At 63.6% G+C, this 113,633-nt stretch carries 106 protein-coding genes and 1 riboswitch (2 of these 107 only partly in view); of the genes, 55 read left to right on the top strand and 51 right to left on the bottom strand.

What is annotated here, in order from left to right:
- Positions 1-147: the final stretch of a cob(I)yrinic acid a,c-diamide adenosyltransferase gene (gene cobO / locus ACWGS9_RS12765; protein WP_454505580.1), read on the top strand. The gene continues 483 nt to the left of window position 1, outside the view; only the last 147 of its 630 coding nucleotides appear in the window; its start codon lies off the left edge, out of view; its stop codon occupies positions 145-147.
- Here the strand turns inward: cobO and cbiB are convergent.
- Positions 144-1,133 carry an adenosylcobinamide-phosphate synthase CbiB gene (cbiB, locus tag ACWGS9_RS12760; RefSeq protein ID WP_454505579.1) on the bottom strand — a complete coding sequence of 330 codons (990 nt, stop codon included), beginning with the start codon at positions 1,131-1,133 and terminating at the stop codon, positions 144-146. The genes cobO and cbiB overlap by 4 nt on opposite strands.
- Between cbiB and cobD the strand changes: the two genes are divergently transcribed.
- Together cobD and ACWGS9_RS12750 are read left to right on the top strand one after the other, a co-directional pair.
- The gene (gene cobD / locus ACWGS9_RS12755; RefSeq protein WP_454505578.1) at positions 1,132-2,187 is read left to right on the top strand and encodes a threonine-phosphate decarboxylase CobD; all 1,056 of its coding nucleotides are present in this window, start codon (positions 1,132-1,134) and stop codon (positions 2,185-2,187) included. The two genes, cbiB and cobD, sit on opposite strands and share 2 nt — an antisense overlap.
- Positions 2,184-2,693: a tyrosine phosphatase family protein gene (locus ACWGS9_RS12750; RefSeq protein ID WP_454505577.1), complete on the top strand. Its 510-nt coding sequence runs from the start codon at positions 2,184-2,186 to the stop codon at positions 2,691-2,693. Before cobD ends, ACWGS9_RS12750 begins: the two co-directional genes overlap by 4 nt.
- Positions 2,694-2,711: 18 nt before the next feature.
- Here ACWGS9_RS12750 and ACWGS9_RS12745 read toward each other — a convergent pair whose 3' ends face one another.
- Complete coding sequence (locus ACWGS9_RS12745; protein ID WP_454505576.1) at positions 2,712-3,509, bottom strand: creatininase family protein; 798 nt, start codon at positions 3,507-3,509, stop codon at positions 2,712-2,714.
- Positions 3,510-3,570: 61 nt separating this feature from the next.
- Positions 3,571-3,954, bottom strand: coding sequence for a RidA family protein (locus ACWGS9_RS12740; RefSeq protein WP_454505575.1), 384 nt, complete (start codon positions 3,952-3,954; stop codon positions 3,571-3,573).
- 255 nt (positions 3,955-4,209) lie between these two features.
- Between ACWGS9_RS12740 and ACWGS9_RS12735 the strand changes: the two genes are divergently transcribed.
- The 7 genes from ACWGS9_RS12735 to ACWGS9_RS12705 all read left to right on the top strand — a co-directional run bounded on the left by ACWGS9_RS12735 (position 4,210) and on the right by ACWGS9_RS12705 (position 10,905).
- On the top strand, positions 4,210-5,214 hold the full coding sequence (locus ACWGS9_RS12735; RefSeq protein WP_454505574.1) for an ABC transporter substrate-binding protein: 1,005 nt from the start codon (positions 4,210-4,212) through the stop codon (positions 5,212-5,214).
- A gap of 15 nt (positions 5,215-5,229) precedes the next feature.
- Positions 5,230-6,051: an ABC transporter ATP-binding protein gene (locus ACWGS9_RS12730; protein WP_454505573.1), complete on the top strand. Its 822-nt coding sequence runs from the start codon at positions 5,230-5,232 to the stop codon at positions 6,049-6,051.
- Positions 6,038-6,889: an ABC transporter permease gene (locus ACWGS9_RS12725; protein WP_454505572.1), complete on the top strand. Its 852-nt coding sequence runs from the start codon at positions 6,038-6,040 to the stop codon at positions 6,887-6,889. The genes ACWGS9_RS12730 and ACWGS9_RS12725 overlap by 14 nt, the downstream gene beginning before the upstream one ends.
- A gap of 143 nt (positions 6,890-7,032) precedes the next feature.
- On the top strand, positions 7,033-8,334 hold the full coding sequence (locus ACWGS9_RS12720) for a cytosine deaminase (RefSeq protein ID WP_454505571.1): 1,302 nt from the start codon (positions 7,033-7,035) through the stop codon (positions 8,332-8,334).
- Positions 8,334-9,737 carry an FAD-binding oxidoreductase gene (locus tag ACWGS9_RS12715; protein ID WP_454505592.1) on the top strand — a complete coding sequence of 468 codons (1,404 nt, stop codon included), beginning with the start codon at positions 8,334-8,336 and terminating at the stop codon, positions 9,735-9,737. The genes ACWGS9_RS12720 and ACWGS9_RS12715 overlap by 1 nt, the downstream gene beginning before the upstream one ends.
- Positions 9,737-10,318: an NAD(P)H-dependent oxidoreductase gene (locus tag ACWGS9_RS12710; RefSeq protein WP_454505570.1), complete on the top strand. Its 582-nt coding sequence runs from the start codon at positions 9,737-9,739 to the stop codon at positions 10,316-10,318. Before ACWGS9_RS12715 ends, ACWGS9_RS12710 begins: the two co-directional genes overlap by 1 nt.
- Positions 10,318-10,905, top strand: coding sequence for an NAD(P)H-dependent oxidoreductase (locus ACWGS9_RS12705; protein ID WP_454505569.1), 588 nt, complete (start codon positions 10,318-10,320; stop codon positions 10,903-10,905). Before ACWGS9_RS12710 ends, ACWGS9_RS12705 begins: the two co-directional genes overlap by 1 nt.
- Before the next feature lie 167 nt (positions 10,906-11,072).
- Here ACWGS9_RS12705 and ACWGS9_RS12700 read toward each other — a convergent pair whose 3' ends face one another.
- The 4 genes from ACWGS9_RS12700 to ACWGS9_RS12685 form a co-directional block, all read right to left on the bottom strand.
- Positions 11,073-13,535, bottom strand: a complete 2,463-nt coding sequence (locus tag ACWGS9_RS12700; protein WP_454505568.1) for a GcvT family protein — start codon at positions 13,533-13,535, stop codon at positions 11,073-11,075.
- A complete protein-coding gene (locus tag ACWGS9_RS12695; protein WP_454505567.1) occupies positions 13,532-14,713 on the bottom strand; it encodes a pyridoxal phosphate-dependent aminotransferase in 1,182 nt (393 codons plus the stop codon). The genes ACWGS9_RS12700 and ACWGS9_RS12695 overlap by 4 nt, the downstream gene beginning before the upstream one ends.
- Entirely contained in the window at positions 14,713-17,166 is a 2,454-nt protein-coding gene (locus ACWGS9_RS12690; RefSeq protein WP_454505566.1) for a GcvT family protein, read from the bottom strand. Before ACWGS9_RS12690 ends, ACWGS9_RS12695 begins: the two co-directional genes overlap by 1 nt.
- A 103-nt stretch (positions 17,167-17,269) precedes the next feature.
- Positions 17,270-17,857, bottom strand: a complete 588-nt coding sequence (locus tag ACWGS9_RS12685; protein WP_454505565.1) for a helix-turn-helix domain-containing protein — start codon at positions 17,855-17,857, stop codon at positions 17,270-17,272.
- Positions 17,858-18,092: 235 nt separating this feature from the next.
- On the opposite strand from ACWGS9_RS12685, the gene ACWGS9_RS12680 reads away from it, so the two are divergent.
- Positions 18,093-18,797 carry a nitroreductase gene (locus tag ACWGS9_RS12680; protein ID WP_454505564.1) on the top strand — a complete coding sequence of 235 codons (705 nt, stop codon included), beginning with the start codon at positions 18,093-18,095 and terminating at the stop codon, positions 18,795-18,797.
- A 14-nt stretch (positions 18,798-18,811) separates the two neighbouring features.
- Here ACWGS9_RS12680 and ACWGS9_RS12675 read toward each other — a convergent pair whose 3' ends face one another.
- The 5 genes from ACWGS9_RS12675 to ACWGS9_RS12655 form a co-directional block, all read right to left on the bottom strand.
- Positions 18,812-20,254 (bottom strand): MFS transporter, encoded by a 1,443-nt coding sequence (locus tag ACWGS9_RS12675; protein WP_454505563.1) that lies wholly within the window; start codon positions 20,252-20,254, stop codon positions 18,812-18,814.
- A gap of 149 nt (positions 20,255-20,403) precedes the next feature.
- Positions 20,404-20,991: a sarcosine oxidase subunit gamma gene (locus tag ACWGS9_RS12670; protein WP_320213287.1), complete on the bottom strand. Its 588-nt coding sequence runs from the start codon at positions 20,989-20,991 to the stop codon at positions 20,404-20,406.
- Between the two features lie 7 nt (positions 20,992-20,998).
- Complete coding sequence (locus ACWGS9_RS12665) at positions 20,999-23,992, bottom strand: sarcosine oxidase subunit alpha (RefSeq protein ID WP_454505562.1); 2,994 nt, start codon at positions 23,990-23,992, stop codon at positions 20,999-21,001.
- The gene (locus ACWGS9_RS12660; RefSeq protein ID WP_454505561.1) at positions 23,989-24,267 is read right to left on the bottom strand and encodes a sarcosine oxidase subunit delta; all 279 of its coding nucleotides are present in this window, start codon (positions 24,265-24,267) and stop codon (positions 23,989-23,991) included. Before ACWGS9_RS12660 ends, ACWGS9_RS12665 begins: the two co-directional genes overlap by 4 nt.
- A gap of 14 nt (positions 24,268-24,281) precedes the next feature.
- The gene (locus tag ACWGS9_RS12655; RefSeq protein ID WP_454505560.1) at positions 24,282-25,541 is read right to left on the bottom strand and encodes a sarcosine oxidase subunit beta; all 1,260 of its coding nucleotides are present in this window, start codon (positions 25,539-25,541) and stop codon (positions 24,282-24,284) included.
- 193 nt (positions 25,542-25,734) lie between these two features.
- Between ACWGS9_RS12655 and ACWGS9_RS12650 the strand changes: the two genes are divergently transcribed.
- The 22 genes from ACWGS9_RS12650 to ACWGS9_RS12545 all read left to right on the top strand — a co-directional run bounded on the left by ACWGS9_RS12650 (position 25,735) and on the right by ACWGS9_RS12545 (position 50,683).
- On the top strand, positions 25,735-28,224 hold the full coding sequence (locus ACWGS9_RS12650) for a mechanosensitive ion channel family protein (RefSeq protein ID WP_454505591.1): 2,490 nt from the start codon (positions 25,735-25,737) through the stop codon (positions 28,222-28,224).
- A 329-nt stretch (positions 28,225-28,553) separates the two neighbouring features.
- On the top strand, positions 28,554-28,817 hold the full coding sequence (locus ACWGS9_RS12645) for a hypothetical protein (RefSeq protein WP_320213113.1): 264 nt from the start codon (positions 28,554-28,556) through the stop codon (positions 28,815-28,817).
- A 261-nt stretch (positions 28,818-29,078) separates the two neighbouring features.
- Complete coding sequence (locus tag ACWGS9_RS12640) at positions 29,079-30,512, top strand: UbiA family prenyltransferase (protein WP_454505559.1); 1,434 nt, start codon at positions 29,079-29,081, stop codon at positions 30,510-30,512.
- Complete coding sequence (locus ACWGS9_RS12635) at positions 30,512-31,864, top strand: FAD-binding oxidoreductase (protein ID WP_454505558.1); 1,353 nt, start codon at positions 30,512-30,514, stop codon at positions 31,862-31,864. The genes ACWGS9_RS12640 and ACWGS9_RS12635 overlap by 1 nt, the downstream gene beginning before the upstream one ends.
- Before the next feature lie 121 nt (positions 31,865-31,985).
- A complete protein-coding gene (locus ACWGS9_RS12630) occupies positions 31,986-32,435 on the top strand; it encodes an EamA family transporter (RefSeq protein WP_454505557.1) in 450 nt (149 codons plus the stop codon).
- Entirely contained in the window at positions 32,432-33,439 is a 1,008-nt protein-coding gene (locus tag ACWGS9_RS12625; RefSeq protein ID WP_454505556.1) for an NAD-dependent epimerase/dehydratase family protein, read from the top strand. Before ACWGS9_RS12630 ends, ACWGS9_RS12625 begins: the two co-directional genes overlap by 4 nt.
- A 24-nt stretch (positions 33,440-33,463) precedes the next feature.
- A complete protein-coding gene (locus tag ACWGS9_RS12620; protein WP_454505555.1) occupies positions 33,464-34,936 on the top strand; it encodes an aspartate aminotransferase family protein in 1,473 nt (490 codons plus the stop codon).
- Positions 34,937-34,938: 2 nt separating this feature from the next.
- The gene (locus ACWGS9_RS12615) at positions 34,939-36,168 is read left to right on the top strand and encodes a hypothetical protein (RefSeq protein WP_454505554.1); all 1,230 of its coding nucleotides are present in this window, start codon (positions 34,939-34,941) and stop codon (positions 36,166-36,168) included.
- Positions 36,165-36,917 carry an FkbM family methyltransferase gene (locus tag ACWGS9_RS12610; RefSeq protein ID WP_454505553.1) on the top strand — a complete coding sequence of 251 codons (753 nt, stop codon included), beginning with the start codon at positions 36,165-36,167 and terminating at the stop codon, positions 36,915-36,917. Before ACWGS9_RS12615 ends, ACWGS9_RS12610 begins: the two co-directional genes overlap by 4 nt.
- 92 nt (positions 36,918-37,009) lie before the next feature.
- Positions 37,010-37,126: riboswitch (TPP riboswitch) on the top strand.
- 103 nt (positions 37,127-37,229) lie between these two features.
- A complete protein-coding gene (gene thiC / locus ACWGS9_RS12605; protein ID WP_454505552.1) occupies positions 37,230-39,074 on the top strand; it encodes a phosphomethylpyrimidine synthase ThiC in 1,845 nt (614 codons plus the stop codon).
- A gap of 3 nt (positions 39,075-39,077) precedes the next feature.
- Positions 39,078-40,085, top strand: coding sequence for a glycine oxidase ThiO (thiO, locus tag ACWGS9_RS12600; RefSeq protein WP_454505551.1), 1,008 nt, complete (start codon positions 39,078-39,080; stop codon positions 40,083-40,085).
- A complete protein-coding gene (gene thiS, locus ACWGS9_RS12595; RefSeq protein ID WP_041003173.1) occupies positions 40,054-40,251 on the top strand; it encodes a sulfur carrier protein ThiS in 198 nt (65 codons plus the stop codon). Before thiO ends, thiS begins: the two co-directional genes overlap by 32 nt.
- Positions 40,252-40,254: 3 nt before the next feature.
- Positions 40,255-41,028 (top strand): thiazole synthase, encoded by a 774-nt coding sequence (locus tag ACWGS9_RS12590; RefSeq protein ID WP_454505550.1) that lies wholly within the window; start codon positions 40,255-40,257, stop codon positions 41,026-41,028.
- Positions 41,025-41,630, top strand: coding sequence for a thiamine phosphate synthase (locus ACWGS9_RS12585; protein WP_454505549.1), 606 nt, complete (start codon positions 41,025-41,027; stop codon positions 41,628-41,630). The genes ACWGS9_RS12590 and ACWGS9_RS12585 overlap by 4 nt, the downstream gene beginning before the upstream one ends.
- Complete coding sequence (locus tag ACWGS9_RS12580) at positions 41,621-42,400, top strand: hydroxymethylpyrimidine/phosphomethylpyrimidine kinase (RefSeq protein ID WP_454505548.1); 780 nt, start codon at positions 41,621-41,623, stop codon at positions 42,398-42,400. The genes ACWGS9_RS12585 and ACWGS9_RS12580 overlap by 10 nt, the downstream gene beginning before the upstream one ends.
- A 145-nt stretch (positions 42,401-42,545) precedes the next feature.
- Positions 42,546-45,107, top strand: coding sequence for a GcvT family protein (locus tag ACWGS9_RS12575; RefSeq protein ID WP_454505547.1), 2,562 nt, complete (start codon positions 42,546-42,548; stop codon positions 45,105-45,107).
- A gap of 106 nt (positions 45,108-45,213) precedes the next feature.
- Positions 45,214-46,032: a metalloprotease gene (locus tag ACWGS9_RS12570; protein WP_454505546.1), complete on the top strand. Its 819-nt coding sequence runs from the start codon at positions 45,214-45,216 to the stop codon at positions 46,030-46,032.
- 100 nt (positions 46,033-46,132) lie between these two features.
- Positions 46,133-47,074, top strand: a complete 942-nt coding sequence (locus ACWGS9_RS12565) for a phosphoribosylaminoimidazolesuccinocarboxamide synthase (RefSeq protein WP_454505545.1) — start codon at positions 46,133-46,135, stop codon at positions 47,072-47,074.
- Positions 47,075-47,151: 77 nt separating this feature from the next.
- Complete coding sequence (locus ACWGS9_RS12560; protein ID WP_454505544.1) at positions 47,152-48,000, top strand: DUF1194 domain-containing protein; 849 nt, start codon at positions 47,152-47,154, stop codon at positions 47,998-48,000.
- Between the two features lie 107 nt (positions 48,001-48,107).
- Complete coding sequence (locus ACWGS9_RS12555) at positions 48,108-49,055, top strand: ABC transporter substrate-binding protein (RefSeq protein WP_454505543.1); 948 nt, start codon at positions 48,108-48,110, stop codon at positions 49,053-49,055.
- Between the two features lie 63 nt (positions 49,056-49,118).
- Positions 49,119-49,895, top strand: coding sequence for an ABC transporter permease (locus tag ACWGS9_RS12550; protein ID WP_454505542.1), 777 nt, complete (start codon positions 49,119-49,121; stop codon positions 49,893-49,895).
- A complete protein-coding gene (locus ACWGS9_RS12545) occupies positions 49,892-50,683 on the top strand; it encodes an ABC transporter ATP-binding protein (RefSeq protein WP_454505541.1) in 792 nt (263 codons plus the stop codon). The genes ACWGS9_RS12550 and ACWGS9_RS12545 overlap by 4 nt, the downstream gene beginning before the upstream one ends.
- Here ACWGS9_RS12545 and ACWGS9_RS12540 read toward each other — a convergent pair.
- The 4 genes from ACWGS9_RS12540 to ACWGS9_RS12525 form a co-directional block, all read right to left on the bottom strand.
- Complete coding sequence (locus ACWGS9_RS12540) at positions 50,680-50,850, bottom strand: hypothetical protein (protein WP_454505540.1); 171 nt, start codon at positions 50,848-50,850, stop codon at positions 50,680-50,682. The genes ACWGS9_RS12545 and ACWGS9_RS12540 overlap by 4 nt on opposite strands.
- Positions 50,851-50,867: 17 nt before the next feature.
- Entirely contained in the window at positions 50,868-51,806 is a 939-nt protein-coding gene (locus ACWGS9_RS12535) for a GlxA family transcriptional regulator (protein ID WP_454505590.1), read from the bottom strand.
- Positions 51,807-52,110: 304 nt separating this feature from the next.
- Complete coding sequence (locus tag ACWGS9_RS12530) at positions 52,111-52,245, bottom strand: hypothetical protein (RefSeq protein WP_095791071.1); 135 nt, start codon at positions 52,243-52,245, stop codon at positions 52,111-52,113.
- Positions 52,246-52,576: 331 nt separating this feature from the next.
- Complete coding sequence (locus tag ACWGS9_RS12525; protein ID WP_454505539.1) at positions 52,577-52,762, bottom strand: hypothetical protein; 186 nt, start codon at positions 52,760-52,762, stop codon at positions 52,577-52,579.
- A gap of 220 nt (positions 52,763-52,982) precedes the next feature.
- Between ACWGS9_RS12525 and ACWGS9_RS12520 the strand changes: the two genes are divergently transcribed.
- Positions 52,983-53,882, top strand: a complete 900-nt coding sequence (locus ACWGS9_RS12520; protein WP_040981895.1) for a LysR substrate-binding domain-containing protein — start codon at positions 52,983-52,985, stop codon at positions 53,880-53,882.
- Position 53,883: 1 nt separating this feature from the next.
- Here ACWGS9_RS12520 and ACWGS9_RS12515 read toward each other — a convergent pair whose 3' ends face one another.
- On the bottom strand, positions 53,884-54,846 hold the full coding sequence (locus ACWGS9_RS12515; RefSeq protein WP_454505538.1) for an alpha/beta hydrolase: 963 nt from the start codon (positions 54,844-54,846) through the stop codon (positions 53,884-53,886).
- A gap of 312 nt (positions 54,847-55,158) precedes the next feature.
- Positions 55,159-55,344, bottom strand: a complete 186-nt coding sequence (locus ACWGS9_RS12510) for a hypothetical protein (protein ID WP_454505537.1) — start codon at positions 55,342-55,344, stop codon at positions 55,159-55,161.
- Between the two features lie 342 nt (positions 55,345-55,686).
- Between ACWGS9_RS12510 and ACWGS9_RS12505 the strand changes: the two genes are divergently transcribed.
- The gene (locus tag ACWGS9_RS12505) at positions 55,687-56,706 is read left to right on the top strand and encodes an acyltransferase family protein (protein WP_454505536.1); all 1,020 of its coding nucleotides are present in this window, start codon (positions 55,687-55,689) and stop codon (positions 56,704-56,706) included.
- A gap of 24 nt (positions 56,707-56,730) precedes the next feature.
- Here ACWGS9_RS12505 and ACWGS9_RS12500 read toward each other — a convergent pair whose 3' ends face one another.
- Entirely contained in the window at positions 56,731-58,800 is a 2,070-nt protein-coding gene (locus tag ACWGS9_RS12500; protein ID WP_454505535.1) for an ASKHA domain-containing protein, read from the bottom strand.
- An 89-nt stretch (positions 58,801-58,889) separates the two neighbouring features.
- On the opposite strand from ACWGS9_RS12500, the gene ACWGS9_RS12495 reads away from it, so the two are divergent.
- Positions 58,890-59,132, top strand: coding sequence for a hypothetical protein (locus tag ACWGS9_RS12495; protein ID WP_454505534.1), 243 nt, complete (start codon positions 58,890-58,892; stop codon positions 59,130-59,132).
- A gap of 79 nt (positions 59,133-59,211) precedes the next feature.
- On the opposite strand, the gene ACWGS9_RS12490 is transcribed toward ACWGS9_RS12495, so the two are convergent.
- The 6 genes from ACWGS9_RS12490 to ACWGS9_RS12465 all read right to left on the bottom strand — a co-directional run bounded on the left by ACWGS9_RS12490 (position 59,212) and on the right by ACWGS9_RS12465 (position 63,828).
- On the bottom strand, positions 59,212-60,186 hold the full coding sequence (locus ACWGS9_RS12490; RefSeq protein WP_320213745.1) for a methyltetrahydrofolate cobalamin methyltransferase: 975 nt from the start codon (positions 60,184-60,186) through the stop codon (positions 59,212-59,214).
- 81 nt (positions 60,187-60,267) lie between these two features.
- Positions 60,268-61,359: a methylenetetrahydrofolate reductase gene (locus ACWGS9_RS12485; protein WP_454505533.1), complete on the bottom strand. Its 1,092-nt coding sequence runs from the start codon at positions 61,357-61,359 to the stop codon at positions 60,268-60,270.
- The gene (locus ACWGS9_RS12480; protein ID WP_454505532.1) at positions 61,356-61,946 is read right to left on the bottom strand and encodes a methylenetetrahydrofolate reductase C-terminal domain-containing protein; all 591 of its coding nucleotides are present in this window, start codon (positions 61,944-61,946) and stop codon (positions 61,356-61,358) included. Before ACWGS9_RS12480 ends, ACWGS9_RS12485 begins: the two co-directional genes overlap by 4 nt.
- Complete coding sequence (locus tag ACWGS9_RS12475; protein WP_454505531.1) at positions 61,939-62,241, bottom strand: virulence factor; 303 nt, start codon at positions 62,239-62,241, stop codon at positions 61,939-61,941. The genes ACWGS9_RS12480 and ACWGS9_RS12475 overlap by 8 nt, the downstream gene beginning before the upstream one ends.
- A gap of 135 nt (positions 62,242-62,376) precedes the next feature.
- The gene (locus tag ACWGS9_RS12470) at positions 62,377-63,159 is read right to left on the bottom strand and encodes a formyl transferase (RefSeq protein ID WP_454505530.1); all 783 of its coding nucleotides are present in this window, start codon (positions 63,157-63,159) and stop codon (positions 62,377-62,379) included.
- Positions 63,160-63,252: 93 nt separating this feature from the next.
- Complete coding sequence (locus ACWGS9_RS12465; RefSeq protein ID WP_454505529.1) at positions 63,253-63,828, bottom strand: DUF4893 domain-containing protein; 576 nt, start codon at positions 63,826-63,828, stop codon at positions 63,253-63,255.
- Positions 63,829-63,955: 127 nt separating this feature from the next.
- Here ACWGS9_RS12465 and ACWGS9_RS12460 point away from each other — a divergent pair, with 127 nt between their 5' ends.
- Complete coding sequence (locus tag ACWGS9_RS12460; RefSeq protein WP_454505528.1) at positions 63,956-64,870, top strand: NAD-dependent epimerase/dehydratase family protein; 915 nt, start codon at positions 63,956-63,958, stop codon at positions 64,868-64,870.
- Between the two features lie 5 nt (positions 64,871-64,875).
- Here ACWGS9_RS12460 and ACWGS9_RS12455 read toward each other — a convergent pair whose 3' ends face one another.
- Complete coding sequence (locus ACWGS9_RS12455) at positions 64,876-65,508, bottom strand: DUF1638 domain-containing protein (RefSeq protein ID WP_454505527.1); 633 nt, start codon at positions 65,506-65,508, stop codon at positions 64,876-64,878.
- Positions 65,509-65,562: 54 nt separating this feature from the next.
- Here ACWGS9_RS12455 and ACWGS9_RS12450 point away from each other — a divergent pair, with 54 nt between their 5' ends.
- Complete coding sequence (locus tag ACWGS9_RS12450) at positions 65,563-65,697, top strand: entericidin A/B family lipoprotein (protein ID WP_036258641.1); 135 nt, start codon at positions 65,563-65,565, stop codon at positions 65,695-65,697.
- Between the two features lie 85 nt (positions 65,698-65,782).
- Here the strand turns inward: ACWGS9_RS12450 and ACWGS9_RS12445 are convergent, their stop codons facing one another.
- A complete protein-coding gene (locus ACWGS9_RS12445; protein WP_454505526.1) occupies positions 65,783-66,481 on the bottom strand; it encodes a corrinoid protein in 699 nt (232 codons plus the stop codon).
- Between the two features lie 269 nt (positions 66,482-66,750).
- Here ACWGS9_RS12445 and ACWGS9_RS12440 point away from each other — a divergent pair, with 269 nt between their 5' ends.
- From ACWGS9_RS12440 to ACWGS9_RS12415, 6 genes are all read left to right on the top strand, one after another.
- Complete coding sequence (locus ACWGS9_RS12440) at positions 66,751-68,325, top strand: trimethylamine methyltransferase family protein (RefSeq protein ID WP_454505525.1); 1,575 nt, start codon at positions 66,751-66,753, stop codon at positions 68,323-68,325.
- Between the two features lie 89 nt (positions 68,326-68,414).
- Positions 68,415-69,104: a hypothetical protein gene (locus ACWGS9_RS12435; protein WP_454505524.1), complete on the top strand. Its 690-nt coding sequence runs from the start codon at positions 68,415-68,417 to the stop codon at positions 69,102-69,104.
- A 104-nt stretch (positions 69,105-69,208) separates the two neighbouring features.
- A complete protein-coding gene (locus ACWGS9_RS12430; protein WP_454505523.1) occupies positions 69,209-69,940 on the top strand; it encodes a dienelactone hydrolase family protein in 732 nt (243 codons plus the stop codon).
- Between the two features lie 182 nt (positions 69,941-70,122).
- On the top strand, positions 70,123-70,683 hold the full coding sequence (locus ACWGS9_RS12425) for an RNA polymerase sigma factor (protein WP_454505522.1): 561 nt from the start codon (positions 70,123-70,125) through the stop codon (positions 70,681-70,683).
- Between the two features lie 2 nt (positions 70,684-70,685).
- Positions 70,686-72,857: a vWA domain-containing protein gene (locus ACWGS9_RS12420; RefSeq protein WP_454505521.1), complete on the top strand. Its 2,172-nt coding sequence runs from the start codon at positions 70,686-70,688 to the stop codon at positions 72,855-72,857.
- 136 nt (positions 72,858-72,993) lie between these two features.
- Positions 72,994-73,278, top strand: a complete 285-nt coding sequence (locus ACWGS9_RS12415; protein ID WP_454505520.1) for a hypothetical protein — start codon at positions 72,994-72,996, stop codon at positions 73,276-73,278.
- A gap of 9 nt (positions 73,279-73,287) precedes the next feature.
- Here ACWGS9_RS12415 and bmt read toward each other — a convergent pair whose 3' ends face one another.
- The 3 genes from bmt to ACWGS9_RS12400 form a co-directional block, all read right to left on the bottom strand.
- Positions 73,288-74,310, bottom strand: a complete 1,023-nt coding sequence (gene bmt, locus ACWGS9_RS12410) for a betaine--homocysteine S-methyltransferase (protein ID WP_454505519.1) — start codon at positions 74,308-74,310, stop codon at positions 73,288-73,290.
- A 58-nt stretch (positions 74,311-74,368) separates the two neighbouring features.
- Positions 74,369-74,998 (bottom strand): DUF1989 domain-containing protein, encoded by a 630-nt coding sequence (locus tag ACWGS9_RS12405; protein ID WP_454505518.1) that lies wholly within the window; start codon positions 74,996-74,998, stop codon positions 74,369-74,371.
- A 68-nt stretch (positions 74,999-75,066) separates the two neighbouring features.
- A complete protein-coding gene (locus tag ACWGS9_RS12400) occupies positions 75,067-75,924 on the bottom strand; it encodes a helix-turn-helix domain-containing protein (protein WP_454505517.1) in 858 nt (285 codons plus the stop codon).
- Positions 75,925-76,173: 249 nt separating this feature from the next.
- On the opposite strand from ACWGS9_RS12400, the gene ACWGS9_RS12395 reads away from it, so the two are divergent.
- On the top strand, positions 76,174-77,175 hold the full coding sequence (locus tag ACWGS9_RS12395; RefSeq protein ID WP_454505516.1) for a fatty acid desaturase: 1,002 nt from the start codon (positions 76,174-76,176) through the stop codon (positions 77,173-77,175).
- A 77-nt stretch (positions 77,176-77,252) separates the two neighbouring features.
- Entirely contained in the window at positions 77,253-78,092 is an 840-nt protein-coding gene (locus ACWGS9_RS12390) for a phosphate/phosphite/phosphonate ABC transporter substrate-binding protein (RefSeq protein ID WP_454505515.1), read from the top strand.
- Here the strand turns inward: ACWGS9_RS12390 and ACWGS9_RS12385 are convergent.
- From ACWGS9_RS12385 to ACWGS9_RS12370, 4 genes are all read right to left on the bottom strand, one after another.
- Positions 78,060-79,400: a M24 family metallopeptidase gene (locus ACWGS9_RS12385; protein ID WP_454505514.1), complete on the bottom strand. Its 1,341-nt coding sequence runs from the start codon at positions 79,398-79,400 to the stop codon at positions 78,060-78,062. The genes ACWGS9_RS12390 and ACWGS9_RS12385 overlap by 33 nt on opposite strands.
- Before the next feature lie 164 nt (positions 79,401-79,564).
- Positions 79,565-82,135: a GcvT family protein gene (locus tag ACWGS9_RS12380; protein ID WP_454505513.1), complete on the bottom strand. Its 2,571-nt coding sequence runs from the start codon at positions 82,133-82,135 to the stop codon at positions 79,565-79,567.
- Between the two features lie 70 nt (positions 82,136-82,205).
- A complete protein-coding gene (locus tag ACWGS9_RS12375) occupies positions 82,206-83,783 on the bottom strand; it encodes a trimethylamine methyltransferase family protein (RefSeq protein ID WP_454505512.1) in 1,578 nt (525 codons plus the stop codon).
- 295 nt (positions 83,784-84,078) lie between these two features.
- Positions 84,079-84,615 (bottom strand): hypothetical protein, encoded by a 537-nt coding sequence (locus ACWGS9_RS12370; protein ID WP_454505511.1) that lies wholly within the window; start codon positions 84,613-84,615, stop codon positions 84,079-84,081.
- A 116-nt stretch (positions 84,616-84,731) separates the two neighbouring features.
- Here ACWGS9_RS12370 and ACWGS9_RS12365 point away from each other — a divergent pair, with 116 nt between their 5' ends.
- A complete protein-coding gene (locus ACWGS9_RS12365) occupies positions 84,732-86,798 on the top strand; it encodes a prolyl oligopeptidase family serine peptidase (protein WP_454505510.1) in 2,067 nt (688 codons plus the stop codon).
- A gap of 206 nt (positions 86,799-87,004) precedes the next feature.
- The gene (locus ACWGS9_RS12360; RefSeq protein WP_454505509.1) at positions 87,005-88,384 is read left to right on the top strand and encodes an aspartate aminotransferase family protein; all 1,380 of its coding nucleotides are present in this window, start codon (positions 87,005-87,007) and stop codon (positions 88,382-88,384) included.
- Between the two features lie 470 nt (positions 88,385-88,854).
- Here ACWGS9_RS12360 and mmsB read toward each other — a convergent pair whose 3' ends face one another.
- From mmsB to ACWGS9_RS12345, 3 genes are all read right to left on the bottom strand, one after another.
- Entirely contained in the window at positions 88,855-89,742 is an 888-nt protein-coding gene (mmsB, locus tag ACWGS9_RS12355; RefSeq protein ID WP_454505508.1) for a 3-hydroxyisobutyrate dehydrogenase, read from the bottom strand.
- Positions 89,743-89,820: 78 nt separating this feature from the next.
- A complete protein-coding gene (locus tag ACWGS9_RS12350) occupies positions 89,821-90,189 on the bottom strand; it encodes a four helix bundle protein (RefSeq protein ID WP_454505507.1) in 369 nt (122 codons plus the stop codon).
- Between the two features lie 55 nt (positions 90,190-90,244).
- Entirely contained in the window at positions 90,245-91,414 is a 1,170-nt protein-coding gene (locus ACWGS9_RS12345; protein ID WP_454505506.1) for an isobutyryl-CoA dehydrogenase, read from the bottom strand.
- A 139-nt stretch (positions 91,415-91,553) separates the two neighbouring features.
- Here ACWGS9_RS12345 and ACWGS9_RS12340 point away from each other — a divergent pair, with 139 nt between their 5' ends.
- Together ACWGS9_RS12340 and ACWGS9_RS12335 are read left to right on the top strand one after the other, a co-directional pair.
- Positions 91,554-92,159, top strand: coding sequence for a dimethylsulfonioproprionate lyase family protein (locus tag ACWGS9_RS12340; protein WP_454505505.1), 606 nt, complete (start codon positions 91,554-91,556; stop codon positions 92,157-92,159).
- Positions 92,159-93,634 (top strand): cobyric acid synthase, encoded by a 1,476-nt coding sequence (locus tag ACWGS9_RS12335; protein ID WP_454505504.1) that lies wholly within the window; start codon positions 92,159-92,161, stop codon positions 93,632-93,634. Before ACWGS9_RS12340 ends, ACWGS9_RS12335 begins: the two co-directional genes overlap by 1 nt.
- Positions 93,635-94,260: 626 nt before the next feature.
- On the opposite strand, the gene ACWGS9_RS12330 is transcribed toward ACWGS9_RS12335, so the two are convergent.
- Entirely contained in the window at positions 94,261-94,431 is a 171-nt protein-coding gene (locus tag ACWGS9_RS12330) for a hypothetical protein (RefSeq protein WP_112127440.1), read from the bottom strand.
- A gap of 50 nt (positions 94,432-94,481) precedes the next feature.
- Positions 94,482-95,267 carry a TSUP family transporter gene (locus tag ACWGS9_RS12325; RefSeq protein ID WP_454505503.1) on the bottom strand — a complete coding sequence of 262 codons (786 nt, stop codon included), beginning with the start codon at positions 95,265-95,267 and terminating at the stop codon, positions 94,482-94,484.
- A 308-nt stretch (positions 95,268-95,575) separates the two neighbouring features.
- On the opposite strand from ACWGS9_RS12325, the gene ACWGS9_RS12320 reads away from it, so the two are divergent.
- Positions 95,576-96,007: a TerB family tellurite resistance protein gene (locus ACWGS9_RS12320; protein WP_454505502.1), complete on the top strand. Its 432-nt coding sequence runs from the start codon at positions 95,576-95,578 to the stop codon at positions 96,005-96,007.
- A 15-nt stretch (positions 96,008-96,022) separates the two neighbouring features.
- Here ACWGS9_RS12320 and ACWGS9_RS12315 read toward each other — a convergent pair whose 3' ends face one another.
- The 5 genes from ACWGS9_RS12315 to ACWGS9_RS12295 form a co-directional block, all read right to left on the bottom strand.
- Positions 96,023-97,645, bottom strand: a complete 1,623-nt coding sequence (locus tag ACWGS9_RS12315; protein WP_454505501.1) for an ABC transporter ATP-binding protein — start codon at positions 97,643-97,645, stop codon at positions 96,023-96,025.
- A complete protein-coding gene (locus ACWGS9_RS12310; protein WP_454505500.1) occupies positions 97,642-98,511 on the bottom strand; it encodes an ABC transporter permease in 870 nt (289 codons plus the stop codon). Before ACWGS9_RS12310 ends, ACWGS9_RS12315 begins: the two co-directional genes overlap by 4 nt.
- The gene (locus tag ACWGS9_RS12305; RefSeq protein ID WP_454505499.1) at positions 98,508-99,455 is read right to left on the bottom strand and encodes an ABC transporter permease; all 948 of its coding nucleotides are present in this window, start codon (positions 99,453-99,455) and stop codon (positions 98,508-98,510) included. Before ACWGS9_RS12305 ends, ACWGS9_RS12310 begins: the two co-directional genes overlap by 4 nt.
- Before the next feature lie 254 nt (positions 99,456-99,709).
- Complete coding sequence (locus ACWGS9_RS12300) at positions 99,710-101,188, bottom strand: ABC transporter substrate-binding protein (RefSeq protein ID WP_454505498.1); 1,479 nt, start codon at positions 101,186-101,188, stop codon at positions 99,710-99,712.
- Positions 101,189-101,305: 117 nt separating this feature from the next.
- A complete protein-coding gene (locus tag ACWGS9_RS12295) occupies positions 101,306-102,583 on the bottom strand; it encodes an acetylornithine deacetylase/succinyl-diaminopimelate desuccinylase family protein (RefSeq protein ID WP_454505497.1) in 1,278 nt (425 codons plus the stop codon).
- A gap of 282 nt (positions 102,584-102,865) precedes the next feature.
- On the opposite strand from ACWGS9_RS12295, the gene ACWGS9_RS12290 reads away from it, so the two are divergent.
- Positions 102,866-103,297 carry a L,D-transpeptidase gene (locus tag ACWGS9_RS12290; protein WP_454505496.1) on the top strand — a complete coding sequence of 144 codons (432 nt, stop codon included), beginning with the start codon at positions 102,866-102,868 and terminating at the stop codon, positions 103,295-103,297.
- A 122-nt stretch (positions 103,298-103,419) separates the two neighbouring features.
- On the opposite strand, the gene ACWGS9_RS12285 is transcribed toward ACWGS9_RS12290, so the two are convergent.
- The 6 genes from ACWGS9_RS12285 to ACWGS9_RS12260 all read right to left on the bottom strand — a co-directional run bounded on the left by ACWGS9_RS12285 (position 103,420) and on the right by ACWGS9_RS12260 (position 109,317).
- Positions 103,420-104,415: a lipid A biosynthesis lauroyl acyltransferase gene (locus ACWGS9_RS12285; protein ID WP_454505495.1), complete on the bottom strand. Its 996-nt coding sequence runs from the start codon at positions 104,413-104,415 to the stop codon at positions 103,420-103,422.
- A gap of 108 nt (positions 104,416-104,523) precedes the next feature.
- Positions 104,524-105,552, bottom strand: a complete 1,029-nt coding sequence (locus ACWGS9_RS12280; RefSeq protein ID WP_454505494.1) for a zinc-binding dehydrogenase — start codon at positions 105,550-105,552, stop codon at positions 104,524-104,526.
- Between the two features lie 118 nt (positions 105,553-105,670).
- Positions 105,671-106,942, bottom strand: coding sequence for a beta-ketoacyl-ACP synthase (locus ACWGS9_RS12275; RefSeq protein ID WP_454505493.1), 1,272 nt, complete (start codon positions 106,940-106,942; stop codon positions 105,671-105,673).
- A 78-nt stretch (positions 106,943-107,020) separates the two neighbouring features.
- Positions 107,021-108,208, bottom strand: coding sequence for a beta-ketoacyl-ACP synthase (locus ACWGS9_RS12270; RefSeq protein WP_454505492.1), 1,188 nt, complete (start codon positions 108,206-108,208; stop codon positions 107,021-107,023).
- A gap of 56 nt (positions 108,209-108,264) precedes the next feature.
- Positions 108,265-108,546 (bottom strand): acyl carrier protein, encoded by a 282-nt coding sequence (locus ACWGS9_RS12265; protein ID WP_454505491.1) that lies wholly within the window; start codon positions 108,544-108,546, stop codon positions 108,265-108,267.
- 222 nt (positions 108,547-108,768) lie between these two features.
- A complete protein-coding gene (locus tag ACWGS9_RS12260; protein ID WP_454505490.1) occupies positions 108,769-109,317 on the bottom strand; it encodes a histidine phosphatase family protein in 549 nt (182 codons plus the stop codon).
- Between the two features lie 162 nt (positions 109,318-109,479).
- On the opposite strand from ACWGS9_RS12260, the gene ACWGS9_RS12255 reads away from it, so the two are divergent.
- The 3 genes from ACWGS9_RS12255 (at position 109,480) to ACWGS9_RS12245 (ending at position 113,241) form a co-directional block, all read left to right on the top strand.
- Positions 109,480-110,430, top strand: a complete 951-nt coding sequence (locus tag ACWGS9_RS12255; RefSeq protein ID WP_454505489.1) for an AEC family transporter — start codon at positions 109,480-109,482, stop codon at positions 110,428-110,430.
- Positions 110,431-110,662: 232 nt separating this feature from the next.
- On the top strand, positions 110,663-112,120 hold the full coding sequence (locus ACWGS9_RS12250) for an NAD-dependent succinate-semialdehyde dehydrogenase (protein WP_454505488.1): 1,458 nt from the start codon (positions 110,663-110,665) through the stop codon (positions 112,118-112,120).
- A 95-nt stretch (positions 112,121-112,215) separates the two neighbouring features.
- Positions 112,216-113,241: an aldose epimerase family protein gene (locus ACWGS9_RS12245; protein WP_454505487.1), complete on the top strand. Its 1,026-nt coding sequence runs from the start codon at positions 112,216-112,218 to the stop codon at positions 113,239-113,241.
- A gap of 45 nt (positions 113,242-113,286) precedes the next feature.
- Here the strand turns inward: ACWGS9_RS12245 and ACWGS9_RS12240 are convergent, their stop codons facing one another.
- Positions 113,287-113,633, bottom strand: partial view of a sugar kinase gene (locus tag ACWGS9_RS12240; protein ID WP_454505486.1) — the final stretch only. The gene runs 571 nt beyond the window's last position; only the last 347 of its 918 coding nucleotides appear in the window; the start codon falls outside the window, past its right edge; the stop codon is at positions 113,287-113,289.

Raw genomic sequence — 113,633 nt, 5'->3', positions numbered from 1 at the left:
GCGCGCCGGGACGATTTGCATGTGATCGTCACCGGCCGCAACGCCAAGCAACTGCTCATCGAGGCGGCCGACCTCGTCACCGAAATGGGGCAGACCAAGCATCATTTCTCGGCCGGCGTAAAAGCCCAGCAGGGAATTGAATTTTAGCCGCCGATCAAAATGGTCAGATAGATCACGATCACCGAGAGGACCGCGAACAGGCCGAGCAGCAGCCAGTCGGCGACACGGTAGAGTTTCAGCGCCTGGCGAATGTCGGTGCTTTCGGCCTCACGGCGGCCGCCTTCACCCATGAAGGCGTCCTCGACGACCTCCCCGCCATAGCTGCGCGGGCCGGCGAGCGAAAGCCCAAGCGCGCCTGCCATTGCGGCTTCCGGCCAGCCGGCATTGGGGGAGCGATGCTTCCTTGCGTCGCGCCGCATGACCTGCCAGGCGCCGCGCGGATCGGCGCCCGGGACAAGAACGGCCGCCAGCACGATCAGCAGGCCGGTCAGCCGCGATGCGGGCAGGTTGATCAAATCGTCGAAGCGGGCGGCGGCCCGGCCGAAGGCCTCGTATTGCGGCGTGCGGTGGCCGATCATCGAATCGGCGGTGTTGGCGGCCTTGTATGCCGCACCTCCGCCTAAGCCGCCGATGCCGGTCCAGAAGGCGGGCGCGACGATGCCGTCGGAGAAGTTTTCGGCCAGGCTTTCGATGGCGGCACGCGCAACGCCTGCCTTGTCGAGCTTTTCCGGATCGCGGCCGACGATGCGCGAAACGGCGATGCGGCCGAGCGCCAGGCCGCCGGTCTCCAGCGCGTCGGCGACGTTCTCGACATGCTCGGCGAGGCTTTTTTGCGAAAGCAGCGAAGAACCGAGGATGGCCGCGATGACAAGGCCCGACGGAAAGATCAACCAGAGCAGGACATGCAGCGCCAGGCCGATGACGCCGGGCACCAGCAAAATGACGAGCAAAGCCTGAACGCCGCGGCGGCGACGCAATTCGTCGGAATCAGTGGCGCGGTTGAGCCGGCGATCGAGAAAGGATATCAGCCTGCCGATCCAGGTTACCGGATGGCCGATAGCGTTGAACAGCCAGTCCGGATAGCCGAGGGCACGTTCGACGGCGAGTGACAGGAAAGCGATCAGGATCGACATGAAGCTTCTAAGCGGAGCGATTGCAGCGGTTGATCATGGCGGCAGCCTTGGCCGCGCAAGCGCGCTTTTTCCTCATGCGCCAAAACCTTTCGTGGACCTCTCGACGGGTATCAATCCGCACTCCTATCCGCTTTTCGAATTGCCCGCCACCGCCCTGTCCCGATTGCCGGAGGCAGGACAACTGCGTGAATTGGCTGAAATTGCGGCTACGGCCTATGGCGCGCCGTCGGCGGCGCATGTGGCAGCGGCGCCCGGCACGCAGATTCTGCTGCCGCGCGTCGCTTCGCTGGTGCGGCCCGGCAAGGCGCTGGTGCTCGGCCCGACCTATGCCGAACACGCCCGGGCCGCTGCCATCGCCGGCCATGCCGTCGCCGAAGTCAGTGATTTCGATGCGCTGGTCGAGGCGGGCCTTGCGGTGCTGGTCAATCCCAACAACCCGGACGGGCGGGTGGTCGAAAAGGCTCGCCTGCTCGACCTTGCCGCGCGGCTTCGCGCCAAGGGCGGCCTGCTCGTCGTCGACGAGGCCTTCATGGATGTCGGCCCCACCCAGCAAAGCCTGGCCGGCGATGTCGGGGCGGGCGGCATCGTCGTGCTGCGCTCGTTCGGCAAGTTCTTCGGCTTGGCGGGTGTTCGGCTCGGCTTCGCGCTGGCGGATGCGCTGACGGCCGAGCGGCTGGATGCGCAACTGGGACCTTGGGCCGTGGCCGGCCCGGCGCTCGAATATGGCATCCGCGCCTTGTCGGATGCGGAGTGGCAAGACGATATGCGGCAACGCCTGGCGCAAGATGCCGCGCGGCTCGACGCGTTGCTTGACCGATTTGATGTTCCGGTCGCCGGCGGCACCAGCCTGTTCCGCTATGTGTCGTTTCCCGAAGCGCCAAGCCTGTTTTCGGCACTTGGCTCGAGCGGCGTGCTGGTCCGTCATTTCGCCGAGCGGCCGCAGGTCCTGCGCATCGGTCTGCCGAGCGACGAGGCGGAATGGCAGCGCGTTGAAAGTGCCCTTGCCGCATGGGCCGCGCGGCGCGAGGATGCGAACAGGGAGTTTGGGCGATGATCCACGTCTGTTCGCTGTCGAAGGTCGACCAAACCGTGGCAAGGACCGGTGCGCAACGGTTGCTTTCGCTGCTTGCCGCCGGCACCGAAGTGATCCGCCCGGCCTCGATCCTGGCGGAAAACCATTTGCACCTCGTCATGCACGACATTGCCGTGGCGCAGGAAGGCATGACCATGCCCGGCGAGGAGCATGTCCGCGCTTTGCTCGACTTCGCCTATCGCTGGGACCGCGTGAAGCCGCTGGTGGTGCATTGCTATGCCGGTGTCAGCCGCTCGACCGCGTCGGCCTACATCATCGCAGCGGCGCTGGCGCCCAGGCGCGACGAGATGGAACTCGCCAAGACGCTGCGCTTTCTCTCGCCCACGGCGACACCCAATCCGCGGCTGATCGCCGTCGCCGACATGCTGCTTCAGCGCGACGGCCGCATGATCGCGGCGATCGAGGCGATCGGCCGCGGCGCCGACGCCTTCGAAGGTATCCCCTTCGAATTGGAGATTGAAGCTTAGGTCAACGCGGCCGCCCCGCTACGACAGCCAGTCGGCAAGCTTCGCCTTACGCACATCCTTGACCAGGCTGATAAAACCGTCGGCCTGCATTTCCGCCGTCAGGCGGCCCTTCTCGGCCGTGGCGATCGAGGCATCGCCAACCACGCCGTTCGGATTGAGGTCGCCGGCGATCCAGGCGAAGGCGTGCGTGCCGGTGTGACGCAGCAGGGCGAATTCCTTTTCGGCGCGGCCGACATTCGAAACGAAATTGTCCGCCTTGCTCATGTCGACGAGGTCGGGCCGGAAGTGCAGCATCAGCGAGGTCTCGACGTCGCCGCCATGGATGCCGTGACGGTCCTCGAGCTCGGTATACATGCCGGCCGGGCGGCCGAAGCGCTGCCAGCTCGTCTTCACCGACAGCATCTTTGCGCGCACGCGCAATTCGCGCGAAATGATGCCCATGATCTCTTCATTGCCGCCGTGCGAATTGACGACGATCAGTTTTCTGACCCCGGCGCGGGCGACCGACAGGCCAAGCTCGGTCCAGGCGTCGACCAGAGTGGTGGCGGGCAAAGTGAGCGTTCCCGGCGCATGCAGGTGCTCGTTCGACTTGCCGACCGCCTGCACGGGCAGGATGCGGATGTCGAGATCGTCGGGCAGGCGCGCGATCACTGTCTCCAGCATGCCCATCATGATCGAGGTATCGGTCGAGACCGGCAGATGCGGGCCATGCTGCTCGATCGCCGCGACCGGCAGCACGGCGATGGTCGCTTCGGCGTCGATCGAGGCGTATTCAGTCGTCCGGTAGTCGCCCCACCACACGCGTCTTGTCGTCACTTTTCGTCTCCCGATGGTCTAGTGGGGATGGTCTAAGGCGCCTCGCGGCTGCGGGCAACAGCTAGCCTGCTGCCAGAACTTCCACTTCGACCTTGAATTCCGGGCGCGCGAAACCGGAGACGATCACCAGCGTCGAGGCCGGCGCCGGATCGGAAAACAGGCGGTTGCGAACGTCCATGTAGGGCTGCAGGTGGGCGCGGTCGGTGACGAAGGCGTTGATGCGCACGATGTCGTTCAGCGTCAGGCCGGCTTCGCTCAGAATCGCGGCGATGTTCTTGAAGCAGAGCTCCGTCTGTGCCCCGGCACCCTCCGGCACGGCATCGTCCGGGCCGATGCCCAATTGGCCCGAGCAAAGCACCAGGCGCTTTCCGGCGGGTACTTCGACGCCCTGACTGTAGCGGGCGAAAGGGGGCTTGATCGACTTGGGGGCGAGGTATTTGAGCATGGCATTCTCCTGTCCGTGGACAGCCTAGTGGCGTATTCAGGAAACATTCAAGACGCCGTGCATGCCGCCAGGAGCGATTATGGACAGGCGTCCAAAAAATAGGCACGATGCCTCGCGCACAGCATGACCCCTTCCGGTTTAGGCAATGACTGCCGCGCAAGCAGGCGGCCCAGGCGGTGGCATATGTCTTGCTTCTTGAACAAATGGTGTCGAGCCCAGCGCGCAGCGCGCCGGAGCCAAGAGAGGGTGATGTTTATGGTCGGAAAAGAAAAGATCCTGGCGGGCGCTGCCGCCCTGCTTGCTGCCAGCACGCTGGGTGCGGCTGCGAACGAGAAGGTGACGTTCGGCACCAACTGGCTGGCCGAGCCGGAGCATGGCGGCTACTATCAGGCCGTGGCCGACGGCACCTACGCCGCCTGCGGCCTCGACGTCACCATCATGCAGGGCGGCCCCCAGGTCAGTGGCCGGCCGATGCTGCTGGCCGGCAAGATCGATTTCTACATGGGCGGCAATCTGCTCTCGGCCTTCGACGCCGTGCAGCAGGGCATTCCGATGCGTGTCGTCGCGTCCGACTTCCAGAAGGACCCGCAGGTTATCATGTCCCGGCCGGGGCAGGGGCTGGACAAGTGGGAGGACCTCAAGAACGCCGACAAGTACATCATGGGCGACGAGGGCGCGCAGACCTTCTTCCAGTGGATGGTCACCGACCTCGGCTACGATGCCGCCAAGCGCGTGCCCTATACGTTCAATCCGGCGCCCTTCATCGCCAACAAGAAATCGATCCAGCAAGGCTATGTGACCTCCGAGCCGTTTGCCGTGCGGAAGCAGGGCGGCTTCGTGCCGAACCAGTTCCTGCTCGCCGACTATGGCTGGGACACCTATGCGACGACCGTCGAGGTGATGCAGGACACGATCGACAAGCGGCCGGAGGTCGTCCAGTGCTTCGTCGATGGCTCGGCCAAGGGCTGGTACAAATACCTCTACGGCGACAACAAGGCCGCCAACGACATGATCAAGAAGGACAATCCGGACATGACGGATGAGCAGATCGCCTTCTCGATCGAGCAGATGAAGAAGTTCGGCGTCGTCGATTCCGGCGACTCGGAAAAGCTCGGCATCGGCACCATGAACGAAGCCCGCATCCAGAGCTTCTACGACAAGATGGTCAAGGCCAAGGTCGCGCAGCCGGGTATCGACATCAAGAAGGCCTACACGTTGGCCTTCATCAACAAGGGTGTCGGGCTGGAGCTGAAGAAGTAAGGCGGCCTGCCTGACATGATTCAGGAAAAAGTGGCGAAGACGCCGGCGGCATCGGGCGAAACCCCGATGCTGCTGTCGTTGCGCGGTGTCGGCAAGGTCTTTTCGAACGGCGTGACGGCGCTGAGCAAGGTGGATCTCGTCATCCGCGAAGGCGATTTCCTCAGCCTGCTCGGCCCGTCCGGCTGCGGCAAGTCGACGGCGCTGCGGCTGATCGCCGGCCTGTCGACGCCGACCTCCGGCCAGCTCGACTGGCGAGGTGCCATCGACCGCTCGAATATCGGCTTCGTCTTCCAGGAGCCGACGCTGCTGCCTTGGGCCAGCGTCTTCGACAATGTCTGGCTGCCGCTCAGGCTGAAGGGCGTGTCGCGCGCCAAGGCGCAGCCTGCCGTGATGGCGATGCTGTCGCGCGTCCATCTCACCGGCTTCGAGAACGCCGTGCCGCGCGAGCTTTCCGGCGGCATGAAGATGCGCGTCTCGATTGCGCGCGCCATGGTGACGAAGCCGCGCATCCTGCTGATGGACGAGCCCTTCGCCGCGCTCGACGAGATCACCCGCTTCAAGCTCAATAACGATCTTCTGGAGCTTTGGCAGGACGAGCGGTTTACCGTTGTCTTCGTCACCCACAGCGTGTTCGAAAGCGTGTTCCTTTCGAGCCGCATCGTCGTCATGGCCGCGCGTCCGGGCCGTGTCTTTGGCGAACTCCCGGTCGATGCGCCTTATCCGCGCGACGAAGTGTTCCGTACCTCGCCCGACTACGCGGCACTTTGCCGGCAGGCCTCGGACGTGCTGGTGAATGCCATCAACTCAACCGCCGGACCGCACCATGACGGCCATTGAAGACGCCACGTTGAAGCTCGATCCGGAAGAGGCGCGCCGCGCTCGTCAGGAGCGATTGGAGCGGATCGGCAAATGGGTGCTGCCGCTGGCGATCATGGTGCTGGCGATCGTGCTGTGGGACCGCATCTGCGTCTGGAACGAGATCCCGCAATATATCCTGCCGCGCCCTGGCGTGGTGCTGCAGACGCTGCATAGCGATGCCGGTTTGCTGTTCTCCTCGCTGCTGGTGACGCTCAGGATCACCTTCCTCAGCCTGCTGCTCGCGGTCATCGGCGGCGTCGGGCTGGCGGTGCTGTTCGCGCAGTCGAAATGGGTGGAGATGTCGTTCTTCCCCTTCGCCATCGTGCTGCAGGTGACGCCGATCGTCGCCATCTTCCCGCTGATCAACATCTATGTGAACAACCAGACGGTCAAACTGCTGCTGTGCGCCTGGATCGTCGCCTTCTTCCCGATCCTCTCCAACACCACGCTCGGGCTGAATTCTGTCGACCGAAACTTACGCGACATGTTCAAGCTCAACGGCGCGACGCGCTGGCAGCAATTGCGCTATCTGCGACTGCCGGCGGCGATGCCCTATTTCCTCGGTGGACTGAAGATCGCCGGCGGCTTGTCGCTGATCGGCGCGGTCGTGGCCGAATTCGTCGCCGGCGCGGAGGGGCAGTCATCCGGGCTCGCCTCACGCATCATCGAGGCCGGCTATCGGCTCAACGCGCCACGCCTGTTCGCGGCGCTGATCCTGATCTCGCTAACAGGCATCCTGATCTTCCTGGTGCTGTCGCTGGTGTCGCATCTCATCCTGCGCCGCTGGCACGAGAGCGCGCTGAAGCAGGAGCGCTAGGTGGGAGACGTGATTGAGAACAGTGAGGGCCTGGTTACACAGCGAACAGGCGTGCGGATGTCTCCGCACGGCCGTTCGCCGTGTCTCCGATCCAACCGACCCCTTTGGGGAACGGTGTTGCATAGGACAGAGGAGGGCAGGCCTTGATACCAACCTCTGGTTCTTATCGCCTGGCTAACGTTCGGCTTCATCGATCGCTCACGCCTGGTCTTGCAGCTGCTTTCGACCCGGATGGTTTCGCGCTTGCCGACATCACCATCGCCGATGGCAAGATTTCCAGCATTGCGACACATGGCAAATCGAAGGCGCAGGCCGATGCGATCGACCTTGCTGGCCGCATCGTGCTGCCGTGCTTTGTCGACTGCCACACCCATATCGACAAGGGCCATATCTGGCCGCGAAAACCCAATCCCGACGGCACCTTCATGGGGGCGCTCAACGCCACCGGTGCCGACCGGACCGCGCGCTGGAGCGCGGAGGACGTCGCGCGGCGCATGGATTTCTCGCTGCGTTCAGCCTACGCGCACGGCACCAAGGCCTTGCGCACGCATCTCGACAGCGTGCCGCCGCAGGAGGAAATCTCATGGCCTGTGTTCGAGGCGATGCGGGAAAAATGGCGCGGGCGCATCGACTTGCAGGCCGCCTGCCTGCTCGGCATCGAGGGTGTGCGCGACAAGGCCTGGTTCGAGCGGCTGGCGAAGCGCGTCGCCGCTGCCAAGGGCGTGCTTGGCGTCGTCACCTATATGGTGCCCGATCTAGAGGAACTGCTCGACCAGGTTTTCGCGCAGGCGATCAAGCACGGGCTCGATCTCGATTTCCATGCCGACGAGACCGACGACGTCGCGGCCATCTCGTTGAAGAAGATCGCCGAGGCCTCGCTATGGAACGGTTTTGAGGGCAACATCCTGGTCGGCCACTGCTGTTCGCTCTCGCGCCAGCCGGACCTCGAGGTGCTCGACACGCTTGACAAGGTGGCGAAGGCACGGCTCGCCGTGGTGTCGCTGCCTATGTGCAATCTCTATCTGCAGGATCGCCGCAACAACGAAACGACGCCGCGCTGGCGTGGCGTGACGCTGCTGCATGAGATGAGGGCGCGCGGCATCAAGGTGGCGGTCGCTTCCGACAACACGCGCGACCCGTTCTACGCCTATGGCGATCTCGACATGTTGGAAGTCTACCGCATGGCAACGCGCATCCTGCATTTCGACCATCCGGTCGGCGATTGGCCGCGAGCCGTGGCGGCAACACCGGCCGAAGTGATGCGGCTTGAGGGCGCCGGCACACTAGCCACAGGCGGCAGCGCCGACTTCATCGTCTTCAAGGGACGGAGCTGGACCGAATTGCTGTCGCGGCCCGAATCGGATCGCATCGTGGTGCGCGAGGGCAGGGCGATCGAACGCAAACTGCCCGATTATGCCGAACTCGACGAATTGATGGTGGGATGATGGATATCGCAGCGTTGAAGCGCGATCTCGATGGGATCAAGGTCGACGACCATCCGGCCATCGTCCAGCAGAAGAGCCGCGACTTCTACTGGTACAGCCCGGTGCTGAAGGCGCAGCTCGACCACATCACTGGCGACCTGATCGTCACGCCGAAGAACGAGGACGAGGTCATCCGCGTGCTTGCAGCCTGCCACAGGCACGGTGTTCCGGTGACGCCGCGCGGCAGCGGCACCGGCAATTACGGGCAGGCCATGCCGCTATCGGGCGGCGTGGTGCTCAACCTCGCCGAGATGAACGAGATCAAATCGATCGCGCCGGGACGCGTGGTGACCGGGCCAGGCGCTGTGCTGGCCGAGATCGACAAGGCGACGCGGGCGCATTCCGGGCAGGAGCTGAGGCTTTCGCCATCGACCTACAACACCGCCTCCATCGGCGGCTTCATCGCCGGCGGTTCGGGCGGCGTCGGCTCGATCAATTTCGGGGGCTTGCGCGATTTCGGCAATGTGCTGCGTCTGCGCGTCGTGACCATGGAGGGCGAACCGAAGGCGCTCGAGCTCACCGGCGAGGACCTGCACAAGGTCACGCATGCCTACGGCACCAACGGCATCATCACCGAGGTCGAGATGCCGCTGACCGCCGCCTATGAATGGGTCGACGTCATCGTCGGCTTCGACACCTTCATGGGGGCCGCCCGTTACGGCAACGCGCTTGCCTGCCAGGACGGCATCCTGACCAAGCTGATCACGCCGATCGCGGCACCGGTGCCGCAGCTCTATTTCAAGCGCCACCAAAAGTTCCTGAGCGAAGGGCAGAGCATCTGCGTCGTCATGGTCGCGAAGCACGGGCTCGACGCCTTTCTGGCCTTCACCCGACGCGCCGTCGGCGAGGTCATCTTCAATGCGGCAACCGCGACGGATGAGGATAAGAAAGGCCTGCCGCCGGCCTACGAGCTTGCCTGGAACCACACGACGCTGAGGGCACTGCGCGTCGATCCGTCGATCACCTACCTGCAGTCGCTCTACCCGTTTCCCAACCAGCTGGCCCTGGTCGAGAAGATGGACGCGATGTTTCCGGGCGAGGTGTTCTCGCATCTGGAATTCGTGCGGCTCGACGGCAACATCACCTGCTTCGGCTTGCCGCTGGTCAAGTTCACCACCGCGGCGCGGCTCGACGAGATCATCCGCCTGCATGAGGAAAATGGCTGTCCGATATTCAACCCGCATCGCTACACGCTGGAAGAGGGCGGCATGAAGCAGACCGACGAGATCCAGCTTGCCTTCAAGCGCGAGACCGATCCGCAAGGCCTGCTCAACCCCGGCAAGATGATCGCCTGGGAAAATCCTGACTATGATTATCGCTCCGGCCGGACGTTCCTGTTCAAAGGCTTGCAAAGGGCAGGGTGATGAAAGTCCTCGTGCTCTACGCCCATCCGGTGGAGACCAGCTTCAATGCCGGCCTGCACCGGACGATCGTCGAGCGGCTGTCCGTGGCGGGCCATGCGGTCGACGATTGCGATCTCTACGCCGAGGATTTCGACCCGCGGCTGACGCGCGCCGAGCGGCTCGGCTACCACGACCCGCGCGAACCCGACGATGCTGCGGCCGGCTACGTGGAAAGGCTTCAGAAAGCCCAAGCGCTGGTGCTTTCCTATCCGGTGTGGAACTACGGCTTTCCAGCGATCCTGAAGGGCTTCTTCGATCGCGTCTTCCTGCCTGGCGTGTCGTTCAAATTGATCAATGGCAAGGTCCAGCCGTCGCTGCACAACATAGGCAAGGTGGCGGCGGTCACCACCTATGGCGGCAGCCGGTTCCGCGCCATGCTGATGGGCGATCCACCGCGCAAGCTGATCAAGCGCATGCTGCGCGCCACGGTGAAGCCGGGCGCGCCTGTGACCTATCTCGCGCATTATTCGATGAACTTGTCTTCGGACCAGACGCGACAGGCCTTCATGGCCAAGGTCGCGGCCAGCATGGACAGCTTCTGATGCGCGCGCTGGTGGTCTACTGCCATCCGGTGCCGGAGAGCTTTTGCGCCGCGATCCGCGACACCGCCGTGGAGGTGCTGACGCGAAGAGGCTGGGAGGTGCGGCTGCTCGACCTCTATGCCGAGAAATTCGACCCTGTGATGAGCTGCGAAGAGCGGCGCTTCTACAACGACCGCGCGCCTCAGGATCCGGCGCTGAAGCCGCATTTCGAATTGCTCAACTGGGCCCAGGCGATCCTCTTCATCTACCCGACCTGGTGGTACGGTTTGCCGGCGATGCTGAAGGGTTGGTTCGATCGCGTGTGGGCAACCGACATCGCCTTCCAGCTGCCGGCCGGGAAGGGCCGCATCAAGTCGCTGATGACGCATGTCACCAAGGTCGGCGTCATAACCACCTGCGGCGCGCCGACCTGGTGGAGCGTCGTCGTCGGCCAGCCGGGGCGCAAGACCATCCTGCGCGGCATGCGGGCACTCTGCGCCACGCGCTGCAAGACATTTTTTCTCGCGCACTATCTGATGGATTCCTCGACGCCGACGAGCCGGGCTGCTTTTCTGGCGAAGATAAGGGCGAGGTTGGAGAGGTTTTGAGCGGCGGACTTCTCCTTCTCCCCTTGTGGGAGAAGGTGGATCGGCGCATAGCGCCGAGACGGATGAGGGGTGTTCCAGCGGAGTGAGACGCTGGCGTTTCCTGGAACACCCCTCATCCGTCGCCTTCGGCGACACCTTCTCCCACAAGGGGAGAAGGTGACGCTGTGCTACATCTTCACCCGTTCCGCCTTCGGATCGTACATCGGCTTCAGAGATGCTTCGGCGGCGAAGCGCTCACCCGCGATCTCGATCTCATAGGATGAGGCGAGCACATCCGCCTCGCTCTCGCCCTGGCACGGCACATAGCCGAGGCCGATCGCGCCGCCGAGATGGTGGCCGTAATTGCCGGAAGTGATCGGGCCGACGATCTTGCCGTCGCGCAGGATCGCTTCGTTGTGGAAGAGAAGAGGCTGAGGGTCCTTAAGGCGGAACTGCACCAGCCGGCGGTTGAGTCCGGTCTCCTTTTTCCTGAGCACGGCGTCGCGGCCAATGAAGTCGGCTTTGCTCGTTTTCACGGCGAAGCCAAGGCCGGCTTCCAGCACGTTGTCCTCGTCGGTGATGTCGTGGCCGAAATGGCGGAAGGCCTTTTCGATACGGCAGGAATCAAGCGTATGCAGGCCGCACAACTTCAGGCCGACATCCGCGCCGGCTTCGGCGATCGCCTCGAAGACATGGGCAGCCTGTTCGGTCGAAACGTAGAGCTCCCAGCCAAGCTCGCCGACATAGGTGACGCGGTGGGCGCGGGCGAGGCCCATGCCGATCTCGATCTCCCGAAAAGTGCCGAACGGGTTGGCCTCGTTGGAGAAGTCGTTCGGGCTGACCTTCCGGATCAGTTTTCGTGCCTCCGGCCCCATCAGGCAGATCACGGCTTCGGCCGCGGTCACGTCGGTGATGACGACGAACTCGTCGGCGACATGCCTGCGCAGCCAGGCAAGATCGCGCTGCAAGGTAGCGCCCGGCACGACGAGGAAATAGGCCGTCTCGGACAGCCGCGTCACGGTGAGATCGCTCTCGATGCCGCCCTTGGCGTTGAGCATCTGCGTGTAGACGATCTTGCCCGGCGCCACGTCCATGTCGTTGGCGCAGAGCCGTTGCAGGAACGCACAGGCGTCCCGGCCTTCGACGCGGACCTTGCCGAAGGAGGTCATGTCGAACAGGCCGACGCCGTTGCGGATCGCGAGATGCTCTTCGCGCTGGTTGTCGAACCAGTTCTGCCGCCTCCAGGAATAGCGATATTCGCGCTCCTGGCCTTCACGGGCGAACCAGTTGGCGCGCTCCCAGCCGGCGACTTCGCCGAAGACGGCGCCGCGCGCCTTCAGATGCTCGTGCAGAGGCGAGCGGCGCACGCCGCGCGAGGTCGCCATCTGGCGATAGGGGAAATGGTCGGCATAGAGCAGACCGAGCGTTTCGGAGACGCGCTCCTTGAGGTAGAGGCGGTTCTTCTGGAACGGCTGGGCGCGGCGAATGTCGACTTCCCAGAGGTCGAAAGGTGCCTCGCCATCATTGATCCATTGCGCCAGCGCCATGCCGGCGCCGCCTGATGAAACGATGCCGATCGAATTGTAGCCGGTCGCCATCCAGTAGCCTGCGAGTTCCGGCGCCTCACCGAGATAGTAGCGGTCGTCGGGCGTGAAGCTTTCCGGGCCGTTGAAGAAGGTGTGGATGCCGGCGGTGCCCAGCATCGGCATGCGGTTGACGCCCATTTCGAGGATCGGTTCGAAATGGTCCATGTCCTCGGGCAACTGGTCGAAGCAGAAATCCTCGCGGATGCCGTCCATGCCCCAGGGTTTCGCCACCGGCTCGAAGGCGCCGAGCATCATCTTGCCGGCGTCCTCCTTGTAATAGGCGCACTCGTCCGGCACGCGCAGCACCGGCAGGCGGGTAAGCCCGGGGATCGGCTCGGTGACGAGATAGAAATGCTCGCAGGCGTGCAGCGGGATGGTGACGCCGTTCTGCCGTCCAAGCTCGCGCGCCCACATTCCGGCGCAGTTGACGACGATGTCGGTTTCGATGGTGCCCTGGTCCTCGCCCTGCGCCCAGGAGACGCCCGAGACGCGGCCGTTCTTCGTGTGGACCTTGGTGACCTTCACGTTCTCGATGATCGTCGCGCCGCGCTGGCGCGCGCCCTTGGCGAGTGCCATCGCGATGTTGGCCGGATCGCACTGACCGTCGAGCGGCAAATGAACGGCGCCGACCACGTCGGACACGTTGAGATGCGGATACATCTCCTTGACTTCGCTCGGCGAAATCTCGCGCACGTCGACATCGAAAGCACGGGCCAGAGAGGCCTGCCGGTAGATTTCGTGCTTGCGCTCCTCGGTCAGCGCGACGGTAATCGAGCCGACCTGGCGCATGCCGGTGCCGACATCGGTCTCGGCTTCGAGCTTGACGTAGAGGTCGGCCGAATATTTCGCCAGCCGCGTCATGTTCTGCGAGGCGCGCAACTGGCCGATCAGGCCGGCAGCATGCCAGGTGGTGCCTGAGGTGAGCTGCTTGCGTTCGAGCAGCACGATGTCGGTCCAGCCGAGCTTGGCCAGGTGATAGGCGACCGAGCAGCCGGAGACGCCGCCGCCGATGATCACGGCCCTCGCCTTGTTGGGAATGGCCTTGCTGGGGATGGTCCTGGTCATGCCGCCTCACGGCGATAGTTGGAAGCGAAGCGGCGCACGCGAAGCGCTGCTTCCTTCAGGATTGGCTCAGGCTGGCAGAGGCTGATGCGGATGTGACCGGCGGCGGCTTCGCCGAAGCTCGAGCCGGGCATCACGCCGACCTTTTCCTGGTCGAGCAGCGCCCAGGCGAATTTCTCGTCGTCGGGCTCGACGGCGGAAACATCGAGCATGACGTACATGCCGCCTTCGGAGCCGCGCACGGTGACCTCGTTGGCGCCACGTATGGCATCGAGGAAGACGGTGCGGCGGGCGGCGTAGCGCTCGGCAATGTCCTTCACGCCGTAGTGGTTTTCGAGCGCTTCGGCGCAGGCGATCGAGATGAAGGCCGGCAGGCCGTAGGTCGTCACCAGATTGAGATCGGTCATCAGCGCGATCATCGCCTTCGGCCCGGTCAGCCAGCCCATGCGCCAGCCGGTCATGCCATGGCTCTTCGACATTGAGTTGATGACCAGCGTGCGCTCGGCCATGCCGGGCAGCGAGCGCGGCGAGATATGTTCGCCGCCGCCGAGCGTCCAGTAGACCTCGTCCGACAGCAGCCAGAGATCGTGCTCCTTGCAGATGTCGGCGAGCTGTTCGAGCCGTTCGCGCGAATAGACAGCACCCGTCGGGTTGTTCGGCGTGTTGATCAGGATGGCGCGAGTGTTGGGCTTCAGCGCCGCGCGGATCATGTCGGCACGGGGTTGGAACCCGCCCTCGGCCGGCGTCTCAACGACGGTGAAGCTGGCGCCGGCGGCGCTGAAGGTGTTGGGGTAGGTGGCGTAATAGGGCGCGACGACGATGGCGTGATCGCCCGGGTCGAGCACACCCTGCACGGCGGCATAAAGTGCTGCCTGGCCGCCCGGCGTGGCGATGACCTCGTCGGGCTCGGTCAGGACGCCTGTGCAAGCCGTCGCGGCTGCCGCCATCGCCTTGCGCAGGCGCAGCAGGCCGGGCAGCGGCGTATAGTGATGGTTGCTGCCACGCACCGCGTTGACGCAGGCCTCGATCGTCTCAGAAGGTGTGTCGAAGTCATGATCGCCGACCGACAGCACGATGATGTCCTCGCCGGCCTGTTTGCGCGTCCAGGCGGCGAAATGGACTTCCCAGCCGTCCTTGCCGGAAGGCACGATGCCGGTAATGCGCTTTGATGGTTTTGGCATCAGGCTCTCAACCTCTCGTTCTTCGGATCCCAAAGTGGCTCGTCGTTCTGCACGACGGCTTTGAAGCGATCGCCAAAAATCTCGACTTCGATCGCGGTGCCCGGCTCGGTGAGATCCGTGCGCAGCATGCCGAGCGCGATCGACTTGCCGACGCGGTGGCCCCAGCCGCCAGAGGTGGTCTCGCCGACGATCCTGCCGTCATGCCAGAGCGTCGACATATAGGGCGCATCGCAGTCGCCAGGATTTTCGACGACCAGCGTGACGAAGCGCTTCTTGACGCCCTGCTGCTTCTCGTTGAGCAGCGCCGCCTTGCCGCGGAAGTCGGGCTTGTCCCATTTGACGAAGCGCTCCAGCCCGCCCTGCAGGATCGAATAGTCGGTCGAAAGATCACCCTTCCAGGCGCGGTAGCCCTTTTCCAGCCGCAGCGAATCCAGCGCATACATGCCGAAGGGCTTCAGGCCGTGTCTCAAGCCGGCGGTCCAGACAGGCTCGAAGACGGTTGGGGTGTCAGTAACCCTGGTGTGGATCTCCCAGCCAAGTTCGCCGGCGAAGGAGACGCGCACCAGCTTCGCCCGGCGTCCGGCGATAATCGTGTCCTGATGCGTCAACCAGGGAAGCGTCAGGTCGGCGGCGCATATCTCGGCAAGAATGTCGCGCGAATTCGGGCCGGCAAGGATCTGCGTGGAATACTCTTCCGTATGATCGGTCTGCGTGAAGGCCGCGTTCCTGGGCATGCGCGATCGCAGCCATTCGAAGTCGTGCCACTGTGCAACGGCCGCGGTGATCAGCGTCATCCGGTCTTCGCCGTGGCACACGACCGACATTTCGGTGACGATGCGACCCTTGTCGTCGGCGAAGTAGACCAGGCCGATGCGGCCGGGCTTCGGCACGAGGCCGGTGACTTGCAGCGCTAGCCAGTCGGCGGCGCCCGGGCCTTCGAGGTTGAAGCGTGAGAAGCCAGGCAGGTCGAGGATGCCGGCAGCGTCGCGCACGGCAAGGCATTCCTCGCGCACCCGCTTCTGCCAGGGTCCGTCGCGGCGGAAGGTCAGCGTCGCTTCCTCGGACGTGTCGTCACCGGGCTGCGCGTACCATGTCGCGCGCTCCCAGCCATTATAGGCGTCGAACTGGCCACCCAGCGACTTGGTGCGATCGTGCAGCGCCGACAGCTTGCGATTGCGCCCCTCCGGCCAGGCATGGCGGGGGAACTGGATGGCATACTCGTTGCCGTAGATCTCCATGCCCTTGGCAACGCAATAATCCGGCGCGGACGCGAATGACGTGAAGCGGCGCGGATCGCAGGACCACATGTCCCATTCCGTCTGGCCCTCGGTCACCCATTCGGCCAGCACCTTGCCGGCGCCGCCCCCTTGCGCGATGCCGAAGGTGAAGACGCAGGCCTCGAAGGCGTTCGGCACGCCGGGCATCGGGCCGATCAGGGGGTTGCCGTCCGGTGCGTAAGGGATCGGTCCGTTGATAACTTTCGACAGGCCCGCCGTGCCGAGGATCGGCACGCGTGCGACGGCGTCGGCCAGGTAGTGCTCGAGACGGTCGAGATCGTCGGGGAAGAGCTGGAAGGAAAAATCCTCCGGCATCGGATCGTTATGGGTCGCCCAATGCGCGCGGCAGTTGCGCTCATAGGGGCCGAGATTCATGCCGCTCTTTTCCTGGCGCAGGTAATAGGACGTATCGACGTCGCGCAGCAGCGGCAGTTTCTTTCCCTGCTCCTTCGACCATGCGGCGAGTTCGGGAATTTCCTCGAACAGGATGTACTGATGGCTCATCACCATCATCGGCACTTCGCGGCCGAACATTTTTCCAACCTCGGCGGCGCGGTAGCCGGCCGCGTTGATGACGATCTCGCAGCGGATTTCGCCTTGCGGCGTCGCGATCACCCATTCCTCGTTCTCGCGGCGGACGCCGGTGACCGGACAGAAGCGGATGATTTTGGCGCCCATGTCGCGCGCGCCCTTGGCGAGCGCCTGTGTCAACTGCGCGGGATCGATGTCGCCGTCGCTCGGGTCGTAGAGCGCGCCCTTGAGCTCATGCGTCTCGATGAAGGGATAGCGGCGCTTGATCTCGTCGAGGCCGACGACGTCGATGTCCATCCCTTGGTAGCGGCCCATGCCCTTGGCGCGCTGGAATTCCTGCATGCGCTCCCTGCTGTGGGCAAGCCGGAGCGAGCCGGTGACATGGTAGTTCATCGGATAGTCGACCGCGTCGGCGAGGCCCCGGTAGAGCTCGGTCGAATAGCGCTGCATGTTCATCAGCGACCATGACGAGGAGAAGGTCGGCACGTTGCCGGCGGCATGCCAGGTCGAGCCGGAGGTCAGCTCGTTCTTTTCCAGCAGTACGCAGTCGGTCCAGCCCGCTTTGCAAAGATGGTAGAGCGAGGAGGTGCCGACGACACCGCCTCCGATGATCACCACGCGCGCCGTGGTCGGCAAACCGGCCATGCTTTTCCTCCCAGTTCAAAGCGCGCCTTGTCGCGCTTTGATTTTTGTTTGATGCATGCCGTTGTCCCAAAACCGCTGAACTCTTTTGGGCGGCATGCATTGGTCAATATACCGGCGGTGAAACCACCCAGATGACGACCGCCGGCTCGGCGCCTGGATTGCGCCAGCGGTAGGTTTTGCCCTCGAAGCGGAACGAGTCGCCTTCGCCAAGCCGATGCCAGACGCCCGCTATCTCGATGTCGAACAATCCGGAGGCGATGTATCCGGCCTCCTCGGTCGGCCGCAGCGCGGCTGTCTTCATTTCCGCGCCGGGGGCGAACACAGAGCGCACCATCTCGAAGCTACCGCCGAGATCGGGTGACAGAAGCTCCTCCACCAGGCCCGATTCACTTGTGCCAAGCACACGGCGGCGGCCGGCGCGCACGATCACGCCGCGCTCCTCTTCGACAGGCACGTCATGGCTGAAGAACAGGCTGATCGATACGCCGAAGAGGTTGGCAAATGCCCTGAGGTCGCCGAGCGAGGGGATCGAGAGACCACGCTCGACTTGGCTGACCCAGCCGACCGAGCGGCCCAGCTTGAGCGCAATTTCAGCGAGCGTGAGGCCGCGCGCCTTGCGAAGCGCACGGATGTCGCCGGCCAGCAGCCGGTCGCCATTGTCCTGCTCCGATTTGGTTGCGGCCGGGGTCAAATGTTTCTCGTGAAAAAATCTTGATAAATTTCATGAGAGAGCAAACCGGTGAAAAAATCAAGAGGATTTTCATGGGCCACAAGATTTGCTTGCGCGATTTCGGCGGTTGATGCAAAGGCTCGCCCACGAGCGGCGAGTGGGGCGTCCGGTCGGGGACCAGTTTAGCTTATAGTCTGCGGATGGTCGTTGGGGAAATCGGGTTGCGGGTTTCCGGCCATGCCTAAAGGGACGGCCCATGCTTGAGAAGAACATCCGGATCGCATCGGATGCGGAGATTGTCGACGAGGCGATCATATCGCGCCGGTCGGTGCGCGCCTTCCTGCCCGATATGGTCGATGATGACTCGATCCGCGCGATCCTGGCGGTCGCCGCGCGCGCGCCGTCCGGCACCAACATGCAGCCGTGGCGCGTCTATGTCACCAAGGGCGAGGTCAAGCAGCGCATCAGCGATGCCATCCTCAACTCGGGCATCCGCGCCGAAAAAGCCGAGTGGGACGAGTACCGCTACTATCCCGACCAATTCTTCGAGCCTTATCTCACGCGTCGCCGCGCCAACGGCTTCGGCCTTTATGGCGCGCTGGGCATCGGCCGGCGCGAGGTCGACAAGATGCGGGCTCAGCACGACCGCAACTTCATCTTCTTCGACGCGCCGGTCGGCATGATCTTCACGATCGACCGGAGACTGAACCAGGGCTCGTGGATCGACTACGGCATGTTCCTGCAGAATATCATGGTGGCGGCTCGGGGCAGGGGGCTGCATACCTGTCCGCAGGCGGCCTTCGCGCCCTATCACAGGCAGATCAGGCCGGTGCTCGATATTCCCGACGAAGAGATCGTCGTCTGCGGCATGGCGCTCGGCTTCGAGGACACGTCGAAGCCCGAGAACGAGTTCCGCACCGACCGCGCGCCGATCGAGGATTGGGTGAGGTTCGCGGAATAGCGTCGGCGGAGGTGTTAGTCGGTGCTCATATGGGCGCCATGACCGCTGACATGGGCGCCGTCCTGCGGCGTCAGCCTCAGATAGGCCGACAGCGCGCAAAGGGTGATCAGCCCTTCGATGACGAACAGGATGCGGTAGTCGTTGATGCTGGCCTTGCCGCCGCCGGCAAGCAGCGACAGCAGTGCCGCCGCGAGGCCGACGCTGATCGCCACCGCAAGCTGCCACAGGATGTAATAGAGTGCGCTGAAGCGTGCGAGCTGCTCCGGCGCGATATCCGAATAGGAAAGATTACCGGTCGAGGCCCATTGCACGGAGCGGAAGACGCCGAAGGCAAAAATATAGGCCAGCACAATCCAGGCCGGCAGGCTTTCGTGCATCAGGGCAAAGCCCGCGACCAACAGGGCGACGATCGGCGTGTTGGTGACCAGCACGCGCCTGAAGCCAAAGCGGTTCAAAAGGCGCGGCATGAAGAAGCGCATCATCAACGAGCCGATCGCGGCGACGAAAGTCAGCGATCCGGCCTGCACTGCACTCATGCCGAAGCCGAGCTGGAACATCAGCGGCAGGAGGAAGACCACCGAGCTCAGACCGATCGTGTCGAGACCGCCGCCGGTGAGGAAGCTGATCCGGAAGGTGCGAATGCGCAACAGCTTGAGGTCGAGCAGCGGATTGCGGGCGCGCAGGCAGTAGAAGGCGGCAACCGTCAGGATGATGATCGCCAGGCCGAGCTCCAGCGCCATGCTGCTTGCGGTCGCATCTTTGGCAGCGACCGAATCCATGCCGAAGACCAGCAACGCCATGCCGCTGCCGACGAGCAGGAAGCCGGGAAAATCGAATGGCGTGCGCACCGGCTTGGTCGTCGTTGGAAACAGCGAGGCGGCCAGCAGCGCCGCGGTCAGCGCGATCGGGATGTTGATATAGAAGATCCAGCGCCACGAGACATAGGTGGTGAGCGCGCCGCCGACGAGCGGCCCGACCAGCGGCCCGGACTGACCGGCAAGCGAGATATACATGTTGATCTTGAGCGTGCGGTCGCGCGGGAAGCTCGACAGGATGACGACCTGGCCAAGCGTGCCCATCAGCGCGCCGCCGCAGCCCTGCAGAGCGCGCGAGCCGACCAGCATCCAGATGGTTTCCGAAAGGCCGCACAATGCCGAGGCGCTGGCGAAGACGAGCAGCGCGAAGCAATAGACGTTGCGCAGGCCGAAGCGATCGGCCAGCCAGCCGCCGAGCGGCATGGTGACGATGAGGCTCGCGACATAAACGGTGATCAGCAGGCCAAGCTGGCTTGGCGGACGATCGAGGCTTTCGCCGATGCCGGGGAGCGCCGTGACCACGACGTTCTGGTCGAGGCTGGTCATGAACACGCCGCAGGCAACGGTTGCCGGCAGCAGCATCGACGGGACGTCCGCCGGAGCAAAGCGGGTCGTGGCCGTCGCCGAAGTCTCAACAGTCATGGAAGGGTATGGTCGAACTGGTTGCCTGAGCGGACGTTTGCCGTGGCAAACGCCGATGATGCCTTATCTATCGGCCCTGCTGGCCAACGCTCAAGCAGCAGTTGTAGCCGTCGATAGTGCCAGATACCGGCTGGACCAAGGCGTTGGCCCTACTGCACCTCGTAGCCGACTTCCTCCGAGGCGTGGCACAAGGCCTTCCAGAACGAGCGCGCGAAAGAGCGGAAGACGTAGATGTCGAACTGGTCGGCGCCGCTGCGCTGGATCTGGGCGAAGATGTCGTGATGGTTGGTCGAGCGGCCGGCGCCTAGCGGGAATGCCGGCAAGGCGAAGTCGATGGCAAAGAATTTCGCCATCACCCACTCGGCCTTCGGGCCGGCGATGCGGATCGCGGTGCGGCCATGCGAAAGATCCGTCAGCGTACCGATGGCCGGCGTAATGGCGCCGGCGAAGGCAGCGGCCAGGCCTTCCGCCTCATCCACCACGGTGAATTTTCCCGGCGCGAAGCCGAAAACGGCCTGGGCACCGCTGCTCACGCCGCCGCCGGCGCCGTCGGGCAGAGCGAGCCCGGTGACCTTGCGGATGGCTTCGATCAGCCGCTTCTCTTCGCCCGGCCATGCGGCGAGCTGCAGGATCGAGCCCGGCCGGGTTTCGGACAGGATGACATCGACGCCATGTTCGAAATTGCCATGCGAGCCCGGGTGATACTCCGGCTCGAGCGGCGATTGGCGCTCGGGCAACTGGTGCTCAGCCATGCATGCGGCTCCCATCCGGATCGAAGAAGTGGTTGGAGACGATCTCGATCGGGCCGAATCGGTTGCGCAGCGGATCGGAGACGAAGGCGCGCGTGCCGTGGCGGCCCTTGCCGCCCTCGACCAACGCAAGCGCTATGTATTTGCCGAGCGCCGGCGAATAGCAGCAGGCGGTGATGTGGCCGATCGAATCGTGCGGATTGGCTTCGTCCAGTTCCTCGACGATATGTCCGCCGCCGTTGAGCGGCCGGTTGTCGAGAGCGATCAGGCCGACCAGCTCCAGCCGGTCTGACGCGACCAGCCCCTCGCGGTCCATCATGGCCGAGCCGATGAAAGGCTTCTTTTTAGACAGCATCCAGTCGAGATGGAGATCGCGCGCGGTGGTGCGGCCGTCGATCTCGGCGCCGGTGACATGACCCTTTTCGATGCGCATCGTGCCCAGCGCCTCGAGGCCGTAGGTGACCAAGCCGAACGGCTTGCCGGCTTCGATCAGGGCCTCCCACACGTGGGTGCCGTAGCCGGCGCCGGAATAGACCTCGAAAGCCATTTCGCCGGAGAAGGACAGCCGGCAGATCATCACCGGGACGCCGGCGATCCGGCCATGAACGATGCCCATGAAGGGCAGGGTGGCGTTGTCGACGGCGGTGCCGGTGACACAAGAGGCGAGGATGGCCCTCGCGTTCGGTCCGCCGATCGCAGCACCCGCCCATTCGTCCGTGACGGAGGTGACGGTGACCTTCAGCTCCGGCCAGATGACGTCGAGAAAATACTCCAGATGCTGCATCACCTTGCCGGCATTGGCGGTGGTGGTGGTCATCAGGAATTCCTGCTCGCCGAGCCGCCAGGTGGTGCCGTCGTCGAAGGCAAGCCCGTCCTCGCGCAGCATCAGCCCGTAGCGGGCCTTGCCGACGGCTAAAGTGGAGAACATGTTGGTGTAGACGCGATCGAGGAACTCGGCCGCGTCCGGTCCTTGAACCGCTATCTTGCCCAGCGTCGAGACGTCGACCATGCCGGCGCTTTCGCGCGTCGCCTTGGCTTCGCGGACATAGGCCTGCTCGACCGTCTCGCCGGCAAGGCCGTAGATCATCGGGCGGTACCAGAGGCCGGCCGAATACATGGTCGCGCCATTGCCAAGGTGCCAGTCATGGATCGGCGTCAGCCGTTCGGGCTTGAGGTCGCCGAAACGCTCTGCGGCGAGTGAGCCGATCGACACCGCCGTGTAGGGCGGGCGGAAGCGCGTCGTGCCGACTTCGGGGATCGGCTTGCCCAATGCCTCGGCCATGATGGCCAAGCCCGGCACGTTGGAGTTCTTGCCCTGGTCGGTCGCCATGCCGAGCGTGGTGTAGCGCTTCAGATGCTCGACCGAGACGAAGCCCTCGCGATGCGCGAGCCGCACGTCCTCGGCGGTCACATCGTGCTGGAAGTCGACAAAACTCTTGCCCTTGGCCTTGATCTCGAAGACCGGCGCCGGATCGGGATCACCGGGGGCGGCTTCGACAACCGGCAGGGGGGTGGATGATGTCACCCCGCCGGCGGCCTGAAGGCCAGCCGCACGGCCTTCGGCAATGGCCTCGGCGGTGGAGAAGCTGCCGGTGAAGGCGCCGGCGCCGATCCAGCGCTCCGTCGGCCGCGGCGGCAGGAAGGCCTGCCGGGCCGCATCCCATTCGGCTCTGGCGCCTGCCTGGCTGGCGAGATGGATGGTTGGCGACCAGCCGCCCGACATCAAAAGGCTGTCGGCATGGATGCTGCGATTGTCGCCGCTGAGCGCACCGCTCATAGCGTCGAAGCGTTGCACCTTAAGGCCGGTGAGAGCCTTGCCCCCCTCGGTCGCAACCACCGCATGACCGGCAAGCAGTTCGGCCTCGGCTTCGCTCGCCAGCTTGCGCATCTCGTTCGAGATATCGCCGCGGACATCGACGATGGCAACGACCGCGGCGCCGGCCTTCTTCAAGGCAAGGGCCGAGCGGTAGGCGCTGTCGTTGTTGGTGAAGAGCGCGATGCGCTGTCCTGCCAGCACGCCATATTCATTGGCGTAGCGTTCGGCCGCATGCGCCAGCATGACGCCGGGACGGTCATTGCCCGGGAACACCAGTGGCCGCTCGAAGGAGCCGGTGGCGAGCACCACGGTGCCTGCGCGGATCGCCCAGTAGCGCTGGCGCGGCTCGCCCTTGGCGGGCGCTTCCTTGTGGTCGGTCACCCGCTCGAGCGCGGCAAGCGTGTTGCCGTCGTAATAGCCCCACACCGTCGTACGCGGCAGCAGGCGGACATTGTCATTGCCTCCGAGTTGCCCGACCGTGCGCTGGACCCAGTCGGCGGCAGGCGTGCCGTCGATCGCTTCCCCCGACCAGTTGGCGGAACCGCCAAAATGGGCTTCGAGATCGGCGAGGATGACGCGGGCGCCCTGGTCGGCAGCAGCCTTCGCCGCCATCAGGCCGGCCGGACCGGAGCCGACCACCAGCACGTCGCAAAACGCGTTCATGCGCTCGTAGCGCGACGGATCGGGCGCGGTGCCAGCTTTGCCGAGGCCGGCGGCTCGACGGATGAAATGCTCGCAGAACATCCAGAAGCGCGTGCCATTCAGCGGGCCGATCACCGGGCCCATGAAGGTCTTGTAGTAGAAGCCGGCCGACAGGATCTTGCCGCCGAGCTGGTTGAGTGCGCCGATGTCCCAGGCGAGCGAGGGGGAGCGGTTCTGGCTGACGGCGACGAGCCCGTCATAGATCTCGACCATGGTGGCGGCAATGTTCGGTTCGCGCACTTCGCCGCGCAGCACCGTCACCAGCGCGTTCGGCTCCTCGACGCCGGCGGCGAGCAGGCCGCGCGGGCGATGGTATTTGAAGGAGCGGCCGAACAGCGTCACGCCATTGGCGAGCAGCGCCGAAGCCAGCGTGTCGCCGGCATGTCCGGTGTAGGGCGCGCCGTCGAAGGTGAAGCGAATGGTGCGCAGCCGGTCGATCCGGCCGCCGGTTTCGGTACGGCGCGGGCTCACGAGCGGCCCTCCGCCTTGTGGCCGCCGCGGGCGAAGGCAGTGCTCAGGATCTCATGCGTGAGCGTGTTGCGCACGACCCTCAGGTGCGCGCGGCAGCCGCCGGAATGCTGCCAAATCTCATTGTGGTCGCCGGCCGGGTTCAGCCGGTCGTAGACATAGGCGTTCCAGGCGTCGAGATTCTGCGAAGCCGGCTGCGGCCGCTCGCGATTGCCGTCGCCCTGGTAGGTGAATTCGATGACGTCGCGCGGACCGCAATAGGGACAGGTGATCAGCATTTTTATTCCAAACTTTAATGCAACCTGGGCGTTGCGCCCTGGCCCTTGTCGTCGATGACGAGGCCGCGATAGAAACGGTCGAGCGTGAAGGGGGCGTTGAACTCGTGCGGCTCGTCCTTGGCAATGGTGTGCGCAAAGCACCAGCCGGAGGCGGGCGTCGCCTTGAAGCCGCCGTAGCACCAGCCGCAATTGAGGTACATGCCCGGCAGCGGGCCGGTGGTGATGATCGGCGAGCCATCCATCGTCATGTCGCAAAGCCCGCCCCATGAGCGCAGCATGCGCACCCGTGCCAGGCCGGGAAACAGCGCCACCATCTCGCTCATCACCTCATCGACGATCGGCAGGCTGCCGCGCTGGGCATAGCTGTTGTAGCCGTCGAGGTCGCCGCCATAGACGAGGCCGCCCTTGTCGGACTGCGAGATGTAGAAATGGCCCATGCCGAAGGTCAGGATGGTATCGATGATCGGCTTCAGCGATTCCGAGACGAAGGCCTGCAGCACATGGCTTTCGATCGGCATATGCGAAATGCCGGCAAGCTGCATGACGCGACCGGTGCTGCCGGCAACCGCAAGCGCGACCTTCTTGGCGCGGATTTCGCCGCGCGTCGTCGAAACGCCGGTGATGCGGCCGCCGTCGCGCAGGAAGCCGGTGACCTCGCAATTCTCGATGATGTCGACGCCGCGCCGGTCGGCGCCGCGCGCATAGCCCCAGGCAACGGCGTCGTGACGGGCGCTGCCGCCGCGCCGCTGCATCAGACCGCCAAGAACCGGGAAACGGGACGACCCGGATACGTCCAGCGCCGGCACAAGCCGCTTGATCTGGTCGACGCTCATCAGGTCCGCGTCGACGCCGAGATGGCGCATGGCGTTGCCGCGCCTCGCATAATCGTCGAGTTGGGCAGGTGTGTGCGCGAGGTTCAGGCAGCCGCGCTGCGAGAACATGACGTTGTAGTTCAGATCGTGCGAAAGGTTCTCCCACAGCTTCATCGAATGTTCGTAGAAGCGGGTGTTCTGCGGCAGGAGATAGTTGGAGCGCACCGCCGTGGTGTTGCGGCCGACATTGCCGGAGCCCAGCCAGCCCTTTTCCAGCACCGCGACATTGGTGATGCCGTGTTCCTTGGCAAGGTAATAGGCGGTCGAGAGGCCGTGGCCGCCGCCGCCGATGACGATGACGTCATACGAAGCCTTGGGATCCGGCTTGCGCCAGGCGGGCTTCCAATCCTTGTTGCCGGTCAGCGCGTTCTTGAGCAGCGAGAAGGCTGAATATTCCGCCATTCGTCCTATCGTCCTTATGATGCGAGGCGGCAGACTATAGAGCAGGCGGGAAGCGCAAAGCCAAGATTGCGCCATCGCTTTTCGACAGGCCGACTCTCGCCGACACGATCGGGACGGCTTGCCGCCTGATATGCCGGTCTTTATCAAGGGCGGAAATTTCGAGGATTTTTCGGCTGCGATTCGCCACAACGTCATGTTCTTCCGACTGCTACGCCTGATTCTGGTCGCCATTGTCGCTGTCTTCGGGCAGCCGGCGCTCGACGCGTCGGCGCAGGCGATCGGCCATGGCTCGTCACAACTCATCGCCGACCAGACGAAGGTCATCCAGGACCTGACGGCCAAGACCGACGGCCTGGAGAAGAAACTGAGCGACCCCGACCAGGACGATGCGGGGCTCGTCGACATCCGGTTGCAGTTCGAGGATATTTCGCGGGCGGCGCTGACCAGTGCGCTGGCATTCCGGCAGCGCCTCAACGACATCAACAACCGCGTCGAAGTGCTCGGCGCGCCACCGGCACAGGGGCAGCCTGCCGAGCCGGCGATCGTCAGCAACGAGCGCGGCGCGCTCGCGTCCGAGAAGGCCGAGATCAACGCGGTCGTCGCCGGCGCGCAAAACCTGTCGATCCGCGTCAACGGGCTGGTCGACAAGATCGCGGTCATGCGCAGCGAGCTTTTTCGCAGCGTCATCACCAAACACTATGACCTGACCGAAGCGCTGAGCCCGCAGGCCTTTTCCGACGCGCATGACCAGATAACCGGCCTCTACAAGGCGGTGTCGTCCTGGCTGAGCTTCGCCGTCAAGTTCAAGTTCCAGGCGATTCTTGCCGCAACGCTCATGGCGTTGGCGCTGGCGGCAGTGCTGTTGATCGGCGGCAGGCGCCTGTTCGGCCGCATATTCGAGGCTGATCCAACCGTCGATGATCCGTCCTATCTCAGCCGGCTGTCGGTGGCCTTCTGGTCGACGCTGCTGCCGACGCTGGCGCTCGGCGTGTTCTTGGCCTCGGTCGTGTTCTTCTTCAATTACTACAACGTGCTGCGGGGCGATATCGGCACGTTCCTGAATGCCTTGCTGACGGTGATCGGCTTGGTGTTCTGCGTCAACCGGCTGACCAATGCAGCGCTCGAACCGCGCCTGCCCAACTGGCGCCTGATCCCGGTCGCGACCGGCCCGGCGCGCTGGCTCGTCGGGTTGACGACCGCCATGGCCCTGGTGCTCGGCTTCAATTACTTCCTGTCGGTCGTCAACGAGAAGATGGGCTCGCCGCTTTCGCTGACCATCGCCAGGAGCTTTGTCGCCACCATCATCATTGGCGTCATCCTGATCCTGATGGGGTTGCTGCGGCCGTTCAGGGCGGCCGACGGCTCATGGCGTCCCTGGCCGGGCTGGCTTCGTTTGATTGCCATCGGACTTGGCCTGTTCACCATTGCCGCGACATTGCTTGGCTATATCGGCCTGGCGCTTTTCGTGTCGTTCCAGGTCGTGGTGACCGGGACCGTCCTGGTGACGGCCTATATCGGCTTCCTGTCGGCCCGCGCGATCGGCGAGGAGGGCGGCTTCGCCGATACATCGGTCGGGCGCTGGCTTTCGACAAATTCCAGCTACGAGGATACCGCCCTCGACCAGCTCGGTCTGGTGGTCAGCATCGCCATCAACCTGATGATCGTGCTGGTCTTCCTGCCGCTTATCCTTTTGATGTGGGGTTTTCAGCCCGGCGATATCGAAGCCTGGGCCTACAAGCTGGCGACCGGCGTCACGATCGGTTCGGTGACCATCTCTTTCCTCGGCATCCTCAGCGGCATCGTCGTCTTCGTCATCGGCTATTTCCTGACGCGCTGGTTCCAGGGCTGGTTGGACGGCTCGGTGATGGCGCGCGGCAAGGTCGATGCCGGCGTGCGCAACTCGATCCGCCTGGGCGTCGGCTATGCCGGCGTGGCGGTTGCCGGCTTGGTCGGCATCTCGGCGGCTGGAATCGATCTTTCCAACCTGGCGCTGGTTGCCGGCGCGCTTTCGCTGGGTATCGGCTTCGGCCTGCAGAACGTCGTCTCGAATTTCGTTTCGGGCCTCATCCTGCTTGCCGAGCGGCCCTTCAAGGTCGGCGACTGGATCGTAGCCGGCGACGTCAGCGGCACGGTGCGGAAGATCAGCGTGCGCGCCACCGAGATCGAGACCTTCCAGCGGCAGTCGGTGATCCTGCCCAACTCGAACCTCATCAACAATGCGGTCGGCAACTGGACGCATCGCAACAAGCTCGGGCGCGTCGACATCAAGATAGGCGTGGCCTATGGCAGCGACGTCAAGCGCGTCCATGCCATCCTGGTGGACATTGCTCGCGCCCATCCGATGGTGCTGAAGAATCCCGAGCCGTTCGTTCTCTTCGCCAATTTCGGACTTGCCGCGCTCGAATTCGAAATCCGCGTGTTCGTGGCCGACATCATGAACGGCAGCATCGTGCAGAACGATATCCGTTTCGCCATCTTCGATATCTTCGAGGAGGAGCAGATCGAGATCCCATCGACGCCGCGCGCCGTGGTCGAGACCAAGAAGCACGAAGCATGGCCGATCGATGACGACAAGATCGAGGCCGAATTCGCCGAGCGTCAGAGGCTGGAAGCGGAAGCCGCGGCCGAGCGGCAACGGTTGGCCAAGATGAAGCGGAAGGGCCGCAAGCCAGACCCCAGCTAAGGTGCATCGACATTCGGGTGAGGCCGGCCTGCAAATGGCGGGTTTCCGTGCTTCCGGCCTTCGCCGGCCGAAGCATCCCTGCTTGGCGCGGCAGCTTAATTACGGCTACGGCCGGCGTAGGCCGGTTCTCGGAACCCACCATTCTCGACACGGCCTGACCCGAATCTCGATACACCTTCGGCGGCGTTGTCTGCGGCGCCGAAACCGATTGTGGCATGAATGCGGCATTCAGTTGCGGTTCAGGTAGCATCTCATATAAGCTTCGGTGCAAAGGGCGAGAATGCCTTGCAAATTTGAACAGAGGCGGTGTGTGAAACACCGGAATTGCAATGTGGAAGTCTGTCGTTGCCGCGATCGCTTTGCTGGCCCTGGGCGGTTCGGCTTTCGCGGCCAGCGCGATCAACAGGGACGCTCAGACGCGGACCCTGGTCGTGACCGAAGGCGGCGCCAAGAGCGAGCTGACGCTCGGTGCGGGCGAGACGGTGGAGTTCTGCTCGAACGGTTGCTTCGTCACCCTGCCCAATGGTGACCTCGAAGCCCTGACCGGTTCCGAGACGGTCGAAATTTCGGGCGGCGCGGCCCGCATCAAGTAACCGTTGCCGCAAGATTGGCGGCGCAAGATTGGCAAAGGCCGGACAGACGTCCGGCCTTTTATCGTTTCCGGTAGCCGACGCTTAACGATGACGCCCGAAAAACCGGTATGATCATGCGTTGCAACCGGGCGTTTTAACGTTCGCTGCGTCATCCCCCGCTATATCCGACCCGAGGACGCCGACACGGGCGTGGGTTGAATTGGCGCGTGATCTTTTCCGAGATCGGAGTTTCGGGATCCTGCGCTCGATCGGGGCAGGACAATGGACGCGAGATCGGACAGGAACGCAATTCCGCTCGCGGTCGATCTCGACGGCACGCTGATTGCCACCGACCTTCTATGGGAAGGCCTGTTCATCCTCCTCAAGAAAAACCCGCTCTATTTCTTTGTCCTGCCGCTTTGGCTGACCGGCGGACCGGCCCGGCTGAAACAGGAAATCGCCAAACGCGCCGACATAGATCCGGCCTCGCTGCCTTACCGCCAGGACTTGCTTGACCGGTTGCGCACCGAGCATCGGGAGGGCCGCAAGATCGTGCTGGCGACGGGAACGCCGCGCAAATTCGCGGAAGCGATCGCGGCGCACCTCGGCATTTTCGATCACGTGCTGGCGACCGACGGCCCGCACAACATGACCTCCGGCAGGAAGTGCGCCGCGCTGGTCGCCGCCTATGGCGATGCGGGCTTCGACTATGCAGGCAACAGCCGCCACGACGTCAAAGTGTTCGACGCCGCGCGCAACGCGCTCGTGGTGGCGCCCGATCGCAGCGCCCGGCGCTGGCAGGCAGCGCATGACGCCGAAGCCATGCCGGCGCCGAAGCCGACGCGGAGGACCTACGTCAAGATGCTGCGTATGCATCAGTGGCTGAAGAACTCGCTGATCGCCGTGCCGATGGTGCTGTCGCACGAATATTTCAACCCGGACATGATCTGGCAGTGCCTGCTGGCGTTCGTCTCCTTCAGCGCCGTAGCGTCCGCCATCTATATCCTCAACGATTTCTTCGACCTCGCGCTCGACCGCAAGCATCCGACGAAGCGCAACCGGCCTTTCGCCAGCGGCGCATTGTCTATCCCGTTCGGCCTCGGCGCGATTTCCGCGTTGCTTGTGATCGGCATCGTCGCCGGCCTGTTCCTTCCGATCGAATTCCTCGGCGTGCTCGCCGGTTATTTGGCCGTCACCACCGGCTATTCGCTGTCGTTCAAGCGCATGCTCTTGGTCGATGTGCTGACGCTGGCGGGCCTCTACACGATCCGCGTGCTGGCCGGTGCTGCCGCCACCGGCGTCGACGTCTCCTTCTGGCTGCTTGCCTTCTCGATCTTCTTCTTCCTGTCGCTGGCGCTGGTGAAACGCTTCGTCGAATTGCGCACCACCGCCATTCCGCCGGGCGAGCGCATCGCCGGGCGCGGCTATCGCACCGAGGACCAGGAAATCGTTGCCCAGGCCGGCATGGCGTCGGCCTTCTCCTCGGGGCTGGTTCTGGCGCTCTATATGGACAGCCCGGCGGTGCGCGAGCTTTATCCGCATCCGTGGCTGATATGGCCGCTGGCGCCGATCGTGCTTTATCTCACGATGCGCGTCTGGATCCTCGCCCGGCGCGACGAGATGCATGACGACCCGGTCGTCTTCATAATCCGCGACTGGCGCAGCCAGATCGTCGTCGCCATCGGCGCGGTCTTTCTCGTCGCCGGAGGCTGGTGATGGACACCAAGCGCTTCGGCAGCTTCGGACTGGCGACGCCGCCGGCACGCAAGGCGATTTCGGCGGACGAGGCGATCGCGCTTTTGAAAAACGGCACGGCCAGGCCGGGATCGCTGCTCGGCTACGGCAATGGCCGCTCCTATGGCGACAGCTGCCAGAACGATGCCGGCATGGTGGTCGACATGCGGCCGCTCAACCGCATTCGTTCCTTCAACGCGGAGACCGGTCTGCTCGAAGCGGATGCCGGCGCGCTGCTTTGCGACATCATCGCTTATGCCGCGCCCCATGGCTTCTTTCCGGCCGTGGTTCCAGGCACGCAGTTCGTGACGCTGGGTGGCGCGATCGCCAACGACGTCCACGGCAAGAACCACCATCGGCGCGGTACCTTCGGCTGCCATGTCGAGGCCCTTACGCTGCTTCGGTCCGACGGCCGAACCTATCGCTGTTCGGAGACCGACAATGTTCGCCTGTTCAGGGCAACGATCGGCGGCATGGGGCTGAGCGGGCTGATCCTTTCAGCATCGATCAAGCTGATGCGCGTGCCGTCGCTCGACATCATGGAAAGGGCGACGCGGTTTCGCGACCTCGGCGAATTCTTCGATCTTGCCGAGGCGGCCGACCAGGCCAATGAATATGCCGTCGCCTGGATCGATCAGCTTGCCGGCGGCCACGGACGCGGGCGTGGCCTTTTGTTCACCGGCAATCATGCCGAGCACGGCTCGCACGCCGCCGCGCGCGCCGGCAGCCGGCTTTCGGTGCCGGCGCAGCCGCCATTCAATATCCTCAACCGGCCTTTTCTCGCTGTCTTCAACGCCGCCTACCGCTGGAAAAAGGGCAAGTCTCCGGCCCCGCGCCAGGCGGGCTATCAGGGCTTCTTCTTTCCGCTCGACGGTGTCCGCGACTGGAACCGGCTTTACGGGCCGCGTGGGCTTTTCCAGCACCAGAGCGTGGTGCCGGAGGCCAATGCCCGCTACACCGTGCCGGCGCTGCTCGATGCGGCACGGCAAGCGGGCCAGGGGTCGTTCCTGACGGTGCTCAAGCGTTTCGGCGATGTCGGCTCGCCGGCGCTGCTGTCGTTCCCGCGGCCCGGCTACACGCTGACGCTCGATTTCTCCAACAGGGGAGAAAGGACGTTGCGGCTGCTCGCCGAGCTTGACCGTATCACCGTCGAGGCGGGCGGCGCAGTGAACCCCTACAAGGACGCCCGGATGGGCCCTGAGACATTCGCCGCGTCATTCCCGCAATGGCAGCGGCTGGAGGCGCTTCGCGACCCGGCTTTCATGTCGAGCTTCTGGGCGCGGACGGCAAAAAGACTGGATGCGGGAAGAGGAGTTGCGGAAGCCGCGGAATAGATAAAATTTGAATAAATCATGGTAAATGAAGTTTTAAGCCATAGCTTACTCGAAACGTTATTATGGCTTCACGAAAAATTTGCAGATTTATAATAGGACTTCTCAAGGGCGGGTGGCAACAATGAAATACATAATCTTCATTCTCTTCACTGTGATGACCAATGCCGCGGCGCAGCTGATGCTGAAGCAGGGCATGATGTCGATGGGCTCGATCTCCTTCGAAGGCGCCAATCCGCTCGTCAAACTCTTGCAGATCGTGTTCAGCCCCTGGGTGTTCCTGGGCCTGTGCACCTTCGTCATCTCGATGGCTTCGCATCTTTATGTGCTGTCCAAGGTCGAGCTCAGCTTCGCCTATCCGTTCCTCAGCCTCGCTTATGTCGCCGTGGCGATCTTTGCCTATTTCGTCTTCCGCGAGGACCTCAATGGCTGGCGCATCGCCGGCATCGCCTGCATCTGCGTCGGCACTGTGCTGATTGCGCAGAGTGGCCGAGAAATGGGTGGACGCGGGCATGAGGACCAGACCGCATCCATCACTCCTGACAAGATCGGCATAAGCGAGATCGTTCGATGAGACATGTGATTTTCGGCGGCGACGGTTTCGTCGGCCGTCACCTTGCGTCCGGGCTCGTGGCGGACGGCGAGAACGTCGTCGTCGCCGACATCGTCAAGAGCGACCTGCCGCATTACCGCTCGGTGCGGTTCATCACATGCGACGTCACCGATCCGGCCTCGGTTGCCGCAGTCGGCCTCAGGGCCGACGACATGGTCTACAACCTCTCGGCCAAGATGCTGTCGCCGATCCAGGTGCGCGCCAAGCGGCATGATTTCTTCTTCCCGGTGAATTTCCACGGCACCGAGCACATCATCCAGGCAATGGACAAGGCCGGCGCCTCGAGGCTCGTCCACTACACGACCGACATGATCTACGGCCACACGGTGGTGCTGCCGATGACCGAGGATCATCCGGTCTCGCCGCTCGGCGAGTACGGGCTGTCGAAGCTCAAGACCGAGGAGCTCGCCGCCGAATGGCGCAAGCGCGGCATGTCGATCTCGCTGTTCAGGCCGCGTCTGATCATCGGACCCGGCCGGCTAGGCATCCTGGAAAAACTGTTCAAGCTGATCGACTGGAATTTTCCGGTGCCGATGATAGGTTCGGGCAGGAATCCCTATCAGTTCATCTCGGTGTTCGACTGTGCGGAAGCCGCCCGTGCGGCCTGGAAAGCCGGTGTGCCGAACGAGGCCTATAATCTCGGCTCGCTCAATCCGCCGCCGGTGCGGCGACTGCTGGGCGACCTGATCCGCCATGCCGGCTCGAAGTCGATCCTGCTGCCGACGCCCGGCTGGGCGGTCAAGCGCACGCTCGACCTGCTCGACCAGTTGAACATGCCGATCATGGATCCGGAACAGTATCTGATCGCCGACGAGGAATGCGTGCTCGACGTGTCCAAGGCCGAGCGTCAGCTCGGCTGGGTGCCGCAATATCGCGACGAGGACATGCTGATCGCCGCCTACAGCGAATACCGTGCCAAGAAGGACGGCCACGCCGTCGCCACCGAACACGTGCCTGCCGAATAGAGGCGACGAAGGGGAGATTTCGAGATGACCGTCATGGCCAAGCCGGAACACACGGGCGTGCGCACGGTGGTCGAAGCGCCTGCGCTTTCGCCCGCAGCAATAGCCAAGCCCGACCTGATCAGCGTCGAGCAGGCCAAGGCGATGGACGTCGCCCGCATCACCGACCTGTTCAAGGCGCATCTCAACCCGGGCCAGTTGCATTTCATGAAGCTGGTCGGCTTCCACAAGGTCAAGATCGAGCGCGCCGAGGGCATGTTCTATGTCGACCAGAACGGCCGCAAGATCCTCGACTTCTTCGGCGGCTTCGGCTCGCTGGCCTTCGGCCATAACCATCCGCGCATCCTTGAAGCCCGGAAAAAATTCCAGGAGGAAAAGCGCCAGGAGATCGCCATCGCCTTCATGTCGCAATATGCGGCCGCACTGGCGCACAACATCGCCAAATGCTCGCCGGGCGATCTCGACATGGTGTTCTTGGGTTCGTCCGGCTCGGAGGCCATGGAGGCGGCGGTGAAGCTTGCCGAGCGCGCGGCGGGTCCGAAGCGGCCGAAGGTCGCCTATGCCGAGAATTCCTTCCACGGCAAGACCAAGGGCGTGCTGGCGATCACCGACGGCCAGCTCTACCGTGCCGATTTCAAGGTCGCCGACAATGTCGTGCGCGTTCCCTTCGCCGATATCGACGCCGTCGAGCGCTTGTTCAAAAGTGATCCCGAGATCGGCGTCATTGTGCTCGAAACCATCCAGGGCGGCGGCGGCATCATCCAGGCGCCGACTGAATACTGGCAGAAGCTGCGCGCGCTCTGCGACCGGCATGGCGTGCTGTGGGTCGCAGACGAGGTGCAGTGCGGCTATGGCCGCTCGGGCCGCTTCTATGCCTTCGAGCATTACGGCGTGGTGCCGGATGTGACGGCGCTGGCGAAATCGCTGGGCGCCGGCAAGGCGGCGGTCGGCGCCATGATCGCCAGGCGCGACGTCTACATGAAGGCCTATGGCACACCAAGGACGGCGATGATCCACGCCATGGCGACCTTCGGCGGCATGGGCGAGGCCTGCGTCACCGCGATCGAGGGGCTGAACGTGCTCTATGACGAAGGGCTGATCGACAACGCCGCCTCCACCGGCGAGTACCTGTTGCAGCGTCTGCAGGCGCTGAAGGAGAAATTCCCGAAGATCATCAAGGATGTGCGCGGCAAGGGCTTCATGATCGGGCTCGAGTTCCACGATTTCTCACAGACATTGCCGATGGTGCTGCGTCCAGTGGTGAGTGTGCTCGACGACAAGCTGAAGGGCTCGCTGTCGGGCTTTGTCGGCTCGCTGCTGCTGCGCGACTATGACGTGCTCGTCGCCTTCACCGAATACAACCGCAACGTCATCCGGCTCGAGCCGCCGCTGATTTGCCAGCGCGAACATGTTGACCGCTTCGTCGATGCCTTCGACAGTCTTTTGTCGCGCGGCATCGTGGCGATCGTGAAGGATTTCGTGAAAAGCCAGGTTCGCTGACGATGCTGACCAGGCCGTCCGCTCCGACCAATCCGCTGGAACGGTTGACCGGCGCCGGTCTGGCGTGGGGCGAGGGGGCCTATGGGCGGTGGGCGGCATCGATCGGGGCGATTGCCTTCTCGGTCTATATCCTGCTCACCGCGGTGACTGCCTGGTTCATGCCCGACGCCAACTGGGACATGTTGCCCTATCTGGCGATCGCCGAGGAAGGCACCTTTCCCGATCAGCAGGCGCTGCATGACTATGCCTACAGCACGGTCAGGGAGGGCGTGTCGGCGAGCGATTACAAGACGCTGACCGACGATGGCGGCGGATTCCGCAGCCACATGGCCGAGAACGCCGCCGACTTCCATTCGCTGCTCGGCATGTACCGGATCAAGTTCCTGTACGCCGAAATCCTGTCCAGCCTCAGCCATGTCGTCTCGCCGGTCGATGCAATGCGGCTGGTGCAGGTGTTCTCGGTGCTTTTGTTCGGCGCCATCACGCTCGCCTGGCTGCGCGCGGAAGGCGCACTCGCGCTGGCGCCGGTCGTTGGCGCGGTCCTGATCATGGCCGATTTCGGTGACGCGGCGCGTGCCTCGACGCCCGATCTATTGTGCTCGGCGCTGTTCCTCGGCGGGCTCCTTGCCTATGTGCGCAAGCGCGAGGCGGCGACGGCGGTCCTGCTTTTCCTCGCTTTCATGGCCAGGCCCGACAACATCGTCTTCCTCGCCATCTTCGCCGTGCTGCTCGTCGCTTACCGCGAGAGGGCGTGGGGCGCGCTGGCCGGCTTCGCGGTATCCTTCATCGCCTATTTCGCCATTTCGCACTGGGCGCAGCATCCGGGCTGGTGGCCGCATCTGTGGTTTTCCAGCATCGAGCAGCACTACAACATGGACGGTTTCGAACCACCGTTCTCGGTGGTCGCCTATCTCAAGGCCTTCGCCGCTTCGGTGGTCCGCGCGATCAGCGTCAACAGCTGGGTTGGCGTGTCGGTATCGGCGCTGGCCGGATGGTATGGGCTCGAGCGTGCCGGCTTCCGGCTCGACCGCCGGGCGGGCATCCTGCTTGCGGCGCTTGTGCTTGGCGTGCTGGCAAAGTTCACGGTCTTCCCGATCCACGACACCCGCATCTACTTCCCCAATCTTCTGCCGCCCTTCCTGCTGCTGGCCGCGCCACTGATGGCGCTTTGGGCAGCAAGCCAGGGCGGGCGCCGCGCGGCGCTGCAGGTCATTCCCGGAGACAAGTCATGAACTCGCTTTCCAGCTTCGCGCGCGTCTTGCTCTCGCTCGGCCTTCCGGCAGGCCTGCTCGATCGCGGGCCGGCGTTGCACGGCACGAAGTTCCTGGCCAAGGCGGCGCTCAAGGCGCGTTTCGGCGGACGGCCGTTCCAGATGGTCAATGTCGGCGCCTGCGACGGCGCGCTGTTCGACGACGTGACGCCCTGGCTGCACCGCATTCCGGGCGCGCGCGCCATGCTGGTCGAGCCGATCCCCTACAACCAGAAGCGGTTGCGCGCCAATTACCCAGATACCAGCCGCTTCGTCATAGAACCGGTGGCGGTGACCAAAAGCAAGGGAACCATCACCGTCCACACCTTCGATGCTGCGGCGCTCGAGTCGGGCACGCTGCCGATTGAGTTCATCGGCTGCTCGTCGGTGACCGACACCAATTTGATGTCGGGCAAGAATGCGTGGGGCGAGGCGGACGCCAATTTCAACAGTTTCGCGCCGCATCTGAAGGACATCGAGGTGCCTTCGGAGACTTTGCAGACGCTGCTCGACCGCAACGGCATCGCTCATATCGACGCTTTCCTGGTCGACTGCGAAGGCGCCGACTGGATGGTGTTCGATCAGCTCGACCTGCAGCGCTACCGTCCCGGCATGATCAAGGTCGAAGTCGGCGCGCTGCCGGCCGCCGAGATCGGCCAGGTCGTGGTCAAGCTGAAGACCGCCGGCTACCAGGTCGGCTTCCAGGCCGAGGACGTCTGGGCGTTCGCCTGAGTTTCGTGGGCTGCCTTCTGTTCACGACGGCAATGAGCCGCAATTGCCGGCCGAATGCGCTTGACAAGATGGCGCCGGCCCGTTCAACCTGAGGCATTCACCAGGGGAGTCCCGGCAAGGGGCTGAGATACTGCTGGCTTTTGCGGCGCAGTGACCCGTTGAACCTGATCCAGTTCATACTGGCGTAGGGACGGTGCAAGCGCTTGGCGGGAGCTTATGCCCGAGGACCTGTCTCAAGCGGCAGGTCGAAGCGTCTTTTCATCCTTCCGGCACAGAACTGGGTCTCCAATGCAACGAGCAAAGGAGCCTCAAATGAATGCCTTGACCCCCACCGTGTCGACCGGACCGCTGCCGGCGTCGCGCAAGATCCACAAATCCGGCGTCCTCCATTCACAGATCAGGGTGCCCATGCGGGAGATCGCGGTCCACCCGACTGCCGGCGAGCCGCCGGTGACGGTCTACGATCCCTCAGGCCCCTATACCGACCCCGCGATTGAAACGGACATCGAAAAGGGTCTTGCCCGCCTTCGGCAGGACTGGATCGCCGCTCGCGGCGATGTCGTGCCCTATGATGGCCGCCATGTCAGGCCGGAGGACAACGGATTTGCGACAGGAGAGCGCCTGACTCGGGAATTTTCCGTCCGCAACCGCCCGCTGAGAGCAAAGACAGGCAAGGCGGTAACGCAGCTTGCCTATGCGCGCGCCGGAATCATAACGCCCGAGATGGAATTCGTGGCCATCCGCGAAAACCTTGGCCGCGAGATCGTGCTCGGCAGGCTGCAACAGGATGGCGAGGCGTTCGGCGCATCGATCCCGGATTTCGTCACACCGGAGTTCGTGCGCGACGAGGTGGCGCGCGGCCGCGCGATCATTCCTGCCAACATCAACCATCCCGAAAGCGAGCCGATGATCATCGGCCGCAACTTCCTGGTGAAGATCAACGCCAATATCGGCAATTCCGCCGTCACTTCCTCGATGGCCGAAGAGGTCGAAAAGATGGTCTGGGCCATTCGCTGGGGTGCCGACACGGTCATGGACCTGTCGACGGGCCGCAACATCCACAACATTCGCGAATGGATCGTGCGCAACTCGCCGGTGCCGATCGGCACGGTGCCGCTCTACCAGGCGCTGGAGAAAGTGGATGGCGTCGCCGAGGATCTGAGCTGGGAGGTCTATCGCGACACGCTGATCGAGCAGGCTGAGCAGGGGGTCGACTATTTCACCATCCACGCCGGTGTGCGGCTGCACTACATCCCACTGACGGTCGGACGGGTTACCGGCATCGTCAGCAGGGGCGGCTCGATCATGGCGAAATGGTGCCTGCACCATCATCGCGAAAGCTTCCTCTATGAGCATTTCGAGGAGATCTGCGACATCGCCAGAGCCTATGACGTCTCCTTCTCGCTCGGCGACGGCCTTCGTCCCGGCTCGATCGCCGACGCCAATGACCGAGCCCAGTTCGCCGAGTTGGAAACGCTTGGCGAATTGACGAAGATCGCCTGGGCCAAGGACTGCCAGGTGATGGTCGAGGGCCCTGGCCATGTTCCCATGCACAAGATCAAGCAGAATATGGACAAGCAGCTCGCCGTCTGTGGCGAAGCGCCATTCTACACGCTGGGGCCGCTGACCACGGACATAGCGCCGGGCTATGACCACATCACCTCAGGAATCGGCGCCGCCATGATCGGCTGGTTCGGCACGGCGATGCTGTGCTATGTGACGCCGAAGGAACATCTCGGCCTGCCGGACCGCAACGACGTCAAGACCGGCGTGATCACCTACAAGATAGCCGCGCACGCCGCGGATCTCGCCAAGGGGCATCCGGCGGCGAAGATCCGCGACGACGCGCTTTCGCGGGCGCGGTTCGAGTTCCGCTGGGAAGACCAGTTCAACCTGTCGCTCGATCCCGAGACGGCGCGCTCGTTCCACGACGAGACCTTGCCCAAGGAAGCGCACAAGCTGGCGCATTTCTGCTCGATGTGCGGGCCGAAATTCTGCTCCATGCGCATCTCCCACGACATTCGCGCCGAAGCCCAGAAGGAGGGGATGGCGGCCATGGCGGAGAAATATCGCGCAGGCGGCGATCTCTATATGCCCGTCGAAACGCCCGGGGCGGAAAAACAGGCTTTGGCGCAGAAAGATCAGGAGACGCGCTGAGCCATGCGCCGCGTCCTTGTCAAAGGCGCCGGTGTGGCAGGCCTCACCGTCGCCCATGAATTAGCTGTGCGGGGTGCGTCCGTCACGGTTGCTGAAGTTCGGAGCCAGATAGGCGGCAATGCCTCCTGGCTCGCCGGCGGCATGCTCGCCCCTTGGTGCGAACGCGAAAGCGCCGAGGAGGCCGTTACTACCCTGGGCAAGAATGCGGCCGACTGGTGGGAAAGGACACTGCCCGGTCACGTGAGAAGGGCCGGCACTCTCGTCGTCGCCCATGCGCGCGACGCCTTCGAGCTTGCCCGCTTTGCGACTCGCACGCGCAATCATGAGTCCGCCGACGAAAAGGCGATTGCCGGCCTCGAACCCGACCTTGCCGGTCGCTTTCGCCAGGGCCTGTTCTTTGCCGGCGAAGCCCATCTCGATCCCCGTCGGGTTCTCGAAGCCCTCGCCGGTAAACTGCGCGCGATGGGGGTCGTCTTCCTTTTCGAGGCGGGCGAGCTTGCCCTTTCCGGCTTCGATCAGGTGATCGACTGCACGGGCATCGCGCGAGCCGACGACGACTTGCGCGGCATGCGCGGCGAAATGCTGATCCTCCGCACGCAGGAGGTCTCGCTCGCCCGGCCCGTGCGTCTCCTCCATCCACGTCATCCGATCTACATCGTGCCGCGGGCCGATCATCACTTCATGGTCGGCGCGACCATGATCGAAAGCGACCACGACGGACCGATCACCGCCCGTTCGCTGATGGAACTCCTCAATGCGGCCTACGCGGTCCATCCGGCGTTCGGTGAGGCCGAAATCGTCGAGACAGGAGTGGGCGTGCGGCCCGCCTATCCCGACAATCTGCCGAGGGTGAAGCGTTGGAAGGACGGCGCGATCACGATCAATGGCCTCTACCGGCACGGTTTCCTGCTCTCACCGGCCATGGCCGAGCAGGCTGCTGGCCTTCTCTTCAATTCATCTGCCGACCGGGAGTCTGAAAATGAAGCTGATCGTCAATGGCGAAGCGCTTGAGGTCGAGGCGACGACGCTCGACGCCCTTTTGAAGGAGCTTGACTATGAGGGCGGCTGGCTCGCTACCGCGCTGAACGGCGATGTCGTGCCCGCGGCCGGACGGGCGGAATTCCGGTTGAGCGAGGGTGACCGGATCGAGATCCTGTCACCCATGCAGGGAGGCTAGCCGATGTTCGATCTTGTCGGGACAAAGCTAGCGTCGCGCCTGCTGCTGGGCACAGCCCAATATCCTTCGCCGGCGATCCTTGCCGATGCGGTCAAGGCGTCGGAGACCTCGGTGGTGACCGTGTCGCTGCGCCGTGAAATGGCCGGCGGCAGGGCCGGCGAGAAATTCTGGTCGCTGATCCGCTCGCTCGGCGTGAGGGTCCTGCCCAACACCGCAGGCTGCCATTCCGTGAAGGAAGCCGTGACGACGGCGAGGATGGCGCGCGAGGTCTTCGGAACGCCCTGGATCAAGCTCGAAGTCATCGGCAACCACGACACGCTGCAGCCCGACGTCTTCGGCCTGGTCGAGGCCGCGCGCATCCTTTGCGAGGACGGTTTCATCGTGTTCCCCTACACCACCGACGACCTTGTCGTCGCCGAGCGGTTGCTTGAGGCGGGCTGCAAGGTGCTGATGCCGTGGTGCGCGCCGATCGGTTCGGCGCTCGGGCCGGTCAACATCATGGCGCTGCGCTCGATGCGCGGGCATTTCCCCGACGTGCCGTTGATCGTCGATGCGGGGCTCGGACGGCCGTCGCACGCGGCAACCGTCATGGAACTCGGCTTTGACGCCGTGCTCCTCAACACGGCGGTCGCCAAGGCGGCCGATCCGGTGGGTATGGCGCGCGCTTTCAGCAAGGCGGTCGATGCCGGTCGCGAAGCCTATGGTTCGGGACTGCTCGAGCCGCGCGACGTCGCCGTGCCGTCGACGCCGACATTGGGCAGGGCGGTTTTTTCATGAAGCTCGATCCCTTCTACCTGATCGTCGACAGCGCCGCCTGGATCGAGCGGCTGGTGCCGCTCGGCGTCAGGCTGGTGCAACTCCGCATCAAGAATATGGACGAGGACGGGCTGCGCGCGGAAATCCGCAAAGCGAAAGCCTTGTGCGCCCGACACCATTGCCAGCTCATCGTCAACGATCATTGGCGGCTGGCGATCGAGGAGGGCTGCGACTTCGTACATCTCGGCCAGGAGGATCTCCAGACTGCCAACCTCCTCGAGATACAGACGGCCGGCATCAGGCTCGGATTGAGCACCCATGATCATACCGAACTGGAGACTGCCATGGCAGCCGGGCCCGACTATGTCGCGCTGGGTCCGGTCTATCGGACCATCCTGAAGAAGATGAAATGGGCGCCGCAGGGGCTCGAAAGGATCCGGGCGTGGAAGGATAGAGTCGCGCCTATTCCGCTGATCGCCATCGGCGGCCTCAATCCCGAGCGGCTCGATGGCGTTTTCGGGGCCGGCGCCGACAGCGCGGCGGTGGTGACGGACGTAACGCTGAACCCGGATCCCGAGGCGCGTACCAGGGAATGGATCGAAAAGACGGAGCAATGGCGCTGAAGCAAGACCCGCATGTGCTTGTCGTTGGCGGATCGGATTCCAGCGGAGGTGCCGGGATTGCGCGCGACATCGAGACGATCTCTGCCATCGGCGTGCGTACCTGCGTTGCCATCACCGCGGTAACGGTGCAGACACACGACGCCGTCGGGGATATCCGTCATATGCAGCCTGGTCTTGTGGCCGATCAAATGCGGGCCGCGTTGCGGGCCAACGAGGTGGCGGCCATCAAGATCGGCATGCTCGCAACCGCGCAGATCATCGCTGCGGTCGCCACCGTGCTGCGCGAAAATCCGCGGATACCGGCAGTGCTCGATCCGGTGCTGGCCTCCTCGTCCGGCAGGCCGCTGCTGCAAGCGCGCGCGATCGGCGTCATGAAGCGTGATCTCATGCCGCTCTGCCGTCTCGTCACGCCAAACCTCATAGAGCTGGCGATCCTGACGGGATCGGAACTGGCCGGAGACGACGATGATGCGCTGCGGCAGGGAAGGCGATTGCTCGCGGCCGGGCCGCCGGCGCTGCTCATCAAGGGCGGCCATGCGGCGGGACCCAGATCGACGGATATCCTGTTGAGCTTGGAGCAGGAGCCCATCCGCCTCGACATGCCCAGGCTTGCCGGATCGATGCGCGGGACCGGCTGCATGCTGGCCAGCGCAATCGCGGCGCGTCTGGCCGGTGCGAAGCCGCTCGAGGACAGTGTGCGCGAAGGCAAGCGGCTTGTCTTCGAGAAGTTCCTGCAGAGTTTCGAGCGCGAATCCGGCTCCGGCGCATAGGGAAATCCTCACCGGTGACACCCCGGGCGAGACGCGTTCGGCCGTCAGGGTCGCTCGGCCTTTTCCCAATGTCGCAAACAGGCTTCAATCACCCTACCGCTCGGCCCTATAGTCCGCGCGCTTTACCACTTGGGAGTCGCGGGTCATGGCAGAGTTTCCGAAAAAGGCGAAGGTCGTCATCGTCGGTCTGGGCGGTATTGTCGGCGCATCGGTCGCCCATCACCTGATCGAGCGCGGCTGGGACAATATTGTCGGTATCGACAAGTCGGGCATTCCGACCGATATCGGCTCGACGGCGCACGCTTCGGACTTCTGCTACACAACCAGCCATGACTTTCTCTCGTGCTGGACAACGCTCTACTCCATCGATTTCTACGAGAAGATGGGCCACTACGCGCGCGTTGGCGGCCTCGAGGTCGCGCGCGTCGGCGACGATGCCCGCATGGACGAGATCAGGCGCAAGATCGCCTCGGCCAAATCCTTCGGCACCCGCGCGCGGCTGGTCGAGCCGGCTGAGATCAAGCAGAAATTCCCGCTGATCGAGGAGCATCTGGTGCAGGGCGGTCTCTGGGACCCCGACGCCGGCCTCGTCATTCCGCGTTCTCAGACGGTTGCCGGCAAGCTCGTCGACCAGGGTGTCGCATCGGGCAAGCTCCAGGCCTTCGCCAACACCTCGGCCAAGTCGCTGATCGTCGAGGACGGGCGCATCAAGGGCGTGGTGACCGAGCGCGGCACGATCGAGGCCGACTATGTCGTCGTCTGCACCGGCATCTGGGGCCGGCTCACCGCGGCGCTGGTCGGCGAAGACCTGCCCGTCATGCCGATCGACCATCCGCTCACCTTCTTCGGCCCCTACAACGAGTTCGCCGGCACCGGCAAGGAGATCGGCTGGCCGTTGCTGCGCGACCAGGGCAACTCGGCCTATATGCGCGACACCGGCGACCCCAAGACCGCCGAGGGCGGTCAGATCGAATGGGGCTATTACGAGGAGAACAATCCGCGCCTGTGCCATCCGCGCGATCTCCTGGAAAAGGATCAGGCACGGCTGTCGCCGTCGCAGCGCGACCTCGACATGGAGCAGATCATGGCGCCGCTGGAGCGCGCCATGGAGCTGACGCCGATCCTGGGCGAGCTCGGCTACAACGAAGGCCATTCCTTCAACGGCCTGCTGCAGGTGACAACCGATGGCGGCCCGTCCATGGGCGAAAGCCAGAAGGTGAGGGGCCTGTGGTACGCCGTCGCCATCTGGGTCAAGGACGGCCCCGGCATGGGCAAGCTGATCGCCGACTGGATGACCGACGGCCGCACCTCGATCGACCATCACGCCATCGACTATTCGCGCTTCTACCCGCACCAGACGCAGGAACAGTTCATCTGGGATCGCTGCACCGAGACGGCGATGAAGGTCTACAATCCGGCGGTGCATCCGCGCGAGCCATTCTCCAAGGGCCGCAACATCCGCCGTTCGCCGTTCTGGGAGCGCGAGAAGGAACTCGGCGGCTATTTCATGGAACTGGGCGGCTGGGAGCGTGCCCACGGCTACGCCGCCAACGAGCATCTCTTGGAAAAATACGGCAACCGCGTGCCGGTGCGCGAGAACGAATGGGACAACCGCCATTTCTGGCGCGTCTCCAATGCCGAGCACCTGGCGATGAGCGAGGATTGCGGCATCGTCAATCTCTCGCATTTCTCGATGTATGACGTCGAAGGGCCCGACCATGTGGCGCTGCTGGAATGGCTGTGCGCGGCCAAGATCGGCGGCGACAACAATATCGGCAAGGGCATCTACACCCACTTCCTCGACGAGGAAGGCATGGTGCGCGCCGACTTCACCGTTATCCGCATGGCCGACCGCTGCCGCGTGATCGACGGCGCCGATGCCGGTCCGCGCGACTTCCGCTATATCCAGCGCACCGCGCAGGACAAGGGTTTTGACGCCACCGTCACCGACGTGACCGAGAAGTACGTCACCATCGGCATCTGGGGTCCGAATGCGCGCACGACCCTGCAGAAGGTGGTCGAGAATCCGGACGGCCTTTCAGTCGAGAACTTCCCGTTCGCGGCGATCAAGCCGATCCGCATCGGCGGCAAGGACGTCACCGCCTTCCGCATCTCCTATGTCGGCGAGCAGGGCTGGGAACTGCATATGCGCTACGAGGACGGGCTTGCCGTCTGGGACGCGCTGCGCTCGACCGGCGTCATGCCGTTTGGCGTCGAGACCTATGCCAACACGCGCCGCATGGAAAAGAGCCTGCGGCTGCAGAACGCCGATCTGCTTACCGAGTACAATCTGCTCGAGGCCGACCTTGCCCGCCCGAAGGTCAAGGAGAACGACTTCTGCGGCAAGGCCAAGCATCTGGAATATCGCGCGCGCGAGCACCAGCCGGCGATGCTGTGCACGCTGGTGATGACCGCGAACACCGATGCCAAGGGCGTCGCGCGCTATCCGGTCGGCATCATGCCGGTGCAGGACCCCGCGACCGGCGAGACGCTGGTCGACGAGTTCGACCGCCGCTCCTTCACCACTTCGGTCGCCTACGGTCCGACGATCGGCAAGAACATCGCGCTTGCCTATCTGCCCTGGGCCTATGCCCAGGAGGGCCGCAAGCTCAATGTCGAATATTTCGGCGAGACCTATCCGGTCGAGGTCGCCGGTGTCGGCTACAAGCCGCTCTACGACCCGGAGAACCTCAAGCCGCGCAGCTGAGATTGCAAGCGCAAAAGCCAGAATGCAAAAGCCCGGCTTCAGTCGGGCTTTTTTCTTTTGCGCGGCAAGATTCTCGCATAGCGTTGCGTCGGGCGGAGTGGGCATCGTGCAACGGTTCGGCTGGGACAGGAAGAACGACGCGTTCGTCTTCAGGATGAAGGGAAACATTCCCGTTCAAGTCAGCTGGACTTTTGCCATTCCCGCCACCCTGCCGTTCCTGCATGAATGGTCGACCCGTCCCAAGAGCGCGCTGACTCATACCGCCATATTTGGGGTGCTTTTGTTCCTGTCGGTGTTTCTGCATGAGCTTGGCCATGTGTGGGCGGCGCGGCGGCGCGGCATCGGCACCGAAAGGATAGACCTCTACCTCTTCGGTGGGATTGCCTGGTTCAAGCGCGGTGCAGCCTCGCGGTATGGCTGGGCCTGGATCGCCTTCGCCGGGCCTTTGGTAAACATCATCCTGGCGGCGGGCCTTGCCGCTTCCTATTACCTTTTGGCCCGGTCCTCGTTGTCTGTCGAGGTGGACGGCTTTTTCAATTCGCCTCCGCCGAGGCCGGACAGTCTTGTGGAGTGGACGCTATGGCTTGGCGCATTGTTGAATACGGTTCTGGCCGCGCTCAATCTTCTCCCGGCCTATCCGCTCGATGGCGGCACGATCGCCAGGCATCTGCTTGCGCCGCGCTTTGGAGCAGACACTGCCGCACGGATCGTCGGCTTCTGCGGCGTCGTCCTTTCGATCCTGCGCTTCGCAGTCATTCTCCCTGCGGCAACAGCCGGAATCCTGCTCTGGATTCCGCCGTCCTTCCGGCCGAACTGGCGGGTGTTTCGCGCTACCGGCAAGAAGCCCGTCTCACAGCTTCCGCCGGCTGAGCCTGCCGATAAGGTGGAATGGCGCGGCAAAGGCGGGTGGCCTGTCAAAAAGTGATGCGCGGCCAAACAGTCTGAACAACTGACGCTTCGGCTTGATGTGCGCGAGGCCAACAGCTTATGTGACCCGTAAGAAGCCCGCGAAAGCAACACGCCCAATGCGCATCCTGTCCGACGCCTTCATTCCCGAACTTCCCAATCGCTACAATGGCAAGGTGCGCGAAAATTACGACCTGCCGGACGGGCGGCGCATCATCATCGCTACCGATCGTCTAAGCGCGTTCGACACGATCCTGGCCTCGATCCCTTTCAAGGGGCAGGTCCTGACCCAGACAGCGCGCTACTGGTTCGAGGAAACCGCCGACATCTGTCCCAACCACGTGCTGGAATATCCCGACCCCAATGTCGTCGTCGGCACGCGGCTCGACATGCTGCCGGTCGAGATCGTGGTGCGCGGCTATCTGGCGGGGACCACCAGCACCTCGATCCTGACCAAGTACAGGAAAGGCGAACGAAGCTTCTACGGGCATAGTTTTCCGGATGGTCTGCGCGACAATGAAAAGCTGCCCTTGGCGATCATCACCCCCACCAGCAAGGCCGCCAGCGGCGGCCACGATGAGCCGCTGTCGGAAGCCGAGATCATCGAACAGGGGCTGCTCACGCAGGCGCAGTGGGACGCCGTATCGCGCTATGCCCTGGATCTGTTCGCCCGTGGCCAGCAGCGTGCCGCCGAACGCGGCCTGATCCTCGCCGACACCAAATATGAATTCGGGATCGCGCCGAATGGCGCCCTCGTGCTTGCGGACGAAATCCATACGCCCGACAGCAGCCGCTATTGGATCGCGGCGAGTTACAATGAGGCGTTCGAAAGCGGCGGGCGACCGCAGAGTTTCGACAAGGATTTCATCCGGTCGTGGGTGTCAGCGCGCTGCGATCCCTACAAGGACCCGATCCCGAGGATCCCGGACGAGATCGTCAATCAGGCCTCGGCGGTCTATATCCAGGCCTATGAAGCCATCACGGGCGCAAAATTCGTGCCTGACCTCTCCGGAGACAGCGTGCTGGAACGCATCCGTTCGAATCTCGCGCGGTACTTCTAAAGGGCCGCGCCGGCGGAAATCCGATGCCCGGGAATTCCCGGCTTTTGCCCGCGGCGATTTTCGCCTAACCTTGTCCCATGTCTGCTTATGCCCGCGCCAGGCATATCGTCTCAGGCAGTGCCGCGCTGGCGCTGGCGCTTTGGCTGACACCGGCAGCTTCTCCCGCCGAGCCGGTCGATGTCGAACTGGTGCTGGCGGTCGATGTTTCGCTCTCCATGTCGCCGGCCGAGCTGGAGATCCAGCGTCACGGCTACGCTGCGGCGCTCACTCATGACAATGTGCTGAAGGCCATCGCCGACGGCGCCAATGGCAAGATCGCCGTCACCTATGTCGAATGGGCGGGCACGACATGGCAGCGGGTGATCGTGCCGTGGACGGTGATCGCGAACCGAGCCGATGCCGAGAAAGTGGTGGCGCAACTCAATGCGCGCCCGCCGGACAGCGCCCGGCGGACCTCGATCTCCGGCGCGCTGACCTTCGGCAGCGACCTGTTCGCCGAAAGCGGCTTTCAGGGTCCGAAGCGCGTCATCGACGTTTCGGGCGACGGGCCCAACAACCAGGGCGCCCCTGTCGACCTCACGCGCGACGAGGTGGTCAAGCAAGGCATCACCATCAACGGACTGCCGCTGATGACGCGGGGCGGGTTCAGCAGCGCCTTCGATGTCGCCAATCTCGACCGCTACTACAGCGACTGCGTCATCGGCGGACCGGGCGCCTTCATGATCCCGGTCAACGACTGGACGCAGTTTGCAGAAGCGATCCGCCGCAAGCTGGTGCTCGAGCTTGCCGGTCCCGCTTCGCCGCGATGGGCGGCGGAAGAGGCCGCGCATCCGCCGGTCGTGTTCGCCGACGACAAGCCGGCCACCGACTGCCTGGCCGGCGAGAAGATGTGGCGCAACCGCAGCTGGGGGCTGGATACCCACTGAAACGCGAAGCCGGATTGGACCATCGTCCAGTGCGGGCTCCGCTTCATTGACAAGCCTTTTGGCGTCTGTGAGACAATCTGTTTCTCATCACATAAAGGGGAACCACAATGAACAGGACCACCATTTTCGCGGCGGCGCTGACGGCCGCCTTGCTCAGCGCGCCGGCGATGGCCGCAACGTCGCTCACGATCGGCATCAGCGGCTGGACCGGTTTTGCGCCGCTGACTTTGGCCAAACAGGCCGGGCTTTTCGAAAAGCACGGGCTCGACGTCACGCTCAAGAAAGTGCCGCAGGCAAGCCGCCCGCTGGCCATCGCCAGCGGCGACCTGCAATGCGCGGCGACCACGGTCGAGACCTGGATGGTGTGGAATGCCAGCGGCGTCACCACCAAGCAGATCTTCCAGCTCGACAAATCCTACGGCGCCGACGGCATCGTCGTGCGCAACGACATCAAGACCGTCGCCGATCTCAAAGGCAAGAATGTCGCGTCCTCGGCGCCCGGCACCTCGCCCTATTTCATGCTCGCCTGGGTGCTCAACAAGAACGGCATGTCGACCAAGGACGTGACGGTCGTCAATCTGGAGCCGGATGCGGCGGCACAAGCCTTCCTGGCCGGCCAGAACGATGCCGCCGTCACCTATGAGCCGTTCATTTCGGCGGTCCGCGACAAAACCGACCAAGGCCATATCCTGGCGACCACGCTCGACTATCCGATGGTGTTGGACACGGTCGGCTGCACGCCCGATTTCCTTAAGGCCAATCCCGATGCGGCCAAGGCGCTCGCCGACAGCTATTTCGATGCGCTCGACATGATCAAGAAGGACCCGCAGAAATCCTTTGAGATCATGGGCGCGGACGTGAAGCAGTCGGCCAAGGAGTTCGAGGACTCGGCGAAATACCTGAAATGGGCCGACAAGGCGGAGAACAAGCAGTTCTTCACCAAGGATTTCCAGGATTTTTCCAAGACCGCGGCCGACCTGCTGCTGCAGATGGGGCTGATCAAGGAAGTGCCGGATGTGACGACGCTCGCCGACACCAGCGCGGTCAACAACTGATCGCACGTCTTCCTGCAGGCGGCGGCGATAGGCCGCCGTCCTTCTCTTCAAGGACAGTCTCTGATGCTGCGTCCCTTGCATCCCGTTGCGCCGGGCACGCGAACCGTGCTCGGCATCGCCTTCTTTGTGCTGTTCGTGGCGTTCTGGGCGTGGATCACGCTCGGCGGCCATGTGAACCGGATCTTTCTCGCCGATCCGCTGTCGATGCTGAAGGATGGCTGGCGGCTGCTCACCGAGGATCGTTTCTGGCTCGACATATTGATCACCATCTGGCGCGTCTTCGGGGGCTTCGTGCTGGCTTCGATCGTGGCGGTGCCGATCGGTATCGCCATGGGCGCCTGGAAGCCGGTCGAAGCCTTCCTCGAACCGTTCGTATCCTTCGCCCGCTATTTGCCGGCATCTGCCTTCATCCCGCTGCTCATCCTGTGGGCCGGCATCGGTGAATTCGAAAAGCTGCTGGTGATCTTCGTCGGCTCGGTGTTCCAGATCATTCTGATCATCGCGGTCAAGGTCGGCGGCACGAGGCGGGACCTGGTCGAGGCCGCCTATACGCTGGGGGCGGCCGACAACGGCATTGTCAAGCGCGTCATCATGCCGGCCAACGCGCCGGAGATCGCCGAAACGCTGCGGCTGGTGCTTGGCTGGGCCTGGACCTATGTGATCGTCGCCGAGCTGATCGGCTCGTCGTCGGGCATCGGCTACATGATCATCAACAGCCAGTCGCGGCTGGCGACGGGGCAGATCATCTTCGGCATCATCGTGATCGGGCTGATCGGGCTTTTGTCCGATTTCGCCTTCAAGGCGCTCAACCGCTGGCTCTATCCATGGAGCCTGGCGTGAGCAAGCTTCTGATCGAAGGCGTTTCGCGGACCTTTGCAGGGGTCAGGGGCGGGCAGCCGGTACAGGCGCTGCAGCCGGTTGAGCTGTCCGTCGCGGCCAATGACTTCATCACCATCCTGGGGCCGTCCGGCTGCGGCAAGTCGACATTGCTGCGGATCGTCGCCGGACTGGAGGCGCCGAGCACGGGTCGCGTGCTGCTGGACGGCAAGGCGGTCACCCGGCCGGGACCGGACCGCGGCATGGTGTTCCAGTCCTATACTTTGTTTCCCTGGCTGACGGTTGCCGAAAACATCGGCTTCGGCCTGCGTGAACGCAGCATGCCAGAGCGCGAGCGCACCGAGATCGTCGCTTCCTACGTCGATCTCGTCGGCCTCAAAGGTTTCGAGAACCATTGGCCGAAGCAGCTGTCGGGCGGCATGCAGCAGCGTACGGCGATCGCGCGGGCTTTAGCCAACGATCCGGCGATCCTGTTGCTCGACGAACCTTTCGGCGCGCTGGACAATCAGACGCGCGGGCTGATGCAGGAATTGCTGCTCGGCATATGGGAGCGGCGCAAGAAGACGGTCCTGTTCGTCACCCACGACATCGAGGAGGCGATCTTCATGGCGTCGCGGGTGATCGTGATGAGCGCTCGGCCCGGTCGCATCAAGTCGGACGTGCCGGTCGACCTGCCGCATCCGCGCCACTATACGCTGAAGACCAGCCCGGAATTCTCGGCGCTCAAGGCGCAGCTGACCGAAGACATCCGCGTCGAGGCGATGCGGACGGCGCAGACGCAACCCGCTTAGGCTGTATCGTGACCTGAAAAGATGCTCCGCTCGCTTAGTAAGCGATTTAGGCGCGGGAGATCGCGCTTCGGGGTATCCAGCGCCGCCAGGAAGGCTATCCATTTTTCAGCATGGAAGCTGTGACGGTCGGCCAGCGTATCGGCAACTGGCGTAGTGCTGGCGGTCATGCGCCACCTCTATCAGGCTACGCCGCCAGCAATTGCTTGCGGTCGACGCGCTCCTGCTGCGGCGAACGGGCGTAGAGCTCGCGGTAGCATTTGGAGAAATGCGAGGCGGAGACGAAGCCGCAGGCGACGGCCACCTCGACCACCGGCATCGACGACTGGATGAGCAGGTGCCTGGCGCGGTCGAGCCGGATCTCCAGATAGTAGCGGGCAGGGGAGCGGCCCATCTCGGTGCGGAACAGGCGTTCGATCTGCCGGCGGGAAAGATCGACATGGTCGGCGATCTCGATCAGCGACAGCGGCTCGGAAAGGTTCGCCTCCATCAGCTCGATGATGGTGAGCACTTTGGAGTTCTGCACGCCGAGGCGGGCGCGCAGCGGCAGGCGCTGGCGGTCGGTCGGGCTGCGCACGCGGTCGGTCAGCACCTGCTCGCAGACGCGGTTGACGAGGCTCTCGTCGAAATCGTCGCCGATCAGCTTCAGCATCATGTCGAGCGCGGCGGTGCCGCCGGCGCAGGTGTAGACGTTCTGATCGATCTCGAAGAGGTCGGCAAAGACATTGGCTTTCGGGAAGGCCTCGGAGAAGCCCGGCAGGTTCTCCCAATGGATGGCGCAGCGCTTGTTGGACAAGAGGCCGGCGGCGGCCAGGATATGCGCGCCGGTGCACAGGCCGCCGACGGCGACGCCGCGATTATACTCCTCGCGCAGCCAGGCGAAGGCCGACTTGTTGTGGTAGCGCTCGACATTGATGCCGCTGCAGACGATTGCCATGTTCGGCCTGTCCGGCCCGGCCATCTTCTTGCGTTCTTCCTCAAGCGAGGTGTTGACGGCGCATTCGACGCCGTTCGAGGCGCGCACCGGCTTGCCGTCGATGCTGGCCAGACGCCAGCGATAGGCTTCGTAGCCGAGCATCCGGTTTGCCGAACGCAGCGGGTCGAGCGCCGTGGCGAAGGCGATCATGGTGAAATCAGGAATAAGGAAGAACACAAACGATCTCTTGATCGCATGCTTTACGGCATTCACGGGGTAACCTCACGCTGCCATGACGCGAACAGGATGTCGCGAACAGCACAGCGACATCAGGAAAAACCATTCCTGTCAATCGGGTAGGCGGCTAAGTGAAGATTAAATTTGCGACACGGGTCGCAAATGGGCAATTCGTGCAACCGCAGCGGGCCGCTTCAGGGACGACGCGTGCCGGCGCCCAAACCAAAACGCCGCCTCGCGAAGCCGGGCGGCGTTGAATTCAGTAAACCGATTTGTCTCAGGCGACGAAGCCGAGGCGGGCAGCGGCCATGGCGCCGGTCTGGCCGGGCATGGTCTTGGCAAGGCGCTGACGCTCGAGAGCGGTCGTCAGGTTCATTTCGCGGCGGGTGAACAGGCGGGCAAAAAGCTTCATCATCATCTCCATTTGGTTGCTCAGACGGGTCGCCTTCGCTTAAGGAGTGGGGCAGCTCGTTTGCTGACGCTGATATAGGCTCGCTTCAGCAAAAACTAAATCGCAAAAACGAAGCGCTTGACATGAAAAGCGACATGAGTTGCGACATTTTTGGGCCGTATGCCCAAAATTTCCTATCATTTACAATGATTTAATTCACAAATTAACCCGCTATGCGATTGGTTCATATGCGTCATGCAGCGGCCGCATGGCTGGAAAAGTCGTTTGAATGCAAACAAAAAGGCCTGCCGAGCTGACACCGGCAGGCCTTCAGAACTCCTTACACACTTGATTACTTTGCTCCGGCCCAGCTTCCGACGCCGAAGCGCAAGCCGTTCTTGGCATCGGCGGCTTCCGGCCAGCCGATATCCTTTTGCAGTTCGATCGGCAGCGCATGGATGGCGCGTTCGGTCTGGTAGCGGGCGCGGGCCGCGCTGAATTCGGTCGCAAGCCGACCGATGGACGACAGGATAGACATCTTCTTTCTCCTCTATGCGGGCTGGGAGGCGCCCGGCATTGCTTTAAGTCAGGTCTGTTTCAGCTTCATTTCATGTCGATTGCAGGACTATGTCAGGGTCGTTTGTTGGCTGCTTTTGGCAGCATCCTGCATCGATCGAGTTGACTATGCGCCTGGAGTGATGTTCAATCAAACGAAATGGAATGATGGATTGCATCAGAAAAATTGAAGGCAGACCGCCATGAATGCCCCACTCAATCATCCTCTACCGCTGCTTGATCTCGATGTGCTGCGCACCTTCGTGGCGATTGCCGAAACCGGCAGCTTCACCACCGCGGCCAATGCGGTGTTCCGCACGCCGTCGGCCGTCTCCATGCAGATCAAGAAGCTGGAGGACATCCTCGGCCGTTCCGTCTTCGCGCGCGACGCGCGTTCGGTGACGCTGACCACGGATGGCGAGATGCTGCTCGGCTATGCCCGCCGGCTGTTGTCGATCAACCGCGAGGTGGTGTCGAAGTTCATCATCCCCGACATCGTCGGCGTGGTGCGCCTGGGTTCGCCTGACGACTATGGCGAGCGCGTGCTGCCGCATGTGCTGAAGCGCTTCGCGCAGTCGCATCCCTCGATTGCGGTCGACGTCACCATCGACCAGAGCATCAATCTGCGCCGCCGCATGGACGATCGCGCGCTCGACATCACGCTGCTCACCAATTCCTACAAGACAAGCGCGATCGGCGCCGAGGTTCTGCTCACCGAGCCGATTGTCTGGGCCGGCGCCAAGGGCGGCTGCGCGCATCTGCGCGAGCCGTTGCCGGTGTCGCTGTGGGAGGAAGGCTGCGCCTGGCGGGCCGGCGCCCTGGAAGCGCTTGGCCGCGAGGGCCGCAACTACCGCATCGCCTATATGAGCGCCCACACGGCCGGCCAGCGCGCCGCTATCATGGCCGACCTCGCGGTGGCGCCGCTGCCGAAGTCGTTCCTCGGCGACGAGATGGTCTCGCTGGGTGCCAAGGACGGCATGCCGGAGATCGGCACCTACAATCTCGCTATGGTGGTGGCGCCCGACGCCAGCGCGCCGGTGAAGGCCGTCGCCGACCATATCCGCGCGACGTTCGAACTGTTCCGCGAAACCGGTAAGTTCTGAGCTATTCGACGGCCGGTGCGGGGCGGGCTGCGAAAGCGGGTTTTGTCCTGCGCCGCGCACGGGCCCGGCGCGCTGCAGGAACGCTAAGGAAATCGACGATGCTGTCGCGCGCGCGGCGCGTCTCGGGCATCTCGATCAGCGGCCAGACGTGGAACATGCCTTCCTCGTAGACGACGTCGACCTCGACGCCGGCGGCGCGAGCACGTTCGGCGAAAATCAGATTGTCGGGGCTGAGCAGATCGCGCGATCCGGTGAGGAGCAGCGTCTTCGGCAGCACCGAGAGATCGCCGTAGAGTGGGCTGATGTGCCAGTCGGAGCGCTCGAAGCCGGCGCTGTAGAGCCGGATCGCTTCCAGGCCGCCCGGAATGCCGAGCCAGGGGTCGTTGCGTTCCGCCTCGAACACTTCCGGATTGGACAGTGACATGTCGAGGCCGGGCGAGATCAGCACATGGCGCGACGGCGAGGGCAGGCCCTCCTCGGCGGCCATCATGGTCAGCACGACGGCCATGTTGCCGCCGGCGGAATCGCCCATGAAGACGATGTCCTCGGCGTCGGTCCCTTCGAGCATGCGCCGGTAGACGTCGCCGACCATGCCGAACATGTCATGGAAATCATGCTCCGGCGCGATCGGATAGACCGGCACGGTGACGCCGAAGCCGAGTCGCTCCGCCATCTCGGCGATCAGCCCCCAATGATAGGACGTGATCTGAAAGACAAAGGCGCCGCCATGCATGTAAAGGATGCGCCGGCGCTCGCCCGCTTTCGGGGCGATCTCATAGACGGGAAAGCCGTCGATTTCGGTCTCGGCGATGTCCAGCCGTGCCTTGAGCAAGGCCGGCGGATGATGGTCCTCGGTCTTGCGGGCGTAGGCGATCCAGCGCCGCAGGTTTTCGGGACTGGAAAAGGCGTTCTTGCGGCTGTGCCGGAGAACGAACGAAACGAGATGGCTTTTCAAACTGGGCATACGGATACACGGATCCCGGCAGAGCCGACTAAGAGAATTCCCCTGCTCTGCGAAGATCGTACCTCAGTTAAAAATTTCAAGGTTTCGCCGCTGGCACATCGGCGTGATCCGATGGGGCCAAGTCTTTGTTTGCGCAATTCCGGACGGAAGGCTACGGCGAAGCCGCCGAGCCCAACCGCTGCGCGCTTTTCCTGGAATTGCTTTAGCGCCGCTTCGGCAACAGCGTTGCGCGCAATTTGTTGTCGCCGGTCGCCAGGGCCGCGTTCCGGCCCCGGCGCTTGCCGAGCAGCTTGCACTTGTCGGCGAAGGTCATCAGCGCGGCGTACCCAGGAGCAGCTTATGAAGGGCTGCCTGCGGGTCGCTCGGCGGCGAGGCCGGCCAGCCAATGTCCTTCCGGACATGCGCCGGCAGGCTGTTCAGCTGACGGATCGCCTTGTTCTTGGCATGGGCCTGCCTGATGGTCACACCGAAGCGGCTGAGGCTATCGTACATCGACATTTTTTCATCTCCCTTGAAGAGCAGGCAGCGGCTGTTGCATGCATGTCGTTCTCCCAAAACCGCGAAGCACTTTTGGGCGACATGCATGGTCTCCGGCCGCTGCTTGATGTCGGTTAAATGCGTCACGCATGTATCGGATCGATTTCACGAAAACAGCGTTTCGGTTTCCGGATCGCGCGAATCCGGAAACATTTGCATACAAACGAATGAGCGGGCCGTATGCCGGTTTCCATCCGGATAGCCGCCATCAGCGGTTGACAGCGGTGGCCGGCTGCATAGTTATTGTGCAATGCGATGGGGGTTGTGTGCGCTGCAATATGGCGCGATTTGGACCGGAACATCGTGACGAGCATCCACAGTATTCAATATCTGCGGGGCCTCGCCGCATGCGCGGTGGTTTGCTTCCATGTCAGCGAGCAGTTCGGCGGTCCGTTCGACGTCGGAGCAGCCGGCGTGGACATATTCTTTGTCATCAGCGGCTTCATCATGTGGGTGACGACGGCCGGCAGGCCGGCTGCCCCCTGGCGTTTCATGGGGCGCCGCATCACCCGCATCGTGCCTCTGTACTGGATCGTCACGGTCCTGACCGCGGCGGGCATCCTGATCAAGCCGCAGTTTTTCTACGGCCATTTCTTCAGTGTTTCGAATTTCGTGGGCTCGCTGTTCTTCGTGCCGGTGCTGCAGGAGAACGCATTGCATCCCATCGTCATACAGGGTTGGACGCTCTGCTATGAAATGATGTTCTATCTGGTTTTCACCCTGGTCCTGTTCCTCGGGGAGCGCTGGCGGTTCGGCGTCCTTACCGGCGCCCTTGCTGCCATCGTCGCGCTGCATTTCATTGTCCCCGCGGGATATGCGCGTGCCTTCACCGATCCTGTCGTGCTCGAGTTCGCGGCCGGCGTCGTCGTGGCGCGCTTGTGGCTCCAGGGCGCAAGGCTCCCGCTCGGAATAGCGCTGGCGATGGCTGGCGCGGGGTTTCTGCTCCTTGCGGCCAGTCCGCTGTTCGATGCCGATGTGCCCCGCGCCTTGCGCTGGGGGCTTCCGGCCGCACTGATCGTGGTAGGCGCGGTCGTTGCCGAGCGGGCGCGGCCGTTCAAGCCGGCTGCCTTGCCCATCTTTCTCGGCGATGCGTCCTATTCGATCTATCTATGGCATGTCTTGGTCGGCGTCCTGACGACGGGTGTCGTCTTGAGGATCGGAATCCCGGCGGCGTTGCAGCCGGCAGCAATCCTGGCCGTCACGCTTGCGTTCTCGGCGGTGCTCTATCTGGTCGTCGAAAAGCCACTGATCGGACTATTGCACCCGCAGCGCAAAGGCGTCGTGAAGACAAGAGACGTCACGGCTGCGGGAGCCGCGGAATGAACTCGCTACACGCTTGAACTTGGTTTAGTCGCGGCCGCGCCGTGCAGCGCGTTCCTCGCGCGAGCGCCGGCGCGGGGTGGCATCCCCTGCGGTGCCGTCCTCGCTCATCGCCTTGCGCGGCGGCAGCTTCACCGCCGCCGACAGCTTCGGGAACGGGTCGACCTTGTTCGGCAACGCCATGGCGTAGACGAAATGCTCCTGGAATTTTGGCTCGAGCGCCGTCTCGATCTTCTCGATCCTGCTCACCGTTTCCTCGATCTCGCGGCGGTAGCCGCGATTGAGCAGCGCCATGCGGGCGCCGGCGCCGGCGGCGTTGCCGACGGCCGAGACCTTGTCGAGGTCGCAGTCGGGGATCAGGCCGAGCACCATGGCATATTTCGGATCGATGAAGGAGCCGAACGCGCCGGCGAAATGGATGCGGTCGACATGGTCGGTGTGCTGCTTTTCCATCAGCAGCTTGGTGCCGGCATAGAGCGCGGCTTTGGCAAGCTGGATGGCGCGCACGTCGTTCTGGGTGATGGTGATCTTCGGCTCGCCTTCCTTCAGCACGTAGGAGAAGGTGCGGCCGTTGGCGACGATGCGCGGCGAGCGCATGCTGAGCGATCCATCGACGACGCCATCTTCCGAAATGATGCCGGCGAGATACATCTCGGCCACCACTTCAATGATGCCGGAGCCGCAGATGCCGGTGACGCCGGTCGCCTGCACGCTTTCGGCGAAGCCCGGCTGATCCGACCACAGCTCCGAGCCGATGACGCGATACTTCGGCTCCAGCGTTTCGGGGTCGACGCGCACGCGCTCGATGGCGCCGGGTGCCGCGCGCTGGCCGCCGGAGATTTCCGCGCCCTCGAAGGCGGGGCCGGTGGGCGAGGAGGCCGCGACCACGCGAGTTGAGTTGCCGAGCACGATCTCGGCATTGGTGCCGACATCGACGATCAGCATCATCTCGTCCTGCCGATGCGGGCCTTCCGACAAGGTGACGGCGGCGGCATCGGCGCCGACATGGCCGGCGATGCAAGGCAGCATATAGAGGCGCGCGCCCTGATTGAGCTTCAGGCCGATATCGGATGCCTTGATGCGCACCGCGCCGGAAACGGCCAGCGCGAAGGGCGCGCCGCCGAGCTCGGTCGGATCGATGCCGAGGAACAGGTGATGCATGATCGGATTGCCGACGAAGACGGAATCCAGGATGTCGTTGCGCTGAACATTACCTTCCGCGCAGACCTTGTCGACGAGGCCGGAAATGGCCTCGCGCACGGCGACCGTCATGCCTTCGCGGCCGTCCGGGTTCATCATCACATAGGAGACGCGGCTCATCAGATCCTCGCCGAAGCGGATCTGCGGATTGGACGTGCCGGAGGACGCGGCGACGCGGCCGGAGAGCAGCGACACCAGATGCATGGCGATGGTGGTCGAGCCGATGTCGCAGGCAAGGCCGTAAGCTTCGTTCTTCAGGCCGGGCCACAGCGCGATGACGCGCGCGATGTCGCTATCGGCATCCTTGTGGATGGCGGCGGTCGCGGCCCAGTTGCCCTTGCGCAGGATGCCCTGGACCTGCGGCATGAGGTAGAAGTCGAATTCGAGGTTCTTGAGACCCCAGTCCTTCATCAAGGCGATCTTGAGCCGGTCGAGATCGCCGAGCGGCTTGTGCATGTCGGGCTCTTCGATCTCGACATAACACATGCGGATCGCCGTATCGCGGGCGATCACCCTGGTGTCGGCGTCCTTGCGGATGGTCTGCGCGTTGATGACCGTATCCTGCGGCACGTCGATGACAAGGTCGCCGAGGATCTGCGCCGAGCAGGAGAGGCGACGGCGCTCGGGCAGGCCGCGGACACGCTCGTAGCGCTCTTCCTTGGCGCCCTTGGGCGAGATGTGATCGTTGGACGAAACGATCTTGTGCTTGGCGAAATTGCCTTCCTGCACCTCGATCTGGCACCGACCGCAGGTGGCGCGGCCGCCGCACACGCTTTCGACATAGACGCCGAGCTGGCGCGCGGCATCGAGCACCGGCGTGCCAACCGGAAAGCGTCCGCGCTTGCCGGACGGCATGAACAGCACGAGCGGATCGGTGATGTTGGGGGGAGGATTCATGCTGGCACGCGTCTCGATGGCAATTGCCGATGCCGTTTAACGGATCGTTTTACTGTTGGGTGGAGAGTCTGCTGGTCCAGGGGCCAATCATGTCGGATCTGCTGCTCTCCGCCGTTCTCACCGCGTTCACCATGGTGCGCGTGATCAAGGGTTCGTGGCTGCGCAATCCGCAATATCTTGCCACGGGAATTCTCGGCGCGATCGTCGGCGCGCTGGTGCTGCACGCATACTGGCCCGCCTATGACGATGATTTCATCGTCGGCGGGGTGACGGGCATCTTCGGATCGTGGGCGGGAATGGCGTTGTTCGACGCCATATTGGGCATGGCCTGAGCGCAAAGTAGAGCTGTCCGACCGCACCCACGATGCGATCGGATCAGCCTTGTTTGCGGTGCGGCTCACGATTGCGCGCTTATCCCCTGGCCATGCGGGCTTCACGGCCGCCGCGACGACGGCCGCCATTGCCGGCGCCTTCCCCGGGAGCGTTGACCGCCGTCGGCGCCGCGACCGCCTGGCCGCCTTCGGCCGGCTTATAGTCCTTGTAGGTGCGGATCCAGTTGGTGCAGTTCTCGTCGGTGCCGTTGAGCACGTTGGCGCCGCGCACGGCTTCCATTTCCTGCGGACGGACCGGGTTCATGATTGCCGAGGTCATGCCGGCGCCGATCACCATCGGAATGAAGGCGGCGTTGATGCCGTGGCGGTGCGGCAGGCCGAAGGAGATGTTGGAGAGGCCGCAGGTGGTGTTGACCTTGAGCTCCTCACGCAGCCGGCGCAGCAGCGCGAACACCTGACGCCCGGCATCGCCCAGCGCGCCGATCGGCATGACCAGCGGGTCGACGACGACGTCATGCGCCGGAATGCCGAAATCGGCGCAGCGCTCGACAATCTTCTTGGCGACGGCGAAACGGACATCCGGGTCCATCGAAATGCCGGTCTCGTCATTGGAGATGGCGACGACCGGGACGTTGTATTTCTTGACCAGCGGCAGGATGGCCTCGAGCTTTTCTTCCTCGCCGGTGACGGAGTTGACCAGCGGGCGGCCCTTGGCGACCCTTAGTCCGGCCTCGATCGCGGCGCTGACGGAACTATCGATCGACAGCGGCAGATCGACGAGGCCCTGCACGATCTCCAGCGTCTGAACCAGCAGACCCGGCTCCGTCTCATTCGGGTTGACCGAGGTGACGCCGGCATTGACGTCGAGCATGGTGGCGCCGCAGGCCGCCTGCTCCAGCGCGTCCTTGATGACGGTCTCGAAATTGCCGGCAATCATTTCTGCGGCCAGCTTCTTGCGGCCGGTCGGGTTGATGCGTTCGCCGATCACGCAGAAGGGCTGATCGAAGCCGATGACGATTTCTCGGGTCGCCGAGGCGACGATGGTGCGGGTCATGCGATCTCTCCGTCGGGATATAAAGAGTTCTTTATATCGTTATCTGATTTGGTTCAAGCGGATGGGATGCGGGCCGCGCTTTCAGTGCGCGGTCTTCACCATATCCACCTGGGTTTCGGTAATTTCGTCGTGCAGTATGTGGTCGAGCCGCTCGGCAACGATCTGATCGTCGCGGCGGATCTCCCGTTTCCAGGGCTGGCGGCCTTTCAGCACGCCGGATTCATCGACGATCTCGGCGACATATTCTTCCTGGCGATAGGCCATCACATGGATGCCGGCGACGCCAGGGATTTCCTTCACCTCGTTGATGATGTCGATGCAGAGCTGCTTGCCTTCCTTCTTCTGGTCCTGCGCCCCTTCCAGCCGCTTGATTACCGCGTCGGGGATGTGGATGCCCGGCACGTTGGAGCGGATCCACTTTGCCGTCTTGGCGGAAGCGAGCGGACCGACGCCGCAGAGCAGGAAGATCTTTTCGGTGTGGCCGAGGTCGCGGGCCTTCTGCATGAAGGTTTTGAACATCGGCACGTCGAAGCAGTACTGCGTTTGCGCGAACTGCGCGCCGGCGGCGATCTTCTTGCCGAGGTGGATCGGGCGGAAGTCGTAGGGGGGCGCGAACGGGTTGACGGCCGCACCCAGGAAAATCTGAGGCGGCGTCGTCAGCTTGCGGCCGGAGAGGAACTTGCCGTTGTCGCGCATGATACGGCACGTCTCGAGCAGCGACATCGAATCGAGGTCGAAGACCGGCTTGGCGCCGGGCTGGTCGCCGGCCTGCACGCCATCGCCGGTGAGGCAGAGCATATTGGCGACACCCATGGCGGCACCACCCAGGACGTCGCCCTGGATGGCGATGCGATTCTTGTCGCGGCAGGCAATCTGCATGATCGGCGCATAGCCCATGCGGGTGAGCAGCGCGCAGATGCCGACCGACGACATGTGGCAGTTGGCGCCCGAGGCATCGACCGCGTTGATGGCATCGACCCAGCCGTCGAAAATCCTGGCGCGGTTGTAGACATCTTCCGGATCGGCGCTGTCGGGCGGGTTGAGCTCGGTCGTCACCGCGAACTCGCCGCGGCGCAGCACGCGCTCCAGCCGGCCGCGCGACGTGTGGCCGGGCAGGGGATCGAGCGGCAGGTGGATGCCGGCCGGGTTCTCGTCGCGCTGGCGGGCGGTCATGCCGAAGCTCCGGGGTTCTGCGCCGTTTCGCGCGCGGTGGCGGCCTGCGCGGTCACCCGGAGCCAGGCCGAGGTTTCACGCAGCGACTGATCGACCGGCTTCTGCACGGTCAGGATCTTGTCGCCGTTGACCATGTTGCGCGAGCCTTCCCAGGCCTTGACCCAGACGCAAGGCATGTCCGGCTCGACTTCGCAATTGCCGTTGGCGCGCACGCCGCCGCAAGGGCCATTGCGCAGCTGCTTGGGGCAGTTCATCGGGCACGACATGCCGGTGGAGGAGAGCACGCACTGGCCGCACATGCGACAGTCGAACATGAAGCCTTTGACCCGCTTCTCGACGAATTTCACCGGCGCTTCGACGCGGCCGTAGCCGATGCCCTTCCACAAGGGATGCAAGAGCAGGAAAACGTCGGCGAACCTGCTGTAGAACCATTCGAGCAGGCGCGAGTGCCGGATGGACCACAGCCTCACGGCAAAGGTGCGCTGGACGCGCCGCTGCGGCGACACGTCGGCAGGCTTATAGTCGGATTTCGGCGCCGCCTTCTTGACCAAAGTGGCCTGGGTGACCGTCGGCTGCTTGTCAGACATTTTCTTTCCCGCCAGCCTTGACCAGAGCGACCAGCCGCTCGCGGTCATATTTCGTATCGAGTTCCTGATAGGCTTTCTCGACCTCGGCCTCGATGTCGTCGCTGACCGGTACCGGATCGGCTTTGCGCCACTCCGCCAGATAGTCATCGGTACCGCCGGCACCGGTGCGCATGGCGCACATGTCGATCGCCTCGGTGAAGCGCAGCGGCAGTTCGCGCTTGGCGTTTTGCCGGCCCTTCCTGACGATGACCTGGGCGGGGATGTCGCGCCAATAGACGACGATCAGATCGGCCATGAATTCTCAACTCCTCGAAGTGTTGGAGCATTGCCGCAAGCGCTGTTGGACCGCTTGTTATGGGACGACGCGCGCGCCTTCAAAAGCGACGCTGCCGGTGACGCAAAGCGAATGCTGAAATCCGTCGCCGGCTGATTACCAGACGCGCGCCGTCAGACCGGTCCAGAGATAGAACCAGATCGTCGGGTGATACCACTGCTTCGACGGCAAGCCGGGTTCGATCGTTTCCAGCTTGCCGGCCAGCGCGTCGCCGACGGCCTCGACGCAGATATCACGCGAAAATGCCGCCTGGCGCAGTGCGTAGCTGGCGATGGTGTCGCCCGTCTTTGACTTGCCGCGCGCCTGCTTGAGCACGCCGCCGGTGTCGACGCCGGCATCGACGAGATGCACGGTGGTGCCGAAGTTCCCCTGATCGCCGGACGCCAGCGCCCAGTAGCCGCCATTCATGCCGCGATATTTTGGCGCGATGCCGGCGTGGTAGTTGAGCACCGGGCAAGGCATCTTTGCCAGCGTATTCTTCGACAGCAACCTGCAGCCGGCAAGCAGCACAACGCCCGGCTTGATGCTCGTGATTTCCTTCAGGCATTCCGGCCCGTTGGCGGATGGTACATGGACGATCGCCTGGCCTTGCCGTGGCTCGGTGTCGAGCTTCTCCTCGGCAATCAGCCGCTCGGCGTGGCCGGCAAGGAAGCGCTTGCCGAGCCTGGTCAGCACCATGGTGCCGAGCTGGCCGATGGCCGAGATCCAGCCTTGCCGGCGGGCGCGGCCGACGAGCAGGCGCTTTTTGGATTCAGGAGCTTCGAGGACGACGCTGACGGGACCGACGCGATCGATAATCGCATTGACGATGGCCCAGATATGCGGGCCACCCTCGGTGACGACCACGATCGGTCGCGTATTCGATTCCGCCGCCGCCATGGCAAGCACCCGCTCTGAGACCGGGCGGATGCTATCCGGGGCGGGTTAATCCTTGGTGTGCCGAAGGCATTCAGTCACGCGTCAACGTCCTGCTCAGCGCTTGAATTCCATGATGTCGAGTTTCGATTCGTAATAGGGCGCGGGGAGTTCGACGCGCCATTCGGTGGCGCTGTTGCGGAAGGCGTAGCCGACCTGGTCGCTTTCGGGGCCGCTGCCATAGGGCTTGGCCTTGTCGTCATTGACCGAGAACGAGCCGAGATAGATCGAGCGCTTCTCGTCGTCGTCGAAGAAGCGGCCGGTGGTGCGCTGCGAGCCGCTGATCTTGGCAAGCCGCCAGCCTGAACCGTCGTCGGTGACTTTACATTTGAACCAGCCATAGATGACGAGCGGGCTCAAGCCGCCCGCCTTGATAGTGCGACACTTCCAGTCGCCGGTGAGGTCCTTGTCGGAGAAGGCGACGAGAGGTTTGGCGAGCAGTTCATCCAACTGCTTGACCTCGGACGGATCGCCGGTCTTGGCTTCTTCGAGGGCCGCCTTGCGCGTCTCGCCATACTTATCCAGTCGTGCCTTGTCGGCGGTCGTGATCAGCTTCTGCACCTCGCCATCGGCTTGGGCCGGCAAGGTGAGGGCGACGAGGGCGAGGGCGGCAAAAAGCAGGCGAGGGATCATGAAATTTTGTCTCCTCAAATCAATGGCTGGAACAGTTCTTTCTATCGCTGGCGCACAACTTACCGGTTCGCCATCGTCTGTCATCCGTGCTTAACAGCAGCAGCTCGGAAAAATGGTGGTTCGATCGATGCGGATCTTGCTCACGGGATCGTCCGGCTGGCTGGGCAGCGGGCTTGAGCCAAGGCTCAAGGCGCTCGGCCATGACGTCATCGGCCTTGATCCGGTTGCCTCGGCGCGCACGCAGATCGTCGGCTCGATCGCGGATCGCGATCTCGTCCTGAAGACGGTCCGCGACAATCGCATCGAGGCCATCATTCACAGCGGCGCGCTGCACAAGCCGAACATCGAGCACCGCGAAAATGCCGACTTCGTCGCCACGAATGTGCAAGGGACGCTCAACCTGCTCGATGCGGCCGTTGTCTGCGGCGTGCAGCGCTTCGTCTTCACCTCGACGACCTCGCTGATGATCTCGCAGGCGATCCGCGCCGGCTTCCAGGGTGGCGCGCGCAAGGCGGCCTGGCTGACGGAGGAGATGTTACCGGAGCCGCGCAACATCTATGGCGTGACGAAACTCTCAGCCGAGCATCTGTGCCGTCTCTACCATCTCGAGCATGGGCTGCCGGCGGTGGTGCTGCGCACGGCGCGCTTCTTTCCTGAGGCCGACGACATGGCGCATGCGATCGAGCAGTCGGACGCCAACACCAAGGCGAACGAGTTGCTGTTCCGGCGGCTGACGGTAGAGGACGCGGCCGAGGCTCATGTCGCGGCGTTGGAGAAGGCACCGCGGCTCGGTTTCGACACCTTCATCATTTCGGCGCCAACACCATTCCGACCCCAGGATTGCGCTGAGTTGATCGCCGATGCGCCATCGGTCGTGGCGCGCTACTTTCCGGATTATCCGAGGCTCTATGCCGGGAAGAGCTGGACTATGTTCTCCTCGATCGACCGCGTCTACGATCCGTCGCGGGCGAGGGAGCGGCTGGGCTTCGTCTGCAAGACGAGTTTTGCCGATGTGTTGGCGGCGCTCGAAGCGGAGGCGTGACGGCCTCAGGCAGCGCTCTGTGCCGCCCGTGCCAGTTCCACAGTCAGGTCGCCATAGCCGGTCGCGCGGCGCTCATAGGCGAGGCCGAGCATGGCCGCGGCTTTCTCGGCGACCTTGTCGAGCTCCGGATCGTCGGTCTGGGCGAGATAGATCAGCTTCTCGTAGTTCCCAAAATAATCCTTGATCAGCTCGGGATGCCGGTCGAGGCCGAGCGGCTTGATGAAGAAAGCCTCGAACTGGCGGCAAAGGAAGTCGGTCATGTAAAACGACATCATGTCGTCGTCGGCGACCTTCGCGTAGGCGTCCATGCCCTGGTAGAAGGCAAAGCAATGCGGCCCTGCCATGCGCTCGACGCCATGCTTCTCGATAACGCGGTCGAGCAGGCCACCGGTGCCGCAATCGGCATAGCCGACGAAGATGTGCCCGTAGCCTTCCGACTTGGCCTTCTCGATCGCCTTGTCCATGGCCGGCGCAATGCGGTCCGGATAGAAATGGAACTCGGCCGGCAGGCAGGTCAGTTCGAGGTGGTCGAGCTTTAGCTGTTGCTTGACGGCCAAAACTTCGCGCGCAATCATCCCGCAGGCGATGACGAGCAGCCTGTCTGTTTGATTCGGTTTCGTTTTTTGCGTTTTGACCAAGTCGAGCCGGCTTTCGCTGCGGGGGCTTAATATCTGTCGAGGGAGACACCGTCCATGAAACTGCTACGCATTGCGCCGATGGCCATCCTTGCCTGCGCGCTTGCACTCACGGCCTGCGCCAACACCATTCGGGGTGTCGGCAAGGACGTCAAATCGACGGCGAGAGCGGTCAAAGACACTGTCAACTGATCGGCAGCCTCGTCCATCATCTGGGAACAAAAAGGCCGCGCTGCAAGGCGCGGCCTTTCTTATCGGTCCATCCTGATGCCTTGGATCAGGCGGAAGCGCGCACGTTGTGCTTGCGCTTCACGTAGTCCTTGGCGGTCTCGACCGCCACCGCCGCGTCGCGGCAATAGGCGTCGGCACCAACGGCCTTGCCGAATTCTTCGTTCAGCGGCGCACCGCCGACCAGCACGACATAATCGTCGCGGATGCCCTTTTCCTTCATCGTGTCGATCACGACCTTCATGTAGGGCATGGTGGTGGTGAGCAGCGCCGACATGCCGATGATGTCGGGCTGGTGCTGCTCGATCGCGTCGAGGTATTTCTCGACCGCGTTGTTGATGCCGAGGTCGATGACGTCGAAGCCGGCGCCTTCCATCATCATGCCGACGAGGTTCTTGCCGATGTCGTGGATGTCGCCCTTGACGGTGCCGATCACCATCTTGCCCTGCTTCGGCGCGCCGGTGGCGGCGAGCAGCGGGCGCAGTATGAACATGCCGGCCTTCATCGCGTTGGCGGACAAAAGCACTTCGGGCACGAACAGGATGCCGTCGCGGAAATCCTCGCCGACGATGCGCATGCCTTCGACCAGCGCCTCGGTCAGCACCTTGTAAGGCGCCCAGCTGCGCTCGAGCAGGATTCGCGTGCCTTCCTCGATCTCTTCCTTCAGACCGTCATAGAGGTCGTCGTGCATCTGCTGCACAAGTTCCTCGTCGGAAAGCTCGGAAAGGATGATCTCGTCGTCGGACATTTTTCTCGGGCTCCTTGCTGCTCTAATGACTGCGGCAGCCTAAAAATCGATGCGCCAATACCTAACCCGCGAGGGCAAGCTAGCCATAGCTGATTTGCGACTTCCCGCAAAAGGAAAGCGACTGAAAAGTTGGCGCTTTTCTTGTCGATTTTGCGACAGGCGTTGGCGCTGGCGGGCCGTTTCCAATAGGGTGCATGGCTACGATCCGGCAAGAAGCGGCGACGATGGGCCGCCAAGCCAATTCAGGCCAAGTTATAGGAAGAACGATCATGAGCGATAACGCGGCAGTCGAGCAGGAAGCGTCAGGCGGGCGGCGCGGACGCGGCGCCAGCGGCGGCGCGGCGGCACGCCGGGCGGCCCGTTCGGGCGGCGGTCCTGGCACCCAGCTCACCTACATCAAGCGCAAGATCAACGTCTATGAGGTCCTCAACGAGGAAGGCCTGGCGCTGATCGAGAAGAACACCGACACGGTGCTCGAGGAAATCGGCATCATTTTCCGCGACGACGCCGAAGCGCTCGCGCTGTGGAAGGAAGCGGGCGCGGATGTGAAAGGCGAGCGCGTGCATTTCCCGAAAGGGCTCTGCCGCTCGCTCTTGAAGACGGCGCCTTCGATCTACACCCAGCATGCGCGCAACCCGGAGCGTTCGGTGCAGATCGGCGGCAATGCGACGGTGTTCGCGCCGGTCTACGGCCCGCCCTTCGTGCGCGACCTCGACGGCAACCGCCGCTACGCGACGATCGAGGATTTCCAGAATTTCGTGAAGCTCGCCTATATGGCGCCATCGATCCACCATTCGGGCGGCACTGTGTGCGAACCGGTCGACGTGCCGGTCAACAAGCGCCATCTCGACATGATCTATTCGCATATCCGCTATTCCGACAAACCGTTCATGGGCTCGGTCACCGCGCCGGAGCGCGCCGAGGACACGGTGGCGATGGCCAAGCTCGTGTTCGGCGACGATTTCGTCGAAAACAACACGGTGCTGACCAGCCTGATCAATGCCAACTCGCCGATGGTGTTCGACGAGACCATGCTCGGCGCGCTGAAGGTCTATTCGCGCCACAACCAGGCCTGCATCGTCACGCCTTTCATCCTGGCCGGCGCGATGAGCCCGGTGACGGTTGCTGGCACGTTGACGCAGGTGCTGGCGGAAGCGCTTGCCGGTGCCTCGTTCACGCAGTTGATCCGGCCCGGCGCACCGGTGCTGTTCGGCACCTTCGCTTCCTCGATCTCGATGCAGTCGGGCGCGCCGACCTTCGGCACGCCGGAGCCGTCGCTGGTGTCCTATGGCGCCGCCCAGCTCGCGCGCCGGCTCGGTTTGCCGTTCCGCACCGGCGGCTCGCTCTGCGCCTCGAAGGTCCCCGATGCGCAGGCGGCCTATGAAAGCGCCAACACGCTCAACTCGACGATCCTTGCCGGCACCAATTTCGTGCTGCATTCGGCCGGCTGGCTCGAGGGCGGTCTCGCCTCCTGCTACGAAAAATTCATGATGGACATTGACCAGCTCGGCATGCAGCAGAAGTTTGCCGAGGGCGTCGACCTGTCGGAAAACGGCCAGGCGATGGATGCCATCCGCCAGGTCGGTCCGGGCAGCCATTATCTCGGCTGCGACCACACCCAGGCGAATTTCCAGACGGCCTTCTTCCGTTCCAACATCGCCGACAACAATTCCTACGAGCAGTGGCTGGCCGAAGGCGAGAAGACCGCGCCGCAGCGCGCCAACGAGCTTGCCCGCCGCTGGCTGGAAAGCTACGAGGCGCCGCATCTCGATCCGGCCATCGATGAAGCGCTGAAGGATTTCATCGCCAAGAAGAAGGGGTCGATGCCCGACGCCTTCACTTGAAAGGAGCCCGAGTCAGGCCGGGCTAAAGTGGCCGACATCATCCACAAGGAAGTCTGGCGGAGCGCATTCTCCGACCCGGACCGAAAGGGATGATTGTTTCACGCGAGCCGGTCGGGGAGATCGCGACCGCGCTCGCGGCCAACGGCTTGATCCTTCGCGGCGGCTTCAACTTCGGCGACGATGAGATGGCGCCGGACGCAGGGTCCGCTGCACCGGCCAAATCGGCGCTGCTGGTCGGGCAGGCGGGCGCGGCACCCTGGCCGCATTTCCAGCGCTGGCTCGAGAGGCAACCTGCGCGGATAGCCAATCCGCTCGATACCTGGTCGTGCGAAGTGATTGGCGCCGTCGCTCAGGAATTCGGTGCGCGCGCAGTGTCGCCTTCCGACCGGCCGTATCTGCCGTTCCAACAATGGGCGATGCGGGCGGAAGGGCTGAGGCCGTCGCCGCTCGGCGTCCTCATGCACCCGCGATATGGGCTCTGGCATGCCTATCGCGGCGCGTTGCTGTTCGAGGACGAGTTTTCTCTCCCCGAAGCTGATGACGCGATTCATCTCTGTGACGCATGCGTCGAAAAACCCTGCCTGAAATCCTGTCCCGTCGACGCCTATTCCGGACAGGGCTTTGCCCATGAAGCCTGTCTTGGCCATGTCCGCGGTCCTGGCGGTGCGCCTTGCCGGAGCGGCGGCTGCCTCGACCGCAACGCCTGTCCCTATGGCGCTGAGTATCGCTACCCGGCCGATGTCCAGGCTTTCCATATGGCGGCGTTCGCCGCACTGTAGGCATTCTTCCGAACCGCACGGAAACTTGACTGCGGTCGAGTGGTTGCGGCTTGCCCTGGCGGGCGGCGCGGATATCTATCGCCTGGCAATCGGCGGAGCGCGCAATGACGAAGCAGGACATCGAGATCAAGACCCAGGACGGCACAGCGAAGGCACGGCTGTTTCGTCCAGCCGCGCCGGCCAAGGCCGGCGTCATCCTCTACATGGATATTTTCGGTCCGCGTCCGGCGCTCGACCAGATGGCCGAGCGCCTCGCGGGACATGGCTATGCCGTGCTGGTGCCCGATCTCTTCTACCGCTATGCGCCCTATGGCCCGTTCGATCCCAAAACAGCCTTTGCCGAGGAAAAGACCAAGGCGGCGCTGTCGGCGCTGAGCGGCGGCACGACGCAGGCCATGACCATCCGCGACGGCAGCGCCTTCCTCGATGCGCTGGCCGCCGAGGGGATCGCCGGACCTGCTGGCGTTGTCGGCTACTGCATGGGTGGCGCGCGGGCGCTGAACGCGGCGGCGAGCTATCCCGACCGGATCGTTGCCGCGGCAAGCTTCCATGGCGGCAATCTGGCCGGCGACGCCGCCGACAGCCCGCACCGCAGGGCAGCAATGATCAAGGCGCGCGTCTATGTCGGCGTTGCCGGCGTCGATCGCAGCTTCCCACCGGAGCAGTCGGCGCGGCTGGCCGAAGCGCTGCGGGTGGCCGAGGTCGACCATGTCATCGAGAATTACGTCGGCGTCGGCCATGGTTGGTGCGTGAAGGATCACAGCGTTTATGACGAGGTAGGCGCCGAGAGGCACTGGAAGCGGCTGACGGAGTTTTTCAAAGAGACACTGGGATAGTCTTCTCTCGCCGATCGCGGAGAGGTGCACCACGTAGCGCGAGCCTTCGAATATTCGCGCTGTCCCTCATCCGCCCTTCGGGCACCTTCTCCCCGTGAAACGGGGAGAAGGGAGATGCGCCACAAAAAAATCTTTTCATCGCCCCAAGGATTGGTCATTAGCCTTCGTCCAACAGGCAAATGATGGCGATGATGCTGGACGACGGCGAAGCCTCCGATGCCGAACTGATCGGGCGGGCGAGGGGCGGAGACAGAGGGGCTTTCGGCACGTTGCTCGAAAGGCACTATGGCTTCGTCTATCGCGCCGCCTATCGCTGGTGCGGAAAGAAGGCCGATGCCGAGGACATCGCCCAGGATGTCTGCGTGCGGCTCGGCCGCGCGATCCGCGATTATCAGGGCAGCGGCGCCTTCACGACATGGCTTTATGCCATGACGCTGAACGCGGCGCGCGACATGATGCGCAAGCGCGCCCGCGACAACGCCAAGACCGATGCCTATGGCGCCTATGCGTCGATCGGCGGCGAGGCACCTACAGAGGCCGACGATCCGGCCGAGGCGCTGTGGGTGGCGGTGCGGATGCTGCCCGACAAGCAGCGTGATGCGGTGCTGCTGGTCTATGGCGAAGGTCTCAACCACGCCGCCGCGGCGGAGGTGATGGCGATCTCGGAGACGACGGTTTCCTGGCACATCCATGAAGCGAAGAAACGGCTGAAAGTGCTGATGCGTTCAGCCGGGGAAGTGTGACCATGGTCGACGACAACGAACTCGAAAGGCTGCGCGACATCGCGGTACCGGCGCCGGACGGCGAGGCGAAGGCGCGCGCCTTCGCCGCCGCGATGCAGGCCTTCGACCTCGACGAAAAAATTTCGGCTGTCCCCCAAGGAACGGCGGCAGGCCTCCGTCTCACGGAGCGAGCACAAAAGCTCTGGAGAGAAATCATGCAACGGAAACTCATTGCCACGCCGGCCATCACCGCGCTGGTCGCGCTGCCTATCGCCGGCTATGCCGCTTTTGAGATGTTGAAGGAGCAACCGCCGGTCATCGGCGGCAAAGGCACGGTCACCGCGACGCTTGCCGACAAGCCGGCGGCGCAGAAGCCTGCGCCCGAACAACCCGCAATTAACGAGCCGCTGGCAGCGGCGCCCGCCAAGGCGAAGAAGGCCGACACCGACAGTGAGAGGCGGATCGAAGATGAGGCGCAGGTCGCACCTGCGTCGCCGCCGACCTCTGAGCTGAACCAGTCAAACGACCTGGCAAAGCGTGAAGATGGGGCGTTGAAAGATTATGCCAAGCAAGCGCCGGAGGCCGTGCCTGCGCCGCCGCCTGCACCGGCAGAGGTTGACCAACTCGCTGCCGGCGGACGCGCGAATGCCCAGGCGCCGACGACCGCCATGCAGTCCGCCGAGGCGCCGGCTGGAGCCGTCGCCGATTCCAAGCTGATGGTGCAGCCTTCGCCCATGCCTTCCGACCAGATGCAGCCGCAGGAGCAAAACCGCAACCGCATCGAGACCTTCAAGACCAATCCGGTGCATGAAACCGCGCAGGACCCGGTCTCGACCTTCTCGATCGATGTCGACACGGCCTCCTATTCCTTCGTGCGGCGCTCGCTGAAGGAGGGCACTCTGCCCGAGGCCGATACGGTGCGGGTCGAGGAGATGATCAACTACTTCCCCTATGACTGGAAGGGTCCGGACTCGGCGGCGACGCCGTTCAACTCGACCGTCACCGTGATGCCGACGCCGTGGAACGAGCACACAAAGCTCATGCATGTCGCGATCAAGGGTTTCGATGTGAAGCCCGCCGAGCAGCCCAAGGCCAATCTCGTCTTCCTGATCGACGTCTCGGGCTCGATGGACGAGCCGGACAAGCTGCCGCTGCTCAAGTCCGCCTTCCGCTTGCTGGTCGGCAAGCTCAAGGCCGATGACACCGTCTCGATCGTCACCTATGCCGGCAATGCCGGCACGGTGCTGATGCCGACCAAGGCGGCGGAAAAGCAGAAGATCCTCGCCGCCATCGACAATCTGTCGCCCGGCGGCTCGACTGCCGGCGAGGAAGGCATCCGCGAAGCCTACAAGCTTGCGCAGCAGTCCTTCGTCAAGGACGGCGTCAACCGCGTGATGCTCGCCACCGACGGCGACTTCAATGTCGGCCAGACCGACGACGAGGATCTCAAGCGGCTGATCGAGAGCGAGCGCAAGACCGGCGTCTTCCTGTCGGTGTTCGGCTTTGGCCGCGATAATCTGAACGACCAGATGATGCAGACCATCGCCCAGAACGGCAACGGCACGGCCGCCTATATCGACACGCTTGCAGAGGCGCAGAAGGTGCTGGTCGATGATGCGTCCTCGACACTGTTCACCATCGCCAAAGACGTGAAGATCCAGGTCGAGTTCAACCCCGCCGCGGTCTCGGAGTACCGGCTGGTTGGTTATGAGACGCGGGCGCTCAAGCGCGAGGATTTCAACAATGACCGCGTCGATGCCGGCGATATCGGCTCGGGCCATGCGGTGACAGCGGTCTATGAGATCACGCCGAAGGGCAGCGGCGGCGAGCAGGTCGATCCGCTGCGTTACGGCCAGGCCAAGATCGACAATGGCGGTGTCGCCAATGCCGACGAATATGCCTTCGTCAAGATCCGCTACAAGCTGCCGAACGAGGATGTCTCGAAACTGATCACCACGCCGGTGACCGCCGCCAACGAAGTGTCGTCCTTCGACGCAGCCGGCGCCGACCAGCGTTTCTCGGTCGCCGTCGCGGCCTTCGGGCAGAAGCTGCGCGATGAGGATCAGACGGCGAATTTCGGCTACGACCGGATCGCGGAGATCGCAAACGCCGCGCGCGGCGCCGATCCGTTCGGCTACAGGGCGGAGTTCCTGTCGCTGGTGCGACTGGCCTCATCGCTGGACGGCAACAGGTAGAGCGTTGTGAATCGAACCAGGGCCGGCAGGACAAATCCTGCCGGCCCTTCTGCGATCGTTAAATTGCGCGGCTTTTCCGGAATATCATCGCAATGAGCTTCTGTTAGTCAGTGCCGACAGGTTTGAGGGACCGGCGGTGCATATCACGACAATCGGGAACGCGAGTTCGACGGCGGCCAATGCGCCGGTGCGGGGGCCGTCCGCTGCTTCAGCGGAATCCACGCGCATCAGGAATGATGTCGACGCGGCTCGAAACACGGCGCTTTCGGCGCTCAATAACGACCGTTTTCGTGTGATGCTGGAACAGATCACCGATCCGCGCGCATCGGGCGCCCTGATGACGATGGGCGCCGACAGCCAGGACGGCGGCGTTGTCGATTTCAATACGGCGCTGTCGCGCTACACCGAAAACAGCAAATAAGCAGGCCGGTCAGGCGCGGCTGCGCCTGCGTTCGCGGCGGCCTTCGCTGGTTTCGGCAGCGTTTGCCGTCGCCACCTTGTTGCGCATCGGGCCGATGCGCTCGACGATCGTCTCGATGGACGGCCGCGCCGCCTTGGTGTGCGCGTCGAGCGCCTTGCGCATAGCGGCAAGGTGGGCGAACGAGGTGCCGCAGCAGCCGCCGACAATCTTCGCGCCGCCGTCGACCGCAAGCCGCACATAATCGGACATCAGCTCCGGCGTGCCGGAATAATGGATCTCGCTGCCGCGGAATTCCGGAATGCCGCAATTGCCCTTGACGATAACCGTCGCCTCCGGCTTCGCCTCGGTCATATCGAGCAGCGACGCCAGGATATCGGAAGCGCCGACGCCGCAATTGGCGCCGACACCGAGCGGGGCCTGCGACAGTCCGTCGGCGACGGCGTGGATGTCCTTGGGCAGCAGGCCCATCATGGTGCGCCCGGCGGTATCGAAGGAACCGGTATAGGTATAGGGCAGGCCGACGCGGATGGCGGCCTGCGCCGCGGCGCGGATCTCGTCGGGCGCCGACATGGTCTCGATCCAGGCGATTTCGGCGCCGCCGGCCTTGAGACCCTCGATCTGCTCGGCGAAGGCATCGACCGCATCGTCATAGGTCATGGCGCCGAGCGGCACCAGCAGCTCGCCGGTCGGGCCGACGGAGCCGGCGACGATCACCTTGCGGCCGGCCTTGTCGGCGACGGAGCGGGCGATTTCGGCGGCGCGCCTGTTCAGGTCGTGAACGCGGTCCTGCGCGTGGTGCAGCTTGAGTCGGTGGCGGGTGCCGCCGAAGGAATTGGTGAGAATGATATCGGCGCCGGCGTCGACGAAATTCTGATGCAGGCTGGCGATGGTTTCGGGCGAAGTCTCATTGAGCAGCTCGGGCGCTTCGCCGGCCTCCAGACCCATCGCGAACAAATTGGTGCCGGTGGCGCCGTCGGCCAGAAGCACGCCCTTTTCGGCAAGCAGTGCGTCAATCGGGTTGGTCGCGGTCATGGCTTTAGCTTTCGTGTTCCGAATTCAAATAACGATATAAAGAAGTCTTTATGTCCAGTCAACGAGTTTGCGCCCGGGAAGGCCCTGTGCAGCCGGGGGTGATCTCGACCTCGATCTCGGTGCAGGCGTCGCCATTGGTCGGGTGGTGGTCGACCGAGCAGGCGGTGACGACAAGCAAGAGGTCCTGTTCGGCGCGCAACGTCACGTAGCCGCCCGGCGGATTGATCGAGGCCTCGACCACCAAAGTCCCGTCGGGCTGCGGCATGGAGTTCTGGAACAGGTCGACCGGATCGGGCGCGAAGGGGAGTTCGATGCCTTCCGTGCTCAGCGCCTTCATCAGATTGTCGCGGCAGTTCGGGTGGTTGGGCAGGCCGGCCCGTTTGTAGAGCGCGCTGTCGCAGGCCGGGTAGAGCATGTCGTGCGGTCCGGGCGAGGCGTCCTCGATCAGCGTCAGCATGATGTTGCCGGCGGCGCTGTAGAAATGGTCGCCCGGTTTCGGAAACAGCCGCTCGGTGATGTCGCGGGTCTGCGATGTGCTCAGCCAGTCGAGCCCGCCTTCGGTCGAGAAGGCCCAGAGGTCGCAGACCTGCTGGCCCTTGGGATCGACGATGCGGATCAGATCGCCGCGCCCGACGCGCATGGAACGACCCGATTGAGGAGGAACGACGACGTGACGCGGCTCTTGCATGGGTTTCCCTAACGGTGATCGGCGGCCGGGACGTCGGCCGACCGTCAAGATGATGTCGATGCCGGCGATCAGACAGAGCCTGATGGGAAGGACATTGCGGCCAGCTTTTGCGCGAAGCTCGCCGCCTCGTGCGCGTTGATGTCGGCCGCCCGGATCAGATTGTCGAAATGGCTGGTGAGGGTGCGGATCGGCTGGGTTGCGTTCAACACCAGATACATGTCTCCGACATAGATCGCGGCGCGGTAGGGACCGAAAATTGTATAAGGGATCGAATAGCGCATGCGTCCGTCATAGAGAAACAGGCGGAAGGTCGGGTAAAGGTCGTCAAGGAGCGCTGCCATGTGCAGCAGTTGCTGACGGCGGTCGGCTTCGGGAAAACGATCCCAGACGCCGAGACCGCGCGCAAAGATCTCCAAAGTGTGACGCGGCATGCAGACCTCCATGTCGGTCTCCGGCCGGCGGTTGTAGTCGATACGGTACTGCGTTTCGCCGGCTTGTGCTTCACGGCTTTTGTTGGTTATTCCGGCCTCATATTCGACTAGGGCCTCCGTGCGCAAAAGGTCAGGGATGCCTGCCGGCACGTAGCGGATCTTCGTGCCCGCCGCCTCCGCATGCCATTTGGCGAGCAGCGTGCGGTCGAAGCCGTCCGGCGCCTCCTCGATCTCCAGGCTTTCGCGGATTTCGCCGGTGACGCCTTCGTCGTGGCTCAAGCCCAGCAGCCAGTCGAGCGATACCTTGAACTCGGCGGCGATGTTGAGAAGCGTCTCGGCGCGCGGCAGGCGGGTCGAGGCGCCGGAAAGCAGTTGCGACAGCGCCGAGCGGTCGATACCGACGGCCGTCGCGAAGGCCGACTGGTTGAGGTCGGACCGTGTCAAGAGCAATTTCAGCCGCTCCCGGAAGATCGTCGACAGATCGCGCTTGTCCATCAGGTCGCTCCTGCTTGCAGGAGGAAAAATTTTCGTCCGCGCCGTGCTGAACATGGCTCAGGCGTAAATGAATCCCCAAGTTTGTTTACAATATATAACACCTGCAGCCAAATATGCGCAATCGCAACAGTTTGTGCGCTTTGTCGCGTTGCGGCAACGGCAGGCTCCTGACACAATGCTGTCAGGAATCAAGGTGGTTCCGGCGACTGAAAGGCAGTGGTCGATAGCATGGCGAGCATGAATACTGGCATGAACAAGAGGCGTCGCAGCGCACCGGCAATCGAATGGCCGACCGTATTCCTCGCACTCTTCTGCTACGGCACATGGCTCGCCGCCGGCTTCCTCCTCTGGCCATCTTATCCCCTGATCGCGCTGATCGCCCTGGGGCTGATCCTGGCGCTGCAATCCTCGCTGATGCATGAGGTTCTGCACGGCCATCCGACCCGCAGCGCCCGCGTCAACGAAGCCTTCGTTTTTCTGCCTATCGGCATGGTCTGGCCATTCCGCCGCTTCAAGACAATTCACCTTCGCCATCACGCCGACGAGCGTCTGACCGATCCGCTCGACGATCCGGAAAGCTACTACCAGGCGCTCTGGATGCATGAGGACCTGCCGCCGGCGATGAAGTTCCTGCTCAAGATCAACAACACCATGGTCGGCCGCTTCATCCTCGGTCCTTGGCTGTCGTCGGTCGGCTTCTTCATCGACGACGCCAAGCAGATCGCCGCCGGCGACAAGGCTATCCGCAAGGCCTGGCTGCTGCACGCCATCGGCATCGCTGTCGTGGCGCCGGTCGTGACCTTCGGCTTCGGCATCCCGCTCTGGCTCTATGTGCTGGTGCCGGTCTGGCTCGGACAGTCGCTGATTTCGGTGCGCACCTATGCCGAGCACCAGTGGTCCGAACATCCGGAAGGGCGCACCATCATCGTCGAACGCTCGCCGCTGTCGTTCCTGTTCCTCAACAACAACCTGCATTTCGTGCATCACAAGAGCCCGACGGTTGCCTGGTACAGACTGCCGAAGCTGTTTCGCGACCGCCGCGAGGAATGGCTGCGGATGAACAACGGCTATGTCTATCCGAACTATCTGTCGCTGATCAAATCCTTCGCCTTCAAGGCCAAGGAGCCGGTCATCCATCCGGTATTGCGCCGCTCGCCCGAACCTGGCCGTGCTTTCAAGCCGCGCGTCAGGGCGCGCAATGTCAACGGGCTTGGAACGGCCCCGGTTCCGGCTGAGCCGCCGAAGGAGTAATCTCGACTTTCCGCGATCGCTTTTTTCGCGGCGGAACGCAGGCGCCGACGGTTGCCTGTCTTTGAAAGCTGTTCGGCATGAGTAAATTCGTTGCGGCATTGCCGATGTATGACTGGCCCGAAGCGCGTGGCGAAGTCGACGCGCAATGGGCGCGGCTGCGCGACGCCTTCCGTCACAGGGGCATCGATGCGCCGGAGGCCGTCGCGCGCAGCAATCGCGAGTTGCCGGCGGTGCCTGGCGGTATCCTGGATGCCGCCGGCAGGCTGATCGCGCCCGACCCGGCGACATTGCCCCCGCATGAGTTCGATTTTCACCCGCTCTGGCTGAGCCCGGCGCTGCTCTTCGGGCAAACCTGCTGGGGGCCGATGGAACTCGGCCTTGCCCAGCATGTGCAGGTGATTGCCCAGCCAAACTACGATGCGTTCGAGGGCGGGCAGGGAGAACTCTATTCCAGCGCGCTGGTGATGCCCGCGGATGGCGGACCCTCGGTTGCCTCGCCGCAGGATGGCAAGGCCATCATCCCGATCGGTCTTCTCCGCGGCAAACGCTTCACCTTCAACAATCCGGATTCGATGTCCGGGCTGATCGGGCTGACACGCGACCTGGAGGCGATGGGCGAAAGCCTTGATATTTTCGCCTCGCGCAGCGAAAGCGGCGGCCACCGGTCGTCGATCGTCGCCATCGCCGAGGGCAGGGCCGATATCGCCGCGATCGACTGCGAAAGCTGGGCGCTGGCGCGGCGATTCGAACCGGCTGCGCAGGGCGTCAAAGTCGTCGGCTGGACGGCGCGGCGCAAGGGCCTGCCCTATATCACCGCCAGGACCACCCCGGCGCCGATCATTGCCGCTATGCGCGAGGCCGTCGCGGCGGTCGAAGGCGGCGCATCAGAGCAGCCGCTCGTCCAGCGGGTAGGCTGAAAGCTTCTCGTTGCCGGTCTCCGTTATCAGGATCTGCTCTTCGATCTTGACCCCTTCGTGCCCGCCGAGCCGGCCGATATAACTTTCGACGCAAAGCACCATACCGGGTTCCAGCACGCCGTCCGGCGTGTCGGTGGTCCAGTCGCCGGCATGCGGCAGCGTCGGGTATTCGTCCGCCAGGCCGACCCCGTGATAGAGCACGCCGTAGCGTGTCGGATAGCAATCGCCCGGCGGCACCGTCGAGCGCTCGACGAGATCGCGGAAAGAGATACCCGGCCGCATCAAATCCGTGTTGTGGGCGATCTGGTCGGCGGCGATGCGGAACAGGTCGCGCTGCTCGCTCGACGGTTGCCTGTCGCCGCAGAGCCAAGTGCGCGAAAGGTCGGCGCAGAAGCCATAAGGGCCGATGAGGTCCGTGTCGAAGGCGACGAGGTCGCCATTCTCGACAACGCGCGAGGAGCATTCCTGGAACCAGGGGTTGGTGCGTGGTCCCGAGGACAAAAGACGCGTCTCGATCCACTCGCCGCCGCGCGCGATGTTGCCGCGATGCAGTTCCGCCCACAATTCGTTCTCGGAAATACCAGGCTTCAATGTTGCTTCCATCTCGCCCATCGCCGCCTCGCAAGCGGCGATGGCGCGGCGCATGGCGAGGATCTCGTCGGGCGACTTGATGAGGCGCGCATTCTCCATTACGGCCTCGCCGTTGCCGACGGAAATGCCGCGGCGGGCAAGCTCCTCGACACCTTCCGGATTGATGTGGTCGATGGCGATGCGCCGGTTGCCGCCGCCATGCTCGGCAATGAGCTCGGCGATGCCGGCGGCCCAGCGGCGAACCTTCTCATCGGTCAGTTCGCCGCTGTAGAGATACATCCACGACACGGCCGGGCGCACCTCGTCAACGACGCCCGAATGGTCGGACAGGTGCTCGCAGGAGAAATAGTCGAACAGCACCACCGGCCCATCGGTGGCGACGAAGCAGTGGCGGGTCGGATTATGCGCGACCCAGAGCTGCATGTTGGTCGAGTCCGTCGCGTAGCGGATATTGACCGGATCGTAGAGCAGGGCGCCGGCATAGTCGCGTCGCTTCAACTCGGCGCGAATACGCTCCAGCCGGTATCTGCGCATGGCGGGCAGGTCGGGCGCGGCGATGCCTGCCGCCGCCCATTCGGCTTCGGCCTGAACGCCATACCCCAGCAGATGTTGATTGAGCGAGGCTGCCTTCTCGCGGGAGGCTTCGCGCAGCGCCTCGACCGAGCCGGGTTCGAAGGGCATGATCTTGCGGTGGTGGCCGAAGCGTTGCTTGTCCATGCAGTTCCCTGGCGCTCTACCGCGCCGCCTTCTTGTGCAGTCTGGTAATCGTCAGTTGGCGCGGCGCGGCGCCGAAGCGCTCAGGCACCGCGATGCGCCGATGGACGGTATCCATCACGTAGCCTGCCTGGGCGATCCTGTTGAAGACGGCCGAAGGCGGCTCCTCAGGTCCGCATCTTCTCGCCGCTCGGGTCGAAGGGCGGCTCGACATTGATGCGCGCCGGCCGGCGGTGGCCGAGGATTTCGATCTCGAACAAGCCGGCGCTTTCGTCCTCGGCAAGGGCCGCCGGAACATAGCCCTGCGCCATCGACTTCTGCACGTAATGCGCATAGCCGCCAGAAGTGACCCAGCCGACGACGCGCCAGTCGCCATCGACAATGCCGCGAATGGCGGAAGCGCCTTCGGCGGCCTTGGAGCCGCGTATTTCCTTGCCGGTCTCATCGAAACGCGGTGCGCCATAGCCATGCGGCTTTTCCACAGTGCCGTAGTCCTTGCTGACCTTGGCCCAGATAGGCTCGTCGCCCATGACGTCGGCATCGATGGCATCGACGATGAAGGAAACGCGGCGCAGCTTCGGCCCCTCGGCCTGTTCCTTCGCCGAAGCCTCACGACCGATGAAGTCGTTCTTCTCGAGCTTGATGAAGCGGTCCATCGAGCCTTCGAAGGGTCCGTAGATCGGGCGCAGTTCGCGGAACCAGGTCGGGAAGTTCTTTTCGAGGCGCATCGACAAAAGCGCGCGCATGCCGAAATCGACCAGGCCGAACTCCTCGCCGGCTTCCTTGATCGCGTGATAGACGAGGCGCTGATAGGCCGGCGCCATCCAGATCTCGTAGCCGAGGTCGCCGGTATAGGTGATGCGGTTGACCAGGCAGGGCGCGCCGCCGACCGCCATCTCGCGGAAATCCATGAAGCGAAAGGCCTTGGTCGAGACGTCCACATCGACCAGCTTCTGCAGCAGGTCGCGCGATTTCGGCCCGGCGATCGACAGGCCGACCAGCGTCTGGTCGAAGCGGTGGATGCGCACCGAACCGTCCTTCGGCAAATGCTTCTCGAACCAGCGCATGTGGTACTTCTGCGCGGCCGAAGAGCCCCAGATCATGAAGCGGTCCTCGCCCGACTTGGCGATGGTGAAGTCGCCGATCAGCTTGCCGAACTCGTTGACCATCGGGGTCAGCACGATGCGGCCAACCTTCGGCATGCGGTTGGTCATCAGCCGGTTGAGGAAATCCTCAGCGCCCTGTCCCGACACTTCGTATTTGGCGAAGTTGGCGATCTCGGTGACGCCGACCTTGTCGCGCGTGGCGCGCACTTCCTCGCCGATCGGGCCGAAGTCGTTCGAGCGGTGGAAGGAGACGATGTCCTTCGGCTCTGAGCCCTTCGGCGCGAACCAGAGCGGCGTCTCCAGGCCCCACGAGTCGCCCATGACGGCATTGTTGGCGAGCATGGTGTCGTAAAGCGGTGTCGTTTGTGCCGGACGGGCGGCCGGCAGTTCCTCGTTCGGGAAGCGGATCGAGAAGCGGCGTGAATAATTCTCGCGCACCTTGGCGTTGGTGTAGCGCAGGCTGGCCCATTCGCCGAAGCGGGCGACATCCATGCCCCAGACGTCGAAGCCCGGATCGCCATGCACCATCCAGTTGGACAGTGCGAGGCCGACGCCGCCGCCCTGGCTGAAGCCGGCCATAACGGCGCAGGCGCACCAGAAATTGGTCAGGCCCTGCACCGGACCGACCAGCGGATTGCCGTCGAGAGCGAAGGTGAAGGGGCCGTTGATGATCTGCTTGATGCCGGCCTTCTCGATGCCGGGGAAATGCTTGAAGCCGATCTCCAGCGACGGCGCGATGCGGTCGATGTCGGGTGGCAAGAGTTCATGGCCGAAATCCCAGGGCGTGTTGACCGGCGACCACGGCTTGCAGGCCTTCTCATAGGTGCCGAGCAGGATGCCGTTGCGCTCCTGGCGGGTGTAGATCTCGCCCTTGAAGTCGAGCACGCCGATCATCTCGCGGCCGGTCGACTTGTTGAATTCCTCGACCTCCGGCATCGGCTCGGTGAGCAGGTACATATGCTCCATCGCCAGCACCGGCAGCTCGACGCCGACCATGCGGCCGATCTCGCGCGCCCACAGGCCGCCGCAGTTGACGACGTGCTCGGCATGGACCGTGCCCTGTTCGGTCACGACGTTCCAGGTGCCGTCCGGCTGCTGGGTCAGGTCGACGACGCGGTTGCGCAGCACGATCTCGGCGCCGAGTTTCTTGGCCGCCTTGGAATAGGCGATGGTGGTGCCGGACGGGTCGAGATGGCCTTCGACCGGATCCCACATGGCGCCGACGAAATTCTTCTCGTCCATCAGCGGGAACATCGCCTTGGCTTCCGAAGGCGTGATCAACTCGGTGTCCATGCCGAGATAGCGGCCCTTGGCGTGGGCCAGCCGCAGGAAGTCCATGCGTTCCGGCGTATCGGCCATCATCACGCCGCCGGTGAGGTGCAGCGAGCAGGACTGGCCGGAGATTTCCTCGATCTCCTTGTAGAGCTGGACGGTATAGGCCTGCAGCTTGGCGACGTTGGGGTCGCCGTTCAGCGTATGGAAGCCGCCCGCTGCGTGCCAGGACGAGCCGGAGGTGAGCTCCGAACGCTCGATCAGCATGATGTCGGTCCAGCCGGCCTTGGCGAGGTGATAGAGCACCGAGCAGCCGACGACGCCGCCGCCGATGACAACCGCTTTTACGTGGGATTTCATGAAGATAGATCCGTCTTGTGTAATGTGGAGTCAAAAATAGGAATTGATGCGGGCCGGCGACTTACCGGCCTTAGAAGTCGGTCGGCGCGCCGCCTTCGGCACGGCGCTTCTCGACGAAGTCGTTGAGTTCCTCGCGGATGGCCGGATCCATAAACGGCTCCTCGTAGGAAGCAAGACGCTCCTTCCACACCTTGTTGGTGCGTTCCATCGCCGTCGGCGAGCCCGCCTCGGCCCAGGTCTCGAAGTTGCGCCAGTCCGAGACGATCGGCGAGTAGAAGGCGGTCTTGTAGCGCGCTTGCGTGTGCGGGGTGCCGAAGAAATGGCCGCCCGGGCCGACCGACTGGATGGCGTCGAAGCCCAGCGCATCCTCGGAGAGGTCGAGAGGGGTCAGGTACTCTGCCACCATCTGCAAAAGGTCGATGTCGAGGATGGTTTTTTCGTAGGAGCAGCGCAGGCCGCCTTCCAGCCAGCCGGCGCCGTGCATCATCAGATTGCCGCCGCCCTGGATCGCGCCCCACAGCGAGAACACGCTTTCATAGGCTGCCTGCGCGTCGACCGTGTTGGCGGCGCAGGTGTTGGAGGTGCGGTAGGGAATGTTGTAGCGGCGGGCGAGCTGGCCGCCGACGAGCTGCGCCTTCATATATTCGGGCGTGCCGAAGGCCGGCGCGCCCGACTTCATATCGACATTGGAAGTGAAGCCGCCATAGCCCACCGGCGCGCCCTTCTTCACCATCTGCGCGAAAGCGATGCCGGAGAGCGCCTCGGCATTCTGCTGCACCAGCGCGCCGGCGACGGTGACGGGCGCCATGGCGCCCGACAGCGTGAACGGCGTGACGATCACGACCTGGCCCATGCTCGACATCTGGATGATGCCTTCCATCATCGGCACGTCGAGCTTGAGCGGCGAATTGGTGTTGATGATGGTAAAGACCGAGGGTTCCTGCATCAGTTGCTCGTGGCTGACGCCACGCGCGATGCGAGTGATCTCGATGCCGTCGACGTTGCGCTCCTTGCCGAGCGAATAGATGTGAAAGACCTTGTCGGTCAGTGTGGCGAGGTCGCGGACGCATTCCAGGTGCCGGACCGACGGATGGATGTCGATCGGCTCCACCGGATAGCCGCCGGTGCAGTTCAGGATGTTGTGCATCTGCGCCAGGCGCAGGAAGTTGCGGTAGTCGGCCTGGTTGCCGGGCCGCCGGCCGCGATCGAGGTCGGAGCAATTGGGGGCCGAGGCCATCATCGACAGGATGACGTTGTTGCCGCCGAATCGCAGATTGTGCGCCGGGTTGCGTGCATGCAGCGTGAATTCCGACGGGCAGTGCGAGACGAGATCGAGGATCATGTCGCTGTCGAAGCGCACGCGCTCGCTGCCTTCGCGCACATCCGCGCCGTGCGCTTTCATGATGCGGCGCGCTTCGTCGTGCAAAACGTCGACGCCGATCTCCTTCAGCACGCGCAGCGATGCGAGGTGGATTGATTCCAATTCGTCGTCGGACACCAGCTTGGTCGGCGTCAGCGGGTTCTTCAACTGCCGGAAGGCGGGCTGCTCGAAGGCGGCCGAGCCGCCGGCGCGCTTGCCGGCGCGGCCACCACGGCGGGCGCGATCGGTAGCCACTGTCGGTTCGGCAGGATGGAGGGCGGCAGTCATGGGAAGCCTCGTGAGGATGCGAAATTGGCCGCATAATGGACTGGCGGCAATACGGCCGGTGAGGAGGCGGCGACCACTAGGGCGAGGGAAGCGACATGACGGAAGGGGAGCTTGCTGGCTTGGCGAATTGCCGCCGCTGAGGCATCCGTTTGGTCTCCGCCGCTTACCGGCAGTGTGATGGACGTCATCGGCGCTGCCGGGCTGCCCGTTACGCTCGGCGCAATCTGCGGGGCGCTGGCGGCGGCGACGGTCATCCGAAGACGGGTCTTATAGGGCGATCGGGTTCTCGGAGTCCTCAGTTGGCCTGCCGTCGGAATATTGCCCAGAGGTCACAGTCGGCGTGTCGCTCTTCCGGATGCGTTGTGTGCAGCAGATCCCGAATTTGGAGCGCGCGATCGAAATCGTCCAACAGCCCGACACTGGAGAGCTCCATGTTCGCGAACACGTCCGGAAAGCCGCCACAATTGCTCAAGGCGCTGTTGCCGACATCCTTGTCCATCAGATCGTAACCCAGGAACGCAAACCCGTCCCACTCAAGCGAGCGCACATCCGCCGAAGGCCTTCGGATCACGCCAAGGATGTTGAGATCGCGCGTCTCGGCCAATTCCGAAAGCAGGAAATCCAAATCGACAAAGAAATTGAGCATGTTGTCTTCTTTGACTATGTGGGGCCAGTGGCTCTCCTTGGTCTCAGGGAGCGCGAAGGGGCATAGCATCCCATCGAGCGTGACGACCTCGGTCAATTGGGTGAGGCCCGACCACTCGATGTATTCCTTCCATCCGGTGCCGTGGGACGGACCGAACTTCTCGGTGGCTATGTAGAGACGTTGCATCGGTTACTCGCCTTGCCATGGCGATTTTCGGAGCTTCCTTTTAAACGCTCCGATTGAATGTCGGTAGCGCCATGCCGATGTTTGTGGCACCCAGCATGGCAGATTTCGGAGATGACATGACCCAGTCGAGTGCACAAAAGCAGCCGGCCTCAGCCGAAGACCCTTTCCTCTGGCTGGAGGACCGCAACAGCAAACAATCTCTCGACTGGGTTCATCGCCAGAACGCGCTGACGGTCGCCGAACTGCAGGGCGATCCTTCCTATCAGGCGGCATTCGAGACCGCGCTCGACCTGATGACGGCCGAGGACAATATGCCGGTCGGCGCGGCGCTTGCCGGCTACGTCTATAATTTCTGGCAGGACAAGACCAATGCACTTGGCTTGTGGCGGCGCACGCCGGTCTCTTCCTACAAGACTGACAAGCCGACCTGGGAGACGATCATCGATTTCGACCAGCTCTCGGCGAAAGAGGGCATAAAATGGGTGTTCGGCGGCGCCAGCCGGCTCTATCCCGATTTCAATCTCTGCCTGCTCTCCATGTCGCCCGACGGCGGCGACGCCAGCGAGATGCGCGAGTTCGACCTTGCGACCAAATCCTTCGTCGAGGACGGGTTTCGCGCGCCGGCTTCGAAGTCGGGCTTTTCCTGGCTGGACAGGGACACGGTGATCGTCTCGGCGGCTTTCGAGGAAGACGACAAGACCCAGTCCGGCTATCCGCGCGTGATCAAGCTCTGGCGGCGCGGCACCAAGCTCGAGGAGGCAACGCCGATCTTCGAAGGCGAGAAGCATGACCTCGCGGTCGGAGGCGGCGTGGAGTATGACGGCGACAAGCGGCATGTGCTGCTCGGCAAGACGATCGGCTTCTTCACCTCGCACAGCTTTTTGCGACTGGATTCGGGAGAAAACAGGCGCGTACCGCTGCCGGACGACGCCACCGACACGGCGATCTTCAAGGGCCAACTCCTTTTCGGCGTGCGCAGCCCGTGGACGGCGCCCGACGGCACGAACTGCCTGCCCGACGGGCTTTATTCCGTCGATTTCGGCCGCTGGATCGAGAGCGGTGAGTTCGGTCCGTTCCAAACCGTTCTCGAGCCCGCGCATCGCGTTTCGATCGCCGGGCTCGCCAGGACGCGGGACCGGCTCTTCATCAATCTGATGGACAATGTGCGCGGCAAGGTCATCGCCTGCGACCGCACCGCCAATGGCTGGTCGCTGAAGCCGGTCGCGCTGCCCGACAACGGCAATGTCGGCATCAGCCATGTCGAGCATTTCGGTTCGAGCGTCTCCTTCTCCTTCACCGATTTCCTGACGCCGAGCTCGATCATCTGGTCGGACGACGATGCCGAGACGCTTCAGACCGTAAAGTCGCAGCCGGCGCGCTTCGATGCCTCGCCTTATGTTTCGGAGCAGTTCGAGGCGCGCTCGAAGGATGGCACGATGATCCCCTATTTCGTGGTGCGGCGCCGCGACCAGAAAGGGCCGGTGCCGGCACTGCTCTACGGCTATGGCGGCTTCGAAGTGCCGCTCTTGCCCGGCTATGCCGGGATCCGCGGCAAGCTCTGGCTGGACAAGGGCAACGCCTATGTCCTGGCCAACATCCGCGGCGGCGGCGAGTTTGGTCCGGCCTGGCATCAGGCCGCGCTCAAGGGCAATCGTCAGAACGCCTTCGACGATTTCGCGGCGGTGGCTGAGGATGTGGTCCGGCGCGGCATCACCACGGCGGCGCAGCTCGGCATCCAGGGCGGCTCGAATGGCGGCCTGCTCACCGGCGTGTCGCTGACGCAGCGCCCGGAATTGTTCGGCGCCGTCATAATCGACGTGCCGCTGCTCGACATGCTGCGCTACACCGAATTGCCGCCCGGCGCCTCGTGGATCGCGGAGTATGGCGACCCATCGAAACCGGAAGAGGCGGCCTGGCTAGGCGCCTATTCGCCCTATCAGCATGTCGCGGCCAATGCTGCCTATCCGCCGGTGCTGTTGATGACGTCCACCGCCGACGACCGTGTCCACCCTGGACATGCGCGCAAGATGGCAGCACGGCTGCAGGAGGCGGGCCATGGCGGGACGATGTTCTTCGAGGAGACCGAAGGCGGCCATGGCGGGCGCGGCGATATCCGGCCGCAGGCGGCGCAGACGGCGATGCGCTACATGTTCCTTCAGCGAGCGCTGACCGGAACGGCTTGAATTCTGGGCCTCAGGCGGCATAAGCTGCCGCCATGATCCGCTTCAGCACATCTGGCGCCTTCGGGGTCGCGGTGACGCCGTCACCGCGGACCCTTCGCGCCGAGCTGTTGCGGCTATGCGCCCGCATCGGCTATTCGCCGCCCGCCTCCCTCTGACGAATCCGCCCCGGCCGTTGCCGGATTGGTTCAAGAGGAAAGATCAAATCCATGACCTATCAGAATTATTCGCTGAAGCAGCTTCAGCAGATCGACGCCGCGCATCACCTTCACCCCTTCACCGACCACAAGGAGCTGCGCGAGACAGGCTCCCGCATCATCACCCATGCCAACGGCCCGTTCATCTACGATGCCGACGACACCGAAATCCTCGACGGCATGGCCGGCCTTTGGTGCGTCAATGTCGGCTATGGCCGCGACGAGCTGGCCGAGGCCGCGTACGCGCAGATGAAGGAACTGCCTTACTACAACTCCTTCTTCAAATGCTCGACGCCGACCCCGGTGCTCTTGTCCAAGAAGCTGGCGGAGCTGGCGCCCAAGCATGTCAGCCAGGTCTTCTATGGCTCGTCCGGTTCGGAAGCCAACGACACAGCGCTCAGGCTCGTGCGCCACTATTGGGCGTTGGAAGGTAGACCTGAGAAGAACCGCATCATCTCGCGCAAGTCGGCCTATCACGGCTCGACGATCGCCGGCACCTCGCTCGGCGGCATGGAGCCGATGCACAAGCAGCTCGGCGGCGCGGTGCCCAACATCGTCCATGTGATGATGCCCTATGCCTATGAGCTGGCGCTGCCCGGCGAAAGCGATCATGATTTCGGCATCCGCGCGGCGAAGGCGGTCGAGGACGCGATCCTCGAAGCCGGCGCCGACAAGGTCGCTGCCTTCATCGGCGAGCCGGTGATGGGTGCCGGCGGGGTAAAGATCCCGCCGATGAGCTACTGGCCGGAAGTGGAGCGCATCTGTCGCAAATACGATGTGCTGCTGATGCTGGACGAGGTCATCACCGGCTATGGCCGGACCGGCGAATGGTTCGCGGCGCAGACCTTCGGGATCGAGCCCGACACCATAACCACCGCCAAGGCGCTGACCTCGGGCTACCAGCCGCTGTCGGCGCTGCTGGTCGGCGACCGTGTCGCCAAGACGCTGGTCGAGAAGGGCGGCGAGTTCTATCACGGCTATACCTATTCCGGTCATCCGGTGGCTTGCGCGGTGGCGCTCAAGAACCTTGAGATCATCGAGAAGGAAGGGCTGGTCGAGCGCGTCAAGAACGACACCGGTCCGTATTTCGCGCAGGCGCTGCAGGAGCGGATCGCCGGCCACAGGCTGGTCGGCGAAGTGCGTTCGATCGGCCTGATGGGCGCTATCGAGATCGTCAAGGACAAGGCGACCAAGGAACGCTACCTGCCGTCGGGAAGCGCGGCGGTCGTCGTGCGCGATCACGCGATCGCGCAAGGCATGATGCTGCGGGCTACCGGCGACACGATGATCCTGTCGCCGCCGCTGATCTGGACGCGCAACACCATCGACATGGCTTGCGAGCGCATCGCCAAGGCGCTCGATCTTGCCGAAGCGGATCTGCGGAAGCGCTAGGCGAGCATCCTGTTCCGTCGTCATCCTGGGGCGGAGCAAGGAGCGTAGCGATGCAGCGCAGACCCCAGGATCCATGCCGTGACTCAAAGGCGTCGCCGCGGTGCAGAATTCTGCTCCGTTGCAACGCTCCGAAGTCACGGCATGGATTCCAGGGTCTTCGCGACGGAGCTTCGCTCCTGCTGCGCCCTGGAATGACGAGGCGAAGTGATGCTTCCAAAACGCAAAAACCGCGCTCCAACAGGAACGCGGCTTTGCCAAATACACATGGCATTTCGCTACAAGAATACTTGCGAAACTTACGGGCTCCGGTACGCGAGACCTGATCCGGAGCGCCGGGCAGACGCGATGTCCGCCTCGCAGTCCGTTTTAAAGGCACATCGTTACCGGTGCGTTAGCGAGACCTTAAGCAAATGTAAATTTGCCGGCTTCGGACCGGCAAACTCCGAAAATAACCTTTGAAAAGCAGTAGCTTAAGCTGGATTTCCGCGCAGAAAATTAATAATCCCGGAAAAGTCGGAGCCGGCGTGCCCTTGCGCGTTGAACAAGGCATAAAGCTGCGTGGCCTCGGCGCCGAGCGGGGTCACGGCCCCCGCGCTTTGCGCGGCTTCCTGGGATAATTTCAGGTCTTTCAGCATCAGAGCCGCGGCAAAGCCCGGCTTGTAGTCGCGATTGGCCGGCGATGCCGGCACCGGGCCGGGCACCGGGCAATAGGTGGTGAGCGACCAGCATTGGCCCGACGAAGTCGAGGCGACGTCGAACAGCGCCTGGTGCGACAGACCTAGCTTTTCGGCGAGAACGAAGGCTTCGGCGACGCCGATCATCGAGATGCCGAGAATCATGTTGTTGCAGATCTTGGCCGCCTGGCCGGCGCCGTCGCCGCCGCAATGGACGACGCGCCCGGCCATGGGCTTCAGGATCGGCTCGGCAGCGGCGAAAGCCTCATCCGAGCCGCCGGCCATGAAGGTCAGCGTGCCGGCCGTGGCGCCGCCGGTTCCGCCGGAAACGGGCGCGTCAATGGAGGGCAGGCCATGTTTTGCGGCAATGGCATGGGCCTTGCGCGCCGATTCGACATCGATGGTCGAGGAATCGATGAACAGCGCGCCTTTCTTCGCCTTGGGCGCGATGTCCTCATAGACCGACAGCACATGCTTGCCGGCCGGCAGCATGGTGATGACGACATCGGCGTCCTTCACCGCGGCGACGGCGTTCGCCATCACCGTCACGCCGTGTTCTTTCGCAACTGTAAGGTTGTCCGGCACGAGGTCGAAGCCCAGCACCGCATGCCCCGCCTTGACGAGATTGGCGGCCATCGGATTGCCCATATTGCCCAAGCCGATGAAGGCGATCGTTGTCGTCATAGTCGTGCTCCGTGATTTCGGTAGGCAGTAGGCAGTAGGCAGTAGGCAGTAGGCAGTAGGCAGTAGGCAGTAGGAGATCTATTCAGGTGCGAGCTTGATAATAAGCTGGCGAAGCATTTTTCCGATCGCTTCTGTGGCTGACAGCATATGATGGACCTCATCACTCGTGGCTAGGCCGATGCGTTCAGCGATCTGGAGGTGCGTCTCGAGCTCCTTTAGAGAGCCTTGAGCTATCCTGAGAAACTGCTGATAAGAGCCCGTGTTATCTCGCCCGTAACCTTCCGCGATGTTTGCGGGGATGGATGTGGCTGAGCGGCGGATTTGGCTGGTCAAGCCATACAGTTCCTCTTTCGGCCATGCCTTGGTCAAGGAGTAGGTCGCGACGGCCAGATCCATCGCCTGCTGCCAGACGATCAAATCCTTGTACGAGTTGATCTTGCCGGTCATCTTTCCCTACTGCCTACTGCCTACTGCCTACTGCCTACTGCCTACTGCCTACTGCCTACTGCCTACCAATCAGCGCCCGAGCGATGATGACACGCATGATCTCGTTGGTGCCTTCGAGGATCTGGTGGACGCGGAGATCCCGCACCAGCTTCTCGATGCCGTAATCGTGCAGATAGCCATAGCCGCCATGCAGCTGCAGCGCCTGGTTGGCGATGTCGAAGCCGATATCGGTGACGAAGCGCTTGGCCATCGCCGACCATTTGCCGGCGTCGGGCGCCTTGCGGTCGAGCTTCGAGGCGGCGGCATAGAGGAAGATGCGCGCTGCCTGCAGCTCCGTCTCCATGTCGGCCAGCCTGAACTGCAGCGCCTGGAACTGGTTGATCCTGGAGCCGAAGGCCTTGCGCTCGGCCGTATAGGCAAGCGCCTTGTCGAGCGCCGACTGCGCGCCGCCCAGCGAACAGGCGGCGATGTTGAGCCGGCCGCCATCGAGCCCAGCCATGGCGATGCCGAAGCCGGCGCCTTCCACGGCAAGTAGATTCTCGGCCGGCACCTTGCAATCCTCGAAGATGACCTGGCGGGTCGACTGCATGTGCCAGCCCATCTTGTGCTCGTTGGCGCCGAAGGAAAGGCCAGGCGCGTCCTTGGGCACGACAAAAGTGGATATGCCTTTCGGACCGTCGGCGCCGGTGCGCGCCATTACGACATAGAGGTCGCTGTCGCCGGCGCCGGAAATGAACTGCTTGGCGCCGTTGAGCACATAGTCGCCGCCGCTCTTGACCGCGCGCGTCTTCAGCGCCGCGGCATCCGAGCCTGAGCCGGGCTCGGTCAGGCAATAGCTCGCCAGCCATTCCATCGAGGTCAGTTTCGGCAGGAAGCGCTGGCGCTGCTCGTCGCTACCGAAGCGGTCGATCATCGAGGCCGCCATGTTGTGGATGGAAATGAAGGAGGAGAAGGCCGGATCGGCGTGGGCGAGCGCCTCGAAGATCAGCACCGCGTCAAGTCGCCCAAGCGCCGAGCCGCCGACATCGTCGCGCACATAGATGCCGCCAAGGCCAAGCGGCCCTGTCTCGCGGATCACGTCGGCGGGGAAGTGTTTTGCACGGTCCCAGTCGAGCGCGTTGGGCGCGACGCGGTCCGCCGCGAAGGCCTGGGCCATCTCCTGGATGGCGCGCTGTTCCTCGGTGAGTTCGAACTGGCCAGCGTCCGCATCGACTGTCGCGTCCATGGCGTGCTCCCTGTCGTTTCAGGCCTTCTGGCCTGTCGTTTTTGGCTTTGCGCGCCGCTCAATCTAGACCAATGATGCCGCCGCGCAACCCGGCGTCCTGCGGACCGGCTGTGCGTGAAATGACCAACGGAGCTCGTGCGTGCCGACAATTTTCGATGAGCTGCTGGACCGGTTCCACGCCTATCTCGCCGGCGTCGACAGCGATCTGGTCGCGGACGAAGTCGCGCGCATTGGCTGGGACATGCAGGCACGTGCGCTCGAAATGCGCCCGCTTGGCTGCCTTGGCCATCTCGATTGCATCGCCGAGCTTGCCGCGACGGACGCCAAGCCGCTGGCGCAATTCGTTGCCGACCATCGGGGCGCGTTGCGCTGGGGGCAGACCTATACCGCTGACGATTTCGGGCAGGGTTTTGTCGACAATTACGGCTGGCTGGAAGTGTTCGGCACGCGCGGGCATTTCGTCAATAACGAGGTCGCCGCCGGCCTGCTTATCCTCGGGCCCGACATCGTCTATCCCGACCATCACCACATCGCCGAGGAAATCTACATCCCGCTGACCGGCGGCACGGAGTGGCGGATGGGCGAGGGCGGTTTCCATGTTCGCGACGCCGGCGAGGTCATTCACCATGCCTCCAACGTCAATCATGCGATGCGCACCGGCAAGGAGCCGCTGATGGCGCTTTACCTCTGGCGCGGCGGGCCGCTGGCGCAGAAATCGACCATCGGTTCAGGGGGCAGGAACTGATGGCCAGGGCGATCATGCTGCAGGGCACCGGGTCGGATGTCGGCAAGACAGTGCTGGTGGCGGGGCTTTGCCGCGCTGCGAGAAATCGTGGGCTGAAGGTCAGGCCGTTCAAGCCGCAGAACATGTCGAACAATGCCGCCGTCGCCGACATTCCAGGTGGCAACAAGGCTGGCGAGGGCGAGATCGGCCGCGGGCAATGGCTGCAGGCGCTGGCCTGCGGCGTCCGGCCGACCGTGCACATGAACCCGGTGCTGCTCAAGCCGCAGAGCGATATCGGCTCGCAAGTGGTGGTGCAGGGCAAGGTGTATGGCGAGGCGCGGGCGCGCGACTACCAGGCGATGAAAGCCGGATTGATGGGCGCGGTGCTCGATTCCTGGGCCAAGGTCGGCGAGGGCGCCGACCTTGTCATCGTCGAGGGCGCGGGCTCGCCCGCCGAGATCAATCTCCGCAGCCGCGATATCGCCAATATGGGTTTTGCCACGCGCGCCGACGTGCCGGTGATCCTTGTCGGCGACATCGATCGCGGTGGTGTCATTGCGTCTGTGGCCGGCACGCATCTGATCCTGCCGGAGGAAGACCGGCGCATGATCGCCGGCTATCTCATCAACAAGTTTCGCGGCGATGTTTCGCTGTTTGACGACGGGATAAGCGCGATCGAAAAGTTCACCGGCTGGCGCTGCTTCGGCGTCGTGCCGTGGCTGAAGGCGGCCGGTCGGCTGCCTTCAGAGGATTCCGTCGTGCTCGAGCGCCTCGCTTCCGGCGAGAAACGGGCGCTGAAGGTGGCGGTGCCGATGCTGGCGCGCATCGCCAATTTCGACGACCTCGATCCCCTTAAGGCCGAACCGCAGGTCGAGGTGGTGTTCGTGCCGCCGGGAAAACCGCTGCCTCAGGATGCCGGGCTCGTCGTCATTCCCGGCTCGAAATCGACAATCGGCGACCTACTGAAATTCCGCGAAAATGGCTGGGATCACGATCTTGCCGCCCATCGCAAGCGCGGCGGCCATGTCGTCGGCATCTGCGGCGGCTACCAGATGCTCGGCCGTGCGGTGCGCGATCCCGACGGCATCGAAGGCAGCGTCACCGAGGCTGAGGGCCTCGGTCTGCTCGACATCGAAACGGTGATGGAGCCGGAAAAGACCGTGCGCAATTCAAGTGCGCGCTCGGTGCAGTTCGGCCTGCCGCTCGAAGGCTACGAAATCCATCTTGGCCGCACCAGCGGCCCGGACACGGCGCGGCCGTCGGCGATCCTCAACGGCGCCGAGGACGGCGCGGTTTCCGCCGACGGCAAGGTGATCGGCACTTATCTGCATGGGCTGTTTTCCGCCGACGCGTTCCGCGCCGCCTACCTGGAGAGCCTTGGCGTCAGGGGAGCCGGCATCGACTATCGTGCGGACGTCGAGAGGGCGCTGGACGAGGTCGCGGCCGAGCTGGAGAGACATCTCGACTGCGATACGATTTTTGCCCTGGCGCGATAGGTCAGGTTCCTCAGCACGGGAGCTGAGCCGGCCAGATGTGCTTGCGGTGCCTCGGCGATTAGCCGAAACGCCTGTGCCGTCGTCATCCACGGGCGGAGCAAGGAGCGAAGCGACGCGGCGCAGACCCGAGGATCCATGCCGTGACCTCAAGGCGTTGCTACGGCGCAGAATTCTGCTCCGCTGCGCCCTTCGATCAAGGTAACGGCATGGATCCTCGGGTCTCCGCTACGGGCTTCGCTCCTGCTTCGCCCGTGGATGACGAAGTTCAGGCGCCGTCGCCAATCTTGAACGTTGTCGATAGCCTACGCCTTCTCTCGCAATAGCCGCAGATATCCGTGACGATGCCTGCAAGCGACGCAGCGGGCTTGGGCCGGACCATCTCGAAATGGAGGGCCGGAGATCGATTGTCCTGTCGATGGCGTTCTGTCTCGTCGGACATTGCGCAAGCCTAAAGCGCGTCGCGCTGAAACGTTTCAGGCGACGCGCTTTAAGTCCTTGTTTTTATGCATGTCGTTGTCCCAGAACCGCGTACACTTCTGGGCGACATGCAATAGCAGAACACGCTCTCAAAAATCAAAAGCGCCCGGCACGTGCCGGGCGCTCCGAGTTGCCAGAGATTGATGTGCTCAGGCGCCGCGCATCAGGCAGCCGGCGGCCAGCACGATGTAGGCGATGAGCATGATCCACACCGACGCAAGTGGAATAAATGCAAGAACGCCAAGGGCGGCAAGAAGGCCGATAATGGCGATGACCAACGAAATAATGAACACGATCTGGGTAGGCGCACTGAGATTCATGTCCGTCCCTCCAACATGATTCGCACGTGCGAATTCTAACAGCAGGAGCGTCACACACCAATTAGCTGGCGTAAGGGGTTGGCGGGGTCGGCAAGCAGCTTCGCGGCGAGCGCCAGGCAGACGACCACCAGCAGTGGCTTGATCAGCTTCGCGCCGATCCGCATGGCCAGGCTCGCGCCGACACGGGCGCCGACGAATTGCGCCGCGCCCATCATCAGGCCGATCTTCCAATCGATGACGCCGACGGCGGCGAAGACGACGAAGCCGCCGATGTTGGAGGCGAAGTTGAGCAGCTTGGTGTGCGCCGTCGCCTTGAGCACGCCATAGCCGGCAAGGGTGACGAAGGCGAGCATGTAGAAGGAGCCGGCGCCGGGACCAAAGACACCGTCATAGAAGCCGACCAGCGGCGGGATGATCAGCCCGAAGAGGAAAGGCGACAGCCGCTCGGCACGGTCGACGTCGTCCATGTTCGGCTTCAGTGCGAAATAGAGCGCAATGGCGATCAAGAGCAGCGGCAGCAGGGCGCGCAGGAAGTCGCCGGGAACGACCGTCGCCAGCAGCGCGCCGAGCGCGCCACCGACGAGCGCCAGCAGCGCTGACGGCAGCTGGCGGCGCAGGTCCACCTGACCGTTGGCGGCATAGTGGATGGTGGCCGAGCCGGAACCGAACATGCCCTGCAGCTTGTTGGTGCCGAGCGTGGCGACCGGCGAAAAACCGGCCAGCAGCAGCGCCGGGATCGTGATCAGCCCGCCGCCACCGGCGATCGAGTCGACGAAGCCGGCGGCAAAGGCGGCGGCGATGAGGATGAGGACGGTCTGCAGGGTAGGGTCAATCATCAGGCAAGTCGCGGCGAGGAGAGCCGCAGCTTGCATCACGCTCGACCAGTTTGCGCAAGGCCAATTCCACGCTAAAGCGCGTCGCGCTGAACTGGATTCAGGCGACGCGCTTTAGGTTTTTGTCTTGATGCATGTCGTTGTCCCAGAACCGCTGCACACTTCTGGGCGACATGCATAGATCGGTTCACCGTTTCATGGAAACGCCGAAACCGCTCTATCTTTTGTCTTGGCGCAATTCCGACGGAAAACCGTTTCACACTTTTCCTGGAATTGCTCTAACAATCAGATGGAATCGCGGAGGGAGGCTGATGGCGATGGCGCTGCTCGACCAGATACGTTCGATCTTCGACGGTGACCCAGGGGTGCGCAAGGTGGCGGACGACCCTGTGCTGTCGGCGGAATTGCTGATGCTGTTCCGCATGATCCTGGCCGACGGCTCGGTCTCGGAGAGCGAGATGGTTGTCTTCCGGCGCATCTGCAAGGAAGCCTTCGGCATTGCCGAGACCTCGATCGACAGCGTCATCGAATATCTCAACGACTTTGGCTACGAGACCAACGGCTCACAGGCGATCGCGCTGTTCCGCGACCTCGATGTCGAGCGCCGAAAACTCCTTGCGCGCCACATGGCCGAGATCGCCAAGGCCGACTCCAAGCTGGCGGAGAGCGAGGTCAAGCTTCTGCACCGCACGCTCGACCTGCTCGATATCCGTCCGGTCGACGTGGTGAAGCCGGAGAGCTGAACGCGGACCGGTCGTCTATCCCTGTTCCTGCATTCTGCGCGCGATGGCTCGGTGGAGGTCGGGCGCTGCCGCGACAAGCGCTTGCGCCGGTTCAGAGCGCGGATGGTCGAGCACTTCGGCGGCCCGGCCGCGCTCGACGATCTTGCCTTCGTGCATGACCAGCACCTCGTCCGCCATGGCGCGGGCGACCGTCAGGTCATGGGTGATGAAGAGATAGGCGATGCCGAGTTTCTGGTTGAGCTCGGCGAAAAGGTCGAGGATCTGGGCGCGGATCGAGACGTCCAGCGCCGAGACCGGCTCATCGGCGACCACCAGCTTCGGACGGGTGATGATGGCGCGGGCGATCGACAGGCGCTGGCGCTGACCGCCCGAGAATTCATGCGGATATTTGTCCATGTCGCGCGGACCGAGCCCGACTTCGTGCAGCGCATGCGCGACCATCTCGCGGCGCTCGGCTTCGGCCGGCTGTTTCTCCAGAAGATGCAGCGGCTCCGCTACCAGCTTCTCCACCTTCTGGCGCGGGTCGAAGGAGCCGTAAGGGTCCTGGAACACGACCTGCATATCGCGCCTGGCCGGCCTTAGCGCCGACTCCGGCTTGCCCGTGATGGCCTCGCCGCGAAAGCGGATCGTGCCCGCCGTGGGCTTGTCCAATGCGAGGATCATGCGGGCGAGGGTGGATTTGCCGCAACCCGAACGGCCGACGAGCGCCACCGATTGGGCAGGCTCGATGGTGAGCGAGACGTCGTCGACGGCGCGGATCGGTTGCGCCGGCCGGAACAGTGATATGCGCCGTCCCGGATAGTCCCGGCCGACGCCTTCGACTTCGAGCAACGGTTTCGCCGACCCGGCAAGGTGTGGTTTCGGACGCGGCGGCACATGCATCGATGCAAGCGCCAGCTCGCGCGTGTAGGGGTGCAATTGTTCCGACAGGGTGCGCGCCGTGTCACCCGCTTCCATAACCTCGCCTTGGCGCAGGATGGTCAAGCGATCGGCCATCTCGGTCACCACGGCAAGGTCGTGCGAGATAAGCAGCAGACCCATGCGGTTTTCGCTGACCAGATCGCGCAAAAGGTCGAGAATCTGCGCCTGCAGCACCACATCGAGCGCGGTGGTCGGCTCATCGGCGATCAACAATTTAGGTTTCAGCGCGCAGGCAATGGCGATGACGACGCGCTGGCGCTGGCCGCCGGACAGTTCGTGCGGGTAGCGCGACAGCGGGAATTTGGCTTCGGGCAGCCCGACGCGGTCGAGGATTTTTCGCGCGCGGTCCTCGGCTTCGGCGCGACCCGCCTTGGTGTGCCAGCGAATGCCTTCGGCGACCTGTTTGCCTATGGTCTTGACAGGGTTGAGCGCCGTCATCGGCTCCTGGAAGACCATGCCGATATCGTCGCCGCGCAAGGCGCACATCTGGTCCTCGCTCGCCGCGAGGATGTCGATGCCGGCGAAGCTGACGCGGCCTTCGGCGCGCGCCAGATGCGGCAAAAGCCGCATGATTGTCAGCGCCGTCATCGACTTGCCGGAGCCGGATTCGCCAACCAGGCCGACAACCTCGCCGGGCGCGATGGCGAGCTCGACGCCTTTCAGGATCGGAGTGCCGCCGATCGTCAGCGACAGGTTCTCGATCTCGAGCAGGCTCATCGGCGCCGCCGCGATTTCGGATCGAGGATGTCGGCGATGCCGTCGCCGAGCAGGTTCAGCCCAAGCACGGTGATGACGATCGCCATGCCGGGAAAGATCGCCATCCAGGGCGCGGTCACCATGCGCGTCTGCGCATCGAACAGCATGCGACCCCAGCTCGGCATCGGCGGCTGGGCGCCGAGGCCGACATAGGAAAGCCCGGCTTCGGCCAGGATGCCCAGCGCAAACTGGATCGTGCCCTGGACAAGCAGCAGCGTCGCGATGTTGGGCAGGATGTGCTCGACGGTGATCCGCGTCATGCCTTTGCCGGCGGCGCGCGCGGCGAGGATGAATTCGCGCGGCCAGATGGCGAGCGCGCCGGCCCGCGCAACACGGGCGAAGACCGGGATGTTGAAGATGCCGATGGCGATGATGGCGTTGACCGCACCCGGGCCGAAGATCGCGGTGATCATGATTGCCGAAAGCAGCGCCGGAAAGGCGAAGACGAGATCGTTGACGCGCATCAGCGCCTCGTCGGCCATTCCGCCGCGCGCGGCCGCGAAGGCGCCGAGCGGCACGCCGATGCCCATGCCGATGCCGACCGCGACCAGCGCCACGGCGATCGAGTTGCGGGCGCCGACCATGATCATCGACAGGATGTCGCGGCCGAAATGGTCGGTGCCGAACCAGTGCGTCAAGGAGGGCGACTGCGTCTTGTCGGCGATCACCAGCCTTGTGACGTCATAAGGCGTCCATAGGAACGAGACGAGCGCGACGGCCACGACCAGCAGCGTGATGACGAGCCCGATCAGTAAGGAGCGGTTGCCGAACGCCCTGGCAAGCACGCCGGCAATGGTTTCTTCGGGCAGGTCGATGCGCATGGTCATTGCCGGCCTCGCAGGCGCGGGTCGACGATGGCGTAGGAGAAATCGACAATGAGGTTGATGAGGATCACGGCGGCGACCAGCAGCATGACGATGCTCTCGACCACGATCAGGTCGCGCTGGGTGATGGCCTGGAAGATCAGCCGGCCGAGGCCCGGCAGGTAAAAGACATTCTCGATGATGATGGTGCCGGCGAGCAGGAAGGCGAATTGCAGGCCGAGGATGGTGAGCACCGGGATCATGGCGTTGCGCAGCGCGTGGCGCCAGAGCACGGCTCGATAGGGCAGGCCCTTGGCGCGGGCGGTGCGGATATAATCCTCGTTGAGCACCTCGATCAGCGCCGAGCGGGCGACGCGGGCGAGGATCGCCGCCTGCGGCAGCGCTAGTGCGATGGCCGGCAACAGAAGGGATTTCAGCGCCGTCCAGATGCCGACGTTCCAGCCGGGAAAGCCGCCGGCCGGCACCAGCCGCAGCCAGACCGCGAAGAGATAGATCAGCATCAGCGCGAACCAGAAATTGGGCACTGCGACGCCGAGTTGGGCTGCCCCCATGGCTAGCGTGTCGCCCGCCCGGCCTTGTCGGCTGGCGGAGAACACGCCGACCGGAATGGCGATGACCGTTGACAGGGCGAGCGCAATCAGCGCCAGCGGCAGGGAAACGGCAATGCGTTCGCGCACCAAGTCGATGACGGGAACCGAATAGGTGTAGGAGCGGCCTAAATCGAGGCTGAGCATTCCGCCCGCCCAATGCAGGTAGCGCAGCACCAGCGGCGCATTCAGTCCCATCTGGTTGCGCAGCAGCTCGACCTGATCGGCGCTGGCGTTGAAGCCCAGCATCAGCCGCGCCGGATCACCGGGCAGGATTTCCATCACGGCGAAAACGACTATCGAGGCCAGCACCAAGGTGAGGGCGGCGATGATGAGGCGTTTTAGGAGGTAGGCGGTCATTGCTGAAGAATTGTTGAGTTGCCGGGTGCAAGGACCGGGTTAAGACGGAGTTCCCGCCCACCCCCCTTTGTCCTGCCGGACATCTCCCCCGCAAGGGGGGAGATTGAGCTCTCCTTTGCGCTTTCGCCAATCGCCGACGTCGAGTGGGTGTCGGCGGCTCGGAAACTGCCAATCTCCCCCCTTGCGGGGGAGATGCCCGGCAGGGCAGAGGGGGGTGTGACGGAGCGCAAGGTTCGCCTTTGGCCGAGTAGGCCTCAATCCGTCCACTTCACCTTGGTCAGGTCATTGGCCTGGATCGGCGCATTTTCCCACAGGCCCTGCAGCTTGGCGTCCCAGACGCCGACCTTCGGCAATTCATAGAGGAAGCCGACCACGGCATCGTCAGCCAAAATCTTCTGCGCCTCGCCGAGCAGCTCCTTTCGCTTTGCCTCGTCGGAGGTGAGGTTCAGGTCGGCGATGATCTTGTCGAAGGTCGGGTTGCTGTAATTGAAATAATAGTCCTTGCGCGAATAGATATCGATGTCGTTCGGCTCGGTGTGGGAGACGATGGTCAGGTCGTAATCCTTCTTGGTGAAGACCTGGTCCAGCCACTGCGCCCATTCGACCGGGATAATCTGCAGATCGATGCCGACATCGCGCAGTTGCGAGGCGATGATCTCGCCGCCGAGCCGCGCATAGGAAGGCGGCGGCAGCTTCAGCGTCGCCTTGAAGCCGTTTTCGAGGCCGGCTTCCTTCAGTAGTTCCTTGGCCTTGTCGACATTGTGCGGATAAAGGCCGGTGAGATCCACGTAGTCCTTGTTAGCCGGTGACATATGCGAGCCGATCGGCACGCCGAGACCGGCCGAAGCGCCGTCGATGATCGCCTTGCGGTCGAGCGCAAAGGAGATCGCCTGGCGCACCTGCAGCTTGTCGAAAGGCGGCTTCTTGTTGTTGATCGACAGGATCGTTTCGCCTTCCGTCGAGCCGATCACCACCTTGAAACGAGGGTCGTCCTTGACTTGCGAGACGCTATCCGGATCGAAGAAAGGGAAGGCCTGGATGTCGCCGGAAAGCAGCGCCGGCACGGCAGCGGCGGCATCCGGCACGACGCGGAACTCGACCTTGTCGAGGGATACCGGCGCTCCCCAATAGCCGTCGGCCTTGACCAATGTGATCGACGAGCCCTTGGCCCAGTTCTGGAACTTGAAGGGACCGGTGCCGATCGGCCTTTCCTTGTTGGTATCGGCCGATTTCGGCGACACGATCACCGCATCGCCCCAGCCCATATTGTAGAGGAAGGAGCCTTGCGGGTTCTTCAGCGTCACCTTCACAGCGGTCGGATCGACGACGTCCACCTTGTCGATCTGCGCAAACAGGCCCTTCTGCGCATTGACCGAATTGTCGGCGCGGGCGCGGTCGAGCGAGAATTTCACATCGTCGGCGCTGAAGCCCGAACCGTCATGGAATTTCACACCGGCATGCAGCTTGAAGGTATAGGTCTTGCCGTCGTCCGAGATGGTCCAGCTTTCGGCGAGATCGGGCAGGACCTCGCCGTTCGGGCCGATGCGCGTGAGACCTTCGAAGACGTTGGCGTAGAGCACCTCGTCGATCGCAGCGGCGGCGCCCGCTGTCGGATCGAGATGGGGTGGTTCGAGCGGAATGCCGATGACGAGGTCGGTGCGCGCGGCAAAGGCCGACGTGGCGGCGGCGAATGACAGCACGGCCGCGGCGAAAATGGCCTTCCACAATTTCATCGCTGAACTCCCATTTGCTTAAACCTAGCCAAGTGTAGCGGATAGAAGCGTGATTTCGCGCGCGAGTAAATTGCGTTTCGTGCTGCCGGACGGCGCCAGGCGGAATGTTTTTCCCGATCAGCCGGTCGTGCCGCGCAAGAGCACGTTGAGGCCGATCGCCATCACCTTGGCCGATTCCACCATGTCGGCGATGCCCACCCATTCGTCCGGCCTATGCGCAAGGTCGAGAATGCCCGGGCCGTAGGCGATGCAGTCATAGAGGTGGCCGATGCGCGCGACGTGCTTCTGGTCGTAGGTACCGGGCGAGATCACATAGTCGGGCTCGCGGTTGAACACCTCCATGATGCCTTTCGCGACAGCCTTCACCACCGGCGCGTCGCGCTCGGTCATCAGCGGCAGCACCTCCATCAGGTCGCGGATTTCGTAGTCGAATTTTGTCCGCTCGCGCTTCAGCCGCTCGAGGATGCCGGTGACTTCGCCTTTGACGGTGGCGATGTCCTCTTCGAGCAGGAAGCGTCGGTCGATGGTGAGCCGGCACCAATCCGGCACGTTGGGCGAGGGAAGCCCCGGCCGGAAATCCTCGGTCTGGCCGCCATGGATCGAGTTGATGTTCATGGTCGAGCGCCTGGCGCCTTCCGGCACCACCGGCATGCGCGTCATCTTGCGGTCGAGCGCCGGGAAGAGCTCTTCCTCGAAAGCCTGCAGGACGGCGCCCATATGGCGCACCGCGTTGTCGCCGAGGAACGGCATCGAACCATGCGCGATTTCGCCCTTGGTCTCGATCTCAGCCCACCAGACGCCACGGTGGCCAAGGCAGATGCGATCCTTGTTCAGCGGCTCAGGGATGATGACGTGGTCGACCTTCGGCTTCGAGAAATAGCCGAGCCTTGCCAGATGGGCGACGCCGCCGAAACCGCCCGATTCCTCGTCCGCCGTGCCCGATATCTCGATGGCGCCGGGGAAATCGGGATAGACTTCCATGAAGGCTTCCACGGCGATCACCGAGGCCGCCAGGCCGCCTTTCATGTCGCAGGCGCCGCGGCCATAGACCCTGCCGTCCTTCACCACGCCGGCGAAGGGATCTACGGTCCAGCCGTCGCCGGCCTCGACAACGTCGATATGCGAGTTGAAGTGCACGCATGGGCCGGGCGAGCGGCCGTCGAAGCGGGCGACGACATTGACGCGCGGATAGCGTTCGCTGTCGCCGGGCGCGCCGTCGGCGCGGACAAACTCGGTTTCGAAGCCGCGTTTGCTCAGGCGCGCGCCGAGAAACTCGGCGCATGGCCCATAGGCTTCACCCGGCGGATTGACGGTCGGGAAGCGGATCAGGTCCGCGGTCAGCGCAACCAGGTCCTCGACCCGGTCCTCGACCGCTTTGAGAAGTCGTTCATTCATTCGGCGGATTGAAGAAGGAACGCAGCACTTTTGCAAGCGACCAGTCGCTCATTTGCAAGCGACCAGTCGCTCATTGCCACACGACGATCCAGGCATGGCGCAACGCTCCGCCTAAACTTCAGAGGGTGCATGTCGCCGCGGCAACCATACCGGGAAAATCGTTCAAATTCACCGTATTGCATTGGCGGAATCGTCAACGAGTGTGTGGTATTTAACGCATCTGCCGGCAAAAAGATGGAAAAACCGCGTCGATGGCAGGGGCAATCAAAGGGGTTTGATCGCATGAAAAAGTTCGTTCTCATGGCAACCGTGCTGGCAACCGCGTTGTTTTGCATGTCTATCGCAAGTCGGGCGGCCAACCTGGTCGCCAATATCAACGTCTCGTCGCAGACCATGACCGTCAGCAAATACGGCCAGGTGGTTTATCGCTGGAGCGTGTCGACCGCGCGCAAGGGCTACTTCACGCCGCGCGGCAGCTACCGGCCGCAATGGACCGCCCGGATGTGGTACTCGAGCAAGTATGACAACTCGCCGATGCCCTATTCGGTGTTCTTCCACGGCGGCTACGCCATCCACGGCACCGGGGCGGTCAGAAATCTCGGGCGCCCGGCCTCGCATGGCTGCGTGCGCCTGCATCCGGCCAACGCAGCGACCTTCTACGCGATGGTCAAGGAGGCCGGCTTCGGCAACACGCGGATCGTCGTCACCAACTGATCTGGGGCAACGCCGATCGGCTGGAGCAATTCCAGGAAAAATGTGAAGCGGTTTTCCGTCGGGAATTGCGTCAAAACAAGGATTTAGAGCGGCCCGCCGTTTCCACGAAACGGTGAGATGCTCTAAAGGCCGGCTGCCTCCCTGGCCTGCCCGCGCCGCTTGCGGCGACGGCCGCTGATTTCCCAGCGCTTGTGGAACCACATCCACTGTCCAGGATCCTCGCGCACCCAGCGCTCGACCACGTCGGTGAGGAGCTGGGTGGCGGCATTGACGTCGACACTGCCGTCTTCGGTGCGCGGCAAAGTCAGCTTGTCCTCGATGTCCAGACGGAAGCGGTTGCCCGGCAGCCTGACGCAGCGGGCGGGGTAAACGTCACAGTCATAGTGGCGGGCGAGCATGCCAAGCATCGGGTTGCTCTGGCATGGGCGACCGAAGAATGTCGTCTCCACACCGCCTGAAAATTTCTGATCGACCAGCACGCCGATATTGCCGCCATTCTCCAGGATGGCGGCAAGAGCGAAGGACGCACCGGTGGCGGAGGGTAGCAGCTCACCCATGGAGGAGCGGCGCGTCGAGAGAATGTAGTCGGCAAGGTAGGGATTGTTCGGCGGGCGAAACAGCGCCGTGATGCTCATGCCGAAAGTGGCGGCGGCCACCGGCAGCAGCTCGAAATTGCCGAGATGGCCGGTGAACAGGATGTGCGGCTTCTTCTCGCCGGCGATCTCGACGAAATGCTCGATGCCGCGAACCTCGACCCGGCCCGGCTTCGAAGCGTTCGGATCGAAGTCGAACAGGGCGTCGAGGAAGATGTACTCGGCCGCGAGGCGAGCCATGTTGCCCCACATGTCGAGCGCGATCGCTTCGATCTCGGCGTCGCTCTTTTCCGGATAGGCAAGGCGCAGATTGTTGACGGCCACGCGGTGGCGTCCAACCAAGGGGCCGATGCGGCGGGCGGCACGGTCGGCGAAGTTGAGCGCGCTGTCGGGCGGCAACAAACGCAGCAGCGACAACATCACCATGGCGAGCCTGGCGACCAGCCAGTGCTCCAGCTGGCGTAGCCGCCGGCCGTAGCGGAACATGAAGTCCCGGAGGGCTTTCCTGAACACCTTGCCGACCATCCGCCTTTAGGGCGTTGCATCGTTTCACGGAAACGATGAACCGCTCTATCCTCTTGTTTTGACGCAATTCCTGACGGAAAACCGCTTCACATTTTTCCTGGAATTGCTTTAGGAAACGCGCAGGATGATCTTGCCGAACACGTCGCGGCCTTCCATGCGCTTCAGCGCCGCGTCGATGTCGTCGAAACCCACCTCGGTATCGATCACAGGGGCAACGAGGCCGGCCGCCATCTTCTGCATGGCATTGGCCATGTTCTCCATGCGGCAGCCGAAGGACCCGAGCAGCTTCAGCTGCTGCTGGAAGAGCTGCATCAGGTTGACCTGCGTCGACACGCCCGAGGTCGAGCCGCAGGTGACGAGGCGGCCGCCGCGCTTCAAGCAGAGCATCGAACCGGCAAAAGTGTCGGCGCCGACATGCTCGAACACCACGTCGACGCCCTTTTTCCTGGTCAGCTTGCGCACGACGCCTTCGAAACGGTCCTCGCGGTAGTTGATGACATGGTCGGCGCCAAGCGCCTTGGCCTTGTCGATCTTGTCGTTCGAGCCGACCGTGGTGATCACCGTGCAACCCATCTTCTTGGCCAGCTGGATGGCGGCGGAGCCGATGCCGGAGCCGCCGGCATGGACGAGGATGGTTTCGCCCGGTTCCAGCTTGGCATTGTCGAACAGCATATGCTCGACCGTGCCGAAGGTGACCGGAGCGACCGCCGCACCGATTTCCGTGACGCCGGGAGGAGCGGGCACCAGGAGGCGCGCCGGCAGGTTGATCTTCTCCTGAGCGAAACCATCGAGGTGGAAGCCGTGGACGCCGGAAACATGCTCGCAGAGATTGTCGCGGCCTTCACGGCAGGCCCGGCACAGCCCGCAGGTGCGCGCGCCGTAGATCGACATCAATTGTCCCGGCAGGAGGTTGGAGACGCCGGGCCCGACCGCTTCGACCTCGCCCGCGGCTTCGGCGCCGACGACCAGCGGCAGCTTGCGCTTGGCAAAAGCCATGCCGCGCCAGCCCCAGACGTCGATATGGTTGAGCGCCACCGCCTTGATGCGGAGCGTCACTTCGCCGAGCGAAGGCGGCGGGGGAGGCGGCAGGTCCACCGCTTCAAGGCGGCGGTCCTCGATAAGTTGCAATGCGCGCATTTGGCCTGTCGGGTTCTGAACTAAAGCGCGTTGCGCTTTAGTTCTTTGTTTTTATGCATGTCGTCGTCGCGAAACCGATTTCACTTTTGCGCGACATGCATTGGCGGAAAAAGTCCGCTTAGACCGGTTCCCTCGCCATGACAAGGCAGGTGTTCTGGCCGCCGAAGCCGAAGGAATTCGACAATACCGTGCCGACTTCGGCGTTGCGCTTCTTGTTCGGAACGACGTCGAGCACGATAGCGGGATCGGGATTGTCGTAGTTGATGGTCGGCGGGATGACGCTTTCGCGCATGGTCATCAGCGAGAAAGCGGCCTCGACCGCGCCGGCGGCCGATAGCGTGTGGCCGATCATCGACTTGTTCGATGAAACCGGCATCGAGCCGATGCGCTCGCCGAAGACGGTCGACAGCGACAGATGTTCCATCTTGTCGTTTTCCGGCGTCGAGGTGCCGTGCGCATTGACGTAGTCGATCTCGTCTTCGCTGAGGCCCGCATCGGCCAGGGCGGCGCGCACAGCCGCGATTGCCGGCGAGGCGTCGGGCTTGGAGCGGGTGCGGTGGAAGTCGTCTGCCTTTTCGCCGCAGCCGCGCATGATGCCGAGGATGGTGGCGCCGCGTGCAAGGGCTGCCTCCAGCGATTCCAGCACCAGCGCGCCGGAGCCTTCCGCCAGCACGAAGCCGTCGCGGTCCTTGGAGAAGGGTTTTGACGCCTTCTCGGGAAGGTCGTTGTGGGTGGAGAGCGCCGAGAGCAAAGAGAAGCGGATCAGCGCCTCAGCGGTGGCTGACCCATCGGTGCCGATCGACAGCGCCTTGTCGCACTCGCCGCGACGGATCGCCTCGACGCCGAGCTGGATGGCAGTGGCGCCGGAAGCGCAGGCAGTCGACAAGGTGATCGGCAGGCCGCGCGTACCAAAATGGTCGGCCAGCCGGTCGGCAATCGAGCCGAACTGCGTGGTCTCGAAAATGTCGAGCTCCTTCAATCCGCGCGCCACGCGAAGCAGCCTTTCGGCACCGGTGTCGCCCTCGCCGGAATTGTAGAGCGAAAAGCGGTCGGCCCAGTCGAGCTCGACCGGCGGCGAGGCCAGGAACAGCGGGCCACCGAACTCGCCTGATTCCAAACCCGCCTCGGAGACGGCCTCCTGGGCAGCGGTTTCGGCCAGTTCGTAGGTGAGGTGACTAGCGCCCTTCGAACTCGACGGCAGGAAGTCGACCATGCCGGAAATGCGCGTGTTGAGCTGATCGACCGGGAAGCGGGTGATCTGATGGATACCTGACGTGCCCGAGGTCAGTGCCGCCCAATTGTCTTTTTTGCCGATACCCAGCGACGTCACGACGCCGATACCGGTGACGGCGACGATCGGCCGACCCATGTGATCGCGAAGATTGGCCATGCTTTACGTGCCTCGTCCTTGAGCAATTCCAGGAAAAATGTGTAGCGGTTTTCCGTCCGGAATTGCGAAAAAACCGATCTAAGCGGCTTTGACCAGCCCCAAGCCCTCGAATTGGTGATAGCCGATCGCCGTTGCAAGGACGGAAGTCGGGGCGCCTTCGTAAGGCCGCTCCGCCGCGGCATCGAACACGGGGTAACCGGCCCTGCGGTCGACTGCCATTGCGGCGAGTGCAACGGCGAAGGGGAACTGCGCTTCCTTCATGTGCCCGGTCAGCGTCGAGAATGCCCGCGCGGCAAGCGCCGGGTTCGCGTCGAATGCTTCCTTCTCCGCCGCTGTGGCGGCGTGGGCGCCGGAGGCGGCGGAAATCGTAAGCAGTTCGCCATCGGGAAGGGCGGCTTGCTTCAGCAGCGTGGCGATCTCGGCATTCAACTCGCCGCGCCGGCGTCTGGCGCGGCCGGAAACGACGGAGCCAAGCTCGGCGTAGATCTTGCGGCCGCGGCTCTTCGCGTGCTCGCGTTGCTCCAGCACCAGGAAGGCGCCGCCCGAGCCCGTTACCACGCCGCCGCCTTCGCTGCCCCGGCGTTGCCAGACGGGCTTCCATGGGCCGCGATGCAGATAACCGGCTAGCTCATAGCCGAGCAGCATGTCGGAATGCTCGGTCTGGAAGGCCCCGCCGACCAGTACATGGGTCGACTGGCCGGAGCGGATGCGCGCGGCCGCCGTCTCGACCGCCGAGACGCCTGCGCCTTCCTCGCCCATGAAGGTGCGGGAGGAGCCGGTGACCTTGTGGACGATCGAGATGTTGCCGGCAAGCAGGTTGGAAAGCTGGGCGAGGAACAGCGTCGGCCGCAATTCCGTGGTCAGCTTCTCGTTGAGCAGCACGTCGCGGTCGTTGCGGCTTTCGGAGGCCGCAAGGATCGCGGCGTCGACGGCCTCGTCACGCTCGCCGCCGCCGGCCGCCACCACCATGTCCATGGTCGCACACAGCTCGTCATTGCCCTTGATGCCGGCGTCGTCCAGCGCAAGGCCGGCGACATAGGTGCCAAGGCGCTGCCAGGTTTCCATCTGGCGCTGGTCGCCGCGCTTGGCGATCTGCAGGTTCCAGTCGATCTCGGGCAGGGGATGAATGGTATAGGGCGCGAAGCGCTCAGCCTCGAGCACCGGCTGGAAACCAGGCTGGGTCAGCTTCTGCCAATGCGCATCGGGACCTTCTCCCAGCGAAGAGACAAGGCCGATGCCGGTAATGACGACGTCGTGGGCACTCATGGGCGGCTGTTTTGGGTCAGGTGACCGGGCGGCGTCAAGACCGCGCCCGAGCCGGCTCAGGCGGCCTTGGCCGCGACCAGGGCGTCGATCTTGGCGCAGAGGTTCCTCATGACGAAGTAATCGTCGGTCGAAGCCTTGCCGTCATTGACTTCCTGCGTCCACTTCTCGAGCGGCACCTTGATGCCGAATTCCTTGTCGATGGCGAAGACGATGTCGAGGAAATCGAGGCTGTCGATGCCGAGGTCGTCGATGGTGTGGCTCTCGGGCGTGATGGTATCGATGTCGATCTCGCTGGTGTCGGCAATGATCTTGGCGACTTTCTCGAAAGTGGTGGACAAGGGCTCTTCCTTCGGTTGCGGGCGGAATCTGTCCGCATCTTGTTTGGGCGCTGTCTAATCGGTTTTTTCCGGCAGGAAAAGGCCGAATGCGCCGGCCGCAGATGGGATGACGGCCTTGGGAACGCAATCCAAAGCAATGCACCGAGTTTGCTCAATTGCGTTTGCGAACGCCGCCGGTGGCATTTCTGCAACAGATAGGCCCTAAAAATGGATAGCCGGCCGTCAGAAAGTCACGCGGCCGAGCACCCTGAGGCCGTCGCCATCGGGTGCCACCACCACGGCTTCACCTTCGCGCGGTGCGATGCCGGTGAGCGCCACGATGTTTTCGAGATGCGTGACCAGAACCAGATTGTCGGACCCGGAATAGCCGCGGATCTCCTTCATGATCGCAGCGATCTGCGCGGCTTTCCCGGCGGGGTCGGCTTTCAGCAGGTCGAGCGGCGCGAAAGGATGCGGCTCGGACTCGAAAGCGATGCGGGCAGTGTCGAGGCAGCGGCAGTAGCGGCTGGAAAGCACGTGATCGATCGGGGCCGCGCGAGCCGCGAACAGCGCACCGATGCGACTTGCCTGCTGCTTGCCGCGCTGCGACAGGTTGAGCTGGGTCCCGCAATTGTCGATGTCGAAATTCGACGGGTCGGTCGCCCCGGTGACGAAGGCATGGCGAAGCAGCACGATATGGCCGCCGTCGCGCAGCAGCGCCCAGCCGGCGTCGGTCGCGTGGGCAAGGCTCGGAGCAGCAAGGAGGAAAAACGCCAGTACAATCCGCAGCATCAGAAGTCCTTTGGCGGCCCGACGGGGCCAAGGCCGTGATTGGCATATAGGGACCGCAAAGCCGGCTGGAAAACAAGCACAGCAGCCGGGGAGCGCCGCATCGCGCCAATTGCATGGCGATCAGGGCTCGCCTATCACGGGAAAAATGTCTCCGCCCCAAAAATGAGTCCGCTCACCGAAACCGTCCTTTTTGTCTTCAGCCTGGTGGCGCTCGGCTATCTGGCCGGGTTCACCGGCTATCTGAAGCCTGCGAGCGGGGAGGGCATTTCCGAATTCGCCGTCAACGTGGCAATGCCGCTGCTGTTGTTCCGGACCATGGTCAAATCGGATTTCCACGGCGTCACGCCGTGGTCGCTGTGGGGTGCCTATTTTGCGGCCGCCGCCATCACCTGGGCCGCGGGGCATCTGGTCATGACGCGCGTCTTCGGCCGGGACGCCCGCGCCGGCATCGTCGGCGGCGTCTCCTCGGCCTATTCCAATGTCGTGCTGCTCGGCGCGCCTTTCATCCTCGGCATATTCGGCGCGAGCGGCTTCGAGGTGCTGTCGCTGCTGGTCTCGGTCCACCTGCCGATCATGATGATGGCCTCGATCGTGCTGTTCGAGATGTTCGGGCGCGGCAGCGGCGAGACGGTGCATCCGCTGCGCGTCATCAAAAGCTTCCTTCGGCGGCTTTTCATCAACCCTTTGATCATAGGAATCCTGGCGGGGCTTGCCTGGCGCCTCACCGGCGCGCCGCTGCCGGACCTTGTCGGACGGCTGGTCGATACGCTCGCCGACACGGCCGGCCCGGTGGCGCTGTTCGCCATGGGGCTGAGCCTGCGCCGCTTCGGCATCTCCGGCAATATCCGGCCGGCGTTGGCGCTGTCGGGGCTCAAACTGTTCCTGATGCCGGCGCTGGTGCTGGCGTTCGTCTGGCTGCTCGGCCTGCCGCCGCTGACCGCCAAGGTCGCGGTCGTCGTCGCCGCGCTGCCTTCGGGGATCAATTCCTACCTGATCGCGGTCCAGTTCAACACCGGCCAGGCGCTGGCCTCGAACCAGATGACGCTTGCCACGGCGAGCGCCGTGCTGACCACTTCCTTCTGGTTGACGGCGGTGGTGCATATTTTCGGATAGGGAATGTCGATATTCAGGTGAGGCCGGACTGACCGGAATCTCAACATTCCCTACCATGAAGCCAAGAAGAGTCCCGGCTCGCCTTTGCTGGCCCAACCCCTATATGCCATCTTGTGATTGCTTGCCCGCCTTTCCCTAGGTAAGAGCAATGCGCCGGCGTGCGGCTCTTGAGCACGCTTCAACGGACATTCAGAAAAACGGCCCGATCAGCGCGCCGAACGGAGGCCAGACCATGCTTCAGAAAACCAGCCATTTCATGCGCCAGGCCAATCTCATCAATGGTGAATGGGTGCAGGCCGACAGCGGCCAGACCATCGACGTCAACAACCCGGCAACGGGCTTGAAGATCGGCACCGTGCCGAAGGCCGGCAAGGCCGAGACGCGCCGCGCCATCGAGGCCGCCGAGGAAGCCTTCAAGAGCTGGCGCAAGACCACCGCGCTCGAGCGCTCGAAGCTCTTGCGCAAGCTGCATGACGCGATGATGGACAATCAGGACGTGCTTGCCGAGCTGCTGACCATCGAGCAGGGCAAGTCGCTGTTCGAATCCAAGGGCGAGATAGGCTCCGCCGCGGCCTACATATTGTGGTTCGCCGAGGAAGGCCGCCGCGTCTATGGCGACATCGTGCCGTCGCCGTGGGGCGACCGCCGCATCCTGGTGACCAAGGAGCCGGTCGGCGTCATTGCCGCCATCACGCCGTGGAACTTCCCGTCCTCGATGCTGGCCCGCAAGCTCGGCCCGGCGCTGGCCGCGGGCTGCACCGCGGTGGTCAAGCCGGCTTCGCAGACGCCTTATTCAGGCCTCGCCTGGGGGGCGCTTGTCGAGGAAGTCGGCTTCCCGAAAGGTGTCGTCAATGTCGTCACCGGTTCGGCCGGCGAGATTGGCGACGAGATCTGCGCCAATCCGCTGGTCAAGAAGATCACCTTCACCGGCTCGACCGAGGTCGGCAAGATCCTGATCCAGAAGTCGGCGTCGACGGTCAAGAAAGTGTCGATGGAGCTTGGCGGCAACGCGCCGTTCCTGGTCTTCGACGATGCCGATGTCGACCGTGCGGTTGCCGGCGCCATCACCGCCAAGTACCGCAATTCCGGCCAGACCTGCGTCTGCACCAACCGCTTCCTCGTGCAGGCCGGCATCTACGACAAGTTCGTCGAGAAGCTCGCCGCGGCCAGCAACGATCTGAAGGTCGGGTCGGGCTTGGAGGAGGGCGTGCAGCAGGGGCCGCTGATCGATGAGAAGGCCGTCGAGAAGGTCGAGGAGCTGATCGCCGACGCAACGTCGAAGGGCGGCAAGGTCATCGCCGGCGGCAAGCGTCATGCGCTGGGCGGCTCGTTCTTCCAGCCGACAGTCATCGCCGGCGCCACCCCGAAGATGCGCTTCATGAAGGAAGAGATCTTTGGCCCGGTCGCGCCGGTGTTCAAGTTCGAGACCGAGGAAGAGGCGGTGGCTTTGGCCAACGACACCGAGTTCGGCCTCGCCGCCTATTTCTACACCGGCGATCTCGGCCGCGCCTTCCGGGTCATGGAAGGCCTGAAATATGGCATGGTCGGCGTCAATGAAGGCCTGATCACCACGCCCGAGGCACCGTTCGGCGGCGTCAAGGAATCCGGTCTTGGCCGCGAAGGCGGGCATCAGGGCATCGAGGACTATCTCGACACCAAATATGCCTGCTTCGGCGGCCTCGGGCTCTGATATCGATGCCTGGAACAGGGCAGGCGTTCAGCCTGCCCTTGCCGGACGATGCGTGGCCGGCCTAAATCCACGGATCAGGAAATGACATTTCGGGCATGGCGATGAAAGACGGCGAGGTCTTCGGCACGACACAGGCGGGCGAGGCCGTGCGCCGGTTTACAATCCGGGGCGGCGGCCTCACCGCCAACATCATCGGCCTCGGCGCCATCGTCCAGGATCTACGCCTTTCCGGCCACGATGCGCCGCTGGTGCTGGGCTACGACCGTTTCGAGCCCTACGAGACCGACCGGGCCTTCTTCGGCGCGCTCGTCGGCCGCTTCGCCAACCGCATCGGCGGCGGCCGCTTCACCATCGCCGGCAAGCGCTATCAGACCGAGCAGAATTTTCTCGGCAAGCATACGCTGCATGGCGGCTCTGAAGGTTATTTCCACCGGCCGTGGGCGGTCTCGCTGCACGGCCGCGATTTCGTGACGCTGACGTTGCACGACCCGGACGGCGCGATGGGCTTTCCCGGCGCGCTCGATGTCACCTGCACGTATCGGCTGAAGATCCCCGGCACGCTCAGCATGGAGCTGACCGCGACCTGCGAGGAGCCGACGCTCTGCAATCTGGCGCAGCATTCCTATTTCAACCTCGACGATGGCGGGGCCGGCGACATCCTCGACCACAGGCTGATGCTCAACGCAGGCGCCTATACGCCCGTCGATGACGAGATGATCCCCACCGGCGTGGTGAAGCCGGTCGACGGCACGCCCTACGATTTCCGGCAGGCGCGGCCGCTGCGCATGGAAATGGAAGGCGAGCAGCTTCGCTATGACCTGAATTTCTGCCTGGCCTCCAACCGTGGACCGCTGCACCAGGCGGCCTGGGTGCAAGGCGCCAATTCCGGTGTCGAGATGGAAGTCTGGACCACCGAGCCCGGCCTCCAGCTCTATATCGGCCAGTATGTGGCGCCGACATCGCCTGGGCTCGATGGCAACCGCTACAAGGCGTTTTCGGGCCTCTGCCTCGAGGCGCAGACCTGGCCGGACGCGCCGAACCGGCCCTATTTCCCGCAAGCCACTCTATGGCCAGGTCAGATCTACCATCAGGTGACCGAGTACCGGTTCCGTTTGCCCTAAGTTTGTCGATATTGAAGTGAAACCGCGCCTAAGCTTCGACAGCGCTTAACTGTCGAAGGCCGTTCTGAGTGTCTCGAATGGAGCCAGCGCGCCGCGAACCTGAACAACCGCGGCGGCGACGCGATGCGCGCGGCGCACCGCGTCGGCGGGTGCATGGCCGGCAAGCCTGGCGGCCAGATAGCCGCCGTTGAAGGAATCGCCCGCGCCCGTGGTGTCGACGGGGGAGGCCACATGCACCGCGTCAACGGTTTGTGAAGCGCCGTTCAGCGTAATCAAGGCCGGCTGCTCGCCGTTCTTGACCACGACCTCGCCGGTCAGCTTGCCGAGGCGCTCGGCCGTTGCCTGCGGCGTCATATCCCCGAAAAGCATCTGCTCGTCCGGAAAGGTCGGCA

This window comes from Mesorhizobium sp. Arg314 (assembly GCF_053714275.1).
The sequence above is the reverse complement of the archived record's forward strand: the minus strand, read 5'-3'. Positions and strand labels throughout refer to the sequence as shown.

Bases quoted from the DNA above. Each gene is read 5' to 3' on its own strand.
- cobD (WP_454505578.1), top strand. From the start codon at position 1,132: ATGAAGCTTCTAAGCGGAGCGATTGCAGCGGTTGATCATGGCGGCAGC.
- cbiB (WP_454505579.1), bottom strand. From the start codon at position 1,133: ATGTCGATCCTGATCGCTTTCCTGTCACTCGCCGTCGAACGTGCCCTC.
- ACWGS9_RS12750 (WP_454505577.1), top strand. From the start codon at position 2,184: ATGATCCACGTCTGTTCGCTGTCGAAGGTCGACCAAACCGTGGCAAGG.
- ACWGS9_RS12740 (WP_454505575.1), bottom strand. From the start codon at position 3,954: ATGCTCAAATACCTCGCCCCCAAGTCGATCAAGCCCCCTTTCGCCCGC.
- ACWGS9_RS12735 (WP_454505574.1), top strand. From the start codon at position 4,210: ATGGTCGGAAAAGAAAAGATCCTGGCGGGCGCTGCCGCCCTGCTTGCT.
- ACWGS9_RS12730 (WP_454505573.1), top strand. From the start codon at position 5,230: ATGATTCAGGAAAAAGTGGCGAAGACGCCGGCGGCATCGGGCGAAACC.
- ACWGS9_RS12725 (WP_454505572.1), top strand. From the start codon at position 6,038: ATGACGGCCATTGAAGACGCCACGTTGAAGCTCGATCCGGAAGAGGCG.
- ACWGS9_RS12715 (WP_454505592.1), top strand. From the start codon at position 8,334: ATGGATATCGCAGCGTTGAAGCGCGATCTCGATGGGATCAAGGTCGAC.
- ACWGS9_RS12710 (WP_454505570.1), top strand. From the start codon at position 9,737: ATGAAAGTCCTCGTGCTCTACGCCCATCCGGTGGAGACCAGCTTCAAT.
- ACWGS9_RS12705 (WP_454505569.1), top strand. From the start codon at position 10,318: ATGCGCGCGCTGGTGGTCTACTGCCATCCGGTGCCGGAGAGCTTTTGC.
- ACWGS9_RS12700 (WP_454505568.1), bottom strand. From the start codon at position 13,535: ATGACCAGGACCATCCCCAGCAAGGCCATTCCCAACAAGGCGAGGGCC.
- ACWGS9_RS12695 (WP_454505567.1), bottom strand. From the start codon at position 14,713: ATGCCAAAACCATCAAAGCGCATTACCGGCATCGTGCCTTCCGGCAAG.
- ACWGS9_RS12690 (WP_454505566.1), bottom strand. From the start codon at position 17,166: ATGGCCGGTTTGCCGACCACGGCGCGCGTGGTGATCATCGGAGGCGGT.
- ACWGS9_RS12680 (WP_454505564.1), top strand. From the start codon at position 18,093: ATGCTTGAGAAGAACATCCGGATCGCATCGGATGCGGAGATTGTCGAC.
- ACWGS9_RS12675 (WP_454505563.1), bottom strand. From the start codon at position 20,254: ATGACTGTTGAGACTTCGGCGACGGCCACGACCCGCTTTGCTCCGGCG.
- ACWGS9_RS12660 (WP_454505561.1), bottom strand. From the start codon at position 24,267: ATGCTGATCACCTGTCCCTATTGCGGTCCGCGCGACGTCATCGAATTC.
- ACWGS9_RS12655 (WP_454505560.1), bottom strand. From the start codon at position 25,541: ATGGCGGAATATTCAGCCTTCTCGCTGCTCAAGAACGCGCTGACCGGC.
- ACWGS9_RS12650 (WP_454505591.1), top strand. From the start codon at position 25,735: ATGTTCTTCCGACTGCTACGCCTGATTCTGGTCGCCATTGTCGCTGTC.
- ACWGS9_RS12645 (WP_320213113.1), top strand. From the start codon at position 28,554: ATGTGGAAGTCTGTCGTTGCCGCGATCGCTTTGCTGGCCCTGGGCGGT.
- ACWGS9_RS12640 (WP_454505559.1), top strand. From the start codon at position 29,079: ATGGACGCGAGATCGGACAGGAACGCAATTCCGCTCGCGGTCGATCTC.
- ACWGS9_RS12635 (WP_454505558.1), top strand. From the start codon at position 30,512: ATGGACACCAAGCGCTTCGGCAGCTTCGGACTGGCGACGCCGCCGGCA.
- ACWGS9_RS12630 (WP_454505557.1), top strand. From the start codon at position 31,986: ATGAAATACATAATCTTCATTCTCTTCACTGTGATGACCAATGCCGCG.
- ACWGS9_RS12625 (WP_454505556.1), top strand. From the start codon at position 32,432: ATGAGACATGTGATTTTCGGCGGCGACGGTTTCGTCGGCCGTCACCTT.
- ACWGS9_RS12620 (WP_454505555.1), top strand. From the start codon at position 33,464: ATGACCGTCATGGCCAAGCCGGAACACACGGGCGTGCGCACGGTGGTC.
- ACWGS9_RS12615 (WP_454505554.1), top strand. From the start codon at position 34,939: ATGCTGACCAGGCCGTCCGCTCCGACCAATCCGCTGGAACGGTTGACC.
- ACWGS9_RS12610 (WP_454505553.1), top strand. From the start codon at position 36,165: ATGAACTCGCTTTCCAGCTTCGCGCGCGTCTTGCTCTCGCTCGGCCTT.
- thiC (WP_454505552.1), top strand. From the start codon at position 37,230: ATGAATGCCTTGACCCCCACCGTGTCGACCGGACCGCTGCCGGCGTCG.
- thiO (WP_454505551.1), top strand. From the start codon at position 39,078: ATGCGCCGCGTCCTTGTCAAAGGCGCCGGTGTGGCAGGCCTCACCGTC.
- thiS (WP_041003173.1), top strand. From the start codon at position 40,054: ATGAAGCTGATCGTCAATGGCGAAGCGCTTGAGGTCGAGGCGACGACG.
- ACWGS9_RS12590 (WP_454505550.1), top strand. From the start codon at position 40,255: ATGTTCGATCTTGTCGGGACAAAGCTAGCGTCGCGCCTGCTGCTGGGC.
- ACWGS9_RS12585 (WP_454505549.1), top strand. From the start codon at position 41,025: ATGAAGCTCGATCCCTTCTACCTGATCGTCGACAGCGCCGCCTGGATC.
- ACWGS9_RS12580 (WP_454505548.1), top strand. From the start codon at position 41,621: ATGGCGCTGAAGCAAGACCCGCATGTGCTTGTCGTTGGCGGATCGGAT.
- ACWGS9_RS12575 (WP_454505547.1), top strand. From the start codon at position 42,546: ATGGCAGAGTTTCCGAAAAAGGCGAAGGTCGTCATCGTCGGTCTGGGC.
- ACWGS9_RS12565 (WP_454505545.1), top strand. From the start codon at position 46,133: ATGCGCATCCTGTCCGACGCCTTCATTCCCGAACTTCCCAATCGCTAC.
- ACWGS9_RS12560 (WP_454505544.1), top strand. From the start codon at position 47,152: ATGTCTGCTTATGCCCGCGCCAGGCATATCGTCTCAGGCAGTGCCGCG.
- ACWGS9_RS12555 (WP_454505543.1), top strand. From the start codon at position 48,108: ATGAACAGGACCACCATTTTCGCGGCGGCGCTGACGGCCGCCTTGCTC.
- ACWGS9_RS12550 (WP_454505542.1), top strand. From the start codon at position 49,119: ATGCTGCGTCCCTTGCATCCCGTTGCGCCGGGCACGCGAACCGTGCTC.
- ACWGS9_RS12540 (WP_454505540.1), bottom strand. From the start codon at position 50,850: ATGACCGCCAGCACTACGCCAGTTGCCGATACGCTGGCCGACCGTCAC.
- ACWGS9_RS12535 (WP_454505590.1), bottom strand. From the start codon at position 51,806: ATGATCGCCTTCGCCACGGCGCTCGACCCGCTGCGTTCGGCAAACCGG.
- ACWGS9_RS12530 (WP_095791071.1), bottom strand. From the start codon at position 52,245: ATGAAGCTTTTTGCCCGCCTGTTCACCCGCCGCGAAATGAACCTGACG.
- ACWGS9_RS12525 (WP_454505539.1), bottom strand. From the start codon at position 52,762: ATGTCTATCCTGTCGTCCATCGGTCGGCTTGCGACCGAATTCAGCGCG.
- ACWGS9_RS12520 (WP_040981895.1), top strand. From the start codon at position 52,983: ATGAATGCCCCACTCAATCATCCTCTACCGCTGCTTGATCTCGATGTG.
- ACWGS9_RS12515 (WP_454505538.1), bottom strand. From the start codon at position 54,846: ATGCCCAGTTTGAAAAGCCATCTCGTTTCGTTCGTTCTCCGGCACAGC.
- ACWGS9_RS12510 (WP_454505537.1), bottom strand. From the start codon at position 55,344: ATGTCGATGTACGATAGCCTCAGCCGCTTCGGTGTGACCATCAGGCAG.
- ACWGS9_RS12500 (WP_454505535.1), bottom strand. From the start codon at position 58,800: ATGAATCCTCCCCCCAACATCACCGATCCGCTCGTGCTGTTCATGCCG.
- ACWGS9_RS12495 (WP_454505534.1), top strand. From the start codon at position 58,890: ATGTCGGATCTGCTGCTCTCCGCCGTTCTCACCGCGTTCACCATGGTG.
- ACWGS9_RS12490 (WP_320213745.1), bottom strand. From the start codon at position 60,186: ATGACCCGCACCATCGTCGCCTCGGCGACCCGAGAAATCGTCATCGGC.
- ACWGS9_RS12485 (WP_454505533.1), bottom strand. From the start codon at position 61,359: ATGACCGCCCGCCAGCGCGACGAGAACCCGGCCGGCATCCACCTGCCG.
- ACWGS9_RS12480 (WP_454505532.1), bottom strand. From the start codon at position 61,946: ATGTCTGACAAGCAGCCGACGGTCACCCAGGCCACTTTGGTCAAGAAG.
- ACWGS9_RS12475 (WP_454505531.1), bottom strand. From the start codon at position 62,241: ATGGCCGATCTGATCGTCGTCTATTGGCGCGACATCCCCGCCCAGGTC.
- ACWGS9_RS12470 (WP_454505530.1), bottom strand. From the start codon at position 63,159: ATGGCGGCGGCGGAATCGAATACGCGACCGATCGTGGTCGTCACCGAG.
- ACWGS9_RS12465 (WP_454505529.1), bottom strand. From the start codon at position 63,828: ATGATCCCTCGCCTGCTTTTTGCCGCCCTCGCCCTCGTCGCCCTCACC.
- ACWGS9_RS12460 (WP_454505528.1), top strand. From the start codon at position 63,956: ATGCGGATCTTGCTCACGGGATCGTCCGGCTGGCTGGGCAGCGGGCTT.
- ACWGS9_RS12450 (WP_036258641.1), top strand. From the start codon at position 65,563: ATGAAACTGCTACGCATTGCGCCGATGGCCATCCTTGCCTGCGCGCTT.
- ACWGS9_RS12445 (WP_454505526.1), bottom strand. From the start codon at position 66,481: ATGTCCGACGACGAGATCATCCTTTCCGAGCTTTCCGACGAGGAACTT.
- ACWGS9_RS12440 (WP_454505525.1), top strand. From the start codon at position 66,751: ATGAGCGATAACGCGGCAGTCGAGCAGGAAGCGTCAGGCGGGCGGCGC.
- ACWGS9_RS12435 (WP_454505524.1), top strand. From the start codon at position 68,415: ATGATTGTTTCACGCGAGCCGGTCGGGGAGATCGCGACCGCGCTCGCG.
- ACWGS9_RS12430 (WP_454505523.1), top strand. From the start codon at position 69,209: ATGACGAAGCAGGACATCGAGATCAAGACCCAGGACGGCACAGCGAAG.
- ACWGS9_RS12425 (WP_454505522.1), top strand. From the start codon at position 70,123: ATGGCGATGATGCTGGACGACGGCGAAGCCTCCGATGCCGAACTGATC.
- ACWGS9_RS12420 (WP_454505521.1), top strand. From the start codon at position 70,686: ATGGTCGACGACAACGAACTCGAAAGGCTGCGCGACATCGCGGTACCG.
- bmt (WP_454505519.1), bottom strand. From the start codon at position 74,310: ATGACCGCGACCAACCCGATTGACGCACTGCTTGCCGAAAAGGGCGTG.
- ACWGS9_RS12405 (WP_454505518.1), bottom strand. From the start codon at position 74,998: ATGCAAGAGCCGCGTCACGTCGTCGTTCCTCCTCAATCGGGTCGTTCC.
- ACWGS9_RS12400 (WP_454505517.1), bottom strand. From the start codon at position 75,924: ATGGACAAGCGCGATCTGTCGACGATCTTCCGGGAGCGGCTGAAATTG.
- ACWGS9_RS12395 (WP_454505516.1), top strand. From the start codon at position 76,174: ATGAACAAGAGGCGTCGCAGCGCACCGGCAATCGAATGGCCGACCGTA.
- ACWGS9_RS12390 (WP_454505515.1), top strand. From the start codon at position 77,253: ATGAGTAAATTCGTTGCGGCATTGCCGATGTATGACTGGCCCGAAGCG.
- ACWGS9_RS12385 (WP_454505514.1), bottom strand. From the start codon at position 79,400: ATGGACAAGCAACGCTTCGGCCACCACCGCAAGATCATGCCCTTCGAA.
- ACWGS9_RS12380 (WP_454505513.1), bottom strand. From the start codon at position 82,135: ATGAAATCCCACGTAAAAGCGGTTGTCATCGGCGGCGGCGTCGTCGGC.
- ACWGS9_RS12375 (WP_454505512.1), bottom strand. From the start codon at position 83,783: ATGACTGCCGCCCTCCATCCTGCCGAACCGACAGTGGCTACCGATCGC.
- ACWGS9_RS12370 (WP_454505511.1), bottom strand. From the start codon at position 84,615: ATGCAACGTCTCTACATAGCCACCGAGAAGTTCGGTCCGTCCCACGGC.
- ACWGS9_RS12365 (WP_454505510.1), top strand. From the start codon at position 84,732: ATGACCCAGTCGAGTGCACAAAAGCAGCCGGCCTCAGCCGAAGACCCT.
- ACWGS9_RS12360 (WP_454505509.1), top strand. From the start codon at position 87,005: ATGACCTATCAGAATTATTCGCTGAAGCAGCTTCAGCAGATCGACGCC.
- mmsB (WP_454505508.1), bottom strand. From the start codon at position 89,742: ATGACGACAACGATCGCCTTCATCGGCTTGGGCAATATGGGCAATCCG.
- ACWGS9_RS12350 (WP_454505507.1), bottom strand. From the start codon at position 90,189: ATGACCGGCAAGATCAACTCGTACAAGGATTTGATCGTCTGGCAGCAG.
- ACWGS9_RS12345 (WP_454505506.1), bottom strand. From the start codon at position 91,414: ATGGACGCGACAGTCGATGCGGACGCTGGCCAGTTCGAACTCACCGAG.
- ACWGS9_RS12335 (WP_454505504.1), top strand. From the start codon at position 92,159: ATGGCCAGGGCGATCATGCTGCAGGGCACCGGGTCGGATGTCGGCAAG.
- ACWGS9_RS12330 (WP_112127440.1), bottom strand. From the start codon at position 94,431: ATGAATCTCAGTGCGCCTACCCAGATCGTGTTCATTATTTCGTTGGTC.
- ACWGS9_RS12325 (WP_454505503.1), bottom strand. From the start codon at position 95,267: ATGATTGACCCTACCCTGCAGACCGTCCTCATCCTCATCGCCGCCGCC.
- ACWGS9_RS12320 (WP_454505502.1), top strand. From the start codon at position 95,576: ATGGCGATGGCGCTGCTCGACCAGATACGTTCGATCTTCGACGGTGAC.
- ACWGS9_RS12315 (WP_454505501.1), bottom strand. From the start codon at position 97,645: ATGAGCCTGCTCGAGATCGAGAACCTGTCGCTGACGATCGGCGGCACT.
- ACWGS9_RS12310 (WP_454505500.1), bottom strand. From the start codon at position 98,511: ATGACCATGCGCATCGACCTGCCCGAAGAAACCATTGCCGGCGTGCTT.
- ACWGS9_RS12305 (WP_454505499.1), bottom strand. From the start codon at position 99,455: ATGACCGCCTACCTCCTAAAACGCCTCATCATCGCCGCCCTCACCTTG.
- ACWGS9_RS12300 (WP_454505498.1), bottom strand. From the start codon at position 101,188: ATGAAATTGTGGAAGGCCATTTTCGCCGCGGCCGTGCTGTCATTCGCC.
- ACWGS9_RS12295 (WP_454505497.1), bottom strand. From the start codon at position 102,583: ATGAATGAACGACTTCTCAAAGCGGTCGAGGACCGGGTCGAGGACCTG.
- ACWGS9_RS12290 (WP_454505496.1), top strand. From the start codon at position 102,866: ATGAAAAAGTTCGTTCTCATGGCAACCGTGCTGGCAACCGCGTTGTTT.
- ACWGS9_RS12285 (WP_454505495.1), bottom strand. From the start codon at position 104,415: ATGGTCGGCAAGGTGTTCAGGAAAGCCCTCCGGGACTTCATGTTCCGC.
- ACWGS9_RS12280 (WP_454505494.1), bottom strand. From the start codon at position 105,552: ATGCGCGCATTGCAACTTATCGAGGACCGCCGCCTTGAAGCGGTGGAC.
- ACWGS9_RS12275 (WP_454505493.1), bottom strand. From the start codon at position 106,942: ATGGCCAATCTTCGCGATCACATGGGTCGGCCGATCGTCGCCGTCACC.
- ACWGS9_RS12270 (WP_454505492.1), bottom strand. From the start codon at position 108,208: ATGAGTGCCCACGACGTCGTCATTACCGGCATCGGCCTTGTCTCTTCG.
- ACWGS9_RS12260 (WP_454505490.1), bottom strand. From the start codon at position 109,317: ATGCTGCGGATTGTACTGGCGTTTTTCCTCCTTGCTGCTCCGAGCCTT.
- ACWGS9_RS12255 (WP_454505489.1), top strand. From the start codon at position 109,480: ATGAGTCCGCTCACCGAAACCGTCCTTTTTGTCTTCAGCCTGGTGGCG.
- ACWGS9_RS12250 (WP_454505488.1), top strand. From the start codon at position 110,663: ATGCTTCAGAAAACCAGCCATTTCATGCGCCAGGCCAATCTCATCAAT.
- ACWGS9_RS12245 (WP_454505487.1), top strand. From the start codon at position 112,216: ATGGCGATGAAAGACGGCGAGGTCTTCGGCACGACACAGGCGGGCGAG.